This window comes from Paenibacillus sp. An7 (genome assembly GCF_009870785.1).
Classification (GTDB): domain Bacteria; phylum Bacillota; class Bacilli; order Paenibacillales; family Paenibacillaceae; genus Paenibacillus.
On record NZ_WTWX01000001.1, the window covers coordinates 115343 to 230685 of the forward strand.

99 protein-coding genes (2 of these 99 running past the window's edge) are annotated in these 115343 nt (G+C 40.7%); 16 read left to right on the forward strand and 83 right to left on the reverse strand.

Annotated elements, in window-relative coordinates; all coding sequences use genetic code 11:
• From GQY27_RS00505 to GQY27_RS00520, 4 genes are all read right to left on the reverse strand, one after another.
• On the reverse strand, nucleotides 1-448 hold the 5' portion of the coding sequence (locus tag GQY27_RS00505) for a carbohydrate ABC transporter permease (RefSeq protein WP_160032009.1). It extends 416 nt beyond the left edge of the window; the window shows 448 of its 864 coding nt (coding positions 1-448); the start codon lies at nucleotides 446-448; the stop codon falls past the left edge of the window.
• 14 nt (nucleotides 449-462) lie between these two features.
• A complete protein-coding gene (locus tag GQY27_RS00510) occupies nucleotides 463-1356 on the reverse strand; it encodes a carbohydrate ABC transporter permease (protein ID WP_236570449.1) in 894 nt (297 codons plus the stop codon).
• A 78-nt stretch (nucleotides 1357-1434) separates the two neighbouring features.
• Nucleotides 1435-4332: an extracellular solute-binding protein gene (locus GQY27_RS00515; RefSeq protein ID WP_160031564.1), complete on the reverse strand. Its 2898-nt coding sequence runs from the start codon at nucleotides 4330-4332 to the stop codon at nucleotides 1435-1437.
• A gap of 95 nt (nucleotides 4333-4427) precedes the next feature.
• A complete protein-coding gene (locus tag GQY27_RS00520) occupies nucleotides 4428-5807 on the reverse strand; it encodes an ABC transporter substrate-binding protein (RefSeq protein ID WP_160031565.1) in 1380 nt (459 codons plus the stop codon).
• A 274-nt stretch (nucleotides 5808-6081) separates the two neighbouring features.
• Between GQY27_RS00520 and GQY27_RS00525 the strand changes: the two genes are divergently transcribed.
• Nucleotides 6082-6831: a response regulator transcription factor gene (locus GQY27_RS00525; RefSeq protein WP_160031566.1), complete on the forward strand. Its 750-nt coding sequence runs from the start codon at nucleotides 6082-6084 to the stop codon at nucleotides 6829-6831.
• A 127-nt stretch (nucleotides 6832-6958) separates the two neighbouring features.
• On the opposite strand, the gene GQY27_RS00530 is transcribed toward GQY27_RS00525, so the two are convergent.
• The 11 genes from GQY27_RS00530 to GQY27_RS00580 form a co-directional block, all read right to left on the reverse strand.
• Entirely contained in the window at nucleotides 6959-7855 is an 897-nt protein-coding gene (locus GQY27_RS00530) for an ABC transporter ATP-binding protein (RefSeq protein ID WP_160031567.1), read from the reverse strand.
• Between the two features lie 3 nt (nucleotides 7856-7858).
• Nucleotides 7859-10735: an ABC transporter permease gene (locus tag GQY27_RS00535; RefSeq protein ID WP_160031568.1), complete on the reverse strand. Its 2877-nt coding sequence runs from the start codon at nucleotides 10733-10735 to the stop codon at nucleotides 7859-7861.
• A gap of 40 nt (nucleotides 10736-10775) precedes the next feature.
• Entirely contained in the window at nucleotides 10776-11840 is a 1065-nt protein-coding gene (locus GQY27_RS00540) for an efflux RND transporter periplasmic adaptor subunit (protein WP_160031569.1), read from the reverse strand.
• Entirely contained in the window at nucleotides 11821-12528 is a 708-nt protein-coding gene (locus GQY27_RS00545; protein WP_160031570.1) for an ABC transporter ATP-binding protein, read from the reverse strand. Before GQY27_RS00545 ends, GQY27_RS00540 begins: the two co-directional genes overlap by 20 nt.
• A 19-nt stretch (nucleotides 12529-12547) precedes the next feature.
• On the reverse strand, nucleotides 12548-14014 hold the full coding sequence (locus GQY27_RS00550) for a glycoside hydrolase family 43 protein (protein ID WP_236570418.1): 1467 nt from the start codon (nucleotides 14012-14014) through the stop codon (nucleotides 12548-12550).
• 240 nt (nucleotides 14015-14254) lie between these two features.
• Nucleotides 14255-15901 carry a response regulator transcription factor gene (locus GQY27_RS00555; RefSeq protein WP_160031572.1) on the reverse strand — a complete coding sequence of 549 codons (1647 nt, stop codon included), beginning with the start codon at nucleotides 15899-15901 and terminating at the stop codon, nucleotides 14255-14257.
• Nucleotides 15886-17637, reverse strand: a complete 1752-nt coding sequence (locus tag GQY27_RS00560; protein ID WP_160031573.1) for a sensor histidine kinase — start codon at nucleotides 17635-17637, stop codon at nucleotides 15886-15888. Before GQY27_RS00560 ends, GQY27_RS00555 begins: the two co-directional genes overlap by 16 nt.
• A 100-nt stretch (nucleotides 17638-17737) precedes the next feature.
• Nucleotides 17738-19411, reverse strand: coding sequence for an extracellular solute-binding protein (locus GQY27_RS00565; RefSeq protein ID WP_236570419.1), 1674 nt, complete (start codon nucleotides 19409-19411; stop codon nucleotides 17738-17740).
• A 275-nt stretch (nucleotides 19412-19686) separates the two neighbouring features.
• Nucleotides 19687-21006 (reverse strand): DUF4179 domain-containing protein, encoded by a 1320-nt coding sequence (locus GQY27_RS00570; protein WP_160031574.1) that lies wholly within the window; start codon nucleotides 21004-21006, stop codon nucleotides 19687-19689.
• On the reverse strand, nucleotides 20933-21535 hold the full coding sequence (locus GQY27_RS00575; RefSeq protein ID WP_160031575.1) for an RNA polymerase sigma factor: 603 nt from the start codon (nucleotides 21533-21535) through the stop codon (nucleotides 20933-20935). Before GQY27_RS00575 ends, GQY27_RS00570 begins: the two co-directional genes overlap by 74 nt.
• 173 nt (nucleotides 21536-21708) lie before the next feature.
• On the reverse strand, nucleotides 21709-21921 hold the full coding sequence (locus GQY27_RS00580) for a hypothetical protein (protein WP_160031576.1): 213 nt from the start codon (nucleotides 21919-21921) through the stop codon (nucleotides 21709-21711).
• Nucleotides 21922-22173: 252 nt separating this feature from the next.
• Between GQY27_RS00580 and GQY27_RS00585 the strand changes: the two genes are divergently transcribed.
• Nucleotides 22174-22851, forward strand: coding sequence for a pectate lyase (locus tag GQY27_RS00585; protein WP_328802922.1), 678 nt, complete (start codon nucleotides 22174-22176; stop codon nucleotides 22849-22851).
• Between the two features lie 207 nt (nucleotides 22852-23058).
• Here GQY27_RS00585 and GQY27_RS00590 read toward each other — a convergent pair whose 3' ends face one another.
• Nucleotides 23059-25626: a rhamnogalacturonan lyase gene (locus GQY27_RS00590; protein ID WP_160031577.1), complete on the reverse strand. Its 2568-nt coding sequence runs from the start codon at nucleotides 25624-25626 to the stop codon at nucleotides 23059-23061.
• A 640-nt stretch (nucleotides 25627-26266) separates the two neighbouring features.
• Here GQY27_RS00590 and GQY27_RS00595 point away from each other — a divergent pair.
• Nucleotides 26267-27127: an alpha/beta fold hydrolase gene (locus GQY27_RS00595; protein ID WP_160031578.1), complete on the forward strand. Its 861-nt coding sequence runs from the start codon at nucleotides 26267-26269 to the stop codon at nucleotides 27125-27127.
• Between the two features lie 249 nt (nucleotides 27128-27376).
• Here the strand turns inward: GQY27_RS00595 and GQY27_RS00600 are convergent, their stop codons facing one another.
• From GQY27_RS00600 to GQY27_RS00640, 9 genes are all read right to left on the reverse strand, one after another.
• Nucleotides 27377-28168, reverse strand: coding sequence for an aminoglycoside phosphotransferase family protein (locus tag GQY27_RS00600; RefSeq protein ID WP_160031579.1), 792 nt, complete (start codon nucleotides 28166-28168; stop codon nucleotides 27377-27379).
• Between the two features lie 192 nt (nucleotides 28169-28360).
• Entirely contained in the window at nucleotides 28361-29116 is a 756-nt protein-coding gene (locus GQY27_RS00605) for an ABC transporter ATP-binding protein (RefSeq protein ID WP_160031580.1), read from the reverse strand.
• Nucleotides 29116-29925 (reverse strand): ABC transporter ATP-binding protein, encoded by an 810-nt coding sequence (locus tag GQY27_RS00610; protein ID WP_236570450.1) that lies wholly within the window; start codon nucleotides 29923-29925, stop codon nucleotides 29116-29118. The genes GQY27_RS00605 and GQY27_RS00610 overlap by 1 nt, the downstream gene beginning before the upstream one ends.
• A 13-nt stretch (nucleotides 29926-29938) precedes the next feature.
• A complete protein-coding gene (gene opp1C / locus GQY27_RS00615; protein WP_160031582.1) occupies nucleotides 29939-30775 on the reverse strand; it encodes a nickel/cobalt ABC transporter permease in 837 nt (278 codons plus the stop codon).
• 2 nt (nucleotides 30776-30777) lie between these two features.
• Nucleotides 30778-31707, reverse strand: coding sequence for a nickel/cobalt ABC transporter permease (opp1B, locus tag GQY27_RS00620; RefSeq protein ID WP_160031583.1), 930 nt, complete (start codon nucleotides 31705-31707; stop codon nucleotides 30778-30780).
• Between the two features lie 65 nt (nucleotides 31708-31772).
• Nucleotides 31773-33371, reverse strand: coding sequence for a nickel ABC transporter substrate-binding protein (nikA, locus tag GQY27_RS00625; RefSeq protein ID WP_442950864.1), 1599 nt, complete (start codon nucleotides 33369-33371; stop codon nucleotides 31773-31775).
• Between the two features lie 35 nt (nucleotides 33372-33406).
• Nucleotides 33407-33937: a GNAT family N-acetyltransferase gene (locus tag GQY27_RS00630; protein ID WP_160031584.1), complete on the reverse strand. Its 531-nt coding sequence runs from the start codon at nucleotides 33935-33937 to the stop codon at nucleotides 33407-33409.
• 146 nt (nucleotides 33938-34083) lie between these two features.
• Nucleotides 34084-34737: a M48 family metallopeptidase gene (locus GQY27_RS00635; RefSeq protein ID WP_160032013.1), complete on the reverse strand. Its 654-nt coding sequence runs from the start codon at nucleotides 34735-34737 to the stop codon at nucleotides 34084-34086.
• A 37-nt stretch (nucleotides 34738-34774) separates the two neighbouring features.
• A complete protein-coding gene (locus GQY27_RS00640; RefSeq protein WP_160031585.1) occupies nucleotides 34775-35566 on the reverse strand; it encodes an AraC family transcriptional regulator in 792 nt (263 codons plus the stop codon).
• A 284-nt stretch (nucleotides 35567-35850) separates the two neighbouring features.
• Between GQY27_RS00640 and GQY27_RS00645 the strand changes: the two genes are divergently transcribed.
• Nucleotides 35851-38349 (forward strand): pectate lyase family protein, encoded by a 2499-nt coding sequence (locus GQY27_RS00645; RefSeq protein ID WP_160031586.1) that lies wholly within the window; start codon nucleotides 35851-35853, stop codon nucleotides 38347-38349.
• 163 nt (nucleotides 38350-38512) lie between these two features.
• Here the strand turns inward: GQY27_RS00645 and GQY27_RS00650 are convergent, their stop codons facing one another.
• From GQY27_RS00650 to GQY27_RS00805, 33 genes are all read right to left on the reverse strand, one after another.
• Nucleotides 38513-38821, reverse strand: a complete 309-nt coding sequence (locus GQY27_RS00650) for a hypothetical protein (RefSeq protein ID WP_160031587.1) — start codon at nucleotides 38819-38821, stop codon at nucleotides 38513-38515.
• A gap of 159 nt (nucleotides 38822-38980) precedes the next feature.
• Entirely contained in the window at nucleotides 38981-39823 is an 843-nt protein-coding gene (rhaD, locus tag GQY27_RS00655) for a rhamnulose-1-phosphate aldolase (RefSeq protein WP_160031588.1), read from the reverse strand.
• A 275-nt stretch (nucleotides 39824-40098) separates the two neighbouring features.
• Entirely contained in the window at nucleotides 40099-41109 is a 1011-nt protein-coding gene (locus tag GQY27_RS00660; RefSeq protein WP_160031589.1) for a phosphotransferase enzyme family protein, read from the reverse strand.
• A 203-nt stretch (nucleotides 41110-41312) separates the two neighbouring features.
• Nucleotides 41313-42815, reverse strand: coding sequence for a UDP-N-acetylmuramoyl-L-alanyl-D-glutamate--2,6-diaminopimelate ligase (locus GQY27_RS00665; protein WP_160031590.1), 1503 nt, complete (start codon nucleotides 42813-42815; stop codon nucleotides 41313-41315).
• Nucleotides 42816-42826: 11 nt separating this feature from the next.
• The gene (locus tag GQY27_RS00670) at nucleotides 42827-43369 is read right to left on the reverse strand and encodes a hypothetical protein (RefSeq protein ID WP_160031591.1); all 543 of its coding nucleotides are present in this window, start codon (nucleotides 43367-43369) and stop codon (nucleotides 42827-42829) included.
• Nucleotides 43370-43447: 78 nt separating this feature from the next.
• Nucleotides 43448-43846 carry a hypothetical protein gene (locus GQY27_RS00675; protein ID WP_160031592.1) on the reverse strand — a complete coding sequence of 133 codons (399 nt, stop codon included), beginning with the start codon at nucleotides 43844-43846 and terminating at the stop codon, nucleotides 43448-43450.
• 13 nt (nucleotides 43847-43859) lie between these two features.
• Nucleotides 43860-44672: a class I SAM-dependent methyltransferase gene (locus GQY27_RS00680; RefSeq protein ID WP_160031593.1), complete on the reverse strand. Its 813-nt coding sequence runs from the start codon at nucleotides 44670-44672 to the stop codon at nucleotides 43860-43862.
• A 189-nt stretch (nucleotides 44673-44861) separates the two neighbouring features.
• Nucleotides 44862-45125, reverse strand: coding sequence for a hypothetical protein (locus GQY27_RS00685; RefSeq protein ID WP_160031594.1), 264 nt, complete (start codon nucleotides 45123-45125; stop codon nucleotides 44862-44864).
• A 138-nt stretch (nucleotides 45126-45263) separates the two neighbouring features.
• On the reverse strand, nucleotides 45264-45536 hold the full coding sequence (locus GQY27_RS22035; RefSeq protein WP_442950865.1) for a DUF4181 domain-containing protein: 273 nt from the start codon (nucleotides 45534-45536) through the stop codon (nucleotides 45264-45266).
• Nucleotides 45537-45824: 288 nt separating this feature from the next.
• A complete protein-coding gene (locus GQY27_RS00695; protein ID WP_160031596.1) occupies nucleotides 45825-46817 on the reverse strand; it encodes an aldo/keto reductase in 993 nt (330 codons plus the stop codon).
• A 128-nt stretch (nucleotides 46818-46945) separates the two neighbouring features.
• Nucleotides 46946-47857 carry a helix-turn-helix domain-containing protein gene (locus tag GQY27_RS00700; RefSeq protein WP_160031597.1) on the reverse strand — a complete coding sequence of 304 codons (912 nt, stop codon included), beginning with the start codon at nucleotides 47855-47857 and terminating at the stop codon, nucleotides 46946-46948.
• A 229-nt stretch (nucleotides 47858-48086) separates the two neighbouring features.
• Nucleotides 48087-50156 (reverse strand): pectate lyase family protein, encoded by a 2070-nt coding sequence (locus tag GQY27_RS00705; RefSeq protein ID WP_236570420.1) that lies wholly within the window; start codon nucleotides 50154-50156, stop codon nucleotides 48087-48089.
• 281 nt (nucleotides 50157-50437) lie between these two features.
• Nucleotides 50438-51118, reverse strand: a complete 681-nt coding sequence (locus GQY27_RS00710) for a hypothetical protein (RefSeq protein WP_160031598.1) — start codon at nucleotides 51116-51118, stop codon at nucleotides 50438-50440.
• Between the two features lie 94 nt (nucleotides 51119-51212).
• Entirely contained in the window at nucleotides 51213-52079 is an 867-nt protein-coding gene (locus GQY27_RS00715) for a methyl-accepting chemotaxis protein (RefSeq protein ID WP_160031599.1), read from the reverse strand.
• Nucleotides 52080-52096: 17 nt separating this feature from the next.
• Nucleotides 52097-53551 carry an aldehyde dehydrogenase family protein gene (locus GQY27_RS00720; RefSeq protein ID WP_160031600.1) on the reverse strand — a complete coding sequence of 485 codons (1455 nt, stop codon included), beginning with the start codon at nucleotides 53549-53551 and terminating at the stop codon, nucleotides 52097-52099.
• A gap of 221 nt (nucleotides 53552-53772) precedes the next feature.
• A complete protein-coding gene (locus tag GQY27_RS00725; RefSeq protein ID WP_160031601.1) occupies nucleotides 53773-54444 on the reverse strand; it encodes a VOC family protein in 672 nt (223 codons plus the stop codon).
• Nucleotides 54445-54492: 48 nt separating this feature from the next.
• Nucleotides 54493-54708 (reverse strand): hypothetical protein, encoded by a 216-nt coding sequence (locus tag GQY27_RS00730; RefSeq protein ID WP_160031602.1) that lies wholly within the window; start codon nucleotides 54706-54708, stop codon nucleotides 54493-54495.
• A 323-nt stretch (nucleotides 54709-55031) separates the two neighbouring features.
• The gene (locus GQY27_RS00735) at nucleotides 55032-55235 is read right to left on the reverse strand and encodes a hypothetical protein (protein ID WP_236570421.1); all 204 of its coding nucleotides are present in this window, start codon (nucleotides 55233-55235) and stop codon (nucleotides 55032-55034) included.
• A 435-nt stretch (nucleotides 55236-55670) separates the two neighbouring features.
• The gene (locus GQY27_RS00740; protein WP_160031603.1) at nucleotides 55671-56525 is read right to left on the reverse strand and encodes an AraC family transcriptional regulator; all 855 of its coding nucleotides are present in this window, start codon (nucleotides 56523-56525) and stop codon (nucleotides 55671-55673) included.
• Nucleotides 56526-56623: 98 nt separating this feature from the next.
• Nucleotides 56624-57751, reverse strand: coding sequence for a glycoside hydrolase family 53 protein (locus GQY27_RS00745; RefSeq protein ID WP_160031604.1), 1128 nt, complete (start codon nucleotides 57749-57751; stop codon nucleotides 56624-56626).
• A gap of 219 nt (nucleotides 57752-57970) precedes the next feature.
• A complete protein-coding gene (locus GQY27_RS00750) occupies nucleotides 57971-58177 on the reverse strand; it encodes a zinc ribbon domain-containing protein (RefSeq protein ID WP_160031605.1) in 207 nt (68 codons plus the stop codon).
• Between the two features lie 222 nt (nucleotides 58178-58399).
• The gene (locus GQY27_RS00755; RefSeq protein WP_160031606.1) at nucleotides 58400-59305 is read right to left on the reverse strand and encodes a manganese catalase family protein; all 906 of its coding nucleotides are present in this window, start codon (nucleotides 59303-59305) and stop codon (nucleotides 58400-58402) included.
• A 188-nt stretch (nucleotides 59306-59493) separates the two neighbouring features.
• Nucleotides 59494-61032: a glycoside hydrolase family 43 protein gene (locus GQY27_RS00760; protein ID WP_160031607.1), complete on the reverse strand. Its 1539-nt coding sequence runs from the start codon at nucleotides 61030-61032 to the stop codon at nucleotides 59494-59496.
• 139 nt (nucleotides 61033-61171) lie between these two features.
• Entirely contained in the window at nucleotides 61172-61687 is a 516-nt protein-coding gene (locus tag GQY27_RS00765) for a hypothetical protein (protein ID WP_160031608.1), read from the reverse strand.
• Between the two features lie 107 nt (nucleotides 61688-61794).
• Entirely contained in the window at nucleotides 61795-62997 is a 1203-nt protein-coding gene (locus tag GQY27_RS00770; RefSeq protein WP_160031609.1) for an FAD-dependent monooxygenase, read from the reverse strand.
• Nucleotides 62998-63134: 137 nt separating this feature from the next.
• Nucleotides 63135-64640, reverse strand: coding sequence for an MFS transporter (locus tag GQY27_RS00775; RefSeq protein ID WP_160031610.1), 1506 nt, complete (start codon nucleotides 64638-64640; stop codon nucleotides 63135-63137).
• Nucleotides 64641-64873: 233 nt separating this feature from the next.
• Nucleotides 64874-65302 carry a MarR family winged helix-turn-helix transcriptional regulator gene (locus GQY27_RS00780; protein ID WP_160031611.1) on the reverse strand — a complete coding sequence of 143 codons (429 nt, stop codon included), beginning with the start codon at nucleotides 65300-65302 and terminating at the stop codon, nucleotides 64874-64876.
• Between the two features lie 244 nt (nucleotides 65303-65546).
• Nucleotides 65547-67886, reverse strand: a complete 2340-nt coding sequence (gene gshAB, locus GQY27_RS00785) for a bifunctional glutamate--cysteine ligase GshA/glutathione synthetase GshB (protein WP_160031612.1) — start codon at nucleotides 67884-67886, stop codon at nucleotides 65547-65549.
• Between the two features lie 21 nt (nucleotides 67887-67907).
• Nucleotides 67908-69251, reverse strand: a complete 1344-nt coding sequence (locus GQY27_RS00790; RefSeq protein WP_160031613.1) for an MATE family efflux transporter — start codon at nucleotides 69249-69251, stop codon at nucleotides 67908-67910.
• 218 nt (nucleotides 69252-69469) lie between these two features.
• Complete coding sequence (locus tag GQY27_RS00795) at nucleotides 69470-69982, reverse strand: hypothetical protein (RefSeq protein ID WP_160031614.1); 513 nt, start codon at nucleotides 69980-69982, stop codon at nucleotides 69470-69472.
• Between the two features lie 21 nt (nucleotides 69983-70003).
• Nucleotides 70004-70138 (reverse strand): hypothetical protein, encoded by a 135-nt coding sequence (locus GQY27_RS21875; RefSeq protein WP_268893002.1) that lies wholly within the window; start codon nucleotides 70136-70138, stop codon nucleotides 70004-70006.
• A 223-nt stretch (nucleotides 70139-70361) separates the two neighbouring features.
• Nucleotides 70362-71654, reverse strand: coding sequence for a UDP-glucose dehydrogenase family protein (locus tag GQY27_RS00800; RefSeq protein WP_160031615.1), 1293 nt, complete (start codon nucleotides 71652-71654; stop codon nucleotides 70362-70364).
• Nucleotides 71651-72640, reverse strand: a complete 990-nt coding sequence (locus GQY27_RS00805; protein WP_160031616.1) for a sugar phosphate nucleotidyltransferase — start codon at nucleotides 72638-72640, stop codon at nucleotides 71651-71653. The genes GQY27_RS00800 and GQY27_RS00805 overlap by 4 nt, the downstream gene beginning before the upstream one ends.
• A 203-nt stretch (nucleotides 72641-72843) precedes the next feature.
• On the opposite strand from GQY27_RS00805, the gene GQY27_RS00810 reads away from it, so the two are divergent.
• Together GQY27_RS00810 and GQY27_RS00815 are read left to right on the forward strand one after the other, a co-directional pair.
• Entirely contained in the window at nucleotides 72844-73863 is a 1020-nt protein-coding gene (locus GQY27_RS00810; protein WP_160031617.1) for a glycosyltransferase, read from the forward strand.
• Between the two features lies 1 nt (nucleotide 73864).
• The gene (locus GQY27_RS00815) at nucleotides 73865-74608 is read left to right on the forward strand and encodes a glycosyltransferase family 2 protein (protein ID WP_160031618.1); all 744 of its coding nucleotides are present in this window, start codon (nucleotides 73865-73867) and stop codon (nucleotides 74606-74608) included.
• A gap of 125 nt (nucleotides 74609-74733) precedes the next feature.
• Here the strand turns inward: GQY27_RS00815 and GQY27_RS00820 are convergent, their stop codons facing one another.
• From GQY27_RS00820 to GQY27_RS00835, 4 genes are all read right to left on the reverse strand, one after another.
• Nucleotides 74734-75234, reverse strand: a complete 501-nt coding sequence (locus tag GQY27_RS00820; RefSeq protein WP_160031619.1) for a PIG-L family deacetylase — start codon at nucleotides 75232-75234, stop codon at nucleotides 74734-74736.
• Between the two features lie 20 nt (nucleotides 75235-75254).
• The gene (locus GQY27_RS00825; RefSeq protein ID WP_160031620.1) at nucleotides 75255-76325 is read right to left on the reverse strand and encodes a glycosyltransferase; all 1071 of its coding nucleotides are present in this window, start codon (nucleotides 76323-76325) and stop codon (nucleotides 75255-75257) included.
• A gap of 256 nt (nucleotides 76326-76581) precedes the next feature.
• Nucleotides 76582-77718, reverse strand: a complete 1137-nt coding sequence (locus tag GQY27_RS00830) for a glycoside hydrolase family 88/105 protein (protein ID WP_160031621.1) — start codon at nucleotides 77716-77718, stop codon at nucleotides 76582-76584.
• A gap of 121 nt (nucleotides 77719-77839) precedes the next feature.
• Nucleotides 77840-78649 (reverse strand): phytanoyl-CoA dioxygenase family protein, encoded by an 810-nt coding sequence (locus tag GQY27_RS00835; protein WP_160031622.1) that lies wholly within the window; start codon nucleotides 78647-78649, stop codon nucleotides 77840-77842.
• A gap of 134 nt (nucleotides 78650-78783) precedes the next feature.
• Between GQY27_RS00835 and GQY27_RS00840 the strand changes: the two genes are divergently transcribed.
• Complete coding sequence (locus tag GQY27_RS00840) at nucleotides 78784-79584, forward strand: helix-turn-helix domain-containing protein (RefSeq protein WP_160031623.1); 801 nt, start codon at nucleotides 78784-78786, stop codon at nucleotides 79582-79584.
• Nucleotides 79585-79670: 86 nt separating this feature from the next.
• Nucleotides 79671-80033 carry a hypothetical protein gene (locus tag GQY27_RS00845; protein WP_160031624.1) on the forward strand — a complete coding sequence of 121 codons (363 nt, stop codon included), beginning with the start codon at nucleotides 79671-79673 and terminating at the stop codon, nucleotides 80031-80033.
• 103 nt (nucleotides 80034-80136) lie between these two features.
• Here GQY27_RS00845 and GQY27_RS00850 read toward each other — a convergent pair whose 3' ends face one another.
• The 3 genes from GQY27_RS00850 to GQY27_RS00860 form a co-directional block, all read right to left on the reverse strand.
• Nucleotides 80137-80742 carry a pentapeptide repeat-containing protein gene (locus tag GQY27_RS00850; protein ID WP_160031625.1) on the reverse strand — a complete coding sequence of 202 codons (606 nt, stop codon included), beginning with the start codon at nucleotides 80740-80742 and terminating at the stop codon, nucleotides 80137-80139.
• 504 nt (nucleotides 80743-81246) lie between these two features.
• Entirely contained in the window at nucleotides 81247-82446 is a 1200-nt protein-coding gene (locus GQY27_RS00855; RefSeq protein ID WP_236570452.1) for an MFS transporter, read from the reverse strand.
• Nucleotides 82447-82765: 319 nt separating this feature from the next.
• Nucleotides 82766-86566, reverse strand: a complete 3801-nt coding sequence (locus GQY27_RS00860) for an endo-1,4-beta-xylanase (RefSeq protein WP_160031627.1) — start codon at nucleotides 86564-86566, stop codon at nucleotides 82766-82768.
• Nucleotides 86567-86848: 282 nt separating this feature from the next.
• Here GQY27_RS00860 and GQY27_RS00865 point away from each other — a divergent pair, with 282 nt between their 5' ends.
• The 5 genes from GQY27_RS00865 (at nucleotide 86849) to GQY27_RS00885 (ending at nucleotide 94004) form a co-directional block, all read left to right on the forward strand.
• The gene (locus GQY27_RS00865; RefSeq protein WP_160031628.1) at nucleotides 86849-87874 is read left to right on the forward strand and encodes a cation diffusion facilitator family transporter; all 1026 of its coding nucleotides are present in this window, start codon (nucleotides 86849-86851) and stop codon (nucleotides 87872-87874) included.
• Between the two features lie 714 nt (nucleotides 87875-88588).
• A complete protein-coding gene (locus GQY27_RS00870) occupies nucleotides 88589-90160 on the forward strand; it encodes an acyl CoA:acetate/3-ketoacid CoA transferase (protein WP_160031629.1) in 1572 nt (523 codons plus the stop codon).
• Nucleotides 90161-90186: 26 nt separating this feature from the next.
• Complete coding sequence (locus GQY27_RS00875) at nucleotides 90187-91440, forward strand: L-lactate MFS transporter (protein ID WP_160031630.1); 1254 nt, start codon at nucleotides 90187-90189, stop codon at nucleotides 91438-91440.
• Between the two features lie 71 nt (nucleotides 91441-91511).
• Entirely contained in the window at nucleotides 91512-92474 is a 963-nt protein-coding gene (locus tag GQY27_RS00880) for a DUF561 domain-containing protein (protein ID WP_160031631.1), read from the forward strand.
• A 159-nt stretch (nucleotides 92475-92633) separates the two neighbouring features.
• Nucleotides 92634-94004 (forward strand): sigma-54 interaction domain-containing protein, encoded by a 1371-nt coding sequence (locus GQY27_RS00885; protein ID WP_160031632.1) that lies wholly within the window; start codon nucleotides 92634-92636, stop codon nucleotides 94002-94004.
• 57 nt (nucleotides 94005-94061) lie between these two features.
• Here GQY27_RS00885 and GQY27_RS00890 read toward each other — a convergent pair whose 3' ends face one another.
• The 7 genes from GQY27_RS00890 to GQY27_RS00920 form a co-directional block, all read right to left on the reverse strand.
• On the reverse strand, nucleotides 94062-95192 hold the full coding sequence (locus GQY27_RS00890; RefSeq protein WP_160031633.1) for an NAD(P)/FAD-dependent oxidoreductase: 1131 nt from the start codon (nucleotides 95190-95192) through the stop codon (nucleotides 94062-94064).
• A gap of 151 nt (nucleotides 95193-95343) precedes the next feature.
• Nucleotides 95344-96312 carry a glycoside hydrolase family 5 protein gene (locus tag GQY27_RS00895; protein WP_442950871.1) on the reverse strand — a complete coding sequence of 323 codons (969 nt, stop codon included), beginning with the start codon at nucleotides 96310-96312 and terminating at the stop codon, nucleotides 95344-95346.
• A gap of 322 nt (nucleotides 96313-96634) precedes the next feature.
• Entirely contained in the window at nucleotides 96635-97579 is a 945-nt protein-coding gene (locus GQY27_RS00900) for a glycoside hydrolase family 113 (protein ID WP_160031635.1), read from the reverse strand.
• A 16-nt stretch (nucleotides 97580-97595) separates the two neighbouring features.
• The gene (locus GQY27_RS00905) at nucleotides 97596-98618 is read right to left on the reverse strand and encodes a glycoside hydrolase family 130 protein (protein ID WP_160031636.1); all 1023 of its coding nucleotides are present in this window, start codon (nucleotides 98616-98618) and stop codon (nucleotides 97596-97598) included.
• Between the two features lie 29 nt (nucleotides 98619-98647).
• Entirely contained in the window at nucleotides 98648-99481 is an 834-nt protein-coding gene (locus GQY27_RS00910; RefSeq protein WP_160031637.1) for a carbohydrate ABC transporter permease, read from the reverse strand.
• A complete protein-coding gene (locus GQY27_RS00915; RefSeq protein ID WP_160031638.1) occupies nucleotides 99481-100362 on the reverse strand; it encodes a carbohydrate ABC transporter permease in 882 nt (293 codons plus the stop codon). Before GQY27_RS00915 ends, GQY27_RS00910 begins: the two co-directional genes overlap by 1 nt.
• An 89-nt stretch (nucleotides 100363-100451) precedes the next feature.
• Entirely contained in the window at nucleotides 100452-101765 is a 1314-nt protein-coding gene (locus GQY27_RS00920) for an ABC transporter substrate-binding protein (protein ID WP_160031639.1), read from the reverse strand.
• Between the two features lie 227 nt (nucleotides 101766-101992).
• On the opposite strand from GQY27_RS00920, the gene GQY27_RS00925 reads away from it, so the two are divergent.
• From GQY27_RS00925 to GQY27_RS00935, 3 genes are all read left to right on the forward strand, one after another.
• Complete coding sequence (locus GQY27_RS00925; protein WP_160032015.1) at nucleotides 101993-103165, forward strand: AGE family epimerase/isomerase; 1173 nt, start codon at nucleotides 101993-101995, stop codon at nucleotides 103163-103165.
• Nucleotides 103165-104346 (forward strand): glycoside hydrolase family 130 protein, encoded by a 1182-nt coding sequence (locus tag GQY27_RS00930; RefSeq protein ID WP_160031640.1) that lies wholly within the window; start codon nucleotides 103165-103167, stop codon nucleotides 104344-104346. Before GQY27_RS00925 ends, GQY27_RS00930 begins: the two co-directional genes overlap by 1 nt.
• Before the next feature lie 148 nt (nucleotides 104347-104494).
• A complete protein-coding gene (locus GQY27_RS00935; RefSeq protein WP_160031641.1) occupies nucleotides 104495-105520 on the forward strand; it encodes a substrate-binding domain-containing protein in 1026 nt (341 codons plus the stop codon).
• 108 nt (nucleotides 105521-105628) lie between these two features.
• Here the strand turns inward: GQY27_RS00935 and GQY27_RS00940 are convergent, their stop codons facing one another.
• The 11 genes from GQY27_RS00940 to GQY27_RS00990 all read right to left on the reverse strand — a co-directional run.
• Nucleotides 105629-106861 (reverse strand): sialidase family protein, encoded by a 1233-nt coding sequence (locus GQY27_RS00940; protein WP_160031642.1) that lies wholly within the window; start codon nucleotides 106859-106861, stop codon nucleotides 105629-105631.
• 19 nt (nucleotides 106862-106880) lie between these two features.
• Complete coding sequence (locus GQY27_RS00945) at nucleotides 106881-107246, reverse strand: hypothetical protein (protein ID WP_160031643.1); 366 nt, start codon at nucleotides 107244-107246, stop codon at nucleotides 106881-106883.
• A 209-nt stretch (nucleotides 107247-107455) separates the two neighbouring features.
• A complete protein-coding gene (locus tag GQY27_RS00950; protein WP_160031644.1) occupies nucleotides 107456-108760 on the reverse strand; it encodes an aldehyde dehydrogenase in 1305 nt (434 codons plus the stop codon).
• A 40-nt stretch (nucleotides 108761-108800) separates the two neighbouring features.
• Nucleotides 108801-109817 (reverse strand): NADP-dependent oxidoreductase, encoded by a 1017-nt coding sequence (locus tag GQY27_RS00955; protein WP_160031645.1) that lies wholly within the window; start codon nucleotides 109815-109817, stop codon nucleotides 108801-108803.
• A gap of 161 nt (nucleotides 109818-109978) precedes the next feature.
• Nucleotides 109979-110359: an ArsR/SmtB family transcription factor gene (locus tag GQY27_RS00960; protein WP_236570422.1), complete on the reverse strand. Its 381-nt coding sequence runs from the start codon at nucleotides 110357-110359 to the stop codon at nucleotides 109979-109981.
• 7 nt (nucleotides 110360-110366) lie between these two features.
• Nucleotides 110367-110837, reverse strand: coding sequence for a nickel pincer cofactor biosynthesis protein LarC2 (gene larC2, locus GQY27_RS00965; RefSeq protein WP_442950866.1), 471 nt, complete (start codon nucleotides 110835-110837; stop codon nucleotides 110367-110369).
• 22 nt (nucleotides 110838-110859) lie between these two features.
• Nucleotides 110860-111642, reverse strand: coding sequence for a nickel pincer cofactor biosynthesis protein LarC (gene larC / locus GQY27_RS00970; protein WP_160031646.1), 783 nt, complete (start codon nucleotides 111640-111642; stop codon nucleotides 110860-110862).
• Nucleotides 111643-111645: 3 nt separating this feature from the next.
• Nucleotides 111646-112392 (reverse strand): nickel pincer cofactor biosynthesis protein LarB, encoded by a 747-nt coding sequence (gene larB / locus GQY27_RS00975; protein WP_160031647.1) that lies wholly within the window; start codon nucleotides 112390-112392, stop codon nucleotides 111646-111648.
• Between the two features lie 94 nt (nucleotides 112393-112486).
• Nucleotides 112487-113335, reverse strand: coding sequence for an ATP-dependent sacrificial sulfur transferase LarE (gene larE / locus GQY27_RS00980; protein WP_442950867.1), 849 nt, complete (start codon nucleotides 113333-113335; stop codon nucleotides 112487-112489).
• A 15-nt stretch (nucleotides 113336-113350) separates the two neighbouring features.
• Nucleotides 113351-114619 carry a nickel pincer cofactor-dependent isomerase, group 22 gene (locus GQY27_RS00985; protein ID WP_160031648.1) on the reverse strand — a complete coding sequence of 423 codons (1269 nt, stop codon included), beginning with the start codon at nucleotides 114617-114619 and terminating at the stop codon, nucleotides 113351-113353.
• A gap of 188 nt (nucleotides 114620-114807) precedes the next feature.
• A protein-coding gene (locus GQY27_RS00990; protein WP_160031649.1) for an MFS transporter crosses the window boundary here: on the reverse strand, nucleotides 114808-115343 show its 3' portion. 673 nt of this gene lie beyond the right edge of the window; the window shows 536 of its 1209 coding nt (coding positions 674-1209); its start codon lies beyond the right edge, outside the window — the gene reads right to left on this strand; the stop codon is at nucleotides 114808-114810.

The following is a 115343-nucleotide window of genomic DNA, read 5'->3' on the forward strand; positions in this document are numbered from 1 at the left end:
TCCAGCCAAGCCATGACATAACCATGTAATTGGGAATGGCTGTAACATGTGGAGAGAACATCAAGGAAAGAATAACGATTGAAAACAGTATTTTCGAGCCAAAAAAGCGGTGCTTCGCCAGCGGATAAGCAGCTGCAGAAGCAAGTAAGATATGACCCGCTGTACCTATTAAGGTAATTAGTAGTGTATTAGCGATATACCTTGATAAAGGTACCCACGAATTACCCATTAAAGACACCAAGTCATAGAAATTATCCATCGTTGGATTGATAACAAAAAAACGCGGTGGAAAAATGAATATCTCATCCAGCGGCTTAAATGCGTTATTGATGGCATAAATAAGCGGTAATGCCATAAATGCACCAAATAATGCCAGGATGATGAACAACATAATGTTGACAGGTAAGGAACGGTTAAGTTTCTTCTGTGTCCGGAAAATATTTCTCATTTTTAATACCACGTCTATTCTCCCACCCTTCTAAGGAGTTTCTGCGTCAGCTTGTTCGAGCCAATCATTAAGAAGAACAAGACGGTTGCGATCGCTGAAGCATATCCCATCTCAAACCGAATGGTGCCATAGTCCATCAAATGCGTCACGACGGTATGAGCTGCATAGTTAACACTTGGGAAGCCTGCTAGAGCAATGGAGATATCTGCAACAGCAAAGGAGGCTGTGATTTGCATGACTGCCCCAAACATCAGTTGAGGTCTCATCGAAGGCAGAGTAATGTACCATAATTCCTGCCACCGATTTTTAATGCCGTCTACTGCTCCTGCCTCTACGAGCGTTTTGTCAATCGTCTGCAGTCCCGCAATAAATGCCAGGAAACTCGTGCCTAGACTGAGCCATAACTGAACGATCATTACAATGGCAAGGATATACTTCTCATCAAGCAGCCATTGAATGGGTTCTAGAATAAATCCCGCTTTCATTAAGAACCCATTCAAATAACCGTAACTATCTCCCGAAAAAATGATAAGCCATATAAAGAACACGTTTCCAGAAATCGAAGGTGCATAAAAAATGAGAGTCATGAACGCTCTGACCTTCGGTGATAACTCATTGATGATCCATGCAAATATAAAACAGGCTATATAACTGACTGGTCCTGTGATGACAGCGAACAGCAATGTGTTCTTTAGAGCAATCATGAAGATATCATCGTTCAAAAACAGTCTGGCGTAGTTCTGCCAACCGACAAAACGCGGAAACTCCAACATGTTGAAATAGAAAAAACTGAGACCGAATGACAATACAACGGGTATTACCGTAAATAAGAAAAAGATGATCATGTATGGACTCATTAACAGGTAAAAATGTTTGCTTCGATGAAATTCTTTCTTGATTCGAAACATTCGGCTTGGCCGTGTTGGATGGACGGCTTCTTTTATTGGCTGAACATTCGTTCTTGTCTGCACCTTTTCCCCACCCCCTTATTCGTAAGGCAAATTGAATTCCTTTCGCTTGATCTCGATTTCATCGTTAATGTAAAGGATATAATCTGAGAATGCTTCCCGTGGATTCTGATTCGCGTTCACTACTTTACGGAAGGCATTATCCAGATGCCTGCCTGTAAAATAACCGCCAGGTACTTGCGGAATCCCTTGTACCCATTTCCACTGACTTTCCAGATTCTTATAATCCTTCACAGGCCAAGGAAGTTCTTCCAATGCTTCTGTATTGGCTGTTGGGTACCTTGCCGCCTCACCCATCAGGCCTTCCATCTCTCTGCCGTAACTAATCTGAACATCTTTGTCTGTCCACCATTTCATAAATTCCCAAGCGGATTCCTTATCGTCCGCATTATTCAGCATCATAACTCCTGTTGTATGACTCGCTACCTCGTGGTTCACCGATCCATCGGCAAGTTTAGATCCGGGTACAATCGTGAAATCCCAAAGTCCTTTTATTTCAGGAGCCATTACGGTCAGCATGTTGTAGGTGGTGTAATCAGCAATACCGATTGGCATTTCTCCTGTCCGGAATCGGTTAGGGAAATCCGCTTGCAGCGGGAACTTATAACTGGTATAAAATTGTGTCCACTTTTTAAATGCATCCATGGAGATGTCAGAATCAAGCGTGCTTCGCATCCCGTTATCTTGATAGAATTCTCCACCATTTTGGTACAAAAGCATCGAAAAAGTCGCATTAGGTACAAGACTTGCATTTGATGACTCCAGAGGTAAATAGAATTCCATATTATGTTTTTGCAGCACAGAAATCATGTTGTAGATGTCCTGCCAGGTTTTTGGAGGCTCAAGTTCCAGTTCTTTTAATATATCTTTGCGATAAAATAACATAGGGAACGTCTGCTGCTCAGGGAGTGCATATACCCCTTCATCGTACATATACGGCGTGAGTCCACTTTCACGGAACCGGGCTGCAACATCATCATAATCATCAAATTGAGTCAGGTCCGCAGCAGCTCCCCGCATTGCATAGTTCACTGGAAGGTCTTCACCAATCTGCATTGCAATGTCCGGTCCTTCATCTGCAAGAGTAGCCGGCAGCAAGATGTTGGAAGGAACAAGTCTAAGATTTACAGAAATGTCCGTGTCAGGAGTGAACGTATCGTCGATTAATGCTTTCAGCACCTGAGCCTGATCTCGCCCTGTAGTTACCCATACATCAAGGGAACGATTGCCTTCAGTAATATTACCGATACTGTCGTAATCCTCGGTATAGGAAGCAATATAAGCACCAATTTCGTGCTTTATTTCTTCAAAAAAGGTAGCTTTCGCTCTTGGTAATTTCACGTCAGGTGACGAAACAACCATATAATCAAGAGAAAGCGGTTGTTCACGTACAGTCAGAATCCATGTTCCAAGTCCACCGACATTAATTTTGAATGAATCCAGTCGCTGAGCAATCGTCTCAGGACGCTGCATCATTTCTTTTAGCTGATATACCATCGCATAAAGAATAGCAACCTTATCACTCTTTTCTCCTGTCACTTTCTCTAGATAATCTGCTACATTTTGAATCGTCTCTGCTTGCTGTTCAAATACTTCTATCATATCTGGGATCCGCTTCTCGAGTTGATAATCACGATAAGGATCCGGTGTATTCGACGTAATCATCAGTATTTTTCGGTACATCTCATTCAGTTCCAGCACACTTGATTCAATTGTTCTTAGCAGCGGAGCAATTTCCCCAAGGGAGACGGTCATACGAATGTGGTGTTTCCCTTTTGTTAAGTGGAATAAATATGGCTCTTCTCCACCAAGGACGTTCGTCTGCCAATCACGATGAAATTTGAATTGAATTCGTTTCATTTCTTGGAATGGGTAATCCCCGTCAATCATTAAGCTTCTTGTCGCGTATATTCCACGAAGTTGATCCTGTTTTTCTTTTAGCGCAATCTGATATAATCCTTCCTCAGGAACTTCAATTTCCCATTCTATCCATTGACCTGGTAGTTTCCAGTTCGTACCACCGATCGAGTTGATTCGAATTTTAGATACATCATATGGAATTACGGTTGGACTCGAGCGGTCTGATATCGGAGCCAACGTTGGGGAAGACTTATATGCCGCATCCTCAGCTTGAATCAGCATATATTGATCCTTTACTGGTGTTAGTCCAGCAGAAGCATATTCACTGCTTACCTGCTCATACGTTTTCTGTCCTGACTGCTGATACAGTTCGATATAATCAATCGCCATTGGTTCTCTTAATGCGGTCAAAGAAATCTCTTGTTCACCGGATTCAAAATAAAACGAAAACGGTTCATCATAATAACCCTCTCGATCTGTTAAAGTGCCATGTTGCCATGAAGGTTTCTCAACTTGTCTTGGACGAAGATCATTATTCCGATCATCCTGCTGGATTTCATCCATTTTATTTCCCCAGATTCGGTCAAATAAAAGAATTTCCGCGCCTTTGAAAGGAACCTCTCCGTTAATTTCTAATTGTCTCTCAATAGCCGAGCTTTTCCCTTCGATCGGATAGTAATGTACTCTCACGTTATATAAACCTGCTTCCTCAATGGGCACAGACCAGGATATCGTTCCTTCTTCTGGTGTTAAGACAGCAGTCCCATCAAGTTCATATGGATGGTCCGCTATTTCGAATTCGCCGCCTGTAGCGTTTACATAACTTTCCCCTTCAATTCGGACTACACGGTCAGGTCTTGCCGCACCAGTATGACGTTCCAGGTATGCGGAATAATCGTTCTGATCATCTGAACTCACGATCGCTTCGAAATCAGATATCGGTTCGCTCTTTTCGCTGGCCATAATGGATTTCAAAGGATAAAAAGAGCCTGTAAATACGGCACATAAACTAAAAACGAGCAATGAAATAGCCCATCGTTTCTTATGGATGTTCAACGTTTTCTCCCCTCCAGCTGCATGACGTAATAAATTGATCCACAGCCCCTTTAAACAAATGCTTAAAGGGGCTGCCAAGGATCAATATCTAACGTTTAATTGCCGTATACTTCGTCAATCGCTGCTTGAAAAGTTCCTTTGTACTTCTCAACTACGGTTGAAACAGAAACCCCGCTGTTCAACTCTCCTTGAAAATCATAAAATTTCAGATTTGGAAACGTATGATGATCGAGCACGAGCATATTCGGTGCAACCAATTTTGCATTGTTCAGATCTTCTTCAGTTGAGAATACGGTTTCATACGAACTTTGATCTGGGTAATCATATGCGGAATCGATATCGTTAATCTTTTCCCATATATACATTAACTGCTCCGGATTCTCTACGGATTTTGGAATGGTAAGGGCTTGAAAAAGTGCCTCTGCCGAATGGTATTCGGTTGCACTTGGACCTTTAGGGAAAGGGACGAAACCTATATCATAGTCAGGCATATCCGTCTTCAACCCGTTAAGTTCATGCAGTGCACCGGCGTACATTAACGTATTTCCTTGACGAACAAACTGACCCGGTTCAGTCCAGTCTCCGCCTTCTGTTGGTCTTGTGACTTGCTCATTAGCGATACGGTTAACAAAGTTAAGAGCCTCCACTGTGGCTGGATCATCTAGATTCTGTTTTTCGCCTTTGGTAAGTGAAGTATTATTAGAATACAAAGCTTGCTCTAAAAGAGAATTATTTGCCAACCCCCATGTATCGAGCTTGCCATCGTTATTCGTATCTCTGTTTGCCTCTTTAGCAACTTGAATAAAAGTATCCCAGTTCCAATTGTCTTCATTTACGTAATCTTGAAGCGGTTTAATACCGAGTTGGTTCATTAGCGTGCGGTTGTAGAAAATCCCCACGACTAGATTCGCCTGATTCTCAGTAAATCCATACCCTCTGCCTTCATAAGTGAAGTATTCATTCGTTACCTTTTGATTAAAGGCAACAGGATTCTTTGTATATTCATCGATAGGCCAAAGCAAATCTTGTTTAACCAGAGCTGGAACCGCATAAGTTTTACCAAGACGAACAATATCTCCAAGAGGCTCGCCTGCAAGGAGCGAAGCTGTCACCTTTTCTTGATACTCCCCATAATCAACAGCCAAGTATTCCACTTTGAAATTATGTTTTTCCATTAATGCTTCGAGGTTTTTCTTACGCTGAATATTATCTGGGTTATCCTCGCCGATCGTCATATCCCACCACGAAACGACTTTGATTGTTCTGCCACCCATATCAAAATCCATATCCGGGGTGCTGTATACACCCTCTTCATCTGTGTTGCCAGCTACATCCTCGCCGCTGTCTACCTTACCGACATCTTCCGTTGGTGTAACATCTGTGTTGACCTCTTTCTCGTTGCCTGAACCGCTGCTACAAGCTACAAGCAACACCATTATCATGAATAACACAATGATCGTTTTGCTGATCCGCATGATTCAATCCCCCTCTTGATTTGTGAGCACAATCAAAGTGTAGCGCTTACATAATAAGGCAAACAACCTGCCATATACGTGTTTTAATACCCCTCAAAATATAGGTTCCCGGGCAGCATCCATTCGTAATGTGAGAAGAAGTAAACAAAAGTTAGATAAATAAAGATATGCACATTGAGAATTTTCCAATATTTTTCCATAATGAAAGCGTAATCATTTTTTTACATAGAGAGGATCACATGATTCATAAATAATCACATGGGGGGCTATGATTATGTATAAGATCCTGTTCGTTGATTTACATCATCATTGGGATGCAAATAGTCAAGATTTCTTTAATTGGAGTAATCTCGGTTTCATATTAGAAGATTACACGAATGAATCCGATTCTGCTTTATCTCTCATCAAATCAAAATGTTATTCTCTGCTGATCATTGATATTGTAAAATGCCCTGAACAAGGGATTACACTATGCAAGCATGTACGTACAATAAGTCCTGTTCCCATTATTCTCATCAGCGATAGTACTGACTTTCAGCTTGCCCGAAAAGCAATGCAATACCAGGTCAGCGACTACTTACCTGCCCCCGTTTCCAGCGAAGATATGACAACATGTCTACAGCTTATGAATCGAAAATTAAATGAAGAAAAAGCAGAGAATAAGAAAGCCAGTTATGATATAGCGGATGATCTAGAAGAATCCGTTATTGATAAAGTGAAAGAATATGTGACCGAATCTCTTGGACAGAATATCACCTTAAAGGAAATATCGAGCACTTTACATTTTAACTACTCATATCTCGGACAAAAATTTAAATATCACGAAAATATGACCTTTAATGCCTATTTGTTGCAGCAACGTATGGAAAAAGCAAAGCAGCTTCTTGAAAAGACCGAAATGAAAGTATACGAAATTGCTAATGAAGTGGGATATTATGAAATGGATTGGTTTTATAAAAAGTTCAAGCTATACACGGGTGTGAGTGCCAACGAATATCGAAAAATGAAAATGGTCACCGCGTAAAATGGTTGAACCAAACCCTTCTTTTTTCCATACAAAATAGCCGCTTACTTATCTTTAAGTAAGCGGCTATTTTCGCAGATATTTGGGTATTATTAGTTACTCAATCTTACTCAATCTCTTTCTTGTTCTAACCAGACAATTTTGTCTCATCAGGAGGGTAAAGAACAATCCGCCCCTCCTCCATTTCCACACGAACTTTATTACTGTCCTTAAATTCTTCTGCATCGAGGTACCCTGCTGGGATCTGAAGTCTCCCCGCCTTGTCAATAACAGCATATTCGATATGACTGTCTGACATCTTTTGCTTTTCCTCTGCATCCAATAGAGCAAGTTCCTCCGAATAAGAGGTCCGCCGAATCATCTCTGCTGAGGTCTTACCATCTCGAATTTGAACAACCCGGTCTACCTTCTGGGCTAAATGCGGATCATGTGTAACAATGACGACCGTAAGACCCGTAGAACGGTTAAGAGATCGAAATAGATCCAGGACTTGGTCCGATGTACTCGTATCAAGCGACCCGGTGGGCTCATCTGCCAGTAGTAAACGCGGGTTATTAGCAAGTGCAATGGCGATTGCTACCCGCTGCTGTTCACCACCAGACAGCTCGCTTAAGCGATTTTTCATCCGTTTTTCCAGTCCAACCGCGGTAAGCAGCTCTATTGCACGCGCCCGGCTCCGCTTGCCGTGCAGCAGCATCGGCAGTTCAACATTCTCTATGGCTGATAAATACGGAATCAGGTTACGGGAGTTATTTTGCCATACGAACCCTACCGTCTCTCGTTTATACACCTTTAAATCTTTCTCTGTAAAAGAAAGCATGTCTTTACCATCTACAAATAATTTGCCTGCTGAAGGCTTATCGAGCCCGCCAAGCATATTGAGCAGCGTAGATTTACCGCTGCCTGAATTGCCGATGATTGCCATAAGTTCGCCATCTTCTATCGTCATATCGAGTCCTTGAAGCGCAACGACTTCAAGTTCGGCCGTTTTATATATTTTCACAAGTCCTTCGCAATATATCAAGGCTTACTCCTCTCCCAGTCTCAACGCCTCGGCAATTCGGGTACGTGATAAACGGAAACTGATTACGGTAAGTCCAATGATCAGCATACTTCCGATAATACCATATACTTGTAAATAGTCGCTGAGCTGATATGTGATTTGAAAAGGCGGTACCTGATCTGTTGTCGCAAATGACATTTCAAACAAAGGAACAAATCGTTCGCTTGTTACATTACCGATCATCACTCCTATGAGGACAGCAGCTACCGAAGTTAACATCTGCTCGCTGACAAGCATACCGATGATGTGCCGAAAAGGCATACCCATTGCCCTGAGCACTCCATATTGGAGCGATCTTCCCGCTAATGTTAATGTCCAGAACAGCAGAAAACCAAAGAAACAAATGAGCATAGAAATGACAAATCCAAGCGTCATCACTCCATTAATAGCCATACGGAAAGGGTCATTCACGGAACGAACCAGCTCTTGCGTCGCGTCCCGAAGGCTTGTAACGGGTACCTTACTCTGTTCCAACTGCGTATAGATATCTTGGCTGGACACCCCGTCCTTCAGCTTGAGCCATACTTCATATGGCTCAATGGCCAGCCTGTTCTGAATGGTGCTTAGATGTCCGACAATCAGAAAGGGGTCTGTTCCCTTACCTTCCGCATCACGACTAACAGCGAGCGGATTCCAACTTGGCCAGTAATCGATGATGCCATAGACGGTAAGCGGAATTTGATTGAGTCCATCCCATGCAACACTGATGGTATCACCCGGTTCTAGCTTCGCTTTATCCGCGAGCGAACGTGAGATGAGAACCGCTTTCGGATTTGGAGCAATCAGATTTAGATAGCTGTTCAATGGATAATCCATTAGTCCATTCTTCATCCACGCTGTATTACCAAACTCTAGCGTATTGATGCCTATGAGTTCTACCTTTCCTGATGTGCCGCTCTCTTTTGCACTAAAACGTGCTTCCTCTTTCCGAAAAACTTTAGCTACTGACTCTGCACCTTCCAGTTCTTCAAATGGGGTAAAAGGAGGTTCCGTATACTGCACACGTCTTTGTTCGGTAAATTCACTATTCGCTGAACCCGTCTGAGCTGCTGAAGCCATATTGACAGGTGGTAGTGCATTGCTTTCCCATTTGGACGTAATTACGATATCTGTTCCTACGGAATACTTAATTTTGCTATCCAGATTATCGTTAATCGTTCGAGCCGCATTTGCGCTGAATATACCTGTTGCGACGGTCATAATTAGAAACACATTGATTGTTAGATACTGTCCGGAAGAGCGGCTAATCTGTACGAGTGAGCTATAAAGCGGCGGGGACCACCATTTCTTACCTGATACGTAAATGATCCGAATCAGCCAAGGATATACCCGCAGCACAAGGAGTCCTCCGCCGAGAATGAATAATGCAGGTATTAAAAACACGAGCGGATCCATTTGCAGCAATTCTGAATCCAGTGCCAACCGCTTTAAATCAGCCTGTCTTTTATTGAAATTATAAAGCAAATACAATGAGATTCCGACTAAAAGGAAATCGATTCCCGCCTTATACCAGAACGGAGTATGAGCAAGCCGGGCACTCTGCTGCTTATGACTGACGATACTTACTTTTGAAGCAAGAAACGCAGGAATTAATATAAGCAAAATGGCGCCTGTCACAGCAATGACGGCAATTCGATAAGCATCACTTGATAAGCTGATTTCGAGAGCGGAACGCTGAACAAACTCGAGGAACCCGTTAGAAGCTCCAAGTATTTTAGTGAACCATACCCCAAGTATAGGTCCAACAGCCAGTGCGCTGATGCCTAGAAGTGTACTTTCGAGTACGTAAATACACATGATCTGAAAACGACTGGCACCTCTGCTTCGCAGTACAGCGATTTCCGTCTTCTGCCGATCAATGATAAGATTCGCGGACATATATATGTAGAATGCCAACATCATCATAACGGGGACATAGAGAGACAACATCATTAAGTCAAGCTTCTTTTGTTTTCCCTCATACGATGCTACCGTCTCGGTCGCTGGAATATTTACTTCTTCCACTCCAAGTTTCCCGCGAAAATAACGTTTCACGTCCGTAGCTGCTTTGGTGAACTGTCCTGTTTTCTCTACCGTTAGCTGTTCGTAGTTCAAGGCAAAACGCCACTCTAGTTCGGTAAGGCGGGCTTTTCCACCTTCGATAAATTCACGCTCAAATTGCTCGAAAGGAATAAGAAAACCATTCTCTTCGTCTGTTGTCAAATAGGGGAGATAGGGGTCCGCAGCCGGATCCGTTTCAATCAAACCAACAGGAATTACACGGAATGTACTACGATCTGCTTCCGGCGATACCATCAACAGTTCATCGCCAAGTCCGCGTTTTACTGACAAAAGAAACTTCTGTGTCACAAGCGCTTCAAATACACCATCTTGCCGGTCCAGCGGCATACGCCCCTCAGTCAGCTTGACCCGTTTTTCCATATCAGATAAAGACTTGAAAATCCCTGTTGTTTTCTGTATCTTCTTTTCCTGGTCAGAAGCGTCGGCTCCATATACTTTCATCTTATGAGTCTTGCGCTGCTGGTAGGAAGACATCGCCTCGATTCCCGTTCGCTCCGGGATACTTGCAGCAAATTGATCAGCACGAGAGATCGCACTAGTCGTCTTCTCATCCATTACAGAAGAAGATACACTTGTACTAATGCGCATAAACCCAGGATATACACCGCTCTGATGCTGGATCTCCTGTAATTCCTTGGTCAATGTCCGCTGCAAAATGGCATCTGAATAGAGCGGCATAGAACTAAACAACGCCACACATATGGTTAGGCCAAACCACAAATTAAGTTGCAGCCATTTGTTACTTGCCATTTTGCGAAGGATCATCGTCCACAAAGCCATATGATCACCCCCTCCTTCCTGCCCTGAAAGTAGATAAATTTTAATTATTCAAGATAACTTGCTGAGTTTCTTCGAGACCTTTCACAACCTCCACCTGTGTAGGTGTGGTAAGTCCAAGTTCCACATCGACTTCTTTCCGCTGGTCACCTTCAGCTACTTGAACATAACTGCGCCCCATGTAAGAGCGAATCGCAGACCTTGGAAGAAGGATTACGTTCTCACGGCTTTGTAATTTAATTGTGAGTTCCGCGCTGTGACCGATTTTCACATCACTTGGAGCATCTTTCATGCCGATAATGATGGTCACTGAATTACGCTCCGACTTTGCTTCATCCGTCGTCTGAGGCGCTTCTGCAGGGGATTGTAACACCGTACCCTCATAATCCTTACCTTTGTATTTTAAACCTACCGGCATTCCAGTTTGGACTGATAGTAAATCTTTGGAATCAGAAGCGGTATAAATAAGCTTCATATCGGAAGGATCAGCAACCGAAATTATGGTTTGATAAGCGCTTACAATATCGCCTGTGTTTAATGTTTCCGTAAAGGTAACAATTCCGGAGATCGGAGCATAAATTCTTGCTGAGGACAGTTTCTTCTCCATATTGTCCAGCTGCAATTCCTCTCGCTCCATATCAATTTCACGCAGTCGAAGTTCTGTTTTAACAAGACCGGATTGCTGAGCCTCTTTGTACAATAATCTCGCACGCTCAACGTTCAATTTCTGTAAACGGATTTGAAGATCGAGATCGTCTGTTTCCAGCTCCGCCAGTAATTCCCCGGCCTTTACCTCTTCTCCAACTTTCGCCTTCATAGACTTTAGACGTCCTCCGTTCTCTTTAAAGAACAGCGTCGCTGAGCTTGCAGAAACAAAATTGGCCGTACCTCTTAAAGAAGTCTCGATATTGCCACGGGTCGCCTCCACAATATCAAGTTCTTCCTCGGCAGGCTGAACAAGCGGCGGCTGAAGACTTTCGTCTTCAACTGGAAGAAGAGAACAGCCTGTAAGAGTTAGCATTGCAGCGAGAAGAATGCTTACCTTTACATTTGGTTTTCTTTTATTCGTACGATGATGCTTATATCGATTAGGGTACAATTTTGCCATCCTCCAATGCAATAACATAGTCAGCAAGCTCCATGATCCCCGGATCGTGTGTTGTTAGGACAATCGTCATTCCTGAATCTTGCACTAGATCCCGAAATACACGCATCACCTGCAGACCCATCTTGCTGTCCAGCTCAGCCGTAGGTTCATCAGCAATTAGAATGGCAGGCTCATGTGCGATCGCTCTTGCGATCGCCACGCGCTGCTGCTCACCGCCCGATAATTCCATAGGACGATGTTTCATTCTATCCTTCATACCCACTCGCTCAAGTGCTCGTTCTGCAGCTTCTTGATTTCCTTTAACAGACTCGCCTGCAATGCGAAGACCAAATTCAACATTTTCGTATGCTGACATAAGTGGGATCAGCCCAAACGATTGAAAGACGAGTCCAATTTCTTTACGGCGAAGCTTGCTTCTTTCTGCTTCCGACAGCCCCGTAATTTGTTGTCCCTGCAGAATAACTTTTCCTTCTGTCGGTTCATCTAGAGCAGCAAGAATATTAAGAAGCGTAGTTTTCCCTGAGCCTGATCTTCCTTGCAGTGCCACCATGCTGTGGGCGGGCACAGTTAGATGAATATTATCTAGTGCAGTGACCATCGTATTCCCTCGCCCAAACCTTCGGTATACACCGACAGCCTCAAGAATCGAATCACCGTATGTCTTCCTATCCTGCTCAGTATATGGCATGCGGCACCCCCTCTTTAGACTAACGAATGAATTGCCATGCACCTAATTGGAACAGTTCTTTCTCTGATTCCCCTCTAAAAACAAAATAAATATCATGAATTCCTTCTACATTTGAAATTTCTGTGCTGATTACCTGCCACCGCTCCACGTCTTCTGTATGTGGTACGACAAGGGTTCCTAACAGCTCACCGTTTGGATGATCCATCCGAATTTCAATTTCGCCTGCATTTGTTCCAACAACCCAAGCCTGGATTGAGGAAGCACCTTCGGAAAAATCTGCATTCGCTGCTGCGATCCAATCACCATCATGTATATTTGAAATGACAAGTTTATCGGAATGTTCGTCTTCATCTACCACAGTAATAGGACGGACTTTTATTCCAGCATTCCATGCCATAGTTACCGCATCAATAATATGAAATGGATTTAGCGTTTTAATTGGGTCCACACCCTTTAAATCTGCCGTGATCTCTTTTATATCCCCATTTTCGGTAAACTCGACTTGATTAAGATGTGTGGAACGGTATCCTTTAGGAACACCCATTGCAGCTGATAGAGTCTGAGCATGATAAGCGATATACCATGTTTCTTGAAGTGAGAAGATGGCATGATGATTATTACCGCCTACACCAAAAAAATGACCTGGATTTTTCAGAATCGTATTTTGATAAGTCCAAGGCCCCATCGGATGATCACTCGTCATATAAGCAATCTCTCCCGCCGGTGGACTACCTTCAGGACGTTCTCCAGGATAAAAATTTGAACAATATGTGTAATAGTACACCCCATTATATTTATGGATGCCCGCAGACTCGAACATGAACGGAGCTTCTATTACTTTCGCTTCGCCAACAACGCTGATCATATCATCACCAAGCTGAATAACTCGGGCGGTATTTGGCATCTCCGATTTTCCTTCGGGGATCCCTCCTCCATAATACAGGTACCCTGTTCCATCTTCATCGACCAGAACAGCAGGATCAAATAACCAGGTCACACCTGTAGCTGCCGGCATTCCCCGTGATATAAGCGGCTTGCCGATAGGGTCCACCCAAGGCCCAGTCGGGCTGTCACTTGTTAACACTCCAATTCCGCTTGCATTATTAGCAAAGTATAAGAAAAATTCATCTTTTCCGTTGCGCTTTTTATGAGCAGCAGCGGGTGCCCAGGATTGTGTCGCCCATTTTGCAGCACCTTCTGCACCTGCCGCCTTAATTGCGCCGTGATCTGTCCAATTAATCAGATCTTCAGAAGAAATTACAGAAAGGGTATTGATTGTCCCATACGTATTCTCTTTTACATTCCCTTCCGTATCATGCTCCAGTACATCGTGAGTATTGTATAAATACACCCGTTCCTTATACACCAGTGCGTAGGGATCTGCACCAAATTTATGGGATACGACGGGGTTACCATTCCGAGGCAGCTTGCCAACCGCCTTCGCCTGTGCGTTATGACTGAACTTTACTTCATCACTTGTGTTCATTGTTTTCTTCATCTCCTCGTTAAGTAATCATACTCTCAGATTGCGATCTCCAGATCATGTACAATCGGATTGCAACTTCCTGTTTAGTCTCTCTAAAAAGTGTATCGCTTACATTTAAGGGCAACAACCTGCCGAATCGTATATCCAGTACCTGTCTATTTCTAGTCCTAACACACAGGCAAAAAAGCCTGCAGCATCTGATAACTGAACTGCAGACTTTCTTAAGGGGATCGCACCTTTTTAACTATTACGGCCAACCGCCGACTCTTTATACAAACTGTCACGATACTCTTGCGGCGTTATGCCGGTCATCTTTTTGAAAAATCGTGTGAATGAATGGGCTGCTTCGTAACCCACGGATAAAGAAACATCCCGCACTTTTAATTCGTGATTACGAAGTAACTCCTTTGCTTTTCGAGTTCTACATTTATCGATATACTCTGATAGATTGATGCCATATTCTTGTTTGAAGAATCTAGACAGATAAGATGGGTTGAAGAAATGAAGCTCTGCTAACCGTACTAATGAAAGATCCTCGTTCAAATTATCCTCAATATATTGACAGATATGTTCGATAACCTGAGTAGCACGATCTCGTTCGTCTTTATTTTTATATTGAAAAATCAATTCCGCAATCTTCTTGAGGTATGAGAATCCTTCTTTCATCGTGGCATGTCCATCGAGCTGCATCAATTTATTAATGTTACCCATATGACGGTGCATTCCCATCCGATTGATATGCGAAAATAAAACAAGAGCGGCTGCGTAATATCCCTCAATCGCTTTATGAACTGAGCTGCTTGTCTGCAGCAAAGTAACTGACAATTCGTCTAGTTCATCCATGAACTCCGCCGCTTTTCCACTTTCCAAATGTGCCTCCAATCGTTCAATTCGGTGACTTATATAAGTAACATCCTTTAGAACAAGTGTATCGGATGTTTCGGCTCGATCTACTAAGATCATAGAAATCCCATTTCCAATCTTGAGCTGTTGCAATTGACGAAGTCTCTCATATTGGGATGTTATTTGTGTCCAATCGCACGCCTTGCCGCTTAGCGTAAAATTGAGTGTTAAGCTCAGTGAAGACTGACACGCTTCTTGAATGAGCTCAAGTGTTCCCTCCATAAAGCGAATGAGATGAAAAGAATCTTTTTCCTCATTACTGGGTTGAAGCAACCATAATAGGTCCCCTTGCTTATCTATCGTTCCTATACTGATGCTTTTCTCGGACATAAAGGAATCCCAGATCATTCTAACCGACGTGAGAAGTCTGCTCTTTTCTAAGTAACCAGTTCCTTCCTCAAAAAACAATCGACCAAGCGCTAATATAACAGGAGCTCTGGGATCTAAAGCAATCCCAAGTTCTTCAAAATCTTGGGCTAGAATATCTGTACGATCCATGACGACGTGACTTTCTGTTAGCAGCTGTCTAATATAGTCCCCCTGCGCCATAATCTGAAGAGTACCCATTTGTTCCTGGGATTTTTCAATTAATTGACGGGTTTGAATATCCTGGTCCAGTTCCTGGACGACTTCAAGTATCGTCTGTGTTACCTTTTCATACCCTTCTGTTTTTAATAAATATCGTGCATTGGGCAGCTGAATCGCTTGATACGCATAATCGAATTCACTAAAACCGGTCAAGAAGACAATTTTGCATCTTGGCCAGTGTGTTTGAATTTCTTGACTCAAATCTAAACCGCTCATTCCGGGCATACGAATGTCCGTAAGCACAATATCAATCCGACTTCTGGACATCCACTTAAGAGCTTCTTTAGCGGAATATGCTTTGTAAATATCAAGCATTTCTGGCTTGAATCGCTTGAGTACTTCATATAATCCGTCTGTAATAATCTCTTCATCGTCCACAATTAAGAGCCTATACAAGTGATCTCCTCCTCTGTCTTGATTCGTATAAGCACTTCAAGGCCATTCAGCTTGCTTTTTGCTAGAAATAATCCACTTCCTTCGCCAAACGTAAGTACAAGACGCCGATGAATATTCATCATTCCTGTGATTTCATAAGAGTCGGCTGTATGATGAAGATGTTCACGAAGTGATTCAATTTCCGAATCCGTTATTGCATTTCCATTATCTTCAATGCGGATTAATATTTCATCTGGGTTCTTCTCGAAAGCAACATGAAGAATTCCGTCCTCTTCCATTTTCTCAAGACTGTGTTCATAGGCATTTTCGATAATCGGTTGGACGATCAAACGTGGTACCCGTATACTTTCCATTTCTTCTGGCAGCTCATCAAAAAAGACGGTAATACGTCTTGAGAATCGTAAATTTTGGATTTCAGTGTACGTACGCGAATGTTTTATTTCCTCTGACAACGCAACAAAGTCCTCTCCGTTACGAGTAATAAAGCGGAAGTATTCCCCCAGCATATTTGTGAATTTCTCAATCCGATCTGCATCCCCCATTCTTGAGAGTGTATTCAAAATAAAGAAACTGTTATATAGAAAATGCGGATTAATTTGAGATTGCAGCTGTTTCAGCTCTGCTTTTTGCATCATCATTTTTTGTTTGAAATCCTGATCGATGAGGGTTTGCAGTTTACTTAGCATATGATTAAAACGAGTATATAAATAACCAAACTCATCTTTACGTTCATGGTCGATGGGGCTGTCTAAAGAGCCTCCTTCCATACGCTTAAACCCTTGAATAAGTTTTAACAACGGTTGATGAATAATTCGGTATGAAGAGTAAGAAAAAACGACGATAGCAAGCAGAGATGTCATGATGAAGATCCATGCCCATTTAGAAAATGTACTCAGCGGCCGCTTTACTGTTTCTTCAGGCAAATACATAGCTACAGACAGTCCTGTTGCTTCCGAATACACTTTATTCATTTGAAACTTTTTGTTTTTTAGCTTCATTACAACGGCATTATTATTTGAAGGGGAATTTCTTATAAAATCTTGAATGGCTAAATCCGCGTCCTTATCCGTGCTGAGCACGAACCCAGCTGATTCTGACAATAACAATGAACCGCTTTCCGGATATAGGTTTACTTGTTCCAAGGACTTTAGCAGCTTCTCTATATCAAGCTCAATTTGAATTGTAAAAAGCGGTTCAGCTCCTTTTCTTCCGCTTTCTTTAGAACCATTAAGATACAGGGAATTATTCCATTTAATTAATCGATGGTCATTTTCTTTAGCGCCGGAACGAAAGAAATAATACTGAACGATATCAAAATCCTGAATGGCTCCAGCCGTAGATAATGTCTTGTTGATCGATGGAATGTGAATATAAATGTCTTTAATATAGGGACTGCTGTTCTGAACAGAAGTCATTCGTTGAATCAATCTGCTTAATTCTGATCTTCGATCGGCATTATCAATGAAATCCCATGTTACAGAGAGTGTATTAAGCCCGCTATCTTCCACCAAATCGAACAACTGAAGCTCAATCCATTCTACTTCCCGATCAAGGGTACCTAAGTAATAATTCAATTGCTTGGAAGTCGCTCTTGATATGTCCTCGCTTGCATTTTTATAACTCCACTGATAGAGATACAATCCCAATAAAATAATTGGAATAACAACGAAGAGGTACGTAAACACCAGACGTACAAATATTGAATTACGTAGGGAAACAGCGGGAAATTTAAACAAACAAATGCCTCCGATACTGCAAGATGATAATATACCTATTCTAATAAGAAGACATCTTATTTTCTCAGTTACATCCTCTTCCTTTTTAAGTAGGAGAACGTTATGGTTTTTGCTTTAAAAACCACTGATTGACTTCTTCCGTTATCTGATCTCCGCCCAGCTTCTTCCACTGCTCGACAAAACGGTCAAACTCTTCAATAGGCCTACCGAGTATAATGTCCATATATACTTGAAGTTGAATTTCATTCAAGATGGACTGTTTTTCGATCATGGTTTCCGTTGGAGTGCCTACAAAACTTTCGTACAATAATTGATTGTTTTTTTCGTATTGATCAATAATGGACATAGCTCCTTGTTCACCATAGGTTCGTTCCCAGCCCCATCCAATTTCAGTGTTACCACTTCCAGATAGATACGTAGTGATATTTTTCTGGATTGCTTTGGCCTCTTCATTCAGTTTAGACTGGTCACCTGTCAAGCGTGCTTCCTTCAATTGCTGAAAAGCCTCCATGTTTTTCCTTGCTGGATAGGGTGTTATAGGAGAAAGCTGCCACACGGGATAGGGAGAACTATAGTATTTTTCGTATTCTGCTGTTTCCCCCCAGTTCTTTTCTAAATGCAAGTTGAACATCTTTATGATCGCTTCAGGATGCTCGACCCCTTTTTTTACAGCGATAAAATGAGTTGTGTTGAACTTTAACGGTACTTTTGGAGGTTCTCCAGAATCAGATACAAGAGGGAAGGCTCTCCAATCTGCATTTGAATCATTCTCACGACTCATTTGAACGAAAAACGACCCCCACTGCTCTCCGTATAACATTCCTATCTTGCCCTTGGCCACTTGTTCTTTGACTTTGATCCCATTCTTCATGGCAAATTCACCATCCATATATCCATTACGATACATATTTTGCAGTGACAACAAAGCCGATTTGACCTCAGGCTGAATACCTCCATACGTAAGTTTTCCTGAATCATCGTGAATCCACATCATTGGGAAAGCATCATAACCTGCCATAAAAGAGGTGAGCCCCATAACGGGATCCCATAAATATTGGGTTGCGGCCAGCCCAAATGTGTCATTTTGACCATTCTGATCAGGGTCTTTCTCTGTAAACGCTTTCGCAATTGCAATCAGGTCATCCATCGTCTGTGGTGGTTTCAGATTCAGTCTATCAAGCCAATCGGTACGAATCCAAAGTACCTGTGCAGTCTCAATAGAAGAATTCGTTTCGGGAATGCCCATCAATTTTCTATCTATGGTGGCTGCTTCAAAAGGTCCTGAACCTTCTTGACTCAAAATCTCTTTGGTCAGCGGAGTCGCATACGTATCAAATACGTTCGTCAAATCTTGAATATATCCCGCATTACTTAACAGTCTCAACTGCTCAGCATCCACTCGAACCACATCAGGGATATTACCTGAAGAAAGATCAACACTAAATTTTTGTGCGTATAAGTCTCCTTTAGCAGTCCAATCGTACGTAATTTGGATTCCTAAAACTTCTTCGTAAAGCCTACTCCAGGTGTTATCGTTTAGTGTTTGTCCTGGTAAACTTTTAATTAGATCATCAAGCTGCGCACTCATTTCTCTTACAAAAGAGACCTGGATGGGCGGGTCGTACTTACTTAATCCCAACTCTTCATATTCAATTCTTGTAGTATTATCATTGGCAATTGGATCAGAAACTTTGTTTACTTCGTTGTTAGGACTACAGGCATATAGCAACTGAAAACTAAGGAACACTGTAAGCGCAATATTCATCTTATTCATTACGCATAACCGCACGGACAGACCCCACTTTACTAGTTATATAGAAATGACGAGTTACATTTTGATAACGATCATGAACAGCCTTGATGTTGGCATATTGTATATTTTTCTATAATATTACCAACTCCTTACATTTTCTATGATTATCGCATAGGTTATCTTTGTCTACAATGGTCTTTCTTCATTTATGAGAACAAAAAAACCGGAGATTGTCTCTTCCTTTACAGAAGTTACTGTCTCTCCGGTTTACATTTATCTCTTTTGAACCTTACTTCTTACTTCTTATTTATTGGGATGGATATGCTCTTATTATGTTTTTCGATATAATCAAATTCGTCTAGCAAGAGGAAATCCGGTTTATCTAAAGTTTGAAAAGAATACGTCTGCTCCCATAAGATATTCCCATTTTTCAGGTCCCATGGACGGGATTTAGAAATGGATGATACAGGAATTACTTTATCGCCTGCTTGCACGGATAGATTGTCTGTTTTTAGGAATGTAAATTGTTTTCTAGCAATGACAATATCATAACCCGTATTTGTTTTGGATACGCTTCGAATCCATATTTTTTCACTGCCCAGTTTGATAGATTGATCTGATGGAGAGGCAAGCGATATCGGTTCTTCTACTTTTTGCTTTCCTGGAAAACTATCAAGGACTAGTTCAATAGTTTCTACTTTTTCCGTAGGAATTACATCATATTCGAGAACAAATCCAATTCCTTCTCCCGATCCACTCTCTGAGTCCCCACGTAATCCCCATTGATGTAATTCTATTTCATTGACATAGAGCTTTGTTGTGCCTGGAAATCTAGGTGAACCTTCAATATCCAATTCATAATGCCCCTTCACGATTGTTGAAGTTGGTGTAGCAGTTATGGAGTCATAATAGACAGCTCCCTGATCGACTGATACTAATTTTGAGATATCCTCTTTAACTATACTCTTCATCGCTTTGTTCGCTTCGTATTTAAAAGAAATTGGATAAGTTACCCTCTCTCCATCATCCTTCCACTCATAAAAAGTAACGGTTAAAGTTCTTGAGAAGGGACTAACAGGCTCGAATTCTAGCCTTCCCTCGTAATGGATTTCGTCTTCGCTAGGATTACCGCCACCCCCCCGTGTTTTGGAATCCGTCATAAAACCTTTAATATCTTCGACATCATAACGATACGAACCATTGTCATCATACACGGAACCTTCAAGACGATCGATACTGTAATACATTAAAAATGCATTATCGTCTGCAATAACCCCTTCAATGGTAATTACCGTTCCATCATCTAATGTTGTGCTTTTATTGACCGTTTGCCCATATCCTCTCTCCGCTACTTCTATAAAGCTAAGAGAACTCAGTTCCATTTTATTAAGCAACATACCCCCATAGTAAGCAAATGCAGAATAATGATATGTTCCGAAAATCAGAAGGAGAGCAGCAACAGATGAGGCTAACCATGTCATTGTTTTATTTCTTTTCTTTTTCTTAACAGGCACATGGTCAAGTGTACTCCGAAGTCTACTCTCAAGTTCTGACGGAGCTTTTATCATATGCGAGGTCTGTTTGTGTTTTTCTAATTGTTCCTCGAATATCGTCATCACGCTCACCTCCGATCATAAGTTTTAATTTCTTCATTCCTACTGAAATTCTTGATTTGGTTGTGCCCAGCGGAACACCAGTCATGTCCGCGATCGTCTGATAGGAAAGATCATGAACATAACGAAGTTCTATGGCTTCCCGCTGAGGGCCATCTAAATGAGATAGCAACACCTGCATATCCATCTCCGACTCTGTATCGCGATAAGGTGAGTCATGGGTAAAAACGGAATACGTTGATTCCTCATCGTCCTCAAGTGGCAGGTACCGTTCCTTTTTGCGTAGTAATGTTTTGCATCGATTTACAAGAATGGTTTTGCTCCAGGTGTAGAACGCTTCTCCTTTATGCAGTTGATCGATCTTTTCATAGAGTGTAACAATCATATCTTCCATTGCATCCATCGCATCATGTTCATTCCCCATGTATGTATAGGCAAGACGATAATAAGCGTCCTGATCAGTTAGGATTAATTGTAATAGCGCTTCTTTATTGCCTTTTTTGGCTTGTTTGACAAGACGACTTATTTTCATGTTCTCCCCCCTTTCATAGATAAGAGAATGCAGAAGCTGAAAAAGTTCATTTTACACAAAAATACTTTTCATTTTCTTATTCAGAAGAAATAATGGCTTTCTAAAATTTGTTCCAGAATCATATCATGGCAAACGAAAAACCAGCCCTCCGCTGAAACATAGGGACTGGTTTATTAAAAGATCGCTTTGAATAAAACGATAACAGCATTGAAGAGATAGATTGTAATTGTCATTCCAGCCGTATTGATCAATACATTCTTCCAATTTATTTTTTCATCTTTCTTCATAAACTCAAGTATGATTATAAAACACAACAAAGATAGGGCTACTCCGATAAGCCCATATTCATTAACAATAAGAAAATCTCGGGAATCAAGCTCAGCCACAATTTTAGCACCTCTCGCTCTATTTTACATTATTATCCATATTAATCCATTTAACTCCAGCCGTCTATGTATTGCTTCTTATTTCTTCTTAAAAAAATGTATGTTCTTCATGATAATTCCCTTGTTCTATGTTAGCGCTTATAGAATACTCTTATAACCAGGATTATGCGTATAGGTGCATACCTGCATATAACCTCAGTGGACCGACGTAAGGTCGGACCAAACAACCTACACTAGAAAGGGTGGAATTTATTGAAAAAAGCTTTAGTTTTGTTTCTGTCTTTTGCCATGATTTCCGTGTTTTATGTCACTCAGCCGGTTTCGGTGTCAGCCGCATCGCCAATTGTAGTCAGCACAACGATTATCGTACCCGAAGGCCAAACTTTTGACGGCAGTGGAAAAACTTATGTGGCTAATCCAAGTACCCTGGGAGATGGCGGTCAGGGGGAGAACCAGAAACCGATCTTTAGACTTGGGAAAAATGCAACGCTGAAGAATGTAATCATAGGCGCTCCTGGAGCTGATGGGGTGCACTGTTATGGAAACGCTACAATATCCAATGTGACATGGCTAGATGTAGGCGAGGATGCATTGACGCTCAAAGCATCAGGCACGGTCAATATTACAGGGGGCGGTGCATATAAAGCTTACGACAAAGTGTTCCAGGCCAATGCTTCCGGTACGATCAACATTAAGAACTTTAGAGCTGATGACATCGGTAAGCTGGCACGTCAGAACGGAGGAACTACTTATGCGGTGAATTTCACACTGGATAGTTCTAACATTTCAAATGTGAAGGACTCCATCTTCCGTACGGACAGCAGCAGCAGTGCTGCTAAAATAACAAATACACGTTATCATAATGTGCCAACCTTGTTCAAAGGATATGCCGCCGGTAAAACTACGCAATCAGGTAATACCCAGTATTGAAAACAGCTATGATGCAGATTAACACTCCAGACCCATTCACTTGAAGCATTTTGAGAATACTCACTTTATATTATTTTTGTGCTCAATGTATTCTTATTAATGTAAGGTAAACAAAGAAGGTAGCCTTCGTAATCTGGGCTACCCTCTTTGAACCAAATTCAGCTAATTGAGCAACATTTTTCTCCCTGTATAATGTAGACCAGAACACTATTTCCACTGTTCAACTAACCGCTCCGCATGCTGAATTAAATTCAGTTTTGCCTTTTCGCTAACCGTGTCTTTCCCCTCTCGTTTATTCAGTTGCGAAATGTATTTCTCAAGAAAAGACGATGCTTGTTTCAGATCTTGCTTGTCATAATGATGACGTGCCTGCTTTAGTGAATTTGTTGTCTGATTCACCACAACACCGCCGAGTTCTCCTTGTTCGACATACATACCATGGTGCTGTTCAAGAACATTCAGTAATCCGGGAATGAACACATTTGGAACGTTCACTTTACTAAAATCGGTATCCGAAGCAAAGTAGTAACTAGTGTATACAGGCTGATTGTAGCCTGTATTCTGTGTAGCTACTCCCGCACGGTACTGAGGATCATGTAAGAGCGTATGCAGCTTGCGCTCTGTTACTTCCGTATTCGTATATATACGAATGGCGCTGCTGTCCACCGTGCGTACAAGCATTTCTTCCCGCCAATCTCCAAACACATCCGCCACAAGGGATGGCGTTCCCTTGGTGTGGTTATTCGTGCGTGTACCTTCCGCAGTAAGTACAGTTCCTTTTTTCCAATCATCAATTGTGGGTGTATTTTCCAGTGCTCCATTGATGATTTGAGTTGTCATATCTTTCGACCATTTGATGCTCATGTTCGTACCCGGCATCTTGTCACTGATCTTTTCACCTTGAGCGGTGTAGACGCCAACGGCCCAGGTTTCGAGCCCTGGATGTTCTGGATCTATGTCACCAATCATTCCGCGTCCAGTATCTTTTCCCGTGTAACCGCCATAGATGACCTCTCCTGTCTTCGCGTCTCTCAGAGCGTAACCATAAGGGGCATATGGTCCACCTTCGTGCACCATGTATACTTCTAGCCCTTCCCGCATTGGATCAATATTCGCTACATGCAGTGCATCACCATGACCTAGGTTGGCAATTGCCCCAGGGTTAGCACTTTGCGGAGGCATAACTGCAGAAGAATTGGATAACACAGACCCATCATGGTCAATCGTCGCTGATCCATATACTATTTCCTGCTTACCATCCCCATCCACATCAGCTACACTGAGCGAATGAGCTCCTTGGGTCGTAATTTGACCGTACTGAGGGTCCGTACCCGGTCTTCCATGCGGGCTGTCTCTGAACGGATTTGTCATTGGAGCCCAGCCACTGTCTACATACCAATATTCATTCAAGTTAGTTCCGTCCCAGTTATAAGAAACTAAGGTTGTTCGAGTATAGTAACCCCTTGCAAATACAGCATAAGGCTGCTGTCCATCCAGATACGCAACACCGGACAAGAACCGATCTACCCTGTTCCCAGGCTCTATACGGTTCATCGCATAATCACCCCAGCGCAGTCCATCGTCGGTACGACCCGGTTTATAACGAATGGTTTTCAGCTCTTGCCCCGTTGCTCCCTCGAACACAGTTAAGTACTCAGGACCAGATAAAATAAACCCTTCGAATTCACGAAACTTATTCCGATTCGCATCTTTAGAAGGAGCAAATACGTCCATAAAATAATCCGTCAACTGTTCCGCATCAGCACGAGACAGAGGATATTCATACTTCGTTTCAATACCGAAAGCCTCTTCGAGGGTTTGCGGCCAGCTTCCATTACGTACTTCCTCGTAGTCATGCCAGTCCATAAACATGCCCACCATGTGCTCGTAATATCCTTCTCGGCTTACTCGATAATCATCTTCATTTGTATATCCTGCAGCCAGATCTTCGTCCAGCATCGTGATATATTTTTCGGATGTAATCTCTCCTTGTTTATTATAATGAAGAATTTTAGTTCCCGGTGCCGTCTTAAACATAAGCTCTGCCTTGCCGTCCCCATCAAAATCATAAACGAGGAACTGCGTATAATGCGCTCCTGAACGAATGTTTACACCCAGGTCGATTCGGTACAGCAATTCTCCCGTAATCGTATAGGCATCAACATAGGTATTTCCGGTATATCCCACTTGGGAGACGTCTTTAGCATTACTTGGGTCCCATTTTACAAAATACTCTAGTTGTCCGTCTCCATCCACATCCCCTACGCTCATATCATTTGCAGAGTAGCTATAGCTTTCACCGGCTGGCGTGATCCCGTCAGCAGGCTTTTGAATTGGAAGATCATAATATCCATGATTCCAAGGCGTAACGGAGTTACTTCTATCCACCTCTTTCCCATTAGACACTGCACAGACGTAATAAGAGGAACCTGTTGCACCTGCGGGGTCAAGAAAATTCGTACTGTTTGTCACTTCACCTACAAATTTCCCGTCTCGATATACATGAAAATTAGTGCCTATCAGCCCGGTTTCACTGCTTCCGGATACCTCTTGAGCGAGCAACCTCCAACTCAAAAAGTTACCTTCTCCTGTCTTTACCGCAATAAGCCCTCGGTCCAAATACTCCATCTGAATGCGGTTTTCCATATTCTGATGCCCCTTTCCACTTATGTCCTGTGCTGCAGAAGCATAGCCTCCCGTACTTAAAAGGACAGCGCTTATTCCAGCTGCAGCGGCTTTTTTCCATATGGGAAGCTTGTTCGTACCTTTTGGCATGAAATCACTCCTTTTTCAAATATGGTCACGCTTACAATTCAGTCTTTAACAATCTAACAAATTATTTATTCCCTCCTTTTCATCAATTTTCATATTAAATTAGATTATAGACTTATCTTCTTCCTGTCGCCATTCACATATCAGTGTAAGTTCGGTATTTTGGCTCATTCGCTCCACTTGTTTTGCTGCGCAAAGCCAAAAGTCGCTCACGATCCAAAAACCTCACCGGGCATCTATTGATCTTCACTTGTTTAACACAAGTTCCGCTTAAACTCCAAAACTTAAATGACGAGTACCATAATGAGTACTAAATAACGAGTTTCGAATTGCAAGTGTATTGCGAGTGAATTGCGAGTGAATTGCGAGTGAATGTTTCTTTGCTATCGCAAAGTGATCCGTCGGCTTTCGCCGTACGTAGTTTTGAAAATATGGAAGATTCCATCTTTTGGAGATGATTCTCCGTAGAAAGGTGGTAATCGTTATAAAAGTGGTTTACATATTATGAAGAGGACTTCTAACACATATGGATAACTTGACATATCCAAGCTAGAAGGGTAGTTTATTCTACTAGGAGTTGTATGCACCAAGATTTACCACTCTATTAATATCTAATAATTTATTACGCTATAAGGAGATTCTTATGAACACTACAGTTACGAAAACTACACTCAAAATGAATGGTATGGAGTACCTCTGCCGTACGGCAGGGTTAGAGCAAGACGGTGAACTGGTCATTTTCCTTCACGGATTTCCGGAAAGTTCGATTATATGGGAAGAAACCATGTCTAAATTGGCCGCACTCGGCTATCGCTGTCTAGCTCCTGATCAAAGAGGATATTCAGCTGGTGCCCGTCCTGACGGCTATGAAAATTATTCTTTGAAAAAACTTTCTGCTGATGTCATTGGATTTGCAGATGTAATGGGCTGCTCAGGTAAATTTCACCTGGTTGGACATGATCTGGGGGCAGCCGTTGGTTGGAGCGTTGTCACTTTATATCCTCAGCGGATACAGACGTGGACCGCTATGTCTGTGCCTCATTGGGATGCTTACAAATGGGCGCTGGAAAATGATCCGGTGCAAAAACAAAAAGGTGCCTATGTAACTAAATTTATGGAGCCGGATGCTCCCGAATCCTTAATAGCTGCTAATGATTATGCTGTTTTGCGTCATTTATGGGAAGGCTTCGATCAAGAAACGCTGGAAGACTATATGCGGATTTTCTCACAGCCTGAGGCTAGAACTGCTGTTATTAATTGGTATCGCGGCATCATGCAGGTTGAAGAACAGATTCCATATGGAGATGTTGAAACTCCGACCGCTTTCATTTGGGGAAACGAAGATTTGGCTCTTGCGCGTGCAGGAGTAGAGAAAAGTCACACCTATATGAAAGGTTATTATGATTTCCATGAACTGAATGCCGGTCACTGGCTTACACAGTTTAATGAACCAGAGGTATCTGAAATTATCATTAAGCACATACAAAAGTTCTCAATAGAATAATAGAATTATATTTACTAACATCGAAATTTAAGATTTGCAGAACGAAAAACAACCGACTCTAGGAATATCCAACAGACGGTTGTTTTTTTTGTATATGGGTCTTAGTTCGATATTTAACACTGCAGGAAAGCAAATAGGCTATTGTGATTCTCCCTACCTTGTACTCTTTTTATAATTCGCCATTTCAAAAACAGGAACGGTACCGAGCTGTTTCTTGGACAAACTAACAAAACCAAAAAGTAGAATTAATTACACCCACGCTCTCCTATGTTCATGAATGAATCTAATATCACTCTCATAGTGTTCAAGATGCCCTTCATCTATCATTTTTTGAAATGCGACTTCCCCTTGCTTCGCTCTTCTCGCTATCGTTTTACATAGCCCTTCTAAACGCAGCAATACCATATCCAAAACATTACTTGTTATTTCTGTGCCGTAAGACTCAAGAAACAAAGCGATCCTTTGTTTTATTCGACCTTCATGCTTCACTGGATCATAAGGAATGGGTTCCCCCGTTTTAGACAGATAGAATCTGCTTAAGGGAACGCATGTATACAGAGTGTACGAAATATCCCAAATTCTCGGACCTGGCTCAGCAACATCATAATCTATAATACCTACCGGCATTTCTTTATCAAAAATAATATTATATATCGCAAAATCATTATGACAGATGACCTCAAGAGGCTCGGGAGTAAGATCAATGGGTTCCCAGCTAGGATCAACCGGAAAATCTTTAACAGAATCATGGTAAAAACGGAGCATTTTCGCTATTTTAGTTAATGTTTCATTAGACCACATATACTCTCTTACGGGGTAATTACCAGCTTCCCCCTCGATGAACGATAATATCTCTCTTCCTTTTTCATCGATTCCTAAAAACTTTGGGGCATAATAAAAACCTTTATCCTCTAGATGCTGTAACAGTTTATGGATTCTAGGGCTGGCCGAATGAAGTTCTCGCCGTACCGTATCAGCTACTCGGTACACTTTAGAAACATTTCCCCCAGTTAACTCTTCTTCATGCTCTTGGTTTGTCAAATTTTTATGACCTCCCCAATAGTAATCTGCTTTATTTACTCATTTTCAGCTAACATTGATTTCTCTTAAGTTTAGCATAACATAATCGTCATCATACTATGGGGAGAATACGACTATAACTGAATACAACTATTTAATTATATTATAGGGTTAGACGTATAAACCGCGTCGTAGGGCTTTTCAAACACCCGATTAGACATGAAAAGAAATAACAGAATCCAGCAGTCTTTTTGCATAGTCGTTCTGAACCGCAGAGAGGCTCTTAGTTGCAATCTGCTCTACAATTTGGCCATTCTCCATAAACAGGACTCGATCACATAAATGGGATACGGCCTGCAGATCATGAGCGATGAAGAGAATGGACATATTATCGTTTTCTTTCAGCCTGTACAGCAGTTCCATAATTTGCGATTGTGTTGATACATCAAGTGAACTAATCGCTTCATCCAGCACTAGAAATCTTGGATTTCTACTAATCGCTCTCGCGATGCACACTCTTTGTAACTCACCGCCGCTTAGTTCATGGGGATACTTATTTGCCACCGATAAAGGGAGTCCGACTTTTTGTAACAAAGATTCCACTTGTTCTTGAATATCTCCAGTTGTTCCAAAGGCTCGAAGCAGCTCACTAATGACGTCACTCACTTTATAATATGGATTAGCAGACGAGGTATAGTCCTGAAAAACGACGCTCATTTGCCCCTTATTTTCTTTGATCCATGTCGTTATCTCTTTGTCTTCCATACGTATGGAGCCAGCGTCGGCTTTTTCAAGACCTAAGATGAGCCTGCCTAATGTACTTTTTCCACTTCCGCTCTCTCCAACCAAGCCCACACATTCGCCTGCATGTATCTGAAAAGAGACATCCTGTAATACGTTCAGCTTCTCTTTTCTACGCCCGTTCCCTGATCGTTTATAGTTCTTATACACATTTTTTACTTCAAGCATTACACAGAATCATCCTTTCTCATCGCATCTGAAAAGGACTTCGTTAATTGTTCTCGGGTATGAATTAAAAACTTTGTATACTCCTGCTCTGGGTTTGAGAATACATCTTCTATTTTCCCGTACTCTACTTGTTTTCCTTCTTTCATGACAAGTACCGTTTGCGCTAGTCTTTGTACAACACCAAGGTCATGGGATATAAAAATCACAGCCGTATCGAGTTCACTTCTTAGTCGCTCAAACTCTTTTACTACCTCATTTTGCGTGATGGAATCAAGCGCAGTAGTAGGTTCATCCGCAATAATAATATCTGGTTTCACTGCCATCGCAATAGCAATCATACACCGCTGCAGCATACCGCCTGATAACTGATGCGGGTATTTCTTCAGCACTTGTTCTGGTTCTTTGATTTGCATCTTTTGAAGCTCTATAATAGAGAGAATTCTCGCTTCTTTTTTCGATATTTCGAGGTTCTCACACAATGTCTCGATCATTTGACTTCCCATGGTATATAATGGATCAAAGGCAGACATCGCGTCTTGCAAGATCATGCAGATCTGCTTGCCTCTTATCTTTCTCATCGCTTTCTTATCCAGCTGCAATAGATCATCGCCATCAAAATAAACATGCCCCGTAACCTTCAGTGAGGGCTGAGTTAGTCCCAGTATAGCCTTTGTGGTAATGGATTTACCGCTTCCGCTTTCACCGACAATACCAAGACAATGATTGCGATCTAACGTGAAATTCACATTTTCTACGAGGACTGTCTTTTTCCGTGGATCTGTTATGGATAGGCCCTTTACTTCTAACACACTCAAGTTCATCTCACCCCTTCTTCGTTCCACGCTTCGTATCAAAGGCATCTTGCAGGCTGTCCCCTACGAAATGAAAAGCCGCTACCACTAGCAGAATCGCTATTCCAGGAGCAAGCATTTGATAAGGATGTACAATCATCACGTTTTTTGCTTCATTGAGCATCATCCCCCACTCAGGTGTTGGAGCTTGTACACCTAATCCTAAGAAAGACAGCGCTGAAATGACAAGGATGACAGATCCTGTATCAAGTGTGGCTAACACTGCAATTTCTCCAGCTGCTCCCGGTAAAATATGCGTTTTTACAATATGCCTCGTACTGCAACCTGACACTTTAGCAAACCGGATATAATTTTTGTCAGTATATTTTAAAACAATCGTACGGATCATCCGTGTGTACCAAGCCCATTTTGCGATAATACTTGCGAGAATCACATTGAATAATCCGGGACCCATCATTCCCACAATCGCCAGAATCATCACTTCACTTGGAAAAGATAAAAATACATCACATATTCTCATAATGAGTTCATCTACTTTCCCTCGTGTAATCCCGGCGATCACTCCGAGAATTGTACCTATAATAATCGTTGCTGCCATTGCTAATAAGGAAGTAAATACCGTGGTTCGTATCCCATAGAGTAACCTTGACAAAATGCAGCGCCCAAGCTGATCCGTACCTAGCGGATAGCTCATACTTATCCCTGTAAATTTCTCTTTTACGTTGGTTTCAATCGGATTATGCGGTGCAAGCATTGGTGCAAATATTCCAGCTAAGATGACAACAAATAGAAACCCTATACATATCATCGCTAGTCGATCATTTTTTAATCTATTTATTACCCCCACAGTTAAGCCTCTTTTCTAAGTCTTGGATCTAATAACATCGTAATGATATCAACAAGTAAATTACAGCCTACAAATAATACCGCCATAAGAAGTACGTAAGCTTGAATGACTGGATAATCATGATTGAATATCGCTGTAATACATAATCGCCCTACTCCTGGCCATGCAAAGATATTTTCCACGATAACTGTACCTGCAATAAGTTTAGGGATGGACATGCCAAGTGCAGCAATCGAGGATTGCAGAGAGTTTTTAAATATATGTTCAAAAATCTTCTGTTCCTTTAAGCCGCGAGCTTTTGCATACAGTACATAATTCTCCAGCTTGTTCTTCACCATGTTATTACGCAGCAGTCTGACGTAGGTTGATATATAGGCAAAAGAAAGCGTAACGGCTGGAAGAATAACGGAGCCTGGTGACTCCATTCCACTTGTAGGCAGTAAATTTAGCTTTACTGCAAATAACCACATGAGGAGTAAACCAATCCAGAAGCTTGGGATTGCCTCCGATACAAAAACCAATCCTCTTATAAAACGGTCAATCATCGTACCCTCATAAACGGTACATATGACAGCGGCCACGATGCTAACTGTCAAAATAATTGCTAATGACACCATGGCTAGATGCAAAGTCGCAGGAATTGCTCGGCTCATTTCGCTAATGACCGGTTTATTCGTAATATAACTGTTACCAAAATCTCCTTGCAGACTGTCTCCTACCCATGCTGCATACCTCTCAATAAAAGACTTGTCGAGGCCAAGTTCTGTGCGCATTTCCGCAACCGTTGCTTCTGTCGGTGTTATTTCATTCACACGAAGTGCGACTTCAGCAGGGTCACTTGGACTTAAATTAATCAGAATAAAAGACAAAAAGGATATACCTAATAAGATGGGTATCATGCTTAGCAATCTTTTGATCATGTAATTTCCCATTTTGTGATTCTCCCTAAAATGAATGAAAAAGACAGATGCTTGGGATCTGCCTTTTTCACCTTAAATTATGATTGTTCGAAATACATCTTTTCAAATGGTATCTCGTATTGGGAAACATTAAATGTTACACCTTTTAACTCCGGAACATAAACTGCTTTTGTGCGCGAATACGTAAGAGGAATATATACTCCCTCATCATGAATATAAGAGAGAATATCTTTATACATCTCCTGACGCTTCTCTTCACTTGCCTCAATCATCACGGCTGTAATGGTGTCATCTAGCCATTCTTTTTGTTCCAGTCCAATCTGTGCTTGATAATCACCATGTGCCGGAATTCTCCATGAGGATAGATAAGATTGAGGGTCATAGGGAGTACCCCATGATAAGGAGTACATGAGATCAAACTCACCTGATTTTTGTCGATCTAAAAAGGCTTGTTTCTCTTCACCAATGATTTTCAATTCAGCTCCAACGTTTTTAAAATCGCTTTGGATGAATTCACTGATTGTTTTTTCTTGCGCATTGTTAGAGTTGTAGTAAATAGAAAGCTCTAACTTTTTCCCATCCTTATATCGATAGCCGTCATTTCCAAGTGCCCAGCCTGCTTCATCTAAAAGTTTGTTTGCCTTATCGGGGTCAAACGTTCTTACCTCTAAATCCAGATCACTATAAGGCACCGTTGACGAGAGTAACGTATCTGCCACAGATTCCGAACCATTCAGAATCTCATCAGCGATGGACTTTTTATCAATTGCATATTGAAAAGCTTCACGGACTTTAACATCACCTGTAATCGGCTTGTTGGAGTTTAACAAAATAGCTCTAGAAGCAACCGGTTTACTTATATCCGTTGTATATTGACCTTGTTCTTCTAATGCTTTGAACGAGTCAATATCTATCATATCGCCGTCAGCACCAAAGATGAGATCCACTTCCCCTTTTTGAAGAGCAAGCAAGATCGTTTGCGGATCCGGCATTACCTTCCACTTCACCGTAGAGACTTTTGGTTTTTCACCCCAGTAATTTTCATTCGCGGTAAATACGGCATATTGCCCCTCTTTGTGTTCCGTTAACACCCAAGGACCTGTCCCTGCATAACTGCTAACTCCATCTTTTGTCTGCCCATCAATAAAAGATTTAGGCGAGATAAATCGGAATGGACGAGTAAGACCGAGTTCAGTTAAAGTTGGATAGTAGGGATGCTTTAATACAAGTTTATATGTATATTCATCGACTACCACGTTTTCTTTAATCTCATTGACCATATCAAGCCAAGCATGGCGTTCACTATTTTTTAATATTGCATCCATATTTAACTTTACAGCTTCGCTATTAAAAGGCTCTCCATCGGTAAAAGTAACATCTTGTCTCAAATGAAAGGTATACTCTAACCCGTCTTCTGAAATGTCCCAACTCTCAGCTAGAGCAGGTTTTACACCTTCGTCTGTATTAATGACAAGTGATTCAAACACCATATTTTGGGCTGACATTTCCCCGCTATATAAATGAGGGTTGATATCTCTTATATCTTTTGTGCTGGCATAGACGATTTCATTGCGTGAACGATCTTCCGTACCCGCCGCATTTCCCCCTTGACATCCTGTAACGAATACCATGAGTAAACCGAGTAATAAAGTCATACTGATCTGTAATTTCTTCACTTCGTGTGCTCCCTTTTTGTTATAAAAGTATGGTCCTATCCTTGGTGCTGTTCTACTTGTACATCCATATGAAGTGTATTCCAGATTGGATCATCTTCAGCAAGTCTTTCTTCAAAACCTTTTGACTTCCAAAAGGGGATCGCACCCGGTAGAAACGGATGGGTATGCAAATATAGCGTTTCATAGCCAGCCTGCTTACAAAATTGCAAGGCTTCATTGTATAAAATCGACCCCAAACCAAATCTTCGATAGTTCCGATCAACATAGCATTTCACAATTTCTGCCGTTTTACTATGATGATAGAATCGATCCAGTTGAACAAATCTCCCATCATATGGAGTAATCGCGATGGTTCCAATTACCGTTCCGTCCTCAAAAAAAGCAGCAAAAATCGCTGCATCATCCTGCTTCATATAATATTCATTAAAATGAAGCAAGTCTTGCGGAAGCTCATCCTGAGCTAACATCGGGAAGATTTCTTTGCGTACCCTCATCATAAACTCTACGATTTGGTCACGTTCGCAAGCTTGCACTTTTCTAATACTATACGGCTGCTGTATTTTCATTTTCTCTCAAACTTCCCCTTATCCTAAACATTTCTATGGATTAATATTATTAGTCACAAAGCGAAAATTCAAGTTTTATGAGCGGTTTCTACAGCACACGCACAAGAAAAGAACAAACCTTACAATATATGGTTTACTCACGGTGTTTACAATGACATATCTTGCCCATATCTCGCAAGGTAGGCCTCTTTTTCTTTGTAATCCTTCATTACACTTCCGACTCGTCTCCAAAAAGAGCGATCATGATTCATATGCAGCAGATGGCAGAGTTCATGAATCACGACATAATCGATCACCTCGATCGGCGCCATCGCAAGACGGTAATTAAAAGTAAGTTGTTTCGCTGAGTTGCAGCTCCCCCACTTCGTCCTAGATTCCTCAATAACGAACGATTTGGGCGTAACTTTGAGCTGCTTTTGATAGATTTTAATACGTTCGTTAATCACTTTCTTACAGCTTGTAAAGTAAAATTCCTTTAAATCAGCTCTTAACTCTTCTTCTGTTCTACCTTTCGTCTCAATGAGTTCGTGCAAGAAATAATACTTTCCCAGATGAAGGAATTTCCCTTCTTCTTCGTACTCTCTTATCTTTGACGGTGTACGAGCAGCTTCAATCGCGCGGAGTTGTTTTACAATCTTATCTCCTTGCTGACGTACAGCGTTCATGATTACCTCATCTTCTGTATGCTTTGGCGCTTTCACAATGATCAGGCCCGAAGGATAGATCTGAATGGAGAGTTTTTTACGTGGACCATATTCCACATGAAAATCAATTTGTTGGTTGTCTAGTTCAATTTTCATCATCAACATCGTTTCTATATATTTTTTCTCTATATTACTATAAACGCATGGCTTCCGAAATATTTCTTCGAAATTCATTAGGCGTAGTGGCATATTCTTTTTTAAAAGCACGATAGAAAGATCGCAAACTATTAAATCCAGAATCAAATGCAATAGCAGTGACTGGTTTCGTAGTGGACGTCAGCAGCATGTAAGCATAAGCGGCCCGCTGGGCGTTAATGTAATCTCGAAAAGAGATTTGGAACTGTTCGGAGAATGTGCGGGAAGCATGAAATTTACTGATTCCGAGCTCTTTTGAAAGGGTATCAAGCGTGATCGGCTCTAAGTAATGGAGGTCTATATAGGTAAGTATTTTTTGAATGATATTCATATCTTTCTTATAATCTGCTTTTTGCAGAGACAATAGCGGCATCGCATGTCCTAGAATCACGGATAGGTATGCCTTAATCAAGCGTCTGTCTACTTGTTCATCATATAATTTGCACAGCATAGTGAGGGCGTTCGTCATGACCTCGTTTTTTGAGAGGATCGGACTGTCTGGTATATAGTTAAGTAAATCTCCTGTAAAGTCCCCTGGAAAGGCCGCATCGAAAAAAATCAGCAAAATCTGATTGTTTTTCAGCGTTTTATAGCTATGTGGCTGGTTAGGAAAAACGATCGCGATCTCTCCTTCAGACAAGATATAATCTTGCTGATTAATAGTTATATTAATTTCCCCTGATAACACCAAGGTGATTTCGACATTCTTATGCAAATGAAGAGGATACGTATTATTCGTAGAAATAAATAGATGAAAATCGTGATCGCGATGCTGGTATTTGATTTTCACACCTTACTCCTCCCCTATTCACGTTGGAATTTCCTAACGAACTCTACATCACTACTAAGAAGATAATATAGATATCCTCATGAGTACAAGAACAAACTACAATATTTGGCACAAAATAATAAACTTATGGCATGTAAATACAAAGAAGAAGATTTAAAGTAATAACGTAAGCAACCTATTAATGAAGGGAGGGAGTATAACAGGATTGCAGATCGTCCTAAATGCATTCATGTTATACAAACAATCAGATGAAATGGAAGTTAAGAGGAAGAGGTTCAAGAAAGATGATGACTGTCTTTTTGAGTTTTTCGGTAGCGCTTTCATTCACAGGATTGCAACCTTTTGGTCTTGATTCTGTACAGGCAGCGGAAGGAAATCAGTTCAAAGGAGCTCTGATCCCTGCTTTTCCTGGTGCAGAAGGCGGCGGAGCTTACACTAGCGGCGGTCGTGGCGGCGATGTATACATTGTTACGAACCTTGAGGATTATGGTGAAAAAGAGCAACCCATTGAAGGATCGCTTCGATATGGGATTGTATCTACTCCGAAAGAAGGACGAACGATTGTTTTCAACGTTTCCGGTACCATTGAACTAAAAGGCACCCTTCGTTTTAAAAACATTAAAAATCTGACCATTGCAGGTCAAACGGCACCTGGCAATGGAATTACCATTGCGGGCTGGGATACGAACATCAGCGATTCGGAAAATATCATCATCAGGTATCTCTCCTTCCGACCAGGTGCAACCAATGTCTATAGCGGCAGTGATTCAATGGATGCTCTATGGGGAAGAGACAACAACTATTTTATCATTGATCACTCCTCCTTCAGTTGGAACACTGATGAGACCCTGTCTACTTACAGAGGTGAGAACGGAACCATTCAGTGGTCGATTATTTCAGAGAGTCTGACGCTGTCGGGGCACTCGAAAGGTCGGCATGGCTACGGCGGTATTGCGGGCGGAGATAAAACAACCTTCCATCATAATCTGTACGCAAATCACACTTCGCGGAATCCAAGACTCGGCGGAGGTTATGCTGGTGCGGCCAACGCAGATCATGTTGCTGTCGTTCAGTTCTCTAACAACGTCATCTATAACTGGGGATTTAATACTACATATGGCGGCGGCTTTACCTATACTAATTTTATGAACAACGTAGAGATCGCAGGCCCAGGCACCAGAGATAATGTAAAAGACCGAGTCCTCGATGCTGGCGAATCTAAAAAAATAGGTGGTTTCTACATCGCAGGCAATCAGATTAATAATAAACCAACGGGAATACTTGATCCTTCTTCAAAACATATCCGAAACTCAGGTGATGTCGAAGGTGATACAAAGACGACCTATGCAGTTACACCTTATCTATCCGCAGATAGTACGGGCGTAAATCACGGAATTACGAATCAAGCTTTTGATGATTATGTACAAAATGGTGTAAAAATAGCGAATAATAAATTACTTGATGCGATCTTACAGCAAGCAGGAGCCACCTATCCTCGGCGTGACGCAATTGATGCAAGAATTGTAGCTGAAGTAGAAAAAGGGTTAGGTAGATACATCAACACAGAACATGAGGTTGGAGGTTATGTCTCTCCTTTTGGCGTAATTGAAGAACAGCATCCTGCGAATTATGACACGAATCAAAACGGAATTGAGGATGATTGGGAAAAGAAAAACAAGATTTGGGATACCGCAGATGCATATAAGACAGTGACAGACCAAGGTTATACCTGGCTTGAACTATACATCAACAGCCTAGTCGATATGAACCATGTGGCAGAGAATCCTGAAGCCAAAATGACAAAACCAGATCATAATACACAATTGAAAGCAGGAGAAGACCTCTCCGTAAAAATCAAAGCGGACTCCAAATTCGGACATAACATTAGCAAGGTTGCTGTATACAATGGTTCGGAATATCTTGGCGATGCGGTGAAGAAAGGGAATAACTACGAGTATACAATTAAAGATCTTGCGGATGCTTCGTATTATATCTCGGCAAGAGTTACGGATTCGAAAGGAAATTCAACGCAGACTACCGCTGCTAATATTCATGTAAATGGGCCTTCTCACTCTCTTACTAGTGAAGGTTTCAAGTCTGATGATGTTGGATCTCCTGATCTTAAGGGTACTGCAAGTATGACAGATGGAGTATTCACCGTGAAAGGTAACGGGAAGCTCGGGATGAGTGAAGGCAGCACGAAGCAATCACGCGAGAATGATGCAGATAAAGATGACTTCCATTTCGTTTATAAGGAATTATCAGGTGATATGGAGATTACCGCAAAGCTGGAGGAGATTGGTTCTGTAGACAATCATGCTTTTACCGGTCTGATGATTCGAGATGATTTGAAAAAGGATAGCGCTACTGCTGCTCTAGGACTCTCTACCGTGAAATTATCGAAAGATTATAGCTGGTCTGCCTATCTAGCAGGAAGAAACAGTAAGGGTGCGGACTTCGACCGATTAACGGAAACGTTGGACAGCCCGTCTGCAGCACAAGAAGCAGGAATTCAGCTCCTTCCTGACATTGCATTTAAACTGAATGGTGTGGAACAAGGATACTGGCTCAAACTCGGACGTAGCGGCGATACCTTCTATGCTTATGGTTCTCCAGACGGCAGCAACTGGACAAAAATCGGGGAGAAAACGATCGCAATGCGAGATTCTGTATTTGTTGGCATGGCTGTAGACAGCAATGATGTAGCGAATGATATTGAGCAGTTGAACTATGCAAAGTTCTCCCATGTGAGCGTTAAGGATAGCTTTAATCCGAGTAGGTGAGTAAACTGCAGTCACATGTGGTGAGTAGAGTTTGAATAGTAAGATTACTTTATGGGGGATGGTCAAAATCCCCCATATTTTTGTGTATGGGGGATCAAAATATGCCTGATTACCTGAACATATTTATTCATCCAGCAGGCTATGATTCTTTTAAAGGTAAGGTTTACCCTTCAACCACATCAGCACGAAGATCTGATGAAATTTCTAGCATTTTAGGAATGACTGCTTCGTTTGCAACGGCTACGTAGATGTCTCCCATGTAAAGTCGGAACGGAATTTCAAGATTCTCATACTTCCACATGAAGAAATCACCTTTGATCGACATGGTGCTCTCTGTGCCTTTTACGGTAAAAACCTCCGTGTAGGTAAAATCGGGTTTCGTTGCAAAGTATTCTTTGCACTCTTCCAAAGTAATGGCTTGTTCTGTTATGTTTTCTTGCATCGATCGTGTGATACGAAAACGCTGGTTCATTGATATGCCTCCTATATCGACTCACTAAAAAAATCTCTACATTTTTTACATCGAAACCTATTTTCTCATTCCCCAAACTTTCTGTCAAAGAAAGTCCAGCTTATCCTGTCTCATTACATAAGAAAAGCCCTATCCTACTGGATAGAAGCTTTGAATTGATTAATTTAAGATTCCAGGACGCGGTACAACTCCAAATTCCTCTGCAAGCTCGATTAACTCTTTGTTTGTTATTCTTTGCTTAATTTCGTGGTGTGCAATTAACATATAGATCTGAGCAGCTTTTTCGATCGTTTCGATAAGCCCTAACGCATCGTCGATAGAATTGCCTGTACCAAAGATACCATGATGCGGCCATAACACAGCACGGTGTTCTGCCATTTTGAGCGCGGTCTCTCGTCCAATCTCACTAGAACCCGGTACCATCCAAGGAATGATTCCAATACCGTCAGGAAAAACAACGATACATTCGGTGCACATTTCCCATAAAGTTCTCGTAAACTTATCTTCATTTAATTCATGAATAAAAGTCATCGCTATCACATTTGTCGCATGATTATGTATGACTACACGATGATTAGGATTGATTTTTATTCTTTCGATATGACTCATGAAGTGGGCAGCCAGCTCGCTTGTTGGCTTCGCATCATCTGGTAATCCCCAAAGAAGCTCCAGGGTCTCCCCATCCTCAGATATACGAATCACACCGAGATTAGCTTCTGGATCATCAATAATGTTCTTAAAATATTTCCCGGAACCCGTTACGATAAAGTACTTTCCCGCTAGTTCGTTAACTGGAAAAGCAGGCTTAAATGTACGGATTACTTGATCAATATCCATATAGGCAGCCACTTCTGATTCATCGAGAAGATAGCTGACATTACCGCCATTTCGTTCGTCCCATCCAAATCTCCACATATGCTGTGTAGCTTCCGCCATCACTCTAACAAAGGGTATATCAAGTGCTGGAACATTCCCCTTCATCCATCCATGAGTCGTACTCATCTTCGTCACCACAATCCTTTCTAATATAAGTGAACATTACAATAGATCTTGTGAGACATTAAGAACAATTCTTTGAATTTGACTCTTAGATTACTGAAATCCATCATTTTACTATCTATCATATCTGTTATTTTCTTTGAAGTCCACATAAACAAAGATACACCATATGAGATCCATAAGGTGTATCTTTGTTTACAATAGGTACGCTAAAATGAAAGATATTATTTTAAAGTTAAAGGTAGCCGTTGCTTTTTCCTCTAACTAGTTAAAAGCTGCTAGCTAGAAATCTCCAGTGGCACGAATAAAAAGGATGAACCGTTTATATATGCTTTTAATAGGGCTTCCGCATAAGGTTGCTCTTCAATTAACCCATCCCACTCGGCAGAATCATCTGCATGAAAACTATAGGCCTCAATGAGTCCCATAATAAAGAAAGCTTCCAGCTTCGTTATGTATTCACCTTCCAATTGTCTAATTCTCTCATACCCTTTAATAAAAAGAACTCGTTGCGGAGGGAATAGTCCAAGAATGGACTGAGCTATATCGTATAAGTGATAACCGAAGCCGCACCTGCCAAAATCAATCGGATAAGCTTCATCTTCAAAGAATACGATGTTACCATTATGTAAGTCAGCATGAATCATTCCAAAGTTTTGTTCGTGACTTGTAAGTATTTTAAGTAGTTCTGTCACTTTCTGAGCAGCCATCGAATACAACTCTAACGCTTCATTTGATATAAAATGCCCATGATTGAGTTGTAGATGAGCCCAATCCCTCTCAAAAGTATGGATGCCCCAAGAAGGACGTGAAAAGTCAGTGGATGGGCTAAAATCAGTGCTTGCTTCGTGAAGATGTGCCATCAATTCCCCCATCTTATAAATCGTCTCCTCTGTATGTGCCCCCTTTTCTAAACGCTCACCTTCGACCCAAGTTAATAAAGTGGCATGGTACAGCTTTCCATCATCTGAGTATGCTGTGGTGACTAAAGAGCCCTCCCTATTCCGCACGGCAACAGGCAAAGTTATGCCCTTACTTTTCATTGCTGATGTCCATTCTAGTTCAGAGCTGATTTCTCTCTCTTTTTTGTCTGCTGAATGAATCCGCAGTAAAAATGATCCATCCATATCTGAAACAATTCGAAAAGTAACATGCTCCGATATTTGGATGAAGTGAATTGAAATCCAGTTGATTTCGTATTTTTGTAGTGCATAAAGAGCAGCTTGCTTGGTTTGTTTTAGTGTATCATTCCGATTGATCTCGGTATCCATCTGAAATCCCTTATTCATAATTGGTCTCCTTTATCTGAAGATATCTTTACGTTATTATAATTGACCAGTAAGTGGATAGAGAGATAATGAATCTTTTAAGCTGAACTTTACTAAGTAATAACCATTGTTCCTTAATCGAAAAAAGCCGCCAACTGGCGACCTCATCTACTTTATGGACTTTTAGAATAACCGTGTATTTCGCCAATCTCAAAGTTAGTAACTTAGTGATTGGATTTGATCCGAAGTATCGCTTCTTTCGCCTCTTCTCGATCATCAAAGTGAATCGTGTGATCTTTTAAAATTTGGTAAGTTTCATGCCCTTTCCCTGCAATCAATATAATATCTCCTGGCCTCACTAAGGTGATTGCTCGCTCAATTGCTTGTTTGCGATCGGTGATGAGTTCGTATTGACCTGTGAAGACATCGCTATCCAGCACACCTTGTTCAATATCAAGCAGAATCTGATCAGGATCTTCAGAACGAGGATTATCGGATGTCACGATAACGATGTCGCTGTATTCCGCTGCCAGCTTACCCATGATGGGGCGTTTCGTCTTATCCCGATCTCCACCGCAACCGAACACAGTAATGATATGCTGATCAGCAAATTCACGTAATGTAGTAAGGGCATTTTCTAGACCATCCGGTGTATGAGCATAGTCAACAAGTACAAGGAAATCTTGACCGGCATGAACAATTTCCATTCGCCCAGCGACACTTTTCAGTGATAACAACCCGCGTTTTATGTTTTCTAGTGATATCCCTTCAACTATTGCCGAGCTGATTGCTGCAAGTGCATTATAAACATTAAATTTACCGACCAGATTAATTTCCAGGATTTCCGTGCCTATAGACGTTTTGACTGTGAATTTTGTGCCTTTTGAAGTAAGCTGAATGTCTTCTGCCATCACATCGGCTTTGCTCTCTATTCCGTACGTAACAACTTGTGCCGGTGTCACCCCTCTAAAATAATGGCTCGATTCATCATCTGCATTCAAAATTGCATATTTCTTCTTTAGAGGGTCAGCTGAAAATGAGTTCCCCATTCGTGAGAATAACAATCCTTTGGCAGCAATGTATTCTTCCATCGTTCCGTGATAATCCAAGTGATCCTGCGATACATTGGTAAGTACAGCTGTTCTAAAATCACACCCCAAAACACGTCCCATATGTAGACCTTGTGATGAAACTTCCATAAAACAAAAATCGACGGACTGATCTCTCATTTTTCGAAGATTATATTGTAAGCGATTCGGTTCCTGCGTATTTATATCTGTTTCAAACCATTCAGACCCTATTTTTGTTCCGGTATTCCCCATCAGTCCTGTTCGGTACCCTGCTTCCGTGAGAATCGATTCCAGCATATAACTCGTTGTCGTTTTCCCGTTGGTTCCTGTAATCCCAATCAATTTCAGCTCCGTACTTGGATAACCGTAAAGATGGTTGGCTAGCACCGCCAAAGCGTACCTTGCATCGGATACTTTTACCGTTGGAACACTTACTTTCACATCCCGTTCGACAATGACAGCAGCAGCCCCCGCTTCCACCGCTTTATCAATAAAAAGATGTCGATCTTCCTGAAGTCCACTCACACCCGGTATACAAACAAAAATGTCCCCTGGGTTCAAAGTTTGAGAATGGATGCTAACCCCTGATACTTCCACATTTGTATCCCCATTTGTGTGTTTCACGCGAAGCTGATTGATGAGTTCTTGTAACTTCAAGGTTACTCCCCCTACAATTTAGCTTTTAACTTATTGTACAGATGAATGATGAGCATTAGAATCCAGTCGATCATACTATAAAAAACGGCAATAGAAATGGCAGACGTAAAACTGTGGATATAGATCCCATGAGAATAACTGGATATAAGATATATGAATATACTGTTTATGCCAATCGTAATCACGTGCTTTGTGTACTCTGAGATATGTAGACGCAAACCCATGTTGAATAAGGTAATGATCATTGGTTTTAATACTTCTTCACATATAAAAAAACCAATCAGCATGGCTAACGAAAAATTAAATAGGCTTTGATGTGAACTCGCACTAAATATATTCGTAAACTCACTAAAAGAGTAAAAAAACAGGGTATAAAAAAAGGTGAACAATACGATAGGTACAAAAGGGAGAAGGGCTAGTAATGGCACAAGCCCTATTCTTAATCCCCTGGGATTCGGCTTTTCACCTTGTTTAAGGTCATGAAATTTAATCATCTCATTAATGAGCAAACAAATAGCCACATAAAAAATCAGTAGAAAGACAGGAGTACTCACTAGGCAGGCTCTCCTCTCTAATTGGAACATATGGGTTTCGATACTGAACTGCGAATAGCCATAGTCATCGTCCCTCGCTCAGTCTATTGATGTGTCTTTCCTTGACCATACGAAGTCGAACAAACCAAAGAGTAATGCAACCAGTATAGAAATAAATTCATAACTATCTAAAAAGGTAGGAATCACCATAATGATCGCCCCAACAATGATATATATGAAAACGCGCACCCAAATACTTACGTTATAATGTTTTAGAATTACAAAAGGGGTTGTAAATGCAACAACGAGTATAGGATACACCGCAAATAACGTAACGAATAAAACAAACGGAGCATATTCGTCCATTGATAAAGTAAATAAAAGAGCATCCTCTTGCTTACTGTCCATATAGAATACAGTGAAGGTAGCAAAGAAAGCGAGAAATAATAAGCTCAAACATGAGGCCAAAATACGCTTTATTTCTTGTCTAGAAAACACAAATTTCACCTCTTCAGAGATGGACTACAGCTAACCTCTCAGCCGTCTCTTCTTCATTTCCTTGAAAAGATTTCGTTCCACATGCGATATGAAAAATCATCATGGCATAAGAATCTGGGTTATGAAGTAAATTATCATGAGCTTTTACTATATTGTGATAATCGCTATCAGATAAGATGCCTAGTCTATAAAATTGCTCAAATCTATTCGGATTTAATTGCTCTTGGAAACCCTCTAAACCAACTAAATCGCTATGTACAGAAACAGCTTCCATATCAATATTAGAAAACCCTGCTTGTTTCAGTAATCTTGGGAGACTTCGCCCAATTTCTCGATTACCGCCTGCTTTTCGTTGCATGGCTATCAATTTATCAAGAACGGAGCGGAAGGATTCTACACTAGGTTCTACAACTCCAAAAATTCCATCATCTATATCAATGATCGCTACTTTCCCACCAGGTTTTAACACACGGAAGATTTCTAGTGTTGCTTTTAAGGGATCATACAAATGAAGGAAAATGAGACGAGCAATCACAAAGTCATAATGATCCTCAGGAAGCTTCGTATCGTAGATGGAGGCTTGTACGTACTTCACTTTCGAAGAGTTATGATTCCTATTAGGAAAATTCTTGATAAGCTGTTCTGTCACATATCCAGGTCCGCATCCTGCTTCCAGCACGTTCATTCCGTCTGACAAACCATACCACTGCAAATATCTACATTCTTTCTCCCATCCCATCAAAGCTTGAGCTTTCAGGCGGTTTAGCTCTGCTTCCATCCCTAGACTTGTTTTACTAACATCATATGTGGAATCTGAAGTTTTCATATACCCATCAACCCCTGTATCTATATTTGAATACGATACAACTTACATAATACACATATATTACCACACTAAATAACTATTTCTTAATCTACAATTGAAATTATTTCTGAATAAAACAGAAAAAGAGACTCAACGAGCCTCTATTCTATAGCAAAAAACCAGTTACTGTTATTCGCTGTTTATTTACTGTTAATCACCAATCTTAGCGGTTGGGGGTTCTCTAAAAGAGCCAAACATTCCTGTAATCAGTCCCATCAATCCAATGACAAATCCATAGATTGAAGAACTTTCAAAAGCGAATACGACAATGATCCCAAACAACGTTAAATGAACACCCAAAAGTTGAACTTGAAGAACACTTGGTCTGATAAAATCCAATAATAACCCTGCGTGAAAGATGACAGTAACGATTAGAATTAAAACGGTTAATAGCAGTAACCCGAAATTGATCATTATGACCTCCTCTTCATTTGAAACGATCTTAAGCACGAAATAAAATACCATTATCCCCATAAACATCTAGCAATACGAGATCAGCGGTGCTTTTCTTAAAGGCTTTCAGTACGTCATAGAATGGTTATTCCTGTCTTTTTAACAGAAAAGTATAATTGCTAAACATGTATATATAACACAGATTAAAAACAACAAAAAATAACGTTTATACTCGCCCGATTCTTTACTCCACTTCCAATCTCTAAATCCTATATATCCATATGTTAATCCCATGAAAAGAAAGAACAAGAAAGAATACCTTGAATCATCTATTAACATCATCACTACTATAGAAAGTAACAACAAAATAATAAGCAAAGTTATATCCAAAATTTTTCTTTGCGGCACGTATTCCTCTCTTGCTTCATCCACGACCCTTGAATGTTCTACTCCTTAAAAAAACTGTTCTGTATGAAATGGGCCAAACTTCATTTGCTATTATTTTTTATTTCTTCAACTCTATTTCATTAATTCAAAGAATTAATGAAATATGCGGATGTAAAGGGATAGAGATAAATGTACTTTTATGAGGATGTTTTGTTAGATGATCTTTCAGTTAGGGGTACGAGGAAAATATAATTGCACGAACTAGCGATAAGACAACCAGCTAAGTGCCCGGCTTATCGCTTTTATTTGTCCGTACCAGTTACCGTTATTCCATTATTTAAAACCTGCATTAGCATCGTATACAGGGTGAGGTACATAGGAGTCTTCAAGTAATGCTATTTCTTCACAGGTTAACGTAATGGAAAGAGCGGCTACTGCATCTTCCAGATGTGATATTTTCGTAGCACCGATAATGGGAGCTGTAACCGGTTGTTTCTGCAGCAACCAGGCAAGTGCAATTTGAGCTCGGGGAACGTCATGTTTTTGTGCAATGGCTGCGACTTGATCGATAATTACCCGGTCGACTTCCGCAGTCGCATCGTACTTCACTTTTTGCACTTGATCGGTTTTAGAACGCTGTGTTGTTTCCTGCCAATCACGAGTCAGTCGCCCTGATGCAAGCGGACTAAAGGGAATCACACCAATGTTTTCTTCCTTACACAGCGGCATCATCTCCCTTTCCTCTTCACGGTAGATCAGATTGTAGTGGTTTTGCATCGATACAAATCGGGTCCATCCATTTTTCTCCGCAACATGTAAGGCCTTTTGAAACTGCCAAGCATGCATTACAGAAGCTCCAATATATCTTGCCTTACCAGCCTTCACCACATCATGTAGCGCTTCCATCGTTTCTTCAATGGGCGTATTGTAATCCCAGCGGTGGATTTGATATAGATCTACATAGTCAGTTCCGAGTCGTTTGAGACTCTTGTCAATTTCACTCATAATCGCCTTTCGAGAAAGCCCCGCACCGTTCGGACCTTCATGCATTCGTAAAAAAACTTTTGTTGCAAGAACAATTTCATCCCGATTTGCGTAATCTTTGAGGGCCCTGCCAACGATTTCCTCGCTTGTTCCCTCTGCATATACATTGGCTGTATCAAAAAAGTTGATGCCAAGCTCGAGCGCTTTCTTGATTATGGGACGGCTGTTCTCCTCATTAAGTATCCACTTGTGAGAGCCAGGTCCTACTTTTCCAAACCCCATACAACCAAGGCAAAGCCGAGAAACATCCAATCCGGTATTTCCAAGTTTACTATATTTCATATTGGTTAACCCCTCTCCATGTAGATATGAGTCCATACTTTCATTTCCAGTACAAATAAGCCTCTTTAATGTATTTCATGAGAAAAGCATACCAAGAAAGGAAATCGAATTCTTTGCTGATAAGCTCATTATGATTGTCCATTCAGCTCATCTTGTGTAAATTGCTTTCGATATTCCGAAGGCGAGAGTCCAAACTGCAGCTTAAACACTTTGGAGAAGTGGGCAATATTTTCAAATCCAGTAGTGTAGCATATATCTGTTACCGAGAACGTCGTTTCTAATAACAGCTTCTTGGCTTCATCGAGCCTACGGTTACGAATCCACTTCAAAGGAGAAGTATGATACGTTGCCTGAAACTCTCTTTTAAATGTCGACAGACTTCTGCCTGACATATAAGCCAAATCATGAAGTGAAACGGGATTCTTAAAATTCTCCTCCATCATTCTGCCAATATCATCATTTTTATGGTTGTTCGATTGTATTAGCTGATTTAGAAAACGTTCATTTGAATCGGTGAGATGAAATAACAATTCCATCATCTTCACCTTAACCAGTCCATCACTGACTTTCTCAGGCTTTTTAAGATAGGGCTGTAACGAGTTGAAATAGGATTGAGTAAGTTCATTAACAGGCAAGATGGATACGGGAATATAATCGTCTACCGGTGAAATAAGTTTCACATCAGCAAATTGGACAAAATCCTCCAGCAACTGTTCATTCAGGAAAAACATCATGTAATCAAGCGTGTAATCTGAACCGAATTCCCCCGATTTATCGTACTCAATTAGAGTCGACTTAGGAATAAATATCATCTCATTGCTCCGAACAGTGTATTGCCTTTTATTAAAACGAACTGTATAAATACCCGACTTTACGTACAGTAAAAGATGATCCTTTAGAAAAAAGGCTCCCTTTTTACCTTGCGTATGCAAGCAGAAAGTAATAACAGTTAACCCGTTCTGATGTAAGCTTCCTTTTTTATCAGGCGCTTTTTCCATTTCTTGTGGTGCCTTAATTGTCTTTCTAACTTTTATAGACATTTGCAGAGTCCCGCCTTTTTTATCTCTCATCTCTCATCACTTATCTCTTATCTTTTACTATAGAATACCAAGAATAAGGAATAGATACTTAACTATTAAGCTCAAATTATTTGTTTATTTAGCTCAGCTGCTAATCATGTTCCACATCTAAAAAAAAGAACTGTCCCTCTGTAGAAAATCTACATGAGAACAGCCCTCTAATCAGGATCTATTATTCAATAATTCACTTTTAATTATAGTTTGTTGACTGCCATTGCGCCGTGGTCAAGGATAACTTACCCGCTCCTGCACCATCTACAGCCGTTAATCTCGCCTGAAGCCCCGCAGGATCTTCTGCTGTGTAACTGTATGGCAATACACTAAAACCGTTCCAAGAAAAAGGGATTACTTCTGCCGGAACTGGTGAGAGTGGACTACCAGCTTCCTCACTCCCGCCTCTATACTGAATTTCATCCAGCTCATAGATTGTATCTATGGCTGTTATTTTACCTGTATATTTACTTTGGGTCGCACTCACCTGATTGTTACGAATTGGATACTGAACGCCACGAATAATGGATTTTTCTAGTAACACTGAACCATTTTCGGTTGAGATGGCACCATTGCTAGTGATTCCAAAATGATACCCTTTTGCAGAAATGGCCTTAGCCATATCCGATGTAATGCTATTCTTAATTGTCCAAGCTTCCGCATTATCCATGACAATGTTATATGCATGCACGTTACCTCCTCGTAAACGAGGCATACGGTCCTGAATATCTTTATAATAATTGTGATGCAAGGTGACTTCTAGATCTGGATTATCTGTAGCAAACTCGTTAGCTCCAATGAGATGCCCTTTCTTCTGACTTGCTGCGACCGCGATAATCTGTTCTTTGCTCATTCCGACAGAACTGCTTCTCAAATAAGCGTACATCGGATAAGCCGTTTTATTCGCTTCAAGCGCATTGATCTGCTGAGTAACCCAGCTGTTCGAACTCTGATCATCCCCTACAAATGAAGACCAAGAGATCGTTACCCCATTACTGCCTTTTTTAATATCGATAAGTCCGTCATAGGCTTTATGGAATGTCGTATGATCGATCCAGATATTACTGCTATTCTCCACCGTAATGTAGTCCCAATCGTTCTTATCGTAATCGCCTTTCGATGCTTCGTCCCACTCCCACAACTCGTCAAATTCCAAATTGCGAATAATGATATTGTTACTCCGTTTAAAAGTAAAGGCAGCATGTTTAATCGTTGCTCCGCTCGACGAAAAAATCGTCAGTCCATCAAAACTATCGATGTTTATTTTGCTAACCCCAGTCTCCTTCAATACAGGATGCATCAGTGCTGCATTATGCGTGCTAAAAGGAGCTGCCTTAGCTGCATCGGGAATCTCATTCCAGCCAAGATTTAGATCATTCATGATCTCTACGACCTTATATTTCGAACCTTTTCTCAAGGCTAGAGCAAGATCCGAAGCATTATATACCTTAATATAACGAGGATCCGTGTCTGTAATTTGACCTCCTCCTGTAGTTCCCGTTGCAAAGCCGCTCAGATTGTATTCACTAAGCTCGTATGTACCATCTGGCGTCTCCGCTGGCGGGTTTACTGGAGGAACTACTGGTGGATCAACAGGCGTTTCCGTTGGTGGGTCGATTGGTGTGCCAGGAGCAGGCTCTGGTAAAGAAGAGGTTACATTTGAAACCTTCACATTGTCGTACATTGCAGCAGATTTCAAGGTTAAGAGCCCCACTCTTCCCTGCGTTAAATCCATATCTGTAGCGGAAAGCTCCAATACATCATTTACATACATGTTAATCGTTGAACCGCTCATTTCAAGTTTAATGTGATACCACTCATTGGTCATAAGCTCAAAGTCAGCTTTGGTGGCTAATGTCGTTGATGAACCTTTGACTTTTTTACGAATCTCCAATTTCCCGCCAGCACTGTTGAACAGTGAAGCTGCATAATAATTATTAGCATCGATGTACCTTCCGACTACATATGTACGGGTAGAACCATTGAAATCAGTGATTTTCACATCTGCTGTGACGGAATAATCTTTCCACTCCAGATTACCCGCAGAAGTTCGGCCTTCACTATAACTTGATTGATAATACACCGCCCCCCCCTGATCACTAACGACGGACCAATTCCCACTTGTGGCAATCCAATTTGAATCACCTTCTTCAAAGGTTTCCTGAAACGGCTCACTGGCTTGAACTGGCTGAATTACAAACATGGTAAGCACAAGAATGATGCTCAGCGACAGAGTCACCATTTTGTTTAATCTTTTTCGCACACGCATAATTTAACTCCTCTCATATAATTCATTTTATCGGATATAAGAACGCTTACAGATATAGGCTGAAAGTATTATTAATTCAATAGAACAGATATTTCCAATTATCTTAAGCTCAGTTTATTAATCACTTGAATTTAATATGCAGTATCCAGGGAATAAAAAAGAAGAAGTACAGATATCTGCATTTCTTCTCAATTGTCTAAGTTATAAACTTTAGATCAGGCCAAAGATTTTCCAGAGTCACAAGGCATATAATAAAAATTCTGGGTAGGGATTTCATCACGTCAGCGTATAAGTTCTATTTTATTACTATCATTAAATTCATTTATGATTGTCTCAGCTACGAGCCTCCCCTTTTGATTAAATCCTTTCACATCTATAGGAGGAACACTAGATGAAGGTATATTCACAAACCAGATCGTCTTTTCCGAATCAACATCTACTAGTTTAGCCTCATGCACTCCACTATCTTTTGTCTCAGCCGTTATACTTTTTATAGACGGATCCAAGACATTGCCGATGATCATCGGGAAAGGGGTTGGTATTTTATCTAGTCCAGACATACTCATATAAATAAGGGCCGCATTTGATTTTGATGTACCAAATCCTGCACCCCATACCCATTTCCATCCGATCTTTGCCTTCCTTACAAACTCCACCTGAAGATTCGTTGTATCCTCTTCTTCGGGATGATTCATGAATACGAGCACTCCCTCTTCAACAGGCTCTTGATAAATGACTCGATTAGGTGAATCATCCCCTCTAAATTTCTGCACAGCTTCTTCAGGAGTTTTGCCAAGTGGAATCTTGATTGAACTCGTCATGCCTAGAGCCTTGGATGTGCGATAATCTGAAAACCCGCCTGGTCGGTCATTGAGAAACAAGATTAAGAAGTAGAGGAGTATGCTAAAAAGAACCAAAGTGATGATCCAAATTAATCGTTTGTATCTTTTAAATATTTCCATATTACCACCCCCAGCAGCATTATTTCTTACCAACCAAAATCAAAAAAAAGAAGAAATACAGAAAACTGTATCTCCTCTTCTCATAGATAAACAACTATTTATTTTCTTTTGTATAAAGTGTTTCTTGTGCAACTTGTGCTAATTCCTCAGCTTTGTTGCTGATCTCCATAATGGTTGCTGAGAATTCTTGAATCGTTATAGCCTGAGTATCTGTTAATGCGTGGATATCGGAAAAAGCATGATTTAATAGCATCAGAAGTTCTTGAATGTTTTTCGTGATGCCATTAATCTGATTCACATTCTCTTTAGAACTTGTCGCCAGTTTTCGAATCTCGTCGGCTACGACAGAGAAACCTCTTCCCACTTCTCCAGCTCTTGCCGCTTCTATAGCTGCATTAAGCCCTAACATGTTACTCTGATCTGATATTTCCTTAACCACACTAGAGATCTTACCAATCTGCTGCGCACTGGAACTAACGTCATCCATTTGGCTTGTTATGCCGCTTACCCGATCATTAAGGTGGGTTACCGACTGACTGATTTCTTCGATAGATGCCGTAGTCTGTTCTACAATAGCGGAGAAACTTTCTGCCATTTCAAACAGCTTATTTGCTCTTTCAAGACTAGTCCCCATCCCTACACCGCCAATAACATTACCCTGTTCATCATGCAGTGGTATCGCACGGGCAGCAAGCGGAAACCCAAATAACTCTTTTGGAACAACGTCGGAGAGCTCGGTATTATTGCGAATGGCATTTGTTACAATATCCCCTTCTACCAAAGGGTCGCCAGGAGTAACATTCAGTGAGAACGTATTGCCTGGAATATTAATGATCAGCTTTTCGGTATCATAAATACCAATCGTAATGTCATCATTGGTTAGACTTTTCAGCAGAGGCGCGATTTTTACGAAAGCTCTAATCAGTTCATGCTGAGTATGATCTTCTGATGCTGTATTCATGCTATCTCCTCCACCCATTAATACGGAAAGCTTCTTTGTCCGTAATTGACTGAGATCCATTTCATTGTAGTGAATTCATCCAAGCTCCATTGTCCATTTAGACGGCCCATCCCTGATTGTTTCTCGCCGCCAAATGCTACAATCGGTTCATCATTAATCGTAATATCATTGACATGGATCATGCCTGTGTGAACTTTCTTCGCCATTTCTACTCCGCGCTCAACATTGGATGTATGAATAGCTCCGCTAAGTCCAAACGGTGTATCGTTTGCTATGGCAATGCCTTCTTCTTCGGTCTCAAATGGAATAATACATACTACCGGACCAAACAACTCTTCTTGAGCTACTGCCATATCCGTTTTCACGTTAACAAGAACGGTCGGCTCTACCATTCTGCCCGTGATTTTTCCTTCTACAAGAAGTTCTGCGCCTTGTTCAATACCTTTTGCTATTAGTTTTTGAAGTGTTTCTGCTTGACGATGATTGATAACCGGACCAATTACCGTCTGTGGATCACTCGGATCACCTGTCGTTAACGAAGCGACTTTTTCTTTAAATTTAGCTACAAATTCCTTATAAACTGAGTTCTGTACAACAATTCGGTTTGCACACATACAGATTTGGCCTTGATGTGTGAATCTGCTGAACGTTGCAGCTTGTACTGCATAATCAAGATCTGCATTTTCCAAAATAATAAAGGCACTGTTTCCGCCCAGTTCAAGCAGCGGTTTTTTATAGTTTTTAACGGCCAGTTGACCAATATAACTTCCGACTTTTGTCGATCCAGTAAATGAAATAATTCTCGGAATTGGATGTTCTACAAATGCATCGCCAATCTCTTTAATATCAGTAACGACTACATTCAGTAGACCTTTTGGTAAACCTGCTTCTTCAAAGATTTTACCAATGAGTGTCCCACCCGTGATCGGGGTATCCTCATGCGGCTTCAATACTACGCCATTACCGGCACCAAGTGCGGGTGCTACGGATTTCATAGACAAGAAGAATGGGAAGTTAAATGGACTAATAACTCCCACCACACCTGCTGGACTTCTGTACAGTCTGTTTTCCTTACCATCTTCCGTAGAAGGTAAAATTTTACCTTCCATACGAAGCGGGAATGTAGCCGCTTCTTTAATCATATTTTTCACTAGACCAATCTCAAAGGCCGCTTTCATCCGAGTTCCACCCAGTTCTTGGATGATGAGGGATGTAATCTCTTCTTCATTTGCTTCTATGTAAGTAACTGCTTTTTCTATAATATCTCTTTTCTTGTATGCGTTAACCTTGTCCCATTCGAGTTTTGCTTGGTGTGCTGCTTGGTAAGCATCATCAATATCAGCGACATTTGCTATATGGAACGTAGTGATAACTTCATCATTATATGGATTGATATCTGGTAACGTTTTCTCACTCTTACCGTCTCTCCATACCCCATTAATGAATTGTTTTCCCAGGTCTGTAAGTTGCATTTTCTTCCTCCTATGTGAAATCTATTATGACAGTATTATTTATATATCGACATATCTCCCCTAGTTATTAAGCTTTACTTCTAAATTAGTTAAAACGGATAACTGTATATGTTAACTTAAAGCAGCTATATAAATAGTAAAAAAGCCGCCTAAACGGCGACTTCATCATGACTACTCGTTCTTGGTGAACGGATAGTCTATTCGTGTATATGTATTTCTTTTTATATTATTTGATAAGGTAAATTAGCGAATTTGTATTTTATATCATTATCTTTTATTTTAATGGTTACTGGGAAGATGGTAGCTTTCTGACTCGTTGGCAGCCAGATCCGGTCTATAACTACTACAATAAATAGTCCATGTTCATCTCCGACAGGCTGAAATGTGGAGCGATCTCCTTTCCATAAAGGCAGGTTCATGTCTGCTTCTAACGCAGAGACTACGCTTTCCACATGAGGAACGGGTAATCCCACTTCACTAACACAAAGAATATCCGCCATCGTAAATTCATTGGAAGAAATACTGTTACTCTTCAAATTATGGCGAGCGATAAATTCGACTATGTTTCCCGCCGGATCACAAAAATAGACAGCGTGCGCATTCCAACTTTCAAACTCAAACTCGTCTTGTGACTCGTCTTTCAGCAGAGTAACCCGTTCTGACAAATAAGCCTTAGCAAGTTTGAACTTATCTTCATTAATATTTACTGCAAAGTGATAAAATGGGCTCTCTTTCTTTTCTTCGGTTATAACAAATGTGAGATTCGTTTCTCCAACAGTAACTGTAAAGGAATTCGTATCTTCTTTTACTAAACCAAACCCTAGGGTATGGACATAAAATGTTTTCAAATCCTTTAATTCGTGAGTATTCAAAATAACCTCTTCAAAAATCAAGATTCACCACACCTTTCCTATGATATTTTAATATTTCCTATTTCTAATTTAACATAATTGGAGCGTGTAAGATGTTCTGCTGTCGAACTTGCTGGCAGGTGCTGATTTCGCTTTATGCTGAGTCCACACCGTTTGACCGTAAACCATCGTCTCTAGACGAATAACTGCCTGCTCAAGCAGTTTATGTAGTGTATTCCCAACTCCCGATGAAGGTGCAGTAACTCCAGTGGTGGTTTCGTTTTCTAAAAATGGATACTGGATCACTTGAATCACCCTTATCTATTTTTTCATTTTTTGATATTATAATCTATCTTTTTTTAGAAGAATATGGTTTTCTGTTTTTAATACTAAGTTAATGAGATAGATACAGAATAAGGTTGATTATATGTGAAGTAGATAGAAAGAGATATTGATCTTACTGCTATGAATTTTTCATATGTTGAAATAATATAATTAAGGTAGGAAATAATGTTTAAATTTGGGGTTTCTCCTTTGAAAAGCATAAAAAAACTTGCAATAATAGGGCATCAAAAGATGTAGGGTCAAAAATAGGACCCTCTCAGGTCCTTTGATCCTTTGACGATAAATTAAAATGACTTCTCAATTAGAAGTGATGCACTAACTGTAGGAGTTCCTCCACCAATCGTGTTTTGAAGCACTTGATTCCCCATATTATCTATTCGGTTTAATGTTAATACTCCGCCTGCAGTTAGCGCAGTTACGACCTGTCCTTGATAAGGATTGTTTCCTGCACCTGATCCGTAATTACTGCAAGGAACTAGTGATGCCACTCCAGGTCCCGCACCATCTGGGTCAAAAAACAATCCGAATGCGGAGTTACCAGCGACAGGGAAAACTCCCCAAATTATTAAAGGGCACCTCCCATATATTTAAGATAGCTTACGTTTGAATTCTCTCTATGGGAAAGACTATCATCTATTTTTAAGTAGACTTCTAACTATTATTTAAAAATAGGGCTATTCTATTAAGGAATATGTCTTGCATTTATGAAACTGATTAATATGATTTACATATAGTAGGAGTGGACAACTCATTCCCCTTGCTTCTCCAGGATCTATTCCAGAAAAATAAACAAACGTTCTCCTTTTGAAAACTGGAAAACGTTTGTCCATCCAAAGATATTACATCCATCATTGTATCCTGGGAACGGATTATAAGGTTTATTCCTTTATCAATATGATCATTAGTATAAATAATCTATCATTCTAATCTCTTATCTCTGTAGAAATATGCAGTTCTCTGTATTTGGCAGGTGTAATCCCTTCCTTTTTTCGAAACGTCGCCACGAAATGACTCACATCGTTAAATCCAGTCTGTGCGGACACTTCTTTGAGTGTTTTATCAGGATTCATGATCATCATCTTTTTAGCTTGGCGAAGACGCAGGTGAATTAGGTAAGAATATGGACTCATCCCAAATGCATCCCGAAAAAGTTCATTCAAGTACGAAACACTCATATTCGCTTGTTCCACCATCTCAGCCAGCCCCACGTTCGAAGAAAAATGCTCTTCCATCCATCGTACAACGGGGCGAAGTTTATCATAATATTGAGATAATGAGGGCTGCTCGTCACGCATACCATAGTTTCTTAACAGCATAAGAAAACGATAGAGTGCTGTAGATAATTCCATTCCCGAGAGCTCCGTATCCCAGTCTGCTTTATGAATCATCTCTTCCATGAGAGATACGAAAGATGCACCTGTTGAATCGATAGCATAAATAGCAGAAGTATTCATATCAAGCGAGTTCAGTATAGCCTCGGCAGCAGTGCCGCCGAATGTAATGTATACGGTTACCCATCGATCCGATGCAGGGGAATAGGAATGAGGTGTGAATGGGGTGAGCAGTACTCCTTGGCCTGGTGTCAGCAGGAAGCGTTCTCCCCTCATTTCTATACTCCCTTCCCCTTCCAAAGTATATAGCCAGTGATAATACGGGTATCCGTCCGTTCGTGTAAATATCCGTTCCCAAGCGCTGTATCCAATCGTTTCAACAAATAGTGGAAGCGAGCTTTCTATTGTATTAAATACACATCTTCTGTTCTCATCGCCCCAGTTCACCTGATCCTCCCCCTTAAATAGAGCCTTCAATATTCATATGATAACAAAAAAATCCAAGACAAGAGTTCAAAACTCTATCCTTGGATTTTTTCGATCTTTTATTTTAGAAATACATCTAAAGAAGCAAGCGCCTTACCCTCAAAATCGAACAATCCTTGATTGGCCCAGTGATTTCCCATTTCCGAGACATCGTTGCCATATTTCATACCAGCTAGACTTGCCCAGCTTGTCCCTTTTACCGGCAGCCACGCCGGCTCCCAGTATACGATACCGAGACCTTTACCGTCAGGTACCTTACGGACTGTCTCCATTAAATCTTGAAGAAACTGGCCTTGGCCTTCCACCGTTGGCGGATATCCAGCAATCCTCGACATTTCTTCTGTGAAAATATCTGCTCCAGACAAACTCTCTATCGTATGTCCATAAGCCGTTTCCACAACAAGCACCTCTTTATTAAAGCGAGCGCTGATATCTTCCAAATTAAACTGTAAGTCTTCGAGACCGCCATGCCAGATCGGATAGTAAGATAACCCGATAATATCATAATCTACGTTTCGCTTACTCATCTCATCAAACCATGTGCGGTATAATATATTTTGCCCACCGGCATCCAGATGCAAAATAATTTTCATAGGTCCTGCTTCTCTTGCTGCCCGCACCCCTGCTTTTAGCAGTGCCGCAAGTGAATCGAACGATTTATCCCACTCTGCTGCTTCTGTTTCTTCAAAACTTTGCTTCTCAGGAACATAGTTAGGTGTTTTACCTTCTGGCCAAAGCATGCCGTTCGTTGTCTCATTCCCGATTTGAACCAGATCCGGCATGACATCACACAGTCTGCATACTTCAAGCACTTCCCTGGTGTAGCGGTATACTTCCTCTTCCAACCTGTCACCTGTATAAGACTGCCAAGCCTTTGGCTTGTCTTGTTTTTTCGGATCTGCCCAAAAATCACTGTAATGAAAATCCAGCATAAACTGCATTCCGTGTGCTTTTGCTCTTTTTGCCAGTTCAATTGTCGTCTCCAGATCATTCGTACCGCCCATATATGGCTTACCTTCTTCATCAAATGGGTTCACCCACAAGCGCAATCGAACCGTGTTCAATCCCTTTATATGTAATATTTCAAATAAGTCTTTTTGTTCCTCACCTAGATAATATCTTCCTCCGCATTCTTCAACTTCTTTCAGCATGGAGATGTCTGCACCTTTAACAAACAAACGAGTCATAAAGTTCTTCCCTTCTATGTGTCAGTACACATATTATAAAGCGTTTTCAGTATGAGTTGATATATAATAAACGATGGGTAAATGTTATAAGAATATTATGTAAATATAATATTGAAAACTTAAAAAAGGACGAAATAACAGAGCAGTCCCTGAAATTCCGTCCTTATTCCTTATATTCAATGATATTCAAAGAGTAATCCAAGGCTCTCTTTCAAAAACTTATCCACCGAAAAAGAAGTCAATGATATTCGAAGCCTTCGAGGACCTCTTATTATAGAATTCGGAATATCCGCAGTTTTTGCAGTACACTACAACAAATTGATTATTTTGTATGTCAAACATTTTTGATAATCCAGTACCTGTCATCGCAACTTCTTTGGTGTCCGCTTCCAAACCACCGCATTTAAAACAGCCTCTTTCACTCATTTAAAATCGCCTCCTATTTATATAGTTATGAATACGAATAGGATGCATCATAGGTTTCAATCTCTATCTCAACTTCCGATCCTTTTCATTCCTAATAAAGACAATTAATATGTTATAGAATACTAAAAAAGCCGCGCTGATCGGCTGCGGCATTCATCATTTATTACATCTATAAAATATAATACTCATCTTTTGTTAAACTACAATTATCACCTTTATTAACTATAAGCCTGCAGACCTTTTTAACCTTTCTGCGATCTGAATAAGATCTTCTGCCGAGATTCCCGGCGCAAATTCTTCAGGTAAATCCGGCAGTTCCGGTACGGGTCCACTATATCCTGGCAGCCCCGCAAACGCCTCAAGTTTCCCACCATCTGTTGGATGAACCCCTTTCCAGATCTGGGCAATTTGCTGATAGTCTTTGTCACTAAACGTATAAAGCCTTCGGTGTTCTCCGGCTGCTTCCCACTTTCTTGTCGTATCAAATACTTTATTATCAAGTCTAGGTATAGGGAATAACTTGGTTACATCGACACCTGTAGCCATTTCAAGCGCTTTTGCATAAGCCAGAATATGTACACCGCCGCGCACAAGTAAATATCCGGTCATTTCTCGAGCCGCCGGATGATCTGTCATTTCATATACTCTCATTTTATGTGTGCGCGCTCCGCATTCCAAGAAAAAATTATGCAATAGATCAAATATGAGATTTCCGCTGCTTACCACATACGACCCGTTCCAAGGTCTTCCCATCGAATCATAAGGAAGTGCCGTCTGTGCAGACTCAATAAAATGAGATGTCATCCGTGCATCTTTACCCACACGCAGCGGTGTTGTATCTGGATCTCCGGGAGATGTCGAACCGCTAAGCATAATGTTAATCGTATTCGCTACAAGCTCAACATGACCAAACTCTTCTGCTGTGATGCTCGCCACGATATCATAGAACGGACGAAGCTTAGATTTACCTCTAAAGTTGAAGGATTGAAACATATAATTATTGAGGGTCGACATCTCTCCAAAACGTCCACCCATCAGTTCTTGAACGGCACTGGCACCATTGGGATCCGGTCCTGAAGACAGGGGAAGCGGCAGTTCAATTGCCAGACGGTCTACTCGTTTAAACATTCGTATTTCCTCCTCAAAATGCTCTTTGATTCATGTTATGTGGCGGTACTCGCGTGTTATGCATGGACAGGTTTTTTTGTCATTTATTGTTGTTGATTTTGTTGAATTTGTTGATTTTATAAAAACGTAGAAACACAAAAAAAGAGCCCCTCCTCTAACCTGGGCTCTTTTTCGTCAATAGATCGTGTTTAGTGTAATACGTTATATTCGAAATTAGAAAACTCAGCAGTTCCGCCGATTTTTTCAGTAGAGAATAAAAATAAACCGATGCGGCATCCCATAAAATGATCCAATTTATACACCATATGATGTGTAATTCCAAGTTTTTTCCAGCTCTTGCCGTCTAAGTAGTGGAACATACACTCATCTGTATTATTTATGAAATTCGCTGATGCTTTCAACGTCACCTTGTTTTCTTTTACGGGAATTTTTGCATAGATGTCACCAGGCTTCGTATCCACTAGATTTCCAAAGATCGACTTATCGTCGGTATCCCGAGCGATCATTACCAAGTAATATTGCCCAGCCTCTTTCGTTAGAGCAATCAAACCGTAGGTGCCAATTAAGAAACCCAACCCGGCATAGTCGCCGTCTTGCAGTTCACTGCCATCTAGTGTAACTACTGCCTCACATGCAGGCCCCATCGCTCGCTGCGTCAACGTGTTCTGAGCAAACGTCAGATTGGGACTGATTTTTCCAGATTGAATACGGTAGGTCCCCGGCTTATCCGTCACAGACCATAGCTTATCATTCGGGATATGATTCCACTGCCAGAAATCTTTCAGCTTCACTTTTCCATTCTCATCCGTATCATAACTAAAATCATCGCTTCCGATTAGGGGCTTATACTCATAACCGGGTCTCGTACTTGGGATCTCAATAAAGGTTGGGGCCTCTTTCGCAAATACCGGAAAATCATCTTCAAAATACAGTGGAACGAGAACCGGGATACGGCCTACCGCTCCATGATCCTGAAACAACATAGCGTACCAGTCACCATCAGGTGTATCGACAATCCCTCCCTGAGCTATTCCGGCATTAAAATACCCCATGTCATCATTAAAAACTTCTCCGCCTGTAAATTCACCCTCTAAAGAATCAGCAACATAACATGCCTGCGTTCTGCGTCCTTTGGTAGCAGGTGTGATATGTATAAAGAAAGCATAATATTTTCCGTTTATTTTATATAGATGGGCGCCTTCATAACCTAAGAAGTACTCTCCCGGTTCTCTCACGATCATTCGGCTTAGCCCGTCCGGCTTTGGTCCAGATAAGTCTTCTTTTAGTTCAGTAAGATGAATGTTAGCGTTACCATAAATGAGATAAACACGATCGTCGTCATCAAATAGAAGAGAACAGTCATGATAAAACCCTTCAATATACTGTTTTGTCCACGGCCCGTTTATATCACTTGCTGTATACAAATAGGTTTTCTGCGTATCGTTTGCTACAAAAACGACATAGAATTTCCCTTTGTGATGACGGATAGAGGCTGCCCACATCCCCTTACTGTAAATCTGCTGATCTCCCTCGAGCCTTTGAGCAGGCGTATCTTCCAGTATATCGTATACATGAGTAGCTACTTCCCAGTTGATCAAATCATAAGAACGCAGAATAACACACCCTGGCATCATATGCATCGTTGTACTCACCATATAATACGTATCTTCTACTCTAATCACGTCAAGATCCGGGTAATCAGCCCATATAATCGGATTGTTCTTCATGTTTTCTCTCCTTTTCTTCATCTTAATATTTTCGAAGCATCTTAACGTAAGAGACTATATCGTACGCCACCATCGGTAATGGAGTCGCCTTGAAATAAGATGGACTCTCTTTTCGCTGCATAAGTCGTCTTCACTCCATTCAGCAGGTATAATTTGAATAATTATCTTTATATTGTACAGAATTCCAACTGTTCTTGACTAGGTTAGATTTATCAAAATGCAAAAAACTCATCGTCCCCCTTGGAAGCAATGAGTTGTATTCTCTTATATTTTTAATCACGTCTATGGATTCAATCTCCCATCTGCCCTTAGTATGAATAAGTGAAAATAACAAACTTCCAGAATATATCTGTTTAAGATTATTATTCGTATCATAAGTGAAAATTTCAAAATTAACGATCACTTGCGATTGATTTGCAGATCGATTAACCGTTCTTAAATTTATTATCGGTTCTGGTAAATTGTTATTTTTATTAAATTCTAAGAATTGATTAACAACGGATGAATTTATTATTTCATGGTTTGAAACATCATCTTGATTTATATAATTTTTTACTACTTTAGAGGGAGAGTCATACAAAGAAAAACTAAAAAAGGCTGCCAAAGCAATAACGATTAAAGGTATTATGACTATTAATTTCTTTCGAAAATTCATCTTAATCCCTTCTTGTTTAAAGTGGTATGAATACAAATCATATTCATACCACAGTTATTTTACAGCGATTGCTTTTCCGCCGTTGGCATTCTTTAATCAAGAAAGCTCTAGTTACCTAGACGATCCATTGTCTTTCCTAATAAAAACTTCCGTTTTGCAAGATGAAATAATTTCGTTTTAGAAAGGTGCGGTGCAAATCGTATCACCCATTTTTTCGTCCATCTTGGAGCTTTAATGATTGCCTTCGCGATTATTCCCTGCATCCGGTGGACCATCATCACTTCTTTAGCTCGTAAAGCGGTTAAAGACTCTACTTTTCTAAAATCGAGATCCTTAGCTTGGATAGACTCTTGAATTAACTCCGCTAATACGGCTGCTGTCTCTGCTGCCAAAGAAATACCGATCGCCCCTACTGGGGACGAGCAATGAGCAGCATCTCCTATGAGTACACAACCTCTTTTATACCATTGATCCACAAAGAATACATCGGCTTTTAAGGTAACAAAAGACTGAAAATCAGTAATCTCACGCAGCGGTTCTTGTAAATCTGGGAATACGCTAATTAGCTCCTCTGAGAGAGCACTGATTCCCCTCTGCTTTATTAGCTCCCATTCCCCTTTTCTCACGGTAAACCCGATTTGCAGTACGTCACTTGAACTGGGTACAACAATGAAACTGCGATAATTAGTTACTCTGAAAAAAATATCTTTATGCTGGTCTTCCTGAATGGGTAAGGTGAACCATATCATATCAAAATCATGATTTTGATATTTATACGTAAAATCACCCCGTTTTCGAATGGTTGAAAAGCGTCCGTCTGCCCCTACAGTCAATTGTGCTTTTATTCGAACTTCTTCATTCTGAGTAAGGGCAACCACTCCATTAATTCTGTCTTCCTCTGTAATGAATGACTTCACTCTGGCATTAAAAATCATATGAAAATGATCATACTTTACTGCTTCATCATATAGAGCTTGGAGTAATACAGACTGCTTCATTCGTAAGGAAAAAGGTACTTCTGGCGTATCCTCCACATAATCAATAGCCGAAATCAGTTTGTCCTCGCTCCAGATTTCTCCCTTGTACAGCTTTATATGTTCATGTTCGTACAGAAGTTGATCCAGTCCTAATTGTTTCATTACTCGAATGAAACGAGGTTGCAATACTTCTCCTCTGAATTTACGTTCAAAATTCGGTTGACTCTCTAGCACCGTCACATGAGTCCCTTGCTTCGCTAACAAGAGACCTAATAGCAACCCTGAAGGTCCTCCGCCAACGATACATACGGTTGTATTCCTATTTTGTGTCATCACATTTTGCTCCCAACATTACTTGCTTTAGATGTGGATTTATTCACCATCTCTTCATTTTAGCATCTTTACACATGTAATATCATGTAAGATAAAAAAGACGAAGAACTTAGAAGTTCTTCGCCTGGATCGCCAAATTAAACGGCCGTTTTCTCTTTTTTCACTAAAGCGGTGCCTTTACCCGTCGCCATTTTCCCAATCGAAGCAATGAACATAATAACACCGAGTATAAGCAAAATCATAAATAGACCATGGTAAGTGCTAAGAAGCGCTGCCTTCTTGGCATTAATATCTGATATCGTATCGATCTGACTAAGCTGTCCTAACTGTTTTTCATATTGATTTGCATTCAAAAGGTAGAGAAACCAGCCAAGAAGCGGTGCAAAGACGGCACCGGCATAGTTTCTGATCGTATGCAGCGAAGCTGATCGACTAGATGCTTGATGTGCATTTCCGGCAAATAAAGTTCCAATTGCCCCTGATATAAAGGTCATACTGAGTCCAAAGCCTAAACAAGCCATTTCAAGATTAAGCCAAGTAAGAGATGCCTCAGGCTGTATCGAGGACCATTTTATACTTACGATCACGGTGAATATGGAACCTGCGATTCCTAGAATACCTGCTCCCCACTTATCGTACAATAGGGCGCATAAAATGGCAGACAGGACTATGCCTATAAAGAAGCAACAATAAAAATAAGTGAAGTCGATGAACGAAACATTCTTAATCGTTCGCATATATCCATTTACCCCAACGAAGATAACAATAAGTGAGATATGTCCTGCTCCTGCCATCACAGTACCAAACACAGCTTTAGGCTTGGCTAACGCACGAATGGGCACAATAGGAAATTCATTTCGACTATCATTTTTAAAAAGGAGCGCCATAAGGATAATAGCAATAACGAGAAAAGGCCAAACATAAACGGAATCAAAGCCTTTTTCTTGTAAATTAAGAATGGGAAACGCGAAGGCTGCCGTCAGAAGACCTAATATGAGAAGCCCTTTTCTGTTGATCACCACTTTTTCTTTTTGTTCTGCTTTTTGTTTAGGCAATGTCACAAAACCAACACAGAGACAGAGCAGTGAGCAAAATATATTAACAATATACAGCCAGCGCCAAGCATCCGTGCTTAAGGATATCGTACCAAATATTGCTCCAATAGCTGACGCACCAAAAAGTCCCACGATGACCGAGAACAAAAAGAACTGACGTAAATGGTTCGGAAAGGAAAGGAATTTGGCAGAAAGAATCGGTAAAAACAACATCCCTGCACTAAGCCCTTGGATCATCCTTCCGATGATTAAAGTGGTTATATTATACGATAATGCATCAATAATGGTCCCGCACAAAAAAACAAACACAAGGCTAAGATAGAAGTTTCTCAGACTGTATTTTTTAGAAAAGATACGTCCTAATGGCAAGCCAAGTGCAAAAGCAAGACTAGATAAACTTGAAGGAATAAGCATCTCCTGCGCACTTAGGTGCAGGCCATTCTGAATAACACTTTGTCCAACCGTATAAGAAAGGTTGAGAAAATATTGGGGTCCAATCGAAAAGATCGTAAGAATCGACATAATTATGTATTTAGGAATACTTAATTTCTTTGGATTGGTCATTGTTGCGTGATTACTTTGACTCATATTTGTCCTCCTCTAGTTGTCTTACAAGCTCTAACCTAATAGAAAATAAAAGCAGTATAGATGTATGAATAAAATAGAACCATCTAAATTAAAATGCCTCTCTATATTTATTAACTTGTAATATACAAGTTGTATATTACAAGTTATGGCGAGTAAGTTTCATTATACAACTTCGTATTATTAAATCAATCACTAAAATTATCCAGCGGTGATGTTTGCTAATTTTATGTAGTTTATTTATTCCATCTTTTGAAATCTCGATTTAAGCGAGTCAAATTAGCTTCTAAGGTTTTTAATTCTTCATGAGTCCAATCTTGAAGCACCTTCTCATATACTTCATATCTGGCGCGCTGAACTCTTTGTAAAACTTCTTTACCTTCCTCCGTGATTTCCAAAAGGCTGATTCGTCCGTTATGAGGGTCAGGAAACCGCTGAATGAAATGTTTTACTTCTAACGTGGCGACTTGTCTGCTTGCCGTGGAAAGACTAAGTTGTAATTTCTCAGCAAGGATATTCATCGCGAGCGGACTATCATGATCCAGTTCGCTAAGCAGAAGATACTCAGAACGATCAAGCACTCCCAGGCGAGGCTTATAAGCGGTTGTAAGACGTACTAGCAATGCGATCTCGTGCTCAATAGTTTGAAGCGGGTCTTGTTTCATGGTTTATCCCTCATTTATAAGCATATAGTTATGATGATATTCTTTCTCTCATCATTCGTTATCGTTATTGTGTCATATTCAAACTAAGGGTACAAGATTAAGCTTCGTTTATTCCCCCTCCAAGTATACTTATTCCTGCAAGATAACATGAATCTTCTTTATAAGTTGCTTCCTTGGAGGGGACATTTCTACCTGTTCATCTCTATATTTAAATTAATCTTATCATTATCTAATCCCAAATCGGTTAATCCTTATTAAACAGCAGATCCAGCACTTTTTCATTCGCCTTTCGGTTCTTTCCTTGATAAGGGTAACAGTGAATATGAATCGCAGGATTAAAGTTAATTTCGATAACGCTGTAATTCGATTCTGTCGCTTGGACATGAACGTCATCAATCATCATATCTACTCCACAGATGGTTGCACCAGCAGCCTTCGCCGCTTGAATCGCAACCTGCATATAGCTACCATCTACCTCATCCGTATAATCAATGCTGTCTCCACCTGTACTGATATTTGAGTTTTCTCTTAAATAGATGACTTCCCCTTCAGCAGGGATATCGTTCCACGCTTTATTATGATTCTTCAGAAACATCTCTTCTGAATCTCCCAGCTGAATCTTCTCCAAAGGTGTCTTGTACCCTCTTCCTCGAAGCGGGTCTTTATTCTTTTCATGAACCAATTCCTGAATGGTATGAACACCATCCCCCATGACATTGGCAGGAACCCGGTGCAGTACCCCTATAACCTCATCTCCCATCACGAGAAATCGATATTCTTTTCCTGTCATGAATTCTTCCAGCAGAACAGTTCGGTCATGCGTAAAAGCGATCTCGAAAGCTTTATCCATGTCTTCTCTAGCATATTCTTCGTTAAAAATCGTAATACCCAGTCCAAAGTTGGTCGATTTCGGTTTAATTACAATTGGTTTCCCTCGGTACAGATCATACGATTGCTTAGCTTCTTCTAAACTGTGAAACACTTCACCGGACGGAACGCGTATGCCATGCTGAGATAGTACAGCTTTAGTAACGACCTTATTTTCCATAATCAAGACGGTGCTATACGAATCTAACGATGTCTTTGTCGCTTGCTTCACGTATTCCTTATGATTTCCTTTGGTTAACACAACAAAGTTTTCTTCTCGGTCTAGTATTTCAAATGTTATTCCGCGTTTTACCGCTGATTTTAGAAGAAGCTGAGTAGATAGCTCCAGATCCTCATATCCGGAAAAACGATATCCTGTTAGCATGCTTTGCTTGGCGTATTCTTTCGCTTTCTCGAGGTGGTACGTTAGGTACGAAGATTTTTGAATTTCGGACTTTACAATTGAAGCAGCACTGAGTTCTGGGTGCCTAATCTTTCGTTTCGCATTCTCGAGAATTTGCACATACTTTTCTTTCTTAGGGAACAGTAGAGCCACCATCTCTTCCATTTCTTCGATGCAAGTGAGCGCAGTCTCTTTCATCGACTTTTTGCTGTTATCTTTGTCGTGTAAATGACCGGTCATCCCGTTTGTAATTAACTGATCATGATTCAAATCAGCGATCCTTTGATCCTGCTCGCTAAACGGCTCGTCCTTCTTCAGCAGCATAAAGAGTAAGAACATATGAACAAGTCTTAAGGTATCAATGCTGATTCCATTCTTATGCAGCGGGTTTAAATCAATGAATCGCAGTTCCAAATAAGCGACTCCATCTTCTAGCAGTTCTTGCAGTGGATCTATGCCTTTTACGGTTTTTATACGAACCGGGCTATAAAACTCTTTTACACTCAGTAACTCATCTTTCTGAATTAATTCTTTTAAATCATGGACATAATCTTTAGCAGAATCATAGGAAACCCTCACCGGTTTTGGATTACGATAGCCGCATGAACTGTTTCGCAGTGAGTTCATATTCGGAAAATAATAGCTCTCGTTATCATCGGAATGTCCTGTTGCTACACAAATATCCATATAAGTTCGATCGAACACAGGGCTTGCTCCCGTTAAATAGATCAGCATCCAGCGATACCGAAGCATGTTCCGTGCTACTTTAAAATAAATCGCATCTTTGAATAATTTGTATTCTTCGCTGCCGCCTTCGATGTGGTGCAATTTGCGAAGAACACGTTCTTCAAACGAGAAGTTATAATGAATTCCGCTGAGCAGCTGGCGCTTTCTCCCATATTTATCCGCTAGCTCATGACGATATCCATCAGCAATCGGATCGTTCATTTGTGCGATGGGAATTTCATTTTCTTTGGGCAGCATTGGGGGATTGCTGCTCGGCCACAGATACTCTCCCTTCTCCATTAATTCGTGAGATATGATATCTTGCAGCGCTTCTAGAAAATGAAAAGCTTCCTCTATCGATTCAAAAGTAGGAGTTATCATTTCCATTTGACTCTCCGAAAAATCCGTTTGAATATAAGGATGCTCGAGTTTATTCCCAAACACTTCCGGATGAGGAGTTAAGGCAAGCTTTCCTTCTTGATTTACCCTTACATTTTCTTTTTCCAGTCCAAATTTACCTTGGAGCAGCTCTTCTTCTATTGCATGTTCCTTTAATCGTTGGATGAATTTATGATCTAGTAATCTCATGAATGAACCTTCCTTCTTGTTTTAGATCACCGTTTGTGGAACCGTCATTTTGCGTAAAGATCTTCTAAACCAATAGACGAGAACCAGACCTTTAAACACACTGCTTAGTGCAATTGCCATCCATATCCCATTCAAACCGAAAGGTTCCGATAAAATGATAGCAAGCGGTATTCTTAGTGCAGTAAATGTGATGCTAAATAGCGGCGGGATATGTGTCTTCCCTATTCCATTAAATGCACCCACTGTCATTAGTTCAAGACACATGAACAACTGAGAATAGCCTAAGATTCGCATATAATCCGTTCCAAGAGCGAGACTCTTCGCATCGGATAAGAATAAAGAAAACAGTTGCTCTGGGAATAGGACAAAAATAAGAGAAATAACAATTCCGAATACAGAAGTCAACGAGAGCGCTTTGGCATAACCCTCATGGATACGATCCATCCGCCGAGCTCCATAATTTTGTCCGAAAAAGGCCGCGATCGCACCTTGCAGACCTCCAATGGTCATATAAGAGATCGATTCAATTTGAATTCCTACTTTTTGAACGGCAATGGCCTCTGCTCCAAAACGTACGATTAATTTGGCAATAATAATTGAAATTATCGTAAAAGTAACGCGTTGGATCGTGATCGGCACCCCCATGCGGATGACTTCTTTTAAAAGCTTGGTATTCCATGCTAGTGCAATGGTAACCAAGTTAGAGTGACGTGTCTGGAGAATAAATAACAAGGTCACAACGATATTCGCTGTTAGTGTCGCAATCGCAGCACCTACCACACCCCATCCTTCAAAATTTCCAAAACCAAAGATGAGGAATGGATCCAAGGCAATATTTAAAATAAGTCCGATCGTATAAATTCGAAATGGTTGTTTACTGTTCCCCATCGCATTCAAGATCGTAGCGTATAACGTATTCAGTATGGAAAAGACCGTCCCTAAAATAGAAATGAGTAGAAACTGTTTTGCCATTCGTTCCACTTCACTACTTCCAAGATCAAAGAAACCAATCAGCTGATCCTGAGCAAGAAAGACAAAAATCATATACAGTACACTTAACAAAACAGACATCACAAATCCATTTTTCACATATGCTTTAGCTTTGTCTTCCTGACCCGCTCCCATACAATGAGATACTTTAATCCCCGTACCAATCGTTATCAAAGTAGACAAAGCAATGGCTAAATTGATAAAAAAGCTGGCTGTACCAATGGCCGCAACCGCGCCGCTGCCAAGTCTTCCAACCCAGATCATATCGACAAGCCCATACGTTGTTGAGATGAAATTCGTCGCAACAATGGGAAGTGCTAATTTCATTAAAGTCGGCATAATCGGGCCTTGCGTTAAATCGTTTGTACCTTTCATTCTTATGTATCTCCTTCCTCCAATTATAAAAACCGATCACAAGGATCGGCATAGCAAAACGATATCAATTCTTCTCGCTGAAGTGAGAGTTACGAAGATCGTTACGTCCTCTCTATGACAGCATAGGAGATGAACATATAATTACATGTTTATATTACGAATTGCATAATCAAGAATAACACAAGAAAAAAGCTTCTTCAATTGAAGAAGCTGATCTGCTAATCAGTCAGATTAGCACCAATCATAAGACCCGTATCTCCGGGATCTTGCAAAGATATTTCCGAGATCGCCCAATATTCAGGGTCACCTGCTTTCACAATAGTGAGGACTGCTTTCCCATAATCTATAATCCCATCTGCAGGTACGACCAGTGGATAGGAAAATGAAATTTGCACTTTATCTGCTGACAAGGCTTTTGTATCCATCTTCGTTACCGTTCCCATATGCGGGCTCGATCCGCCTGTAACCCAGGAATGATCTTCAAATTCTTGTTTGGTTTTTTTCTGTAATTCCGAAGTCATCACTGCATACTGAGTTGGACCACTTCGACGCTGAACTCCGCGAATCCATGTATTTGCTGCTTCTTCCGGTGTTGTTGCAGCAAGCCCGTTCATCAGACCATCTACTTGTCTAGCTAAATGAGTTGCTTCTGGAAGGGTAATATAAATACCGTGGTCTTTGTATGCCACGTCTCCTTTAAACAGCTGCACCATGGTGCGTAACGAAATCATTGCCGTACCTTTTTCGATTTTTTATTTTCCATAGGAATATGCATATTCTTCATTGTTAATATAAATCTGCGGCAAGGATGTCATAGCGACAGCAGAACCGGATATCAATACAAAAGCAGAACACGTCACCATCAAGACCTTGAATCGTTTTTTCATGTCGCATCAATCTCCTGGTATAAATTTGTAATATATACATGGTAACATGGTAATTTCTATGAAAGTTACATTCAGATGACATTTAGTTTACATGTCTTACAGAAAAAAGCCGCCAAATTGGCAGCTAGTATAATAAGCGCTTGTCCCTATTAGAACGTCACTTTTTCCTATAAGAACATCATTAATAGAATGTACTTACTCCTGTGATCGCTATTTTTGTCTTCTACTTATAACCAATGCCTTCATAGTAGTAACCGAATGACTTCATGGTCTTTGCATCAAGCATATTCCGTCCATCAAAAAGGTTAGGCTGCTTCATTTGCTGATGCATTGATTTCCAGTCCAGCTCTTGGAACATGGTCCATTCCGTACATATGAATACGGCATCTGCCTCTTTAAATACATCTTCAACCTTAGAAGCAATGGTTAGGTGGTCATGTGTGAAAGCGGCGGGTAGTTTTGCGATCGGGTCATATAGATGGACGGTGGCTTGTTGGCCGAGTAAGTCCTGAATCAAACGAAGGGACGGAGCTTCACGGATGTCGTCTGTGTCAGGTTTAAATGCTAAACCTAGCACAGCTACTTTTTTGCCTGCAAAATCTCCCAGTCTATTCTTCGCTTTATCAAGCATGTATAGATATTGGCTTTTATTTACGTTGACCACTTGTTCTAATATCTGCAGTTTCATCCCGTTCTCTTCTGCTGTTTGCTGTAACGCAGATACATCCTTAGGAAAACAGGACCCTCCATATCCGATTCCGGCCTGCAAGAATCTTGACCCAATTCTAAGATCGAGACCCATCCCTTTAGCTACCTCTCTGATATCTACATCTAGTCGTTCACTTAATCTGGAAAGTTCATTCATATAAGAAATTTTGGTGGCAAGGAATGCATTGGATGCATATTTAATGAGTTCGGCCGTGCGCGGGGTCGTTTGGATGATTTCACAAGTCATAGATGAATACAGCTGCTGAAGTAATTTCGCTGCTCGGTCACTTTTTGTTCCAATAATAATACGGTCAGGATGTAATGAATCTTCTAATGCTTTTCCCTCACGTAAAAATTCAGGATTAGACGCGACATCATAAGGGTGTGCATTCCTATTCGATTCTGAGATCCATTCCGTAACTTTTTCCTGTGTTCCTACGGGAACTGTACTTTTATTTACGACAAGTTTATAGCCATTCATATGATAAGCGACATCTTCTGCTACCTGTTTCACATAGGATAGATCTGCACTACCGTCCGGACGTGAAGGGGTACCCACACAAATAAATATGACGTCACTTTTTTCGATGGCTTCTTTCTTATTCGAAGTGAATTGAAGTTGACCTGAATGATTATGTTTTATAAGCAGTTCCTTTAAGCCAGGTTCATGAAAATATAGGATGCCATTTTGCAGTTGATCTAATTTCTGCTGATCTGTGTCAAGCCCTGTAACCTTCCATCCCATTTCGGCAAATACCAAAGCTGTTGTTGTTCCCACATACCCTGTGCCAATCACAAGTATATTCATCCCTCATCTTCTCCTTTTTGTTCGATCCCGACCCAAGTAGAACCTGAGCCAACCACCATTTCCCGGAGGAGGTGTCCTATTTTCTCTAGATGAACATGGCTGAGGAGGATACTATCCTGTATAGAGCAGCCATTGATTGTCGAATTCTCTCCAATTGATACATGAGGACCTATCACCGCATCTTCTATAACACAGTTCTGTTCAATAGAGACAGGTCCAAAAATCGTACTGTTTTTTACAATAACCGAAGGATGAATATAGCTTTCATACAGCATTTCTTTGAGCATTTTTCGGTTGGCTGTAATCCATCTTTCTACGGTTCCTACATCAATACTCGATATTTCTGTCTTTTGATAAGCGACGGGATACCCTTCCTGAATCAGCCACTGGATCGCATCCGTGATCTCGTATTCCCCTCTAGCGGATGGCTTGATTGTTTCGGCGGCCTTAAAGATGGACGATGAAAAAGCATAGGCTCCCAGCACAGCAAGATTGGATTTAGGCTTTTGCGGTTTTTCTTCCAGTCTTACAATTTTTGAGCCAGTCACCTCGGCAATTCCATAATCTTGAGGATGATCCACCTCAGCTAACAATAAAGCAGCATCATTTTTCTCAATATCCACTTGATCTTTGAGTATTTGGAGTGAAGTAGAGATTAGATTATCTCCTAGCAGCAATATGAATGATTCCTCACCAATAAAATTCTTCGCCTGCAAGATTGCATTTGCAATCCCGGCGGGCTTTCGTTGATAGATATACGTAATTCTAATATTTTGTTCGTCTATCTTTTGCACACTCTCTGTGATACTAGATTCCTGAGAAGGATGGATCACGATCCCAATCTCGGTTATGTTTTGATCGATTAATTTATCAATGCATCCGTGAAGCAATGGGACGTTCGCTACGGGAATCAATGTTTTGGGATAAGAAACGGTGAATGGATATAGCCGGGTCCCTTTCCCTGCACATAGAATTAGTCCTTTCAAAGGATCGCACACCCCTTTCCTTTTATTGCATTCCCAATATTCTATGAAAAATAAATAGCTTTGGATTGGATTCACGTACCTTATAGAAGAAAGAGACAATTAGTTAATAGGTTCTAAAAAGGCCCATTCCTTCTCTTTGCGATCGGCATAGACTGTGGAGTAGCAAGGCTTAGCTTCGGCTAGTTTAAAGGAGGCACATTGTTTTGAAAATTATTCAAGTATCCACAAATTCACTTCCCGTTCCACCTATCGATTACGGCGGTACGCAGCGAGATGTGTATTATCTTACAGAGGAACTAGTTAATCGCGGTCATGAAGTGATTCTCTTTGCAAAAAAAGGATCGAACACTCGTGCGACCAAAACGTTTGAATATCCGTCAGATAGTAAAGAAGAACAACTCGCTTTTATCATTAAAAACACTCCTTCTGATGTAGATATCATTCATGACCACTACGGCATCGTAGCTAAGTCTAATCCTCCTATTCCCACGATCCGTAATTCACATTCTAAAAGTGCGGCAGGAAGCCAAATCCCTGTATTTGTCAGCAAAAAAATAAGAGACATCAACAAAAAAGGCTATTATGTTCATAATGGAATTCGTCTAAGTGACTACCCTTATAAAAAGAAGAAAAAAGGTTACTTACTCTTTATTGGCAGAATGATGAGCGGAAAAGGAGTCCATCTTGCCGTTGAGGTCGCCCAGAAAACAGGCAAAGAGCTCATTATTGCAGGGACCTTTAATAACAACCCAAATTATGTAGCTTATTTTAATGAACAAATTAAACCGCACTTAAATGACAAGATCCGGTTTATCGGTCCTGTTGGCGGTGATCAGAAAATGAAACTGTTATCCGAAGCAAGCTGTGTCCTATTCACTTCGACTTGGAATGAACCATTTGGTCTAGTTCTTATTGAAGCACTGGCTTGCGGTACCCCTGTGCTTGCGTTCAAAGCGGGAGCCATTCCTGAAGTGCTTCATGGCTTACCACAGTTGCTCTGCAATAATGTGAATGAGATGTCACGCAAAGTGAAGAGCGGTAAATCGTATCCATCACCAAAAGCATGCCGCTTGTATGTTAAAAAATATTATTCAGATAAAGTAATGACAGATAACTTTCTTAAACTCTATAAAAAAGTCATTAAAAAGAAAAAATATAAAGTCACGAAAAATTCCACGTGGAATAAAAGAAAAGCGATTATAGATAAGGAGTTGAACAGATAATATGGCTTCTATCATCGCTTGCACCATGAGACCTGAATTCATGGATAACATTTTCTCAAATTATGAACGGCAGGAGTGGCATAATAAGGAGCTAATCATTATTTTGAATAACGACAGTATGAGTCTTAAAACATGGAAGAGAAAAGCAAAAGATTATGATAATGTGAGAGTTTATAAGTTGCCCGAGCGTTACACCTTAGGAAAATGTCTGAATTGGGCAATTAAAAGAGCTAAGGGCACTTTTATCGCCAAATTCGATGATGATGATTACTATGGTCCCCATTATTTAAAGGAATCTCTCCTCGCCTTGAAGGCAAAAAAAGCGCCGATCGTTGGTAAACATTCCACTTATGTGTACTTCGAAGAAAAGAAAGCACTCATGGAATACCGCAAAGGAAAAGAACACATGCTCGGAAGAAGACTGAAAGGCGGAACCTTGTTCTTTCGAAAAAACGTATGGAAAAAAATTAAGTTTCCGGAGGATACGATCGGAGGATCTGACGCGAAATGGTTGAAAAAGTGTTACAACGCAGGGTACAAGATCTATTATGTCTCAAGTAAGAACTATGTCTGTGTTCGCCGAAAAAACATACAATCTCATACGCAAAAAAGAGACACCAAGCAGTATATGAAATCTTGTGATCTTGTCGCCTACACGGATGATTTTGTAAACTTCGCAACTGCTAATATTCCTGATGATTATGAGGAGCATGCAAAGAATCCTTTTCCATATGAATCCTATTAACTTTTCATCTGTCAGAGATTAAAGCAAACCACCTAATGGCGAGCAGCGGGCTGTCTGAGAACTCCGTAGAGGGGATAATCTCACAGCCCTTTTCGCCATGATATTTTAAAAAAGGAACTTCCTTTTTATTTGTATTTTCGTACATTCTCGTATTCAATATATTTTCTCAGCCAATCAATATCCTGGCTTTTATATCGTTTTAGGAGCGTGTATTTTCTTTTTAATACTCCTTTGGCCAATTTTTGCTTTGAACGTTTGAATATATAGAGTTTATCCGGTGCGATCTCTTTCACAATCTCATGCAGCGCTTTATGCTGCGAATGACCGTACTCCCCTCCTTTACTATGGGTGACGATCATGTTAATTTCAGGATTTTGTTTAAGCACATTCTCTATATCTCTCTTTAATGACTTCCGGTTGAAATCTCCTCCCCATTTATCCTTGTAGTCCCACATCTCATATTCAGCTCCAATGTCTTTCATTACTTTTCTGAACTCTTTGGAACGAACTTTGTTTCTACCATTTGTTACACAAATGACCTTCCATCCCTTTTCAGCTAAAAGAAAAGCTCCTCCAAAGATAATCTCGTCATCCGGATGAGCGACAATCATAAGTTTGTTTACCATATAGCACACCCCCGGCTTCGTTAGATCATCTTGTGGTATACAGCGAGTAACTTATCTGTAATACCCGATATATGAAACTTATTTTTAACAAACTCTCGCCCTGCGTTTCCCCATACGGCAGATGTTTTTTTCGAACGAAGTGCAATCCCGATTAAACGCTCAATTCTATTCGTATCGACCGTTTGTTTCGCTCTGTGATCGCCAAAATAATACTTCCAAGCCACATTATAGTTTTCTGGCTTCACAATACCAAAGACCCCTTTGCTGCCAATCGCAATTACGGGACGTTTACAGGACATGGCTTCAAGAGCCACTCTTCCTGTGCCTATTACTACATCACTGATGGAGAATAATGAGACCGTGTCTAGTCGCTCTCCTAATATGTGAATACGCTGAGCGTGTTTTTTTGCAGCTAGTTTTTTAACACTATTTAGATCAGGACCCCCGCCGACAACCACCACATGTACGTCCTCATCTTTATCCATAAAACGCTGAGCCGCTCGAATAAAATCTTTACAGACGTCTCCTTTTTCATCTTCTAAACGACTGACATATAAAAGCACCTTCGATTTTCGGGGGATGCCAAGCTGTTTGAGCAGTTCTCTATTTTTGCTATATATAAATTGTTCTGTATTAATCCCATTTGGGATTACAATAGAGGAGATATTTTTTTCTTCCAGCCATTTTTTCACGGGAAAACTGACACTAATTACCGCCTTATGCTCGTCACATTTCTTGAGGACTCTAGTAATCAAGGAGCGCGGATAATAGGTTCCGTGAATGGTGAATACAAAAGGAATTTTCAGTTTCTTACTGAGTTGACTGCCGAGTAATCCTGTCGTTTCGTGATGAGCATTGATCATGTTAATCTTATGTTTCACAATCCATCTCTCAAACTTCGCCTGATTACGAATACTCGTAAAAGTAGGACAGCCGATCGCTTTAAACTTTGACAGTAGACTCCCTGGTTTACCTGCTACATAGACAGCAATCTTTCGTTTTGACATTTCTTCTACGACAGCGGATACATAGGTCTCTGTTCCACCTACCTCGAACTTATCTATAATCATGAGTAAACGTAATGCTTCCATCGTTCTCCCTCCACTGTCTCAAAATCTATTTTATATACTATGGAAGGAAGCGAGTTTCCGTTACGGAAATACGTCTATATTCACTAGAATAGTTAATAGACATGATGCTCATCATTTTTTTATATGTAAGGATCGTCTAGGCTGCTTGCCGCCTGATATTAGTAGAATTCTAGAATGCAAAAAAAGCCGTCACATTCGACGACTTCTTGCGGTAGAATTATTCTATGATCTATTTAAACTTCTGATTAAACACTTCTTAGAGTGCGGACCGGTTTAGATTCTCATATTCAGTACTTGCCTGCAAAAATGCTCCCAGTCCTTTTTGATCATTCGTAATGATCGGTTCACTGATATAGTAAGCATAAGTTCCATCTCGGCGGGTACTGCCGCCAAGTCCTGCAACCTGACAATTTTTATTCAGGTTTACCCAGCCTTCTTTTGTCTCCAGAATAAATTCAGCAATAAGACCAGCATATGCTTGATCTACTACCTCTAACCATTCCGAAGAGAGCAAATTCAGACGAAGTCCTTTCGCTATGGCGTACACAATCATACTTGAAGCGGAAGCTTCCAAGTAGTTTCCTTTGCGTGAGACTTCATTCACGACTTGATACCATACTCCCGTATGTGGATCTTGCACCTTACGAAGAGCAGTTAGTGTGTCGTTTAAGATTCGAATAAGTTCCCCCCGATCTTGGTGATTTGCTGGCAAAAGTTCCAGGACATCTACTAAAGCCATCACATACCATCCAAGTGACCTTCCCCAAAAATTCGATGACAAACCCGTTACCGGATCTGCCCACGGCTGTTCCCGTTTCTCGTCCCAAGCATGGAATAAGAGTCCCGTCTGCTCGTCTTTGGTATGTCGTTCACAAATAATAAATTGACGGGTTACATCTTCGATATCCCCATCTGGTTCAAAATTCAGTAAGTACTCTAAGTAAAAAGGTGCCCCCATATAAAGCCCATCCAGCCAGATCTGATGAGGGTATATTTGTTTATGCCAAAAAGCGCCTTCCGAAGTGCGCGGATGACTGCGAAGCTGATCACGAACAAGAGTAGCAGCCTGTTTATATTTTTCCTCACCTGTCTCACTGTATAGTACAAATAGAAGCTTACCATTGTTTATATGATCGATATTATATTCTTCCTGGCGATATCCTCGGATCGTACCATCATCTTGGATAAAGTGGTCCATATTGTCCCGAATATACTGAAAATAAGAAGCCTCACCAGTAACTTTCCAAAGCTTCGCAAACCCTTTTAATATTACACCGTAATCATACGACCATTTTCCATTATAACCTTCACCCGCATACAGCTTAGGTGTTCGTTCCATAATGGAACCAGCCACCTTTGTTGCCCACTTATACTCTGATTGAATCAGGACCATTCTACCCCCGCCTATCCACTATAATTATACATAAAAGGCAATAAACTTGATCGTATTATAGCGTTTACATTCGGTAATTGATATACAACTTTCCGTCTTAACCTATTTATAATGCACTTAATTAATGAGGATAAACATTATCGAACTCTACACCGCAAGGTCCCCCATTCGGATTTATCTCAAGATCAATGACAGAACCGTCTGCGCGATACAGAGGACGATAATGATGACTGATATGAGTAGCGGATGCACCCACATAGTGGCATATAAAAGCGCGGCGGAATTGATCTTTTGTTTTGTTCCGGTACGAACCGTGAATGAGATTTCCATTAAAAAACAATACATCTCCACGATCCATAATTGCAGGTATAGCTGATGTATCCTTTGGAGGTTTCACATAGTGCGTCGTAAAAGACTCTTTGGAGTCGGCCACTTCCGGACATACGATGTCATGCTCGCTAGTTTGAGGGACTACAAGCAGTCCACCATTCTCAAGCGTAGCAGGATCAATGGCAGTCCAAGCTGCTATACAGTTGCCAGGCTCTACCTGCAAATAAAAATTATCTTGATGCAGTGCCTGACCTCGGGAGCCGGGTGGCTTATAATAGAACATACTTTGTGCAGCCAGCACTTCTTCACCATAGAGATCTTCAAGCACTTCAAGTACTGGTTTATGCAGCATGTAGGATTTGGCCGTTTCATTGAAACGATGTGGATGCATGACCCTTGGGTAACGTTTTAGAGGATCTTCCGAAGCAGCCTCCAAGTCAGGCTCGAAATAACCCGGAATAGTTACCTTACTGATCTCATCAAATGTATTATCAATCCGGCATAGATCTTCTTCACTGAACAGCCCTTTTACGATGATATACCCTTCCTTTTGAAACAGATTCCACTGATCGGGGGATAGCGTTCTCAACCCTTTGTCCATGGTTATTCATCTCCTTATTAAAAATATTTCATCGGTTGACAACAGCTTACATGAATCCATAATAGATAAGAAGTAGGATTCTTGCTGTAAACTGCATGGATTCTGCTAATGATCTCGAATTAGGAGGACAGTTCATGGCTCCTCAATATCAAACTGTGAATTATACAGCTACGCGTTATGGAGATATTCTGAGCGGACATTTTAATGAAGACGACACGTATAGTCACAGCCGTCCTAAGGGAATGGGAGACTGGCTCATGGTATACACACTCGAAGGAGAAGGATATTTCCATACACCAGAGGGGTGTAAACATATCCATGCAGGAGAAATTGGACTACTACGTGCCGACACTCCTCATGAATATGGTACAGTGGAAGGCAGACATTGGAACTTTATGTGGGTTCATTTTCATAAACTCATGGAAATAAGTTATTTGCCTCAGGAAGAGTTTCTTATCGTACCTATCCCCGATGGATATACACAACAGCGAGTTACCGATGGATTGGAACATATTCTCTATCATGCAAGAGAGCGATCAAATTATTGGTATGCTTTATGTGAAAATACAATTCGGGAGATTATCCTGCTGCTCGCACAGCAATTACATAGAAAGCACGACCCGCGAATCATCCTTACTTTGCAAAACCTGTCTCACTCTATGAATAACGAGATACGAATTCAAGATTTAGCAGATGCCGCCGGCTTATCTCCTTCCAGACTATCCCATCTTTTTAAAGAAGAGATGGGTGAAAGTATTATTGAACATGTGAATCGAATGAGGATCAAGCAGGCTGCCATCTATATGGAACATATGGGAAGAACGGCAACCGAAGCAGCACATGATGTAGGATTTAATAACTATAATCATTTTGCTAATCTGTTTCGTAGAATGATAGGGGTAAGCCCAGCAAAGTTTAGAAAAGATAAAGGATGAGTATTCGGAGATTTCCAAATGAAGAGCATAGCGTTAAGCATCTTGCTAAAAGGAAGTATTATTAAAATGGAAAGTGAGGTTTGAATATGAATATGGTTAGCCAAGAAATCCAGGATTTGTCCATTAAATCCTTGGAGTCAACGATAAATAAACTTACTAATGCTTATAAAACCATGACAGAAAAAGGTTCAAGCACAACTCTTGTCAAAAAGAGACTACATGCAGTGAAGATTGGTATAGAAAGCTTAAAAGGGGCTTGGAATGAGGAGGATTTTAACTATAACGAAGAAATCATATTGACCTCTTATGAAGTTCTGCAAGATATCCTTCCATCTATCGAAAAACAAATAACAAAAGCAAAAGAAGGCAGTTCTCAAAAAACATTAAATGAACGCCGCTTAACTGCACTAATACTTGCAATTGAATCATTGGAGAACCGTCTTAAGTAAGACGGTTCTTACTTAATTTCGTAAAATAAACAGTAGATTTTTAAAAAAACAAAAACACCAGCATTATACCGGTGTTATCTATTGTTTTCTCTAGTTCCGCTCGTTAGTCCACCTTTGCTCCATGAGAAAGTGTAAACAATACCGCCTGATCCATGTCCATTCGCACGCCTGCAATGCTCAGCGTTTTGAAATCCACGCCTTGCATCGCAGCTCCTCTTAGATCAGCCCCCTGCATATTTGCTTTCGCTAATACCGCCATTGTTAAATCACTATTTCTTAAATCCGCTTTTTCCAGATTAGCACCTGACAAATCAGCTTCATAAAACTTGACTCCTCGCAGGTCCTGTTTATTAAGGCGGGAATGTCTTATATTTGTATATGACCAATCCCCTTCAACTATCGTAATACCATCAATATCGGTACCTGAAAAATCAGAGCCTGTCATTTTACATTGTTCAAATTTCGAAACATAAAGATTAGCTCCTTTAAAGTTGCAATTCTCAAATGCACTTTCTTTATGAATGGAACCGTTCAGAGATGCTCCACGAAAATCACACTCCATAAATCGGCAGTTGCTGGATGTGATCTCTTCTAATGAACCGTTCATGAATGAACAACGATAAAATGTACAGCTGATGAGTTCTCCATACCGTAGATCTTGAGTACTAAAATTAACTTCTTCGTAATGTTGATTACTATGTTGAAACATGTAATGCCTCCTATGAATGGGTAGTAGTTATAGTATAACAAACGGCTGTCAAGCACCTGTATCACTAGGAGTAAATGTCAAGAATTTTATTTTTATCACATTATAAAAAGAGAACAGAGAACTAGACTTATTCTACTCCTCCGCCTTACGAATTAGCTCTTGTATCCATTTCATCTCACCTCTCACCTGAGCGATGGATAGTTGTAACAATTCATACCTGTACATATCACGAACATGTTTTTTTTGCCATTTCGTAAGCTTAGCGTTGGAGCAGATAACGATGAAGGAAAACATATGGGAAAAGTGAATCTAATATCCGACCCTCCTGATAATCTCTCTGATGAGTAACTCTCTCTATGTATAAGGTAGCCAATTTTTGAAGTTAACAGATCGTTACTAAAAAACATCAAAAACAATCTTAGTTCAGCACTCAACTGGACTAAGGTTGCTCTTTTTCATGATAACTTTCGTATGGAATAGATGTATGTAGAACCCGTCATTAACTCAAATGATCTCTTTCCTTTTTCCTAAATAAATATATAGAATAATTCCTGTAACCATACACAAAGCTGCACACAAGCCGATGAATCCATATCCCGCCTGGAGTCCGCGATATAGCCCCAACTGAGTATCTGCTCCGAAAATGCCTTTTGTTATTTCGATAACTAACCCGATCAGATAATTACCTATGACACTGCCGACTCCCATAAGCGTTACCGTAAACGTAATAGCCGTGTCACTCCCATTAGGATATCTCCTAGCAATAAAAGCCATCACCGTTGGATAAATCATAGCAATACCTATTCCAGCAGCGGCAAAGAAAAAGGCTAGTTTTTCCCCGCCAAAAATAGCAATAAATGTACAAACCGCAGAGATGCCCGAAAAAATAGTTAAGGATAAAGTAAAACCAATTTTATCTGTTAACGGTCCAAGCAATAGTCTTGCAAGTGAAAACCATAAGAAGAATGCAGAGAGCATTCCCGATGCGGAAACGGTATCCCAACTGTAAGCTTTTTCTAAAAAGTTAACGAGCCAGCCTCCTACAGCCAATTCGGATACAACACCAAAGGTAAGGATCAGCACCATGAGCCATAAAACAGGATCTTTAATTAGCGTTTTAAGAGGAACACGGTCTTCCATTGAAATATCATCGCCAGGAAAAGAACTAAACAGCGCGAAAACAATGGGAATCAAGGATAATAGTAACATTACGAGATACATTCCACGCCAGTCCAGTGTATAACCGTTAATCGTAACCTTCATTAAACCTGTCGCAATAAGCGGGGCTACCGTTGAACTAAGACCATAAAAACCGTGGGTTAAGTTCATCATCGTTCCCGTGTTCTTAACAAAGATACGAGCCCCCAGTATTGCTAGTCCGATCTCCAGCATCCCGTTACCGATATACATTAAGAAATAAGAGGCTGAAAACATGGCATAATGCTGTGAGAAAAAAATGAATATACCCGAGAGAGCCATAGAAGCAAAGGATATAACCGTCACCAGTTTGATTCCCCATATTCTCGTCAGGTAAGCTGTAAAAGAACAAGCAAGCAAATAGCCTAACGCATTAAGCGATAATAAGGTACCCAGCTGAGACTCATTTAACATAAAATCGAATTGAATTCGCGGAATGGCAGGTCCTTTTATATTTTCTGAAAAACCAAAAATGATAAAACCGATAAATATGGTAGCAAGCTGCATAGCATAAATCTTATTGATTTTCCCTGCACTTTTTTTCACTGTTATGTAAGTCTCCTTATCCCTGTATATGAACATATTATTATACTATATCGAGAAAATCACTTTATAAATATAATAATTTAAATTCGGTATATAAGAATATGGAACTTGAATGATTGCAAAAGTTTAATTCACGCTCTTCGTGAAGTGAGCTGCATAATAAGAAGGACGCTGCTTCCTATTCAGCTTACAGCTAAATAGTTAACAACGTCCCTTTTACATTTTATTAGTTCAAACTTAGTGATTGATGCAAAAACACCACTTTGATCCGGGATTTAAATCAGTGAAGTTCGCATCTACATTTCATTGTGAATTTACTAAAGTCATTAACATGAAACTCTACCATAGAGGTAGCTGGATTATAGTGTCCGTTGTTAATAATCTGGAAGCTGTCATTGTCGTTTATGGAGTACACGACAACATGTTCCTTTTTCTCGTTTTCTTTTGACGCATAAGGAATCGCGATTTGAATCTTTTGGTTTTTGCTTGCACTACTTATTTGCTTCCCGCCAACAGCTAATTGGAAGTCAAACACAGGATTGTTTCCGACTTTGCTGCGAATCGCATCCGATAATGAATTGTTATCCACTTTTTCGATGCTGAATTCTACATCGGCCGTACCCTCCGCATCAGGAATTAAAGTGCTAGGCACAACTAACTTAGCTAGACCCACATTGATTTCTAATTCCTTGACTCTTGATGCCTTAGCTGTCTTAATTTGATCCACTGTCAGCTTCACATTCACCTTTGTTGTACCGCTTGGTATCGGAATATCGAACAAGATGCGGCCTGCTTTTACTTTCTTCAACGCTTCATTAAAAGCTGCATTGCTCACCTGTATTGAAGCTGACTCATTTGGTGATGGATTTGGAACAGTCTCGTTATCCTTGAACTGAAGAACACCGAACCTCGATGTATTCGTATAAGATAGACCCGTAGGATCATTCCATATGAATACACTATCCCTGGAACCCCCGTCCTGATCGTCATTTACCTGTAAATCAAAACCAATTACCGTATCCGGAGTCACTTTAATCTTATCCAGTAATATTGCTGCTTCGACAACATACCCTCCTGGAACAATTTTAGTCTGCGAAGTGAAATTATCTTCTGATGCATGCCCTGCGGTCGTTCTCACATTTTTGAAGTTAATACGATACTGACCATCATCATCTTGATATGCTGTTGTCTTTCCATTATTCTGATCGACAAAAATTTCAATAGAATCTTGTTCATGAGCACTTTCTTTAATAGCATCGCTTAATACGCTGTCTGTGACCATTGCATATACGTATAAGTTTTCATCATCCCACATCGTGCGGAAATCTGCTTTGGCTGCTCCACTGCCTGTCTGTTCAACTTTCACATCCGTTTTATACACAGGTGCATTCGCCCAAACTGCATCCAGTTCACCATCAATGATAGGTGTACCTTTGATAGCCGTGCCGATTTTCGTTGCTTCAATATAAGTGAGTACCCCGTATCCTTGTGTATCATGCTCCTGCGCATTTCGCGGGTCACTCCATGATACGATCATGCCATTGCCGCCCTGTTCAGAGCCGTCGTTAACACCAAGGTCAGTTACTCTTACATCGAATTTGACTTTATCTCCGAGCTTTCCTTCCAGTGGAATTGCAGTTGTTAATACGTATCCACCTTCTACTTCAGTTACTGATGAGTCATCGCGTGTAAATGTCCGTTTATTGTTACCACCCTCATCCGTAAACAGTTCAATCTTATCTGTAGAGTCTTTCGTGTTATCTTTTACTGCCACTCGAACATATAAATGAAGCGCGTCCCACAACAATTTTACATCTGCTTCAAGTGTACCAAGACTTTCCGTTTTCATAGCCGGAATTGTACCCCAGGCAATATCTTGAGGATCCCCTACTTTTGGTGTACCTTGCGCTGCGGTAGCCGCTTTTCCGGAGACAGGAAGTTTGGAAGGGAATATTGTTTTTACCGCTTCAACCATTCCCCAGTATGCATATTTGATTTGATGTTGTTTGTCAAATGGAAAAGGTGCATCCTGGCGATCGATCGGACGGTTATGAAGCCAGGTAAAATCATCTGCTATACCCCAGAGTGTCACATTGCTAATCCAACCTTCAGGGTTCTTATCTGTTCTTCCAAGATCATCTAGGCGTACCAACTCTTTGAATAATTCTTTGTATCGGTACCCTTGCGATACGAGCAAGTTCTCAGGAATCGTATCATAGCTCGTCGTATTGTTGGTGTATACAGATACGTCAACCTCAGTTAATTGATTATCAAAACCTGCTTCACCGAATTTTCGAATTGAATCAGAGATTTGCTCAATGGAAGGCCCGCTGATATTAATATGTGTTTGGTGACCGACTCCATCGATAGGTACACCTTCGTCTCTAAGTTTCACAGCAAGATCATACATGAAATCGCGTTTTTTCGGACTATGTGTATTATAGTCATTGATGTACAGCTTCGCATTTGGAAGTTCTTCTCTCGCTACCTTGAATGCAGTCCTAATAAAGTCAATCCCAGTTAACCGGTACCATTCACTTCTGCGCATACCGTCCGGCTGCCCTTCGTCAATGACTTCATTAACTACATCAATATCATGGATCGTAACTCCCATATCCTTAAAGTGGCGAAGCACAACTTGTATATAATTCGTTAGTCTATCCAGAACGAGTTGCTTATTTGCTTCCGTTGCTTCAAGAGCTACGCCATTTGCATCCTTAAACATCCACTCTGCAGCCTGTGAGTGCCACGCAAGGGTATGCAGCCGCAAATTTAGATTATTGTCATTTGCATACTGTGCAATTGTATCCGCTGACGTAAAGTTCCATTTCCCTTCGGACGGACTCAGGGACTGCGGTTTCATTGAGTTTTCAGCAACAACCGAATTATAGTGGAAATCTAGAAGTTGCTGAATATTTCCACTCAATCGAGGTGGTTCCACTGCTGCCCCAATATCGAAGTATTTTTCATAGACATCTTTAAGTGCATCCACGTCGGTCTGAATTGGCAACGGCTTGGGACCAGATGCAGGAGCGCTTAATGATATCTGAAAATCATCTAGGTAAAACGATCTTGCCTCAGCAGGCTTTTCTGCTGATTCAACATAAACGTTAAGTACTTCAGGTGCCGCAGGTACAGTATATGTACCTTTCAACTGTACCCACTCTCCTGGTGTGACAAGTACGTCTGAGGACACATTTGAAAAGCTACTTTCGCCTGATTGAAACGATATTCGAAGTGTCGTCGGCTTCGAATCAGGTGCCATTTTCACCCATGCGGATAAATCATATTTATCGTTTGGATTCATTTTTGTTAATACATCGAGAAGAGGTCCATCATACTGGTCAGAAATGGTAGTCAGCAAGCTTTTAGAACCGCCTGTCGTATGATTATCTTGATCAGTGACACTGATCTGACCCTCTCCAAAGCGACGAATCCAATTACCTTGGCCGTCTTCAAAATCAAATATATTACCTGATTGGTCAATTTCCCCATCCTCCGGTAATGTTGGCTCTGAGTCTTCCGGTAGTTTGACAAGTTTAGCAGAGAAGGTATCGATGTAATAATCAACCGTTGCATTGTCGGTAGATTGTACATACACTTGATATCCGCTCGCACGCTTATCAACTTGAAGCTGTCCTTCCAGATGGACCCAATCAGCTTCTGTTACGGTATTTGAGTCGATTTTGACATAAGTAACTGGATCATTTTCTGGCAACCCAGATTGGTTCAATGTCAATTCAATAGTAGCTGAACCTTTTTCTTTTAATTTGGCATAGATTGAGAACTCATAGGTAGCACCCTTTACCAGTTTTTCTGTTATATTCATCCCTGGTCCATTCCATGTCGCCGTACGCCCCGTTGTCAGCAAACTTCCGTTGCCGCTCTGCGCATCATACGTACTTTGTGTAACGGTTTCAGAACCGCGCTTGAACCACCCATCTACTTCTGTTTCAAAATCACTGTTTACAACCGTATCACCGACTGCAGCAGCATCTGCTTTGGGAAGCCATAAACCTTGTGGTGCCATGATGGTAATGCACATGATGAAAGCTAATACACTTGATATTCTACTCCTCATTACGTTACCTCCCTTATGATTTCACCACAAAGCAAACGCTTTCAAATCGCTTTGTGGCGCTTCCTGATCTATTATGACGGTTATCCTGGTTGACGGAAACCTGACAAACTATAGATCTTACTGTAAAAATCATAGATGTTACTGAAATACCTAAATAAAAAATAAAAGTTTCACAACGCTTTTTACTTCAACCTAAAATGGGTAAAAAAAGTTATAATTCAGTTGTGTGGAAAAACATGGATATAAAGCAGACAAATCTTATTTGCAAAACATTTATTACAAATGTCTCGAGGAGGAAAAGAAAAAGTGATCGAACAACCGAAATCGGAAAGTTTTATTTCTCTCGTAAAGAAAGGAAATACTTCGTCTGCCATCGCTATGGCGGGGAATGCGGTGCTTGCTTTATGTAAAGGAGGAGCATTTATATTTAGCGGCAGCGGGGCCATGTTCGCCTCAGCCATGCATTCACTCGCAGACGCGATCAATCAGGGATTCGTCTTTGTCGGCAGTGTATTATCTGAGAAAAAGCCAACAGATCGATTCCCTACTGGATTTGGACGTGTAATCAATATTTTCTGTATGATTGCTGTAATTGTCGTTACGATTATGGCCTACGAGACTATTCATGAAGGAATTCATTTATTGCAGCATCCTGCCGGTCATTCAGGTGGTCTATGGATTAATATCAGTGTACTGGTACTGAATATTCTCATTGATGGTACCATTTTGATTAAAGCAATGAAAGAAATCCTCAAGGAATCGCGCGCTCCTGATGCGAAAGGATTTGCTCTTGTTCCGGCTGCCATCAAAAATGTAGGGCGAGCTGCCCCGCCAACAAGGCTTGTATTCTATGAAGACATGGTTGCAGTGTTAGGTGCGCTCCTTGCTTTAATCTCTGTCGTCGTCATTGCGCTCACGAACTTTGCACTCTTAGATGGAATCGTGACCACACTCATTGGTTGTTTGATGATTGCCGTTGCTTTCCGGGTCGGATATGACAATATGATTGGGCTGATCGGGGTTGCTGCCCCTCAAGATATCGAAGATAAGGTGTCTCAAACGATTTTTGCAGATACACATGTGGCAGATATCCAAATGATGCGCATCCTTCAGGAAGGACGTTATTACCATGTGGAAGGATTAATTGAACTTCATAAAGGACTGACGCTTGCAGATGCTGATGATATCAAATTCCGAATTCAAGACAAACTCATGCAAAATCCAGATATCGCTGATGCAGTTATTTCTATTATTGAAGATGATGGAATTAAAAGTTGGATTAATAAAGATTCAGAAAATGTAAAATAACATTGTGTATATGAAAAGAGTCATGCTTAGGGATAAGCAGACTCTTTTTATTTGCTTCTCGCTAAAATGCACTCTTAACCTCCTAGAAGTATTAGCTCATCCTCCCTTTCATTGCAGCATGAAGCCGCAATATGCTGTCGCAAGAAAGCGAAAAAAGCCAATTTTTAGACTTAATTCTCTCAAATCTTTATTTTTTATGTAATTCATAAACTGTTCACACAATAATTTATACTCTATTTTAACTATGACACAGCAGCTTCATTCTTGAGATTGCTCAGAAATTAGGTATTTATTTCTGTGATTCAGATCACCTTAGCAACAAAAAATGTTGATAAGTCTCACGATCCATCTCCATTTAACAAGGAATAATAACAGCCCATTTTTATTATACTCAGCAAAAAATAAGAACAAAAAAGCTACAGGGATTTTCTTTATTCCATCTCATTTTTCTTATTTTTTAGCTATAAAATACATACATACTGCTCAAAAGCAGAAATCAGCCTATTATTTGTAGCAATTTATCTACACAATTTCCAGATCATATTACTAACCTCCCCTTCAATTGACGAAAAAAATGACTTGCAATAAGATACAAGTGAAAGTATTCACAATCATTTGTGTCTGACTTAAACAAAACGAATACAGATATGTGCGATATTATGTGAATCCTTTCACTATACAAATAATGGATTGAAAAATAAGGGGTGTGTCCTAATGTCAAAAGTTATTACTGCAATGGAAGCTGCTAAGCTGATTAACGACGGCGATACAGTTGCTGCAAGCGGATTTGGATTGTCCTGCTGGGCTGAAGAAATGGGGATTGCAATCGAAAAAAGGTTTCTTGAAACAGGTCATCCAAGAAATTTGACTGTCATTCATGCGAGTGCTGTCGGTGATCGCCGTGACAAAGGAATGAGTCACTTAGGTCATGAAGGCTTAATTAAACGATGGATTGGCGGCATTGCTATTGCTTCACCTGCTATGGCAAAACTGATTGAAGAAGATAAATGTGAAGCTTACAACCTGCCACAAGGTGTTATTACTCAGCTCTATCGCGAAATTGCAGCAAAACGTCCTGGCGTGATTACAAAAGTAGGACTTGGCACATTTGTTGATCCGCGAATCGAAGGTGCCAAAATGTCTCCCTCAACAAAAGAAGATATCGTAAAAGTAATCGAACTTGAAGGCGAAGAGTGGTTATTTTACAAATCCTTCCCTATTCAAGTTGCTCTCATTCGAGGCACCGTAGCGGATGAAAACGGAAATCTAACCCTTGAAAAAGAAGGACTTCATATGGAAGTACTCCCGATTGCTCAAGCTGTGCGTAACTCAGGCGGTATTGTTATTGCTCAGGTTGAATCGGTTGCCAAGGCTGGCTCACTAAGTCCTAAAGATGTGGTGGTTCCTGGTATTCTAGTTGACCACATCGTTGTTGCTAGTCCTGAAAATCACTTCCAAACGGAAAACACGCAGTACAACCCTGCATTCTCAGGTCATATCAAGGTACCGACGGAAAGCATTGAAGCACTTCCGCTTGATGAGCGTAAAGTGATTGCTCGCCGCTCTGCCGCTGAGTTAAAACCTAACACTATTCTTAATCTGGGTGTCGGCATTCCTGTCAATGTATCTATCGTCTCTGCGGAAGAAGGAGTAAGTGATCAACTTATTCTTACAACTGAAGCAGGATCAATCGGCGGAGTACCCGCAGGTCTGAAAGATTTTGGACATGCATATAACAGTGAAGCCATCGTCGATCATCATGCTCAATTTGATTTCTATGATGGCGGCGGAATTGACCTCTCCGTACTTGGTCTGGCTCAAACCGATGGAGACGGCAATGTGAACGTAAGTAAATTCGGAACTCGTGTTGCTGGATGCGGCGGTTTCATTAATATATCTCAGTCCGCTAAAAAATTAGTCTTTGCTGGAACGTTTACGGCTGGAGGATTAGACGTCCGTGTTGAAGATGGAAAACTGAACATTATTAAAGAAGGTAAATCCAAAAAATTCGTTAAGCAAGTTCAACAAATTACGTTCAGCGGTGCTTACGCGACCAAAACGAACCAACCTGTTATTTATGTAACGGAACGTGCTGTGTTTGAACTATTAAACGGAAAATTGACCCTGACCGAAATTGCACCAGGTGTTGATCTCCAAAAACATATTCTTGATCAAATGGAATTTGAACCTGTGATCTCCCCTGATCTAAAACAAATGGACCCTGGTATCTTCCAAGAGCAGTGGGGAGAATTGAAAAACATCCTTTTTAAACAATCAAAGAACTAACAACTTCATAGGAAAGGGATAAAATCATGCAAACAAAACTGAATCGATGGACGATTTTGTGGGCTTCTACCCTCATTAATTTATGTGTAGGTGCGGTGTACGCCTTCAGTATATTTGCCTTGCCATTATCCGAAAAATTCAATGCTTCGATGGGAGATATTATGATGGCATTTACCATCAATGCTGCTATTTCTCCTGTCCCAATGATTCTCGGCGGTAAATTAGTGGATAAAGGCGGAGCGAAGAAAGCGATCTTTATTGGCGGTACGATGTTTGGTCTCGGCTTCCTGCTATCCGGGCTGGCAACCGCTCCATGGATGCTTTATATCACTTATGGTTTAATCGCTGGTATTGGACAAGGGATCGTTTATGCTTCAACGATTGGTAACAATGCGAAGCTTTTCCCGGATAAACGCGGACTTGCAGCTGGTATCGTAACGGCTGGTTACGGCGGCGGTACGGTGATTATCTCCCCTATTGCGAATGCTCTAATCAGCAGCAGCGGTGTTAATATGGCGATGGTTACTCTGGGTATTGCTTTCCTCATTATTATTCTAGGCTGCGGCTTCTTGGTTAAGCCAGCACCAGCAGGGTACATTCCGGAAGGTTGGATTCCTCCAGTCACTTCAAGCCCAAAAAACAGCGTGAACCTCAACTGGAAGGAAATGATCAAAACTCCATTATTCTATGTCATTGCATCTATGTTCTTGATTGGTGCACTGTCCGGAATGATGGTAACCTCCAATGCTTCTGTAATTGGTCAAACGATGTTTGGTTTAACTCCGGCAATAGCTGCACTTTATGTTAGTTTGTACAGTCTAAGCAATTGCCTCGGTCGTGTATTCTGGGGTGCCGTTTCCGATAAAATCGGTAGATTTAAATGCCTTATGATGATCTATCTCGTAATTTCAATCATGATGTTTATTATTGCACAGTCTTCTACCGTTACTGGCTTTGTCATTGCTATTGTGGGTATCGGACTTTGCTTCGGTGGAACCATGGGGATCTTCCCTTCCATTGTAGGAGAAAAGTTCGGTATGAAATTTTATGGTGTAAATTACGGAGTTGTCTTCATCGGATATTCTGGAGCTGCATTCTTTGGACCGAGAATTGCTTCTAGTGTAGCTGCAGCGAATGATGGAAATTTCACTAACGCATTTTACATCGCACTCGTTATTTCTCTAGTTGGTCTACTGTTAACATTCGTCTATAACGCAATGGATAAAAAGAATAAACAAAATTCAACATCCAAACAGATGTCAATGGAAGCAGCAGAATAACAAATAAATAATTAAATAATGAATCAAAAAAATCAAAAAAAATACTTCATTATCTTTAGGAGGAATTACACATGTCTATTACTAAACTTCTAGGAATTAAATACCCGATCTTCCAAGGTGCTATGGCACAAATCGCTCTCGCTCCTCTTGCAGGTGCTGTATCTAATGCAGGCGGGCTTGGTATTATTGGTTCTGGCGGATTATCCGCTGATCGTCTTCGTGAAGAAATTCGTAAAACTCGTGAAATTACAGATAAACCATTTGCCGTGAACCTAATGCTCATGATGCATAACATCCCAGAACTTATTCAAGTCGTTATTGAAGAAGGGGTTAAAATTGTAACCACTGGTGCGGGAAATCCGGCTCCATACATGCAAACCTTTAAAGAAAACAATATTATTGTTATTCCTGTAGTCCCTTCCGTAAAAATTGCTAAGAAAATGGAATCTTTGGGAGTTGACGCTGTCGTTGCTGAGGGAACAGAAGCTGGCGGACATGTAGGCGAAACGACTACAATGGCTCTTCTTCCTCAGATTGTGAGCGCTGTGTCTATTCCTGTAATCGGTGCTGGCGGTATTGCTGACGGCCGAGGTGTTGCAGCTGCCTTTGCTTTAGGTGCTCAAGGTGTTCAAGTAGGTACTCGTTTCTTAACAACTGTAGAATGCCCAGCTCACGAGAACTTTAAAAAAGCAGTACTTGAAGCTACAGATACAAGTACAACGGTAACAGGCCGCAGTATTGGAGGTCCGGTTCGCAGTATTAAGAATAGTATGATTGCGAAATACCTAGAACTTGAAGATGCAAAAGCAAGCCGAGATGAATTAGAAAAATTGTCTCTTGGCTCCTTGCGTAGAGCTGTTTTTGAAGGAGATACAGATCATGGTTCTGTCATGGCTGGTCAGATTTGCGGATTGTGCAACGAAATCACAACGGTAGAGGAAATGATTACTTCCATGTTTGCAGAAGCAGAACAAGTATTTGAAAAGCTTGGAAAAGTTAAATTCCATGAGGCACGCGAGTTAGCATTTGCTTAATATCACACTTACGCCTGGATATTCATCCTGAATGTCCAGGTTTTTATATGTTACGACCCTTTTCATATCATTTGTTTAAAATAGTTTAAACTCCCTATAATAATGAAGTACTTCTTATTCAAGAAATAAACTTGGTTTGCTAATAAAGGAATGACACTTATGACAAACACAGAGATTTCGGGAAAATCGCATGGGCAGAATGATCAGAATGAATCTCCTTCTACCCTCTTCGTAACAGATCGTTTTGGGAATATTTTAATTTCTAATGAATTTACAGCAATTACACTGGGAATACCGCTTGAAGAGATTTTAAGATCTAACGTCATGGATCTTGTGAGTGCGGGATACTACGATTATTCAATTACGATGGAAGCAATCAAAACCAAAAAAAGAGTAACGAAAAAAATCAATACAAACCGGGGGTTTGGCATTCTATCTACTTCCATTCCGATACTTGAGCCAGATGGAGAAATTCAGCTTGTAGTTACAACCTCTAATAAAAGTTCGATTGAAGAAAGTAAACGAGAGGCTCAGGAAAGTGAGCTTATTAACAAAGAGATTGATAAGACGGTATCTCCTCCAGATATTGTGGCTGAAAGTATTGCAATGAAACAGATTATTAAAGCATGTGATCAAATCGCTCCTTATGACAGCAAGATTCTGATCACTGGTGAATCAGGGACAGGTAAAGAGGTGATCGCTAATTATATACACCAAAAAAGCAATCGTAGAAATGGTCCTTTTGTCACTTTAAACTGCGCTGCCATTCCGAATTCTTTATTTGAATATGAAATGTTTGGCTATGAAGATGGTGTCTATGACCGTAATTCAAAAAGTAAAATAGGGCTTATTGAAACAGCTCACCAAGGGATCCTATTTCTTGATGAGCTGTCAGAGATGCCTCTGGATATGCAAACAAAGCTACTTCGGGTCATTGAGACAAACGAACTTCGAAGAGTCGGAGGAATTGAAAATATTAAGGTTGATTGTCGCTTTATTGCCGCTACGAACTGTGACCTTTGGAAACTCGTAAAGCAAGGTAAATTCAGACAAGATCTCTTTTACCGAATTAACGTCATCCCTATTCATATTCCTCCCCTTCGTGATCGGAAATTAGATATCGTGGGTCTCGTCTCTAGGTTTATCGATGAATTCAATCAAAAATACAACAAACAATTTTTATTAAGTGCAGAAGAATTTCAGCATATATTATCGCTTAGTTGGCCGGGAAATGTGCGGGAGTTACGTAATTATGTTGAACGATTGATCGTTATCAATAGTCTACCTTTAAAAAAAATGAACGAAATGGTTACAGACTGGTTTGCACTCGATCATTTCATTAACAACAATCAGACTCAATTTCATTCACTAAAAGATTTCACGACGATCACAGAAGGACGATATATTGAGAAAGTGCTTGACTCCTGCCAGGGAAACATAAGTGAAGCTGCTCAGAAATTAGATATTCATCGTTCTGTGATCTATCGAAAACTTAAAAAAATGGAAGAGATCTTAAAAGACGAACATTGAAAACAAAAAGAGATCTGGATAAAAGTAATACAATTATCTAGATCTCCTTTTTTATATTTAGTTTCCTTCCATTGCTTTTCGCAAATCATAAGGGTTAATATCTATATCCAGTGGCATGCCGAGTGCTAATGCAGCTAACTGACTTCCAATGTAAGGTCCCATCGTTAGACCCGATGAACCAAGTCCATTGGCGGCTAACACGCCCTCCCACTCCGGAACTGCACCAAACACTGGTAAAAATCCGGGTGTAAAGGGACGAAATCCAACTCTCACCTCTTGAAGTGAGCTGTTTGCTAAACCTGATGCCACTTCCAGCCCTTTTGTAAGTATTTCATGCATCCCGCCTGCGGTAACCCTTGTATCATAACCTTCAATATCATTTTCGTGTGTTGCTCCAATCACTATTTTTTGGTTTCCAAAAGAAAGCAAATATTGATCAGAAGGCGGCATAATTACAGGCCACTCATTTGTATTCTCACCATCTGGAATTTGCAGATGCATAATTTGTGCTTTTTGATAACTAACTTGAAAAGAAATACCTAGAGGTGCCATTAAAGACGCAGCCCAAGCACCAGCACACACAATCACTTTATCAGCTGAAATGCTCTCTTTATTAACAGTGACCCCCGTTACTCGGTTTGAATGATACTGAAGTACTGCATCCCCATGAATTACAATTGCCCCATTCCGCTCCGCCGAGCGGATCAGTGCTTCACGCAGCGCCCGTCCGTCAACACGCGCCGCACCGCTGATATGTACAGCATGGTAATCTTCATTTAATAGAGGAAAACGTTCGCGGGTTTCTTTCTCATCAAGTCTAGTAATATCGCCTATCTCGGGTGCATCTGGTCTTCGTTTATGTGCTCTTTCCTCAATTTTCGCAACTTTCTCTACATCGGTATGGATACTAAGAGCACCCACTTTTGCATATCCGGTTTCTGTTTCCCCTTCGGCTTCAAGCTCCTGAATCAGCTTAGGATAAAAGCTCGCGCCTGCTTTAGCAAGCTGGTACCAATCTTGATTACGTCTTTGTGATAACCAAGGACATATAATCCCGGCAGCAGCATCGGTGGCTTGCCCTTTATCACCGCGGTCTATAATTATGACCTCTGCTCCTTTTTTCGCCAATTGGTAAGCTGTTGATGCTCCTAGAATCCCTGAACCTACGACGATGACTTTCTTCTTCATGTATTACATTCCTTTCCTTACAACCTGTATCCATGATAACAAACCCGCACTTCAAAAAGAAGGCGGGTTTGTGAAAGTGAAATATTTTCTTCATCTTATAGAACCAACGATCTATTCTTATGGAACCTAACGATCAACATCAACAAATCGATTAAAAGATACCGGCTTTAACCGAAGTTTGTTTAATTCCATTTGTACCATGAACCACAGTGTTACCCCAGCTTGTAAGACTTCCATTTGGACCTGTTGCCAGATCTAAGTAATTCAATTCTGCACTATTTCCATGCCAAGACCATGCTAGCCAGCCGATCCCTTTCTCTTGACCATACTTCATAATTGCGGTTTCATCCACATCTGCACCTTGGTGATATCCACCAAACTCACCAATGATGAGTGGAAGCCCCTTGTTTATCACATTCTCCATATTGGACTTTACGGTTGTTGCATCTTTCCCAGCATACTCATACATATGAATGGAGAACACTGTATTTTTCTGAGAGTCCGCTGCAAATACGCTTTGTCCATAATCAACAATCGATTGCGGGTACTGACCCCAACCTGCCGCATCCACGATTAATGTGTTTTTAATACCCGAATTACGAAGTTTTGGAATGGCCTTTTTGTATCCATCAGCCCATCCGCTGCCGTTCCAGCTTCCGTACCATTCATTTGCAATGTTAATCATAACTCTGTCTTCTTTTCCGATGAAAGCGTCCTTGATGCTAATCCAGTAGTTTACTGCCTCATCCAGTGATGCATAATCATCTTTGCCTGTGGCATCATGTACTTCAAGAATAGCGACCATTTTATGCTGCGATACTAAAGAAATGATATTTTTGACGCTACTCAAATCATCTTTCGTGTACTGACTTCCATTGGACAATACGATACGTACAGTATTAGCTCCTGTATTTGCAATCGCTGGAATTGCCGTATTTAGATCAGACTTAAACCATGAATGCGCATAATTAACCCCTCTCATGACAAAAGGTTTTCCTGTAGAGTCGTAGATTTTTGTTCCGCTTACATAAAATCCTGAAGCTGCTTCCGCTTTTGGCAGGGTCCCCCCAAAGGCAAATACAGTGAGAACAGCCAACATCGAGATCAAACTTTTTTTCATTCGAAGCATATAACTACCTCCCATTTTATATTATTTTAATTCTCATCTGATAGATGGAGGTAAATCGTGATGAGTGAACACAGAAATATAATCAACTTATTTAAGCAAAGAATAAAATTACCTTTACTTAACCTTATCGATTAAGTTACTTGAATTTTAAAGGAGAAAACGCTTACAGTAAATAGTCAATAATGCTTATTTTCGCTGCCAAATCAAATAAAAAAGATGACCCCAATCAACTAGGGGCCATCTGCTATTTCTCTTACAAATTAGATAAGGATAGAATTTCAATTACTTAACAATCGGCACTGCTGTGCTGTTTTTAGAGTTCTTGTTGATAAAATGCTTTGATTACACGTTCAGCAGGCTTGCCATATACACTGTAACCATCATCTGTCACCGCATTTTCTTCTTTGTATAATAAACCTGGCCAGTCCCATAGCCCTAAGCCTCTCACCCACAGACGTTTACGTGTATGTTCAATCATCGCCTCATAGTAACGTGCTTGTTCTTCGATAGACACCCTGCCAGAAAGTCCCCAATCATTCGGAACGTAAGAAGAACCTTCACGGCTTGGACATCCTGCTTCTGCAAAAAAGAAAGGTTTATGATAAGATCCAATTTCTTGTTCAATACGATCAAGCTGTCTTTCCCAATCATCAATAGGATAGTATCCACTGGATGAAATGACATCAACGGCATCCCACCAGTTGACATTAGACTCTTGATACTTGTCTGTGTTATAACTGATCAATCCTGTATATTCCTCACGGACGCTAGAGATCAGCTCGCGCCATTCGTTAGAGCGGCGTTCGGTTTGTACCATCTCGCAACCTACAATCAGCATTTCACAGTTCATAGCCTCTGCTATTCTTGCATAATGAAGTTGATATTCCGTGTAACTCTTAAACCAATCATGCCATTTCGGCTCACAAGGGACATCTAGATCAAAGAAATTAATATGCGCTCGCCAAGTTCCATCACTGCAGTTTACGGTAGGCTTTAATACCACTTTCATATTAAGGGAACGAGCGCACTGAATCATTTCGATTAGTTCCTCATCCGCTACCATATGCTCACCTTTATAATCAACCTGCGTAGTATGCGGAGTTTCTTGTAACGCTGCAAGAGCAAAGATCACATAATTGCTGTTCGTTCGTTCTTTCATAAGTCTGAGTGATTCTTTTGCTTCCGATTTAGTAAAGTCACCTTTCTTATTTAACCAACCAAAAGTAAAGCCTTTCATATATTCGAGTTCCAGCGACATTTATCTTGTCCCTTTCTTAGATGAGACCGATCTCATGATCGTCTGCTATATCTTCATGCGTATTTTTAATATATTCTACAATTTCATTCACTTCGGTATAAGCAACACCTACATAGGAATCCGCAGCTCCGTAGTAGATCGCAATTCTGCCAGTATCCGCATCTTGAAGAGTGGCACAAGGGAAGATAACATTGTTAACGAATCCTCTCTCTTCATACCAAGTCTCCGGAGTAAGTACGAACGTAGAGGAACGATATTTCACTTTTGAAGGCTCCTCTTTATCAAGGATAACGGCACCCATGCTATATACAAAACCGTTACAAGTACCCGTCACACCATGATAGAACATCAGCCAACCTTCAGATGTTTCAATTGGAGCAGGACCGCCGCCAATCTTCACAGATTGCCACCATCCCTGTCCGCCTTTACTCATGACGTGACGATGTTTCCCCCAGTATACGAGATCAGGGCTTTCGCTAAGGAAAATATCACCAAATGGAGTATGTCCGCTGTCACTTGGTCTGGATAGCATTAAGAATTTACCGTCTTTCTTCTTCGGAAACAGAACTCCGTTACGATTGAAAGGTAAGAATGGATTTTCAAGTCTAGTAAACGTTTTGAAGTCTTCTGTTTTGGCAAATCCCAAAGCAGCACCGTAAAAATCAGTACACCAAATGATATAGTAAGTGTCTTCTACTTTTACTACGCGAGGATCGTAAGCATAATTGGGTCTATACGGCTGACCATTAAAATCTGTAAAAAAAATTGCTTCTTCTTCAATCTCCCACTGTAAGCCATCGCTACTTTTTCCCAAATGCAAATGAGGACGTCCGTTGATTGTTTCGGCACGAAATACCCCCATATAACCATCTTCATAAGGCACAACTGCACTGTTAAAAATTCTAGCAATCCCTTTCACCGGATTACGATCGATAATTGGGTTAGCGGAATGTCTCCACACCGGTGTTGTAACCCCTTCTGGTCTGTTCTCCCATGGCATATTCGGCAAAGCTTGTCCAATAATATTTACTTTTGACATTGTGAATTCCCCTCTCCATTATCTGAAAGTTATTTAACTGAACCGTTTGTTAAACCATTGTAAATATACTTTTGAAGGCTCATGAAAATAATAAGTGTAGGAATAATCGCTATCATAATCCCCGCACTGATGACTTCCCATTGGGAACCATAAGGACCCTTAAATTTAAACAATGCGGTTGATATCACTTGTAAATCTGTCTTCGGCATATACAGGAAAGGTGTATAGAAGTCATTATAAATATTGACACCCTTTACAATAATGACAGTGACGATCGCCGGCATAAGTAATGGCAGAATAATTCTCCAATAAATTGTAAAGTACGATGCACCATCTAGCATCGCCGACTCATCTAGTGCCAGTGAAATCGTATCTAGGAATTGTAAGAAAATATATACCGCAATGATATCCGTCCCGAGATACAGAACAATCGCCGCCCATCTTGTATTCATCAGATCAAGAGCATTAATAATCTGGAAAGTGGCGACCTGTGTAGTTACACTCGGAATCAGTGTGGCAAGCAGGAAAGCACCCATAAGCAGTTTTTTGCCTCTAAATTTAAACCGGCTAAGGATAAAAGCAATCATAGAACCTGTTAAGGTAGCACCCACAATGGAGATAATTAAAATGATAAACGTGTTCATAAATCCGATAAGCATATTCCCATCAATAAAAGCAGTTACATAGTTACTTATGTTTGTAAAGTCTGCCGGTGGTGTAATCGGACTTGTTGTTGCATACTCTTCTTTGGTTTTGAATGAAGCAAAAAACACAACAAGAATCGGTACAATAGCGACAAGAGAACCCACGATTAGTGATATATATTTAATAGCCGACGCTACTGATTTCTTAAGGGTAAACATCAGTTATCCTCCTTAATGACAAGGCGCTGCAGCAAGGTAACAATGATGACGATAAATAAGAGCACCACTGCCATCGCTGAAGCAAGACCAAACTTCCCGTATTTGAACGCCATATCAATGGTCTGTATAACAAACGTTTTACTGCCATTTGCTCCATCAACCATAATGTAAGGAATGTCAAAAGCACTGATTGCGCCGCTAATTGCAAGAATCAGATTCAGTTGAACGATTCGTTTGATACTTGGGATAATAATATGTTTGAATTGATGCCATTTGTTCGCACCATCAATATCCGCCGCTTCATAAATATCTTTATCAATCGAGGAAATAGCCCCGAGAAAGATAATGAAGTTAAATCCCATGTATCTCCATACAGAAGCACTTGCAAGTGAAATGTTAATCACGTCTGGGTTACCAAGCCAAAGCGTAATATACTTACCAAGTCCCAGCGCATTCAGTAATGTATCAAAGGTTCCATCTGGTCTAAAGAAGAATAAAAATATAAAACCAATAGCAACCCCATTCAGCATATAAGGGAAAAATAAAACCCCTTTAAAAAAGTTCTTAAACCGTACTTTAAAACTTAAGATGGTTGCAAAGTAAAGAGCTAGACCCATTTGGAAAAAGGTGGCTACAAAGTAATATAAACTTACTTTAAACACAGCAAAATATTCAGGATTCGTAAAAATGTTGATATAGTTTTTAAACCCTACATATTCCATGTTTTTGCTGTAACCATTCCAGCTCGTAAAACTGTATTTGAACATATTCACTACAGGCAGGTAAGCAAATGTAACTAATAGAATAATCGGGATGAACGAGAACGCCAGTATAATTAATTTTCTCTGATTGGCGTAACTCAAATTAGATAATTTAAACATGCCATACCTCCACTTATCCAGCCGTTTTATGAAATTTCAGAAGATCATCGGCATGGTCCTGGATGATCTTCTGAACCTTTCACTATTCTCTATTCGGCTACTGTTTTACGAGCCTCAACCCATGCATCATTCAGGTCTTTCATTATGTCATCATAAGATTCTTTCCGGTTACCAAGCGCAGCTTCAATAATTCTTTTCTTAAAGTCAGGCTGCCAGAGACCCACTTCCGCTTCTTTATCAATCTTATCTACTAAACCTTCTTGTCCTTCTTTGGAAGCGGTAATGGTTTTAAACTCAACACCTTGATCCCCGTACTCTTTCAAAATTTCAGGAAGTTCCGCACCAACCACTGCACTGATGCTGCCTGCTTGTTCTACTGCATAGTTAGAATCATGTATGAAAAAATCCACCCATGCCTTTGCAGCCGCTTTATTCTTACTATTTACGTTAATGGCAAGGTTGTAATCGGCACCAAGCGGTACAATTACGTTGTCTGCATTAGTAGGGAATGGCATAAATCCAATATCATCTGGATTGGTTGCCGAAGCTTTAATTTGGTCAATTGCCCAAGATCCAAGAACCATCGTCGCTATTTTCCCTTGTCCTAACTCTGCTTTTGAACTTTCCCAATCGGTTGTCGTCGGGTCACGTTCAATCAAACCTTCTTTAGCCGCATCAAACATAATTTTATAAAGATCGTAGTGCGGCTGACCTGCTACAAAGTTATCATCACTGTTCGGCTGTGTAACGTTTACATAATCAACATCGCCAGCTACCGTCGTTAGATCAGATTCCCACTGTGTCAGCGGCCAACCTGCGGCATAGTTGGTGTATAAAGGTGTAGCATCTGTGTTTGCTTTTACACTTCTAAGAACTTCCATGAACTGATCAATCGTTTGCGGGATTTCCGTTACACCAGCATCTTTAAACACTTGCTTGTTGTAGATGACACCGGAGTATGTAATCGCAACTGGAATTCCGTAGATTGTATTGTCTACCATTCGTTCTTCAATACCTGTGTACTTGGTTTTCATCTCATCATAGCTTCCTAGCGGTTCAAAGAAACTGGGAAGGTCTGCAACCGGAACACTCGTTGGGATCAAAAGAACATCACCATATTCATCCGTGTTCATCCGAATTTTAATTTGACCTTCATAATCAGAAAGTGCTTCAAAATTTACTTTTACATCTGGATACTTTTCATTAAATTTCTTGGCATAATCTTGGAATACCGTATCAACAATATCTGTTCTCTGCGTGATCACGGTAATTTCTCCTTTAATTGCCCCATCATCGTCTGAAGCACTTGAATCTCCTCCATTAGAAGAACATGCTGCCAAGATGGAGATAATGAGAAATACAGATAAAAACTTAAATAACCCTTTTTTATTACTCACTTTCATAACCCCTTTCAAGTGTTTTTAAGTTAACGATTAAGTTACAAACAAAGTTTATATTGATAACGCTTCCAGTCAACCTTTATTTTTATTACTGTTCTCCTTTTCTTTTATAGAGATCTGTTTCCGTTAAATCATTGACAAGCATTAAAAAGAAATTTAATATTTGATTAAGTTATCGTTTACTTAAATAGATTTCATTTTAGAGAGGTTGTGACTTTTTGGTCGAATCTTTGAACACCTTAACTGCCGAGATTCAAGAGGAATGGGTATCTCATATACTTCCTTTCTGGGCAAACATGAAGGATGAGGAACAAGGAGGGTATTACGGAGAGCTGGATTACAGCTTGAAGTTAGACAAAAAAGCGGCAAAAGGCGGAATCGCGAATTCAAGAATTCTTTGGTCTTTTTCAGCTGCATATCGTTACATAAACTCTGAGTCCTATGCTGAGCATGCCCATCACTCCTTCCGTTTCCTGAAAGAGAATCTTCTTGATCCTGAATTCGGCGGTGTATATTGGTCTGTTGATTATGAGGGTAATCCCCTCGATACGCGTAAACATATCTATAATCAGGCTTTTGCTGTGTACAGTTTAAGTGAGTATTATCGGGCATTAAACAATGTAGAAGCTTTAGAACTGGCAAAGTCTCTATTTTTCCTTATTGAAGATAAAGGTTATAAACCCGAGACGAATGCTTATAAGGAAGAATTTAATCGCACATGGCAGGAACAACCTAACGAGATGTTAAGTGAAAATGATGTCATCGCAAGCATAACGATGAATACTCACATTCATATCTTGGAAGCGTATACTACGCTTTATCGTGTATGGCCAGACAGCAGAGTTCGAACTGCGCTTGAAAATTTGCTCCATATTCTTCATGATCGGATGTTTGACGTAAAGACAGGCAGACTCCATGTTTTCTTTGATCAGAACTGGAATTCTCTGCTTGACCTCACTTCTTACGGTCATGATATTGAAGCAAGCTGGCTTATCGATGACGCGATGAAAGTTATTGGTTCCGATCATCCCGATCACCAAAAAATGATACTTGATTTGGCTTATTCCGTTGCAAAAAGTGCCATTCAAAGCGATGGCTCCCTTGCTAATGAACGGGAAGAAGACCATTTAGATACGAAACGAATATGGTGGGTGCAGGCTGAAGCGATGGTAGGATTCTATAACGCATATCAGCGTACGAATGCCCCATTATTTATGAAGCTGGTAACAAACCTATGGGAATATACAAAAAATCATATTATCGACTCAAGACTAGGAAGCGAATGGGTGTGGGCAGTTAAGGAAGATGGCAGCCATGATCAGCGTGAAATCGCTGGAGCTTGGAAGTGTCCCTATCATAACAGCCGTTTTTGTATAGAGATGATTGAGAGGATGAGTGAGTAATGGTACACAAAAAATATGGTGAACTGCTTGCTAAACAAGAGGAATTGCTGAATAAACCAAATAAAGTGAACGAACAATTTTATAATGGAATCTACGATCGCTATGAAAATCCTGTTCTTACACGGCATCATGTTCCTCTGCACTGGAGATTTGATCTGGACGAAGAACAAAATCCTTACTTTATGGAAAGACTCGGGATTAATGCTACATTGAATCCAGGGGCCATTTACCATGATGGAAAATACGTACTCGTATCACGCACCGAAGGTCTGGACCGTAAATCTATTTTTGCTTCAGCGGAAAGCGATAACGGTATCGATCATTTTCGTTTTGTAGGAGAACCTTTAGTGTGGGAAGACATTGATGAGAATGAGACCAATATGTATGACATGAGACTCGTGAAACATGAAGATGGATGGATTTACGGCATTTACTGTTCCGAACAAAAAGATCCAGATGCAGCACCTTTTGATACATCTAGCGCAGTTGCACAAGCTGGATTCGTACGTACTCAAGATCTGAAGACATGGACAAGACTTCCGAATATTAAGACAAATTCACCGCAGCAGCGTAATGTTGTTCTTCACCCTGAATTCGTTGATGGAAAATACGCGTTTTATACTCGTCCTCAGGACGGATTTATATCTACAGGATCAGGAGGCGGAATTGCCTTTGGTTACTGTGAAGACATTTTAAACCCTGTAATTGATGAAGAATTTATAATTGACGAACGTCAGTATCACACCGTGTATGAAGTGAAAAATGGACAAGGTCCTGCACCGATTAAAACAGATCGTGGCTGGATTCATATTGCTCATGGTGTAAGAAACACAGCAGCCGGACTGCGCTATGTGCTCTATACATTTGCGACTAGTCTTTCGGATCCTACCGAAATCATCGCGAAACCAGGTGGTCATTTCCTTGCTCCTTATGATGATGAGAGAGTCGGTGATGTATCTAATGTTGTATTTTGTAACGGAGCGGTTGTTAATGATCAGAAAGAAGTATTCATTTACTATGCATCCAGCGATACGCGTATCCATGTGGCTACAACAACCATTGATAAATTAGTTGATTATACATTTAATACACCTGCTGACACTTTCCGTTCCCTTGGATCCGCAGCACAGCGTGCACAACTAATTAAGAAGAATGAGTCCTTATTAAAAATAACGAAGTAAATTCGCTTTGTCGCTGCATTAATTCATTCATCTTCTTTATTCGTTTCCCAGAAGAAGGTATACTTAACATGCATATAACGAATTAATTTTACATCATTAGTTTACTTCATATTTAATCAACAGCCGTGGGAATAAAGGAGATGATGTGATGAATAAAAACATCACTATGCGTGACATAGCGAACCAGCTTGGCGTGAGTAGTGTAACCGTGTCGAAAGCACTTAATGATAAAGAAGGCGTAAGTGAAGAGCTAAAGGAACGGATTAAACAACTGGCAAGTGAACTTGGATACCGAGTGAATATGGCAGCTAAAACGATGCGCGAAGGATTAACCTATAACATTGGGGTCATTATTCCTGAAAGATTCACAGGTCCTGATCAATCCTTCTATCTACGTGTCTACCAAGAAATATCGAAGTCTCTAGAAGCCACTGGTTATTATGGGATTTTGCACATCCTTAGCAGTTCGGATGAAGAAGGCCTCCTTCTTCCTAGGATTTACTATGACCGTAAAGTAGATGGTTTTATCGTACTAGGTCAGATTAATAAGCCTTATATTGAAGTGATTGAGAACATTGAACAGCCAAAACTGTTTCTGGATTTTTATGACGAACACTCAAGTATCGATTCTGTTGTCACAGATAATTTCTATGGTGCCTATGAACTTACAAATTATTTAATCCAGCAAGGACATCGGGAGATTGCGTATGTGGGTAACCTTTACTCCACAAGCAGTATTCAGGATCGTTTCTTAGGGTATTACAAGTCACTGCTTGAACATCACATACATTTAGAACCCAAGTGGATTATCAATGATCGGGACGAACATGGAACCTACATCGACATTGAGCTCCCTTCCCCGCTTCCAACTGCATTTGTATGTAACTGTGACCAAGTCGCATACTCCATAGTACAGAAGCTCAAGCTGATGGGCCACCGGGTACCAGAAGATTGCTCTGTCGTTGGTTTTGATAACGATATTTATGCCACGCTTACGGAGCCTCATCTAACGACCATTGATGTAAACATCAATCAAATGGCTCAAACTGCTGTTCAGTCTCTTCTGCGTCAAATCAATCATCCCGATGTTCGTTTTGGCAGACTGGTTGTAAAAGGTGAAATCATCTACAGAGATTCCGTAAAGCCTTTGAATTCGGCAGTTGCGCCTGAATAACAAGAAAATACAAAAAGGATGCAAAGTATCATAGCTCTGCATCCTTTTTTGATTTTATTAATCCCTTTATTTCGTATTTTTTCTGCATCATGCGAGAATTTTTTCTTGTTAGGTTCCATAATAAATATCCATTTTCCCTGTTGGAAGAGTGGTCGCATTCCATACAGCAGCCAGGTTATCAGGAGCAATCGTTGCCGCCGTAATATAATCACCTATAAGTTCTGTAGGGATCGGTGATAATCCATTTGGATTAAATGAGGTCGTTGTAACACGCCGGTTCGCAAAGGAAGCCCCCCCGTCAAATGATTCAGCAACAAACACATCCAGAAGAAATCCGTCAATCCGGTTCGTATAGTAAATCACACGTATGGTTCCTGTATAAGGCGATACGGTAATAGAAGGGCTGAAGTTTTGTGAACCTGCAGGTGCTCCTGTAATACTAACCGGCGCCGTCCAAAGAAGACCATCGGGAGATTTACAACACAGAATATCGGTATAACCATTTCTTGCATCATTCCATACGCTATATACACTACCGCTATATGGACCATTGGAGATATCTGCACCTAAACTTAAGTTGGTCTGAACACGAAAGTTATAATTAGGTACAGGTAGTGGAGAAGGGGCTTTAACTACAGTAGATATGAAGGTAGACTGTCTTTGTACCGGTGGTTGATAGGTGACTCCTCCATCATATGAAATTCGTAAAAAAGCAAGTGGATTAATCGGACCTGTTATTATAAAACCCGCATAGACTTGCCCTGAAAAACCGATCGCAAGTGCGGCACGATCGTGAAAGCCTCGAGGATCTGAGATACGATCTGGTTCTTCCCAGTTCAGCCCTTGGTCTAAGGAGCGCCGTACAAAGATAGCTGATGCAGAGGAGGACAATGGTGTATACCCGACATAAGCATTTCCACGGTATGGACTACCAGGTGATCGATCTACTGATATAAATGGTTCATCATTGTGTACTATCGTTCCGTAGCCACGCTTAACAAAGACAGGCGGTGACCATGTTTCACCGTCATCAAAAGAGGTGTAGCTGATGATTGTACCGTCATTCAAATCATTAAAAACATGTACCGTAACTATGAATGTTTGAGGAAATGTATAATCTATGGTAGGTGCTTCTGCTCCTGCATATCCTGCAGGCTGGGGAAGAATCTCAGTGGACCATGTTAATCCACCGTCTATTGATCGATAGAAACCGGTTCCTGTAGGTCCCGAACTTGTGTCTACGGCCACCACGCATAAGACATTCGGAGTTAAAGTGTTTACTGCAATGGAAGGCTCGAACTGCGTACCGCCAAGTCCCGCAGTAATATTAACCACTGGCATTTGCTCACCCTCCCTTTTATTAAGAAGTAATTGTAAACTGATCAATATAAGTCATTTCCGATTGAAGAACACGCTGAATAATTTCGCCAGCTGAATCGATCCCATATACGTGTGTTATGGTGCTCGTTGCACTAAAAAAATTACTTTGTACTTCATAATATCCTGCGTCTGAAAGTGCGTAGAGTAATGTTTTTGTCATGAGCGGTTGAACTTGAATTAAATTAATACCAATTGGTGTTCGGCTGGTTAAAGTTACATTCCACTTGAAAACTTGTATTTCAATATTAGAAGGGATATAAGGGGAATCATTTAAACAAGTAACTAAGATCTGCGTTGATCCACTTACACCTGAAGAATTATAGATTAAACCCGTAGAATATGGCATAAGTCTCCCCCTTTCAACTCACCTCTTATTGATGAATGGTATTAATCTAATTTATGATGATAGGTTACGAATGCCACGGCTGTCTTATCGTAGAAGAATTCTTTATTCTCGATAAATAGACAGCGATTAATAATCATATGATCTGACTCCATTAAAAAAGAATCCCCATCCTAATGATGGAGATTCTCTATATCCGCTTATCTTCTGTTTTACTCAGCTTTGCGTTTCAAAACACTTTTATGATGCGTGAATGTATCAAAACTTGCTTTACCATGATACGATCCCATACCACTTTCACCCACACCGCCAAAAGGCAGATAAGGCGAAGTTAAGTGTGCAAGTGTTTCATTGATGCAGCCGCCGCCGAAAGAGACCCGGCTCAACAACTCATCTTGTACATCTTTACTTTCAGAGAAAACGTAGAAAGCTAATGGTTTTGGACGATTCGTAATTTCTTCAATAATCTCGTTCAAATCATCATATACGATTACAGGAAGAATCGGACCAAAGATTTCTTCTTGCATGACCGGATCATTCCAAGAAATCTGATCAAGGATTGTTGGCTCAATGAACTGTCTAGAAGCATCTGTTTTACCGCCAAAATACGGATTCCCATTGTCTAAGAAAGCTCTTAGTCGATTAAATTGTTTTTCATTTATAATTTTAGGGAAATCAGGGTTTTTGGAAATATCTTCTCCATATAATCCATGAATTGCTTCTTTAAGTTTGCTAAGAAACTGATCTTTTACATCACGATGTATCAGCAGATAGTCTGGAGCAACACAAGTTTGGCCTGCATTTAGAAACTTCCCTCTAGCGATCCGCTTCGCAGCAGTATCAAGATCAGCATCACTATGCACGATACAAGGACTCTTACCGCCGAGTTCCAAAGTAACCGGAGTTAAATGTTTGGAGGCAGCTTCCATTACTACTTTTCCGACATTTGTGCTTCCTGTAAAGAAGATATAATCAAATTTTTCTTTTAGAAGAGCAGTGCTCGTTTCGACTTCACCCTCTACAACGGCAATATATTCTTCGGGGAAGTTATCACTTATCATTTTAGTAATGATACTTGATGTAGCTGGAGTAAATTCTGATGGTTTCAGTACTGCACAGTTACCGCCGGCAATAGCTCCTACAAGAGGAGAGACAGCCAACTGGAACGGATAGTTCCATGGGGCAATAATCAAAGCATCACCGTATGGCTCTGGGTAGATTACGCTCGAAGCATCTGTAATATAAGCAGGCGTTTCTACATTTTTAGGTTCCATCCATGCTTTTAAGTTCTCTAAAGAATAGTTAATTTCCTCAAGTACCAGTTTAATTTCCGAAGCATATCCTTCAGCCTCCGACTTATTCAAGTCTTTTCTGAGCGCTGCAAGAATTTCTTTTTCATTTGTAAGAATTGCTTTTTTTAATGTATCTAATGAATCCATTCGATATTGAATAGGTTTCGTTACACCTGTTTTGAAGAATGTCCGCTGTCTTTTTGCCAAATTCTCGTAATTTTCCATGATTCACATTCTCCTCTGTATGTTAGTCTAATTCGTATTTTTACTCGCTAACTTTAACGAGCATCTTACCTAGGTTCGCACCTTTAAATATTTGAAGGAAGGCCTCAACAACGTTATCAAAACCATCAACCACGGTTTCTTCATATTTTAATTTTCCTTCAGACAGCCATTTGCCAAGCTCTTGAAGTCCTTCTGACTGACGATCTGCATAATCACTAAGTACAAATCCTTTGAGTAAAGAACGAGTCTTAATCATTTGACTTTGGATACGAGGTCCTACATCTTCATCCGTACTGTTGTAAGAAGATATTGCGCCGCACACCGGAATACGTGCATGATCATTCAGCAAGCTCATTACTGCATCTGAGATCGGACCACCTACGTTATCAAAATAGACATCAACACCACTTGGACATGCTTTTTCCAAATCCTGTTTGATATTTTCTGTTGTTTTATAATTAATAGCTGCATCAAAGTTCAGCTCTTGCATTAAGTAGTTGCATTTTTCATCCGTACCGGCAATACCAACTACACGTGCACCTTTGATTTTAGCGATCTGACCCACGAACATGCCTACTGAACCCGCTGCACCTGAGACAACCACGGTTTCTCCTTCTTTAGGTTGGCCAATATCAAGTAATCCAAAGTATGCAGTAAGTCCTGTTAGACCGAGAACACTCAGATAAGCAGATACAGGGGCGATTGACTCATCAATCTTGGTAACTTTGTTATCATCTACTGTATTGAAGAGTTGCCAGCCCAGCATACCGATTACTTTATCCCCAACTTTGTATTTATCTGATTTCGATTCTACGATCTCTCCTACAGCTCCACCTTTAATTACCTCATTTAATTGATAAGGGGGAACATACGACTTCGAATCGTTCATTCTGCCCCGCATATAAGGATCTACCGATAAATATAAAGTTTTTACAACAACTTGTCCCTCTTGAGGCTGCTCTACTTCTACGTCTTTAAATTCAAAATCACTCGGAGTAGGCAATCCTTCCGGACGCTTTATGAGTAGTACTTGTTTATTCTTTGTTGTCTGATTCATATGATCACGTCTCCATTACTACGTAAATTTTTAAGTTTCACACTTACTTATTACCCGTCCGATCAGAAATCTAACGGTTCATGATGATTGGCACTCTTAATTCGATAGTTTTAAAACTTTCAAATTATTATCAAAAAATGATGGGTTTCTGGACATTCGAGTTACAAACTGTCCAAGAAACCCGGTAAAAATTCAGTAAATGTATCTTCTCGCAGACTGCTGCACTTATTCTGACCCATGCGTGTCACGCTGACTAAATCAGCTTCGTACAAAATCTTAAGGTGATAGGATACGTTTGACTTATCCATTCCCATCGATTCACCAATCGTACCACAAGTGTTGCTGTCCCGGTGGTGATAAAGATATCGAATCATTTCTATACGTTTTATCTCTGACAATGCTTTGAAAATTTTAACCCGTTTTACATCATTTATTGAAGAGTATTGTTTGATCATCATAGAACTATTGTATTGTTCTCTTTTCTTAAAGTCAAATCTATTGAATAATACAGCTTTAAATACCGCGTTACCGCAACTTCTCATTTAAAGTTTACGCATTCGCGCTTTTCCGAATCTGGTCATATACCTTTTTTAAAGGGATTCCATGGGAAAGTGCCATCTGTTTGCATTCTTCATATTCTGGAGCCCACTCAACCACTTGTCCTGCATAGATTCCCTTCTTCACCGTCACATTCCCCCACTCCGTTTCCACTTGTTCAAATATTCGTTCCAAACGGTGAACAGTTAATGGATAATAACGAATTCCGAGAGTCGTTGTTTCTGTAAAAAGGATTTCTTTCATTTTCTCTATTTTAGCAGTAGAACACAGCAATTGCAGTAAGGTCCCTGGTCTGTTTTTCTTCATATAGATCGGTGTATAAAATACATCATTGGCCCCATTTTCGAATAGTAAGTCCATAACATATCCAAGCCATTCTCCGGGAATATCGTCTAGATTCACTTCCATTTTGACCATTTCCATATCTACATGTTCATGACTCGGAGGAAGGTGAGATTGCATCGTCCTGCTCCTCTCTGTTTCTCTATTCACCAATGATAACCCGAAGGGCATTAGGATGATCTGGGAATGTTTTTGTTCCTGCTCCATAGCCAATCGTATGAATTCTCATGGAGGGAATGGACCCAAACTCCTCTACTAAGACTGCAATGAGCGCGGCACCCGTTGGTGTTGTCAGTTCACATCTAATTTCAGAGCGCTCTATAGGAATACCACGTAACATTTCTAGTGTTGCGGGTGCGGGCACAGGATATATTCCATGATCAATACGGATTTTCCCTTTACCGACTGGGATCGGCGACGATATGACAGCTTCAATTCCTAACTGATGGAACGCAATAGCGGCACCTACAATATCGATAATAGAGTCAACCGCGCCCACTTCATGAAAATGTACCTGTTCCAGTGGAACTCCATGTATTTCCCCTTCTGCTTCCCCGATTTTTTTGAAAATTTGCAATGCTGTATTTTCCACTTGTTCTGAAAAGCCAGCCGCTTCAATTAATCGAACAATGTCTTTATACGAACGATGATCATGATGGTGATGATCATGTCCATGTTTATGAGTATGGTCGTGCTCGTGCGTATGTACATGCGAGTGATTATCTTTCTGCAAAATCACATCAAATTTGGTGCATGTGATACCATTTTTCAAAACCTTTTCCCATCTCAACTCATACTCATCTTCAATTCGAAGTTTGCTTAGTTCTTCTCTTAAATGAACCGGATCTGCCCCGGCATCAAGCAATGCGCCAATGAACATATCTCCGCTAATCCCAGAGAAACAATCGAGATATAGTGTTTTCAATAGTTACAATCCCTTCTGAATCAGCTTATGAATGAGTGCAGCATTATACCCGCCGCCAAATCCGTTATCAATATTGACAACACTGATGCCTGAAGCACAAGAATTTAGCATCGTAAGCAGTGCTGACAAGCCGTTAAAGTTTGCTCCATAGCCGATACTGGTTGGGACCGCAATGACGGGATGAGCAACTAAGCCGCCTACCACGCTTGGCAAAGCTCCTTCCATACCAGCCACAACAACCGAAACAACCGCATTTTGGATTTCTTCCGCATGGTGCAGTAGACGGTGAATGCCTGCGACACCCACATCATAGATCCGGTGGACACTGCTTCCGAGGACTTCGGCCGTAACGGCTGCTTCTTCCGCTACACGAATATCCGAGGTGCCGGCAGCAATCACAGCAATATATCCAGGCAGGTTACTAGGAGTCTCTTCCTTTTTCCAATACAGAATCCTTGCAACATCGTTATATATGAAATCAGGCAGAACGTTCTGAACTTCTTCCGCCTTATCCAACGTTACTCTTGTGACAAGTACCTGATTGTTCTGCGCACGTAGAGACTGGACAATGGAAATAATATGTTCCGATGTTTTGCCTTCACCATAGACAATTTCTGGAAATCCTTGACGTTTTTTTCGATGATGATCCACCTTTGCGAAGCCCAAGTCTTCAAAAGCAGCGAAGTACTCCTTAGCTTCATCCACACTTAGTTCTCCATTTTTCACTTGATTTAGTATGTTTTCCAGCATCTCATGCACCTCTTTACTTCGCTTCTTGCATTAGAATAGGTATAAAAAAATAGTAGAATGTCTCGTTTGTAATGATTGATCTTTTCTTACTACACTACATTGGAAGAACTTTATTCATGCTACCGCTGTGGTAACCAAGCAAATCCATCGTAACGTACTTATATCCATAGTTTTGAAGTTCTTGTACGATAGTAGAGTGATGTTCTAATACAATTTTCATATCTTGCGGTTCCACTTCAATTCTTGCAATCTCCTGATGGGTTCGAACGCGAACCTGGCGAATTCCGAGTGATTTTAAGTAAGCCTCCGCTCGTTCTACTTTTTTAAGCTTCTCATTCGTAATATGCTCCCCATAAGCAATCCTAGAGGATAGACACGCAAAGGAAGGCTTATCCCATGTAGGTAAATTACGTTCTTTCGAAAGTTCTCTAATCTCTTGTTTGTATAGTCCTGCTTCAAGCAGAGGACCGCGAATCCCTCTTTCTTTTGCTGCTTGCATTCCTGGTCGAAATTCGTTCATATCGTCAGCAATGACACCGTATACAATATTCTGAAATGACATCCGCTCAAGTACAGGGATGAGGTGGTCAAACAAGCTGCTTTTACAAAAATAACAGCGGTTCTTATTGTTTTCTGCATACCCTGGAATGGCAAGTTCCGAAGTCTCGATTACCTGATGGTTTACACCGATCTGCATTGCCAGTTCCTTCGCTTCTTCCAATTCACTTGATGGGTAGGTCTCTGAATCTGCAGTAACCGCCAGAACTTGATCCGCTCCTAAGGTATCGACAGCAACTTTTAGAAGAAAGGTACTGTCAACCCCGCCGGAGAAGGCAACGACGACTGACTTCATTTCCAGAAGGATGGCTTGTAATTGGTTATATTTATTTTCAAGCAAGGCTATCCCCTCTGATTTTCCTGTAAGTTCATATAAATTCGTCATTCTTCTCCTCCTGGTTCAAAATAAGTTTCCTTCACTGTCAAAAGGAATATCATAGAGGTCCGATACCAGTTCCATCTGAGGATGCTGTTTCACTATTTCTAGTAAAGCCTCAGATACTTCGATCTCATTAAGTACAAGTGTATTTTTGATACGAACCATTTTTACTTGATGAAAATCCAGAATATTGCTTGTTTTAATCGCAGCCTGAATCGCTTCACGATCGTTAGGTAAAGTCGTTGCAATTTTGGTCGGAGCTACTACGGTAGACGTTAATCCATTTGCATACATCGTTTCGAGATCCATCTTGTCTACGAGTCTTTGAGTTGTAAAATCCGCTGTTCCTACCCCATTCGCATTTCCTTCCGATTGTGAAGTCAAGTCAAGGACCACCATCTTATTCACGTCAGGTCCACCATGAGCGTACGGCGTAGGATATCGTCCTGTAATGTTTGGGTCCATTCCATCACCGCTTATGTTTTTGCCAATCTCATCAATAACCAGTACTTCTAATTGATCAAAGAACAGTTTAGGCAACATTTCCTTTGCTTTCATCTGTAATCCTGCTTCTTTCCCTTCAATCTCATCGGGCGTGAGGGTCTCGATGACAGCTACTTTATCAAATGCGTTCTCAACGGTTGCTACTCCAAACAAAACTGGTCTTTTCTTCATTATCATTTTAGCCATAGCAGGCACATTCTCGGCCATATATTTAAATCCGAGCTGGTGACAAGCCTCAGCACCTTTTTGCTTACCAAGACCAATACTAATCATCTTCATGATTCCGCTTTCAACCGGACCTCTAAAAGCAGTATGGGGCTTGATCCGGTTAATAACAACGATTCCGTCAGCATTAGCCGCATACTGATCTATATATACGGGTAAACCATTAGACAGCTCTCCAAGCTGAACGACTTCCATAGAGGAACGTATCTCACAATTCATGGTCTCTTCGGTTACCCCGAGATGTGCCAGTACTTCGCGTTGTCCTTCCGCTGTAGCGCCGCCATGGCTGCCCATACTTGGCACAATAAAGGGTTTCGCCCCGGCATCTTGCAGAAACCTAACCGTCACGTAAGTGATTTCGGCAAGTCTGTCGAGTCCTCTGCTGCCGACGGCGATCGCAATTTCCATTCCAGGCTTTATTTTGCTTAGGATTTTCTCACGGTCCAGCTTCTTTCTTAGTTCTGTGTCCAAGTCTTTGATCTGATTGTCATCAAACTCAACTTTTACTTTTGCCATTTTTGGAACCGGAATATCTTTTAAAAGTTCTTGTAAAATCCCCATACTGCACTTCTCTCCTTTATCAGCTGCCTGTGGATGTCCTACTACCTAATAAATAACATTTTATACGTATTATTTCTACCATTATCTACTTTATAGTTCAAGAAACCAAAAAAACTCCAATGGCTAGAATCCATCTAACCATTGGAGTGCAGTTCATGTTGCGGTATTTGCCTGAAGAGTCGGATTGTTTAATTCACAGCTCTTTTTCTTTTTTCAACCTGATTATAGCTTAGTACAGCTCCTATAATCCCCATAGCCGCCATCAATGCACCAGTCAGCGGAATATAGGCAAGGCCCGCATGAGTAATGATGAATCCTCCGATAAATGCGCCAGAAGCGTTCCCTACATTAAGAGCAGAGTGACTCGAGGTTGCAGCGAGTCTTGGAGCTTCATGAGCCAAATTCATAATGCGAAGCTGTATCCCCGGCAAAATAGCAAATGCGGCTGCTCCCCACAAAAAAACGAAAATCAGCGTAAGAACGGGGTAATGCAGCACGCCCGATAAAATAAATAACAGTGCCGTCAAGACACTATATATAGCGATCATAGATGGCATGAGCTTCCAATCTGCAAGCCGCCCGCCAATCATATTTCCGAACGTGACCCCTACTCCGTACATTACGAGAATCCAGGTTACACTGCTCTCCTGAAAACCAGTAATATCCGTCATGAGTGGCGTGATGTAAGTAAAGACCGTAAACATACTACATGCTCCAAATGCCC

Bases quoted from the DNA above. Each gene is read 5' to 3' on its own strand.
- GQY27_RS00940 (WP_160031642.1), bottom strand. From the start codon at position 106,861: ATGCCAGTGGTTAATATTACTGCGGGACTTGGCGGTACGCAGTTCGAG.
- GQY27_RS00720 (WP_160031600.1), bottom strand. From the start codon at position 53,551: ATGCAACTTACAGACCTGGGAAAACAATTCATTAATGGGGTATGGAGA.
- GQY27_RS00845 (WP_160031624.1), top strand. From the start codon at position 79,671: ATGAATATGGTTAGCCAAGAAATCCAGGATTTGTCCATTAAATCCTTG.
- GQY27_RS00715 (WP_160031599.1), bottom strand. From the start codon at position 52,079: ATGAATACAGCATCAGAAGATCATACTCAGCATGAACTGATTAGAGCT.
- GQY27_RS00880 (WP_160031631.1), top strand. From the start codon at position 91,512: ATGTCTATTACTAAACTTCTAGGAATTAAATACCCGATCTTCCAAGGT.
- GQY27_RS00850 (WP_160031625.1), bottom strand. From the start codon at position 80,742: ATGTTTCAACATAGTAATCAACATTACGAAGAAGTTAATTTTAGTACT.
- GQY27_RS00680 (WP_160031593.1), bottom strand. From the start codon at position 44,672: ATGAAAACTTCAGATTCCACATATGATGTTAGTAAAACAAGTCTAGGG.
- GQY27_RS00825 (WP_160031620.1), bottom strand. From the start codon at position 76,325: ATGGAAGCATTACGTTTACTCATGATTATAGATAAGTTCGAGGTAGGT.
- GQY27_RS00545 (WP_160031570.1), bottom strand. From the start codon at position 12,528: ATGCCATATACTGAGCAGGATAGGAAGACATACGGTGATTCGATTCTT.
- GQY27_RS00630 (WP_160031584.1), bottom strand. From the start codon at position 33,937: ATGAAAATACAGCAGCCGTATAGTATTAGAAAAGTGCAAGCTTGCGAA.
- GQY27_RS00860 (WP_160031627.1), bottom strand. From the start codon at position 86,566: ATGAGGAGTAGAATATCAAGTGTATTAGCTTTCATCATGTGCATTACC.
- GQY27_RS00930 (WP_160031640.1), top strand. From the start codon at position 103,165: ATGGTACACAAAAAATATGGTGAACTGCTTGCTAAACAAGAGGAATTG.
- GQY27_RS00660 (WP_160031589.1), bottom strand. From the start codon at position 41,109: ATGAATAAGGGATTTCAGATGGATACCGAGATCAATCGGAATGATACA.
- GQY27_RS00550 (WP_236570418.1), bottom strand. From the start codon at position 14,014: ATGAACACAAGTGATGAAGTAAAGTTCAGTCATAACGCACAGGCGAAG.
- GQY27_RS00780 (WP_160031611.1), bottom strand. From the start codon at position 65,302: ATGAAACAAGACCCGCTTCAAACTATTGAGCACGAGATCGCATTGCTA.
- GQY27_RS00895 (WP_442950871.1), bottom strand. From the start codon at position 96,312: ATGAAAAAAAGTTTGATCTCGATGTTGGCTGTTCTCACTGTATTTGCC.
- GQY27_RS00840 (WP_160031623.1), top strand. From the start codon at position 78,784: ATGGCTCCTCAATATCAAACTGTGAATTATACAGCTACGCGTTATGGA.
- GQY27_RS00700 (WP_160031597.1), bottom strand. From the start codon at position 47,857: ATGTCTATAAAAGTTAGAAAGACAATTAAGGCACCACAAGAAATGGAA.
- GQY27_RS00510 (WP_236570449.1), bottom strand. From the start codon at position 1,356: ATGTTTCGAATCAAGAAAGAATTTCATCGAAGCAAACATTTTTACCTG.
- GQY27_RS00645 (WP_160031586.1), top strand. From the start codon at position 35,851: ATGATGACTGTCTTTTTGAGTTTTTCGGTAGCGCTTTCATTCACAGGA.
- GQY27_RS00750 (WP_160031605.1), bottom strand. From the start codon at position 58,177: ATGAGTGAAAGAGGCTGTTTTAAATGCGGTGGTTTGGAAGCGGACACC.
- GQY27_RS00520 (WP_160031565.1), bottom strand. From the start codon at position 5,807: ATGCGGATCAGCAAAACGATCATTGTGTTATTCATGATAATGGTGTTG.
- rhaD (WP_160031588.1), bottom strand. From the start codon at position 39,823: ATGAGTACGACTCATGGATGGATGAAGGGGAATGTTCCAGCACTTGAT.
- GQY27_RS00870 (WP_160031629.1), top strand. From the start codon at position 88,589: ATGTCAAAAGTTATTACTGCAATGGAAGCTGCTAAGCTGATTAACGAC.
- gshAB (WP_160031612.1), bottom strand. From the start codon at position 67,886: ATGAGATTACTAGATCATAAATTCATCCAACGATTAAAGGAACATGCA.
- GQY27_RS00775 (WP_160031610.1), bottom strand. From the start codon at position 64,640: ATGAGTCAAAGTAATCACGCAACAATGACCAATCCAAAGAAATTAAGT.
- GQY27_RS00865 (WP_160031628.1), top strand. From the start codon at position 86,849: ATGTCTCGAGGAGGAAAAGAAAAAGTGATCGAACAACCGAAATCGGAA.
- GQY27_RS00710 (WP_160031598.1), bottom strand. From the start codon at position 51,118: ATGGAAATATTTAAAAGATACAAACGATTAATTTGGATCATCACTTTG.
- GQY27_RS00830 (WP_160031621.1), bottom strand. From the start codon at position 77,718: ATGGTCCTGATTCAATCAGAGTATAAGTGGGCAACAAAGGTGGCTGGT.
- GQY27_RS00915 (WP_160031638.1), bottom strand. From the start codon at position 100,362: ATGTTTAAATTATCTAATTTGAGTTACGCCAATCAGAGAAAATTAATT.
- GQY27_RS00565 (WP_236570419.1), bottom strand. From the start codon at position 19,411: ATGAATAAGATGAATATTGCGCTTACAGTGTTCCTTAGTTTTCAGTTG.
- GQY27_RS00635 (WP_160032013.1), bottom strand. From the start codon at position 34,737: ATGAAAATTGAACTAGACAACCAACAAATTGATTTTCATGTGGAATAT.
- GQY27_RS00535 (WP_160031568.1), bottom strand. From the start codon at position 10,735: ATGGCTTTGTGGACGATGATCCTTCGCAAAATGGCAAGTAACAAATGG.
- GQY27_RS21875 (WP_268893002.1), bottom strand. From the start codon at position 70,138: ATGAAAAAACGATTCAAGGTCTTGATGGTGACGTGTTCTGCTTTTGTA.
- GQY27_RS00745 (WP_160031604.1), bottom strand. From the start codon at position 57,751: ATGACTCGTTTGTTTGTTAAAGGTGCAGACATCTCCATGCTGAAAGAA.
- GQY27_RS00605 (WP_160031580.1), bottom strand. From the start codon at position 29,116: ATGCTTGAAGTAAAAAATGTGTATAAGAACTATAAACGATCAGGGAAC.
- GQY27_RS00705 (WP_236570420.1), bottom strand. From the start codon at position 50,156: ATGCGTGTGCGAAAAAGATTAAACAAAATGGTGACTCTGTCGCTGAGC.
- GQY27_RS00790 (WP_160031613.1), bottom strand. From the start codon at position 69,251: ATGAAAGGTACAAACGATTTAACGCAAGGCCCGATTATGCCGACTTTA.
- GQY27_RS00945 (WP_160031643.1), bottom strand. From the start codon at position 107,246: ATGCCATATTCTACGGGTTTAATCTATAATTCTTCAGGTGTAAGTGGA.
- GQY27_RS00540 (WP_160031569.1), bottom strand. From the start codon at position 11,840: ATGGCAAAATTGTACCCTAATCGATATAAGCATCATCGTACGAATAAA.
- GQY27_RS00835 (WP_160031622.1), bottom strand. From the start codon at position 78,649: ATGGACAAAGGGTTGAGAACGCTATCCCCCGATCAGTGGAATCTGTTT.
- GQY27_RS00570 (WP_160031574.1), bottom strand. From the start codon at position 21,006: ATGACGATATTCGAGGAACAATTAGAAAAACACAAACAGACCTCGCAT.
- larE (WP_442950867.1), bottom strand. From the start codon at position 113,335: ATGACGAATTTATATGAACTTACAGGAAAATCAGAGGGGATAGCCTTG.
- GQY27_RS00755 (WP_160031606.1), bottom strand. From the start codon at position 59,305: ATGTTTAAACGAGTAGACCGTCTGGCAATTGAACTGCCGCTTCCCCTG.
- GQY27_RS00820 (WP_160031619.1), bottom strand. From the start codon at position 75,234: ATGGTAAACAAACTTATGATTGTCGCTCATCCGGATGACGAGATTATC.
- GQY27_RS00935 (WP_160031641.1), top strand. From the start codon at position 104,495: ATGAATAAAAACATCACTATGCGTGACATAGCGAACCAGCTTGGCGTG.
- GQY27_RS00650 (WP_160031587.1), bottom strand. From the start codon at position 38,821: ATGAACCAGCGTTTTCGTATCACACGATCGATGCAAGAAAACATAACA.
- GQY27_RS00885 (WP_160031632.1), top strand. From the start codon at position 92,634: ATGACAAACACAGAGATTTCGGGAAAATCGCATGGGCAGAATGATCAG.
- GQY27_RS00890 (WP_160031633.1), bottom strand. From the start codon at position 95,192: ATGAAGAAGAAAGTCATCGTCGTAGGTTCAGGGATTCTAGGAGCATCA.
- GQY27_RS00905 (WP_160031636.1), bottom strand. From the start codon at position 98,618: ATGTCAAAAGTAAATATTATTGGACAAGCTTTGCCGAATATGCCATGG.
- GQY27_RS00525 (WP_160031566.1), top strand. From the start codon at position 6,082: ATGTATAAGATCCTGTTCGTTGATTTACATCATCATTGGGATGCAAAT.
- GQY27_RS00800 (WP_160031615.1), bottom strand. From the start codon at position 71,654: ATGAATATACTTGTGATTGGCACAGGGTATGTGGGAACAACAACAGCT.
- GQY27_RS00955 (WP_160031645.1), bottom strand. From the start codon at position 109,817: ATGAATCAGACAACAAAGAATAAACAAGTACTACTCATAAAGCGTCCG.
- GQY27_RS00985 (WP_160031648.1), bottom strand. From the start codon at position 114,619: ATGGGGATTTTACAAGAACTTTTAAAAGATATTCCGGTTCCAAAAATG.
- GQY27_RS00770 (WP_160031609.1), bottom strand. From the start codon at position 62,997: ATGACACAAAATAGGAATACAACCGTATGTATCGTTGGCGGAGGACCT.
- GQY27_RS00855 (WP_236570452.1), bottom strand. From the start codon at position 82,446: ATGCAGCTTGCTACCATATTTATCGGTTTTATCATTTTTGGTTTTTCA.
- opp1B (WP_160031583.1), bottom strand. From the start codon at position 31,707: ATGGGAAATTACATGATCAAAAGATTGCTAAGCATGATACCCATCTTA.
- larC2 (WP_442950866.1), bottom strand. From the start codon at position 110,837: ATGCAATCTCACCTTCCTCCGAGTCATGAACATGTAGATATGGAAATG.
- GQY27_RS00900 (WP_160031635.1), bottom strand. From the start codon at position 97,579: ATGTCGCTGGAACTCGAATATATGAAAGGCTTTACTTTTGGTTGGTTA.
- GQY27_RS00875 (WP_160031630.1), top strand. From the start codon at position 90,187: ATGCAAACAAAACTGAATCGATGGACGATTTTGTGGGCTTCTACCCTC.
- GQY27_RS00960 (WP_236570422.1), bottom strand. From the start codon at position 110,359: ATGAGAAGTTGCGGTAACGCGGTATTTAAAGCTGTATTATTCAATAGA.
- GQY27_RS00795 (WP_160031614.1), bottom strand. From the start codon at position 69,982: ATGATTTCGTTACGCACCATGGTGCAGCTGTTTAAAGGAGACGTGGCA.
- GQY27_RS00590 (WP_160031577.1), bottom strand. From the start codon at position 25,626: ATGCCAAAAGGTACGAACAAGCTTCCCATATGGAAAAAAGCCGCTGCA.
- GQY27_RS00950 (WP_160031644.1), bottom strand. From the start codon at position 108,760: ATGGAAAATTACGAGAATTTGGCAAAAAGACAGCGGACATTCTTCAAA.
- GQY27_RS00815 (WP_160031618.1), top strand. From the start codon at position 73,865: ATGGCTTCTATCATCGCTTGCACCATGAGACCTGAATTCATGGATAAC.
- GQY27_RS00595 (WP_160031578.1), top strand. From the start codon at position 26,267: ATGAACACTACAGTTACGAAAACTACACTCAAAATGAATGGTATGGAG.
- GQY27_RS00695 (WP_160031596.1), bottom strand. From the start codon at position 46,817: ATGAAATATAGTAAACTTGGAAATACCGGATTGGATGTTTCTCGGCTT.
- GQY27_RS00910 (WP_160031637.1), bottom strand. From the start codon at position 99,481: ATGTTTACCCTTAAGAAATCAGTAGCGTCGGCTATTAAATATATATCA.
- GQY27_RS00765 (WP_160031608.1), bottom strand. From the start codon at position 61,687: ATGAATTTTCGAAAGAAATTAATAGTCATAATACCTTTAATCGTTATT.
- GQY27_RS00575 (WP_160031575.1), bottom strand. From the start codon at position 21,535: ATGAAAATAAGTCGTCTTGTCAAACAAGCCAAAAAAGGCAATAAAGAA.
- GQY27_RS00760 (WP_160031607.1), bottom strand. From the start codon at position 61,032: ATGAAGAACAATCCGATTATATGGGCTGATTACCCGGATCTTGACGTG.
- GQY27_RS00920 (WP_160031639.1), bottom strand. From the start codon at position 101,765: ATGAAAGTGAGTAATAAAAAAGGGTTATTTAAGTTTTTATCTGTATTT.
- GQY27_RS00685 (WP_160031594.1), bottom strand. From the start codon at position 45,125: ATGATCAATTTCGGGTTACTGCTATTAACCGTTTTAATTCTAATCGTT.
- larB (WP_160031647.1), bottom strand. From the start codon at position 112,392: ATGCTGGAAAACATACTAAATCAAGTGAAAAATGGAGAACTAAGTGTG.